The organism is Streptomyces zhaozhouensis, assembly GCF_900230195.1.
Lineage (GTDB): Bacteria > Actinomycetota > Actinomycetes > Streptomycetales > Streptomycetaceae > Streptomyces > Streptomyces zhaozhouensis.
In genome coordinates this window covers 398083-511806 of record NZ_OCNE01000002.1, presented here as the reverse complement: position 1 = coordinate 511806, position 113724 = coordinate 398083, and the positions used below count along the sequence as shown (strand labels likewise).

The window sequence follows — 113724 nt, the reverse complement described above, 5'->3', positions numbered from 1 at the left end:
CCCGCCACGCCGCCTCGGCGGCGCTCATGCCCTCGGTCGCGGTGCCGATCACCTGGTTCACGTAGGCGACGACCCGCTCGTGCTGCTCGGCCAGCAGCGTGGTGATCTCCTCGTCCTCCTCGACCGTGTTGCTGTTGAGCACGCTCGACGAGACCCCGTCGACCCGCCAGCCGCCGCGCCACCTGCTGAGCGCGATGTCGAAGACGGTCAGCCGCTGGCCCCACTTCAGCGGCTCGGCCAGCACCACCTCGCGGCCGGTGGCCTCGTTGACCACCCGACGCTCGGCGATCTCCTCGTGCGCGTGGCCGACCAGGATCGCGTCGATGCCGGGGACCTGCTCGGCGACCAGGGTGGCGGCGTTCTCGACGTGCGGCAACTGGTCGCCGTAGGAGGACTCGCCGCTGGTGCCGGAGTGGGCGGAGACCAGCACCACGTCGGCGCCGAGGGAACGCAGCCGGGGCACCCAGTGGGCGGCCTGCCCGACGAGGTCGGGGAAGACCATCCTCCCCTCGACGTGGACCCGGTCCCAGATCGCGATCCCCGGGTTGGTGAGGCCCAGCACGGCCACCTTCACGTCCGGCCCGTGCGGCGCGCGCACCCGGGTCATCCAGTAGGGGCGGAACGCGGGCCGCTCGGTCGCCGCGTCCAGCGCGTTGGCGGCCAGCAGCGGGAAGTCGCACTGCTCCTCGAAGGCGCGCAGCAGCGGGATGCCGTAGTTGAACTCGTGGTTGCCCAGGGCCGCCGCGTCGTAGCCGACGGCGTTCATGGCCAGCGCCATCGGGTGCACGGGGCCGCTGTCGCCGGTGATCGGGTCGACCTTGGCGTAGTAGTAGGCGAGTTGGGTGCCCTGGATGGTGTCGCCCGCGTCCACCAGGAGCGTGCGCTCCGGGCCGCGTTCGGCGCGCAGCCGCTTGACGAGGGTGGAGATCTTGGCGAGCCCGACGTCGTTGCCTTCGTCGTCGGTGTACTCGGCGTCGGTGAAGTAGTCCCAGTTGTGGACGTGTCCGTGCAGGTCGGTGGTGCCGAGCACGGTGAGCTCGAAGCGGTGGGGCGGGCGCCCCGCGCCGGCCGGTGCCGGGGCGGAGGCGGCGGCGGGTGCGGCGGCGAGCCCGCCGGCGAGGGCGACCCCCGCGCCGGTGGCGGCGGTGCGGCCGACGAACGTTCTGCGGTCTAGGGACATCCGGCTGGCTCCTCGGTGGTCGTGCGTAACGCGCGTAGATTCTGGCGTGTTCGGCCGGCGCGCGACACCCCCGTGGCGTTACCCGCGGGTGACGGTCGGGTCTCGGGGTGCGGCCACGCCGGGCCGGGCCGTCGGGTGGCGGGGTGGCGGCGGCTACTGTTCCGGCATGAGCAGACCGCCGTTTCTGGTGCCGCCCGCCGGGGTGCGGGCCTACTCGTTGGCCACCCGCAGGGGCGGGTTCGCGGTGCTCGACGCCGCGCCCGCCGGCGCTCCGCCGCTGGGGACCGCGCTGCTGGTGCCGGGGTTCACCGGCAGCAAGGAGGACTTCATCGCGCTGCTCGAACCGTTGGCCGCCGCCGGGTTCCGGGCGGTGTCGGTCGACGGGCGCGGGCAGCACGAGACGGCGGGCGACCGGGAGCACCGCTCCTACGGGCTGGGCGCGCTGGCCGAGGATGTGCTGGCGCAGGCCGCCGAGTTGGGCGAAGGTCCCGTGCACCTGCTGGGGCACTCGCTGGGCGGGCTGATCAGCAGGGGCGCGGTGCTGCGGGCAGCCGCCGGGGGGCGCGAGCCGTTCGCCTCCCTGACGCTGCTGGCCTCGGGCGCGGGCCGGGTCGCGCGCGGACAGCGCTGGCGGGCCCGCGCGGTGGCCGCCGGGCTGCCGACTCTGGGGCAGCGGCGGCTGTGGTGGTGGGTCCAACCGAAAGCGGACACCAGCGAGTTGTGGAACTTCCAACGCCGCCGCTGGATGGCCAACGAGCCGGCCCAACTCCGCCGCACCGGAAGAACGCTGTGCTACGAGCCGGACCGGGTCGACGCGCTGGCGGCGACCGGGGTGCCGGTGCACGTGATCTCGGGCGAACGCGACGCGGCCTGGCCGGTGCCGGAACTGGACGAGATGGCCCGCAGGCTGGGCGCCCACCGCACGGTGATCAAGGGCGCGGAACACTCGCCCAACGCGGACCGCCCGGTCGAGACGGCGGCGGCGCTGGCCGCGTTCTGGGCCGGGCTGCCCGAGCGGTCCTAGAAGGCGCCAGGCGACCTAGGAGGCCGGGGGACCGATCACCTTGGCGCCGGTGGCGCGCGCGGTCAGGGCCTCGAACTGCTCGGGCGCCGTGGTGTTGAGCCCGAGCGGGCACGGCTTGCGGCTGCCGTGGTAGTCGCTGGAGCCGGTGGCCACCATGCCGAAGTCGCCCGCGATGCCGCGCAGTCGGTCGCGGATGGCCGCGTCGTGGTCGAAGTGGTCGACCTCCACGCCGTCCAGGCCCGCCTCGGCCAGTCGGACGATCGCGCTCTCCGGCACGCACCGCCCGCGCTTGAGGGCCAGCGGGTGCGCGAAGACCGCGACCCCGCCGGCCCGGTGGATCATGCGCACCGCCTCGAACGCGTCCAGCTCGTGCTTGCTCACGTACGCCCGGCCGCCGTCGCCGATCCACTCGGCGGTGAACGCGGCGGAGACGTCGTCGATGACCCCGGCCTCGACCATCGCGGCGGCGATGTGCGGGCGGCCGACCGTTCCCTCGGCGAGCTCACGGACGCGCTCCCAGGTGACGGGCACACCCCGTTCGCGCAGCAGCCGCACCATCTCCCGCGCCCGGGGCACCCGGTCGTCGCGGAGCAGGTCGCGCTCCCTGGCGAGCGCGGGCTCCTCGGGGTCGAAGAGATAGCCGAGCATGTGGAGGCTGACGCCGTCCAGCCGGCAGGAGTACTCCGTGCCGGGCACCAGCGTCAGCCCCGGCGGCAGCGCGGCGGCGGCCTCCGCGTGGCCGGCGACCGTGTCGTGGTCGGTCAACGCGACGACGTCGAGGCCCGCGGCGGCGGCGTTGCGCACCAGCTCGGCGGGGGAGTCGGTGCCGTCGGAAGCGGTCGAGTGGGTGTGCAGGTCGATGCGCACGTCGGTCAGGTTACCCGGCCCGCCGCCGGTCACTCCAGCAGTCGTGCGGAGAGCCTCCCGCAGGGCACCAGCGCCAGCTCGGAGCCGGCCTCCCGCAGGTCGGCCAGGACCAGGTCCTCGTGGAGCAGCGGCCCCGACCGTTCGGGCCAGACCACCGCCCACAGCCAGATGCCCGCCGCCTCGCCCGCGAAGACCGCGCGGTCGGAGGGCGCGCCCCCGACCAGCCACAGGGGCGTGGGCCGCCCGGCCGCCACCACCTTGACCCGGGGCGGCTCGTCGGCCGACAGCCCGGGACCCGGGTCGGGGCCCGGCAGGCCGGCGTACCGCGCGCCCAGCCCGACCCCCGTCTCCTCGGCGACGAGCAGCATCTCGCAGGCGCCGCCGAGCGGCCCGGGGCCCGAGCAGGACAGGGCCGTGGCCCGTGCGCCCCCGGTGTCGTCGCCCGCGCTGACCACCCCGGTGAAGAGCCAGCCGACCGGCAGCGGCCAGGGCATCCACAGCGGCACCGAGGCGCGGTCGGCCACCGCCGCGAGGGCGCCGACGCTCGGCGGCACCACGGGCCGCAGCGGGTGGACGGCACCGTGCGCGGGGCACTGCCAGGAGTCGGCGAAGAGTCCGGGGGCCCGCGCCGGGGCACCGCATCTCGGGCAGCTCGGTTCACCCCTCATGGGCATCAACAGTCGCGCCGCCGTGAGCCGGCGTCAAGCTTGTTCACCCCTGGAGGGAAACCGCCGAACGGGTGGGACTGGTGAGGTCTGTTCCGGCGCTCGTCCACCGCTCCGTGAGCGCCGGCGCACCCCGGGCGCGTTTCCACGCCGCCTCCGCCGGCGTCATCGGCAGCAGCGGCAGAAAACGCACCGGGGAGAGCGGCTCCGGCAGCTCCAGATCGGGAACGGGGTCGCCGCCCTCGCCGACCAGCACCGCCCGGAACGCGGCCCCCGGCCACAGCGGCTCGCCCAGCTCCAGCGACCCGCCGGGCGCCACCACCACCCCCTCCACCTGGGGCGTCGCGGCGAACGTCGCGAGCGCGCGCAGCGCCTGGTCGGTCGGCGCGAGACCGGCGCGCAGCGTGAGCGTCAGCTCGGCGCGCGGCCCGCGTTCCGGATCGGCGACGGCCGCCGTCGGGTCGGCCATGGGCGCGGCCGACATGCCGAGTGTGACGTAGCGCACGAGCCCCCGCCCCGGCGCGGGGAAGCGGAGTACCTCGATCCGTTCGGTGCCGAGAAAGGTGACCGAGGCCCGCGCGTCGGGCTCACCGAGCGTGTCGCGCAGCCGCTCGGCCACCAGGTCGAGCACGGGCACGGGACGGGGGGTGTGCATGGCGGTGTTCACTCCACGGGTGGGCGGCGCGGGTCCTGACGCCACGAGGGCGGCGGCCGGGGTCTCCCGGCCGCCGCCCTCGCTCGTCCTGGTGCGTCAGGCGGGGGTGAAGCCGACGCGGCGCTGGGTCTGCCGGCCGATCTCCACATAGGCCAGCCGGTCGCCCGGAACGACGACCTTGCGACCCTGAACGTCGACCAGGGTGAGCAGCTTGCCGCCGCCGGAGAGCGCGGCGGCGACGGCGCTCTCCACCTCCTCGGCAGACTGTCCGCTGTCAAGAACGATCTCGCGCGGCGTGTGCTGTACGCCGATCTTGATCTCCACGGCTTGTCCCTCCGCTGGTCATCCACGTGCGCGATGGTCCGCGCCGTTCTGCTGACACAGGTTAACCGCGCCGACCACGGGGCCGTGCCCGATCGGCCACGCCCGTAGCGAACAGCGCCTTGCCGGCGTGAGCCCGCTGGTGGGTTGCTCGCGCGGTTTCCCGCGCCCCTGGTTCGGGCTGGCGTGGTGGGTCGGGTGCGGGTTCGCCTGTGGCCGGTGACGGCCTGCTCGGGGGCGCGGTGCTTTCGTGGCGGGGCGAGGCGGGGACGACCGCGGTGCCGCACCGGCCAGGTGGGTGGTCGCCCGCGCCCCGCCGGCAAGGCGTCAGTGCTGGATGGGGAACCCCGCGATGCCCCGCCACGCCAGGGACGCGATCAGCCCGTGCGCGACCTCACGCGGCACCTTCTGGCCGCTGCTCAGCCAGTGGCGGGCGGTCACCTGGGCCATCCCGCACAGGCTCACCGCGAGCAGCATCGACTGCTCGGGCCCGAGGTCGGTGTCCTCCGCGATCACCGCGCTGACCAGCTTCGCGCAGTCGTAGGAGACCTGGTCGACCCGCTCCCGCACGGTCGGCTCGTTGGTCAGGTCCGACTCGAAGACCAGCCGGAACGCGCCGCCCTCGTGCTCGACGAAGGCGAAGTAGGCGTCCATGGTCGCCGCGACCCGCAGCTTGTTGTCCTGGGTCGAGGCCAGCGCCTGGCGCACCGCGGCCAGCAGCGCCTCGCAGTGCTGGTCGAGCAGGGCCAGATACAGCTCAAGCTTGCCGGGGAAGTGCTGGTAGAGCACCGGTTTGCTGACGCCGGCGCGCTCGGCGATGTCGTCCATCGCCGCCGCGTGGTAGCCCTGGGCGACGAAGACCTCCTGCGCCGCGCCCAGCAGCTGGTTCCGCCGGGCCCGCCGCGGCAGGCGGGTGCCGCGCGGCCGGGCCTCGGTCTGCTCAGTGGCTGTCACGCCGCCTCCCGGACTGCTCTCGTCGCGCGCTGGGCGCCGTTCGTGTGGTTCTCCGTGCTGTCATCGTACGTTCGAGCCGTCGCTGTGCGTGCATCGTGGGGCCAGGATTTCACTCTGTGGACAGCCCGCTCAGCGGTACTCGTCGTCCCCCGGGTCGACCACGCGCGACTGTTCGGCGGCGTCGGCCGGGTCGGACTCGGCGTCGCGTTCCGTCAGCGGCGTGTCCCGCAGCCGCAGCAGATCGAGGCGCTGCTCCGCCGCGTCCTCGCGGGGGGTCTCCTCGGAGAGCTCCTCCGCGTACGGCTCGTCCTGGCTCTCCTGGAGCAACTCGGACAGGGACTCGGGATCGGTCGGCTCCTGCGTCATCGTGCGTCACCTCCGAGACGACGGACGGGTGAACGCCAGCCTAGGCGCGCCGGGCCGCGCGGGCGAACGGACGACGGGAAACGGCCGGGGTACGGCCGCGTACGGAAACCGTCACGGGGTGGCGACGGAGGCGTGTCAGGGGGTTCGGGTGCTCGTACTATGGCCCCCATGCCATCCACCGAAGAGCGACGCGTGGAGGCCGCCCTCGCCGCGGCCGAGGGCTGGCCGGGGGTCCGCGAGGGGGAGACCATCAGAACGGCCGAGCGCCCCGGGATGACGCTGGCCGTCCGCCGCCGCGCCGCCACCGCGGACGGCCTGGAGCCGGCGCTCCTCGTGCACGGCCTGGGTGGTTCCTCGCGCAACTGGTCGTCCCTGATGGAGCTGTTGGCCGGCGACGTCGAGTGCGAGGCGCTCGACCTGCCCGGGTTCGGCGCCTCGCCGCCGCCCGTCGGCGGCGACTACTCGATCCCCGGTCACGCCCGCGCCGTGCTCCGCGAGCTGGAGGCCGCCGGGCGCGGCCCGGTCCACCTCTTCGGCAACTCGATGGGCGGCGCCGTGGCCACCAGGGTCGCCGCGCTCCGCCCGGACCTGGTGCGTTCCCTGACCCTGGTCTCGCCCGCGCTGCCCGAGGTGCCGCCGCAGTGGTCGGCGCTCCCCACCGCGCTGTTGGGCGGCCCGGGGATGAGCCGACTCCTGCGACGCGTGACGCGCGCCTCGTCGCCGGAGCAGCGTGCGCGTGATGTGCTGTCGCTGTGCTACGGAGACCCTTCGCGGATCACCCCAGAGGAGTTCTCGGCCGCGAAGGCCGAGCTGGAACGCCGTCAGTCGTTGCCGTACTTCTGGGATTCCCTCACCCGCTCCACCCGGGGCCTGGTCAACGCCTACACGCTCGGCGGCCAGCACTCCCTGTGGCGGCAGGCCGAACGTGTCATGGCGCCCACGCTGTTGGTCTACGGGGTGCGGGACCGGCTGGTCTCCTACCGGATGGCCAGGCGCGCGTGCCGGGCGTTCGGCACCTCGCGCCTGGTGGTGCTCCCCGAGGCGGGGCACGTGGCGATGATGGAGTACCCCGACCTGGTGGCCGACTCGTTCCGCGAGTTCAGAGCCGGGATCGAACGGGAGGGCTGAGGGCACCGGATGGATCGCCGTGACGCCCCCGCGCCCGTGCCGGAAGGCTCGCGCGGCTGGCCTGGGCAGGCCGCCGGCCCGCTCCACCGGGACGGACCGCGCCAGGAGTACCTGGACGCGTTCGACCGTGTCGAGCCGCTGCCCGTGCCCGCCGCTCCCGAGCCCCGGGTCCCCGAGCAGTCCACGCGTGCCGGCCGCCGCAGGGCGGCGAAGGTGAACGCGCCGGAGCCCGAGAAGGGCGGCGGCGGCCGGGCGGCGCGGCGTCGCAAGGCGGGCCGCGAGAGCCGGGGTCGTTCACTCGTGGGGGTGACGGCGCTGGCGCTGGTCACGGTGCTGGTGGTGCTGGTCGCCGGGCAGTTGGCCAGGCCGGACGACGAGGCGGCGCCCTCGGTGCTCGCGGAGGACGCGGACGGCCGGGTCGCGCTCGACCCGGACCAGGACGGCGACGGCAGGCCGGCGCCGCCGGAGGACGTCGAGCCCCCGGAGGAGCCGGAACCGGAGCCGACGTTCGACGAGTTGCTGGCCTCGACGTTCCCGCTGGACCCCGAGCTGACCGGCTCGGGTGAGCTGGTCCCGGTGCCCGGCAGCGAGCCGGCGGCCGACCCGGAGGCGGCCCAGGTGCTGCGGTACCGGGTGGACGTGGAGGAGGATCTCGGCATCGACGCCGCGTTCTTCGCCGAGGTGGTGCACCGCACGCTCAGCGACGAGCGCAGTTGGGGCAACCAGGGGGAGCGCGGCTTCGCGCGGGTCTCCGAGGGCGACTACGACTTCGTGGTGACGCTGGCCAGTCCGGGCACCACCGCCGACTGGTGCGCCCGCTCCGGCCTCGACACCACCGAGGACAACGTCTCCTGCAACTCCTCCAGCACGGAGCGGGTGATGATCAACGCCTGGCGTTTCGCGCAGGGTTCCGAGACCTACGGGGACGACATCGCCAACTACCGCAGGATGCTGGTCAACCACGAGGTCGGTCACCGGCTCGGCTACGGCCACGCGCTCTGCCCGAGCGAGGGCGCGGTGGCGCCGGTGATGATGCAGCAGACGAAGTTCCTCACGATCGAGGGCGTCACCTGCGAGCCCAACGCCTGGCCGCATCCAGGGAACTGAGCCGGTAACCGAGCCCCCGTGCCACTGACACCGCCAAACGATTGAGTGGTGGCGAAGTCACGAATATTCACCCCTTCAGGTGGCGTGACGGACAACCGTCCGGCGTGCCCCGCCCTCGCGGACATAGCGTCTCCTCGCTGAGTCCCGACGGCCCGTCCCGGAGACGGAGTGAGGGGGTGCACCGGTGCGCGTCGCACTGCTCACCGAGGGTGGTTACCCGTATGCCCAGGGCGAGTTGGTCGCCTGGTGCGAGCGGCTGGTGCGCGCCCTGCCCCGGCACGACTTCGAGGTGCGGGCGCTCAGCAGAGGGCGGCAGCAGGCCAGGGGGCCGCGCCGGCCACTGCCCCCGCAGGTGCGGCTCGTGCGGACCGCCCGGCTCTGGGGCCCGCCCCCGGGGGACCGGCCGTCCCGCCGTGCGGCGCGGGACTTCGCCGAGGCGTTCGAGGAGCTGACGGCGGGGCTCACCGGCGACGCGGGGGCGGGCGGCGGGGTGGCGGACCGTTTCGCCACGGGGCTCTACGCGCTCGCCGATCTGGCGGCGGCACATGGCGGGTTGGCCCGCTGGCTCGCCTCCGACCAGCCGATCGCCGTGCTGGAGGCGGCCTGCCGCCGCCCGGGGGCGCCGCGCGCCGCGGTGGGCGCCGGCGTCGGGGACCTGCTCGCCGTCGCCGAGCGGCTGGAACGCGCGCTGCGCCCGCTCTCGCTCGACTGGTACGCGGGCCACCCGTTCGACCCGGGGCTCGGCAAGGCCGATGTGTGCCACGCGGTCGGCGGCGGCCCCGCCGCGCTGCCCGGCCTGCTCGCCCGCCACTTCCACGGGACGCCGCTGCTGGTCACCGAGTTCCGGATGCGGCTGCGCGAGCACCACCTGTCGGCGCTGGCCGGCGCGGCCGGCCACGCGGTGGCGCCCTCGGCGGCCAGGGCGCCGGTGCGGGCGCTGCTCGCCGGCTTCCAGCTCGGCCTGGCCCGCGCGGTCTACCGCGGCGCGCAGCTGATCACCCCGGGCGACCCCCGCACCGGGCGCTGGCAGCGGCGGTGCGGGGCCGATCCGGCGCGGCAGCGGCCGGTCTGGCCGGGCGTGGCGGCGGGCGAGCTGGCGGCGTGCGCCGACGAGGTGCCGCCCCCGCCCGTCCCGACGCTGGTCACGGCGGGACCGCTGGACGAGGACGCGGACGCCGGCGGGCTGCTGCGCGCCGTGGCGCGGGTCCGGGCGGCCGAGCCCGCGGCCCGGCTGCTGGCGCTCGGCGGGCCGGCCCCGGAGCCGGGCGCGGTGCCGGCCGTGCGCTGGTGCCCGCCGGGGGCGGTGGAGCACCGGCCCGCGAGCGGCGCCGCGGAGCGGGCCGCCGGGTGGGCGGCCGGCACGGTGGCCGTCCTGGTCGACGCGCGCGGCGGTTTTCCCGCGGCGCTGGTCGAGGCCATGAGCTGCGGCCGGGCGGTGGTGGCGGTCGACGCCGGGGCGGCGGCCGAGGTGCTGGGCGACGCCGGCGTCCTGGTGCCCCCCGGCGACCCGGTCGCGCTGGCCGACGCCTGTCTCGCGCTGCTGCGCGACCCGGTCCGCGGGGCGCGGCTGGGCGCCGCCGCCAGGGCCAGGGCCCTGGACCGCTTCAGCCACGAGCGGGGGATCGCCACGCTGGACGCCGGCTACGCCGAGCTCGCCGCCGGCCGGGTGGCGGCCGCCGGCACCGCCCGCCCGTGCCGGCGCCTGGCGCGCGCGGTCCCCGGCCCGCGCCCGGCGCCCGGGGTGCTGGCCACGGCTGAGGAGCTGTCGTGAGCGCCTCGGCGGACCCGGTGCGGTCGCTGCTGGCCGAGCACCGGGAGCTGTGCGCCGCCGCCGTCGACCCGTTGGAGATCGCGGCGGGCCTGGAGGCGCGCGGGGTGGACGAGGCCACGGCGGCGCGCTGCCGGCACCGGGACGTCTTCTCGCTCGCCGAGGAGCTGCACGCCAGGGCGGCGCGCCCGGCGCCCCCGCCCGCCCCTCGCCCCACCGCCCGCGCCGGCGCGCGCCTGGCGCTGCCGCTGCTGCCCGGCGCGCTCTGCGCCGCGGGGCTGTGGCTGGTCGACCGGCTGCCGCCGGAGGCGGCGCCGGGCCGGGCCGCGCTCACCGTGGCCTGCGGGGTGTTGACCCTGCTCGCGGTGCTTGTGGTGCTGGCCAGGCACGCGCCGCCCGGTGTTGCCGGGCTGCTGGCGCTGCCACCGGTCGGATACGCGCTGGTCGGCGACGAGATGCTCGCCGAGCTGCTGGTCGGCCAGCGCCACGAGACGGGCTCGACCGCGGCCGCGGCACTTCTGCTGGCGTTCTCGGTGGCGCCGGTCGCCTGGTGCCGGGACGCGTTCACCGACCGCCGCGCGGCGCTGCTCGCGGTGCCCAGGCTGCGGGAGTTCGCCGCCGGGACCCGCGTCTCGCTGCTGCGCTGCTGCCTGCTGCTGGCGTGCGCGCTCGCCGTGCCGCCGGTGGCGCTGTGGCTGCTGGCGCCGCCGTGGGCGCCGCTGGAGGGCGCCGCCCCGCTGGCCGCGGCGGCGCTCGGCTGGCCGCTCGGCCTCGCCGCGCTGCTGGTGCGGCACGGCCTGCGGGGGCTGGCGGCGGCCGGTCTCGCGCTGGTCGGGGGCGTCGAGCTGGTGGCGCTGGCGCTGGCCGGCGCCGGCTGGCTGCCCGGCTGCGCGGCGCTGGCCGAGCCCGTCGCCGAGCTGGTCGCGGCGCACGGCGCGGCCGTCGTGCCGCTGGCGGCCTGCGCGGCCGGCGGCGGCCTGCTGCTGGTGGGCGCGGTCGTGGTGCTGCCCCGGCCGAGCGCGCACCGTGCCGTTCCCGTCCGCCCGGCCGACGACCGGGCGGGGCGGGCCCCCGGGGACGCGTCGTCGGACCCGTCGTCGGCCCTGCCGACGGACCTGTCGTCGGACCTGTCGATTCAACCCCCACCCGGAGTTTCCCAGCGTCGGCCACCGTCTCGGCCGTGGCCGCACCGTTCACATGCGAGGAGCACGACTAGCGATGACCGCACCACCCGTCACGCAGGCCACGACCGGAGCCGGTCACCGGAAGCGCCGGAGGTCTGACCGATGAGAGTGCTGTTGCTGGGGGCCAACGGCTACCTGGGCCGCTTCGTGGCCGACCGGCTGTTGGCCGACCCGGCGGTCCAGCTGACCGCGCTGGGGCGCGGTGACGACGCCGACGTCCGCTTCGACCTGTCGACCGGCAGCCCGGGGGCGTTGACCCGCTTCCTGGACGCGGTGCACCCCGGGGTGGTGATCAACTGCGCGGGTGCCATCCGGGGTACCGCCAGCGAGTTGACCCGGCACAACACGGTCGCCACCGCCACGCTCTGCGAGTCGCTGCGGCGCAGCGGCTGCCGTTCCCGGCTGGTGCAGGTCGGCTGCGCCGCCGAGTACGGTCCCTCGCAGCACGGCTCCTCCATCGCCGAGGACGCGGTGGCCAGGCCCGGCGGGCCGTACGGCGTCAGCAAGCTGGCGGCGACGGAGCTGGTGCTTGGCTCCGGGCTGGACGCGATCGTGCTGCGGGTCTTCTCGCCGACCGGCCCCGGCACCCCCGCGGGCTCGCCGCTGGGGCGGCTGGCGGACTCGCTGCGCCGCGCGATGCAGCACGGGGACAGCGAGCTGAAGCTCGGCGGGCTCGGTGTGCAGCGCGACTTCGTCGACGTCAGGGACGTGGCGCGGGCGGTGCACGCGGCGACGCTCTCGGCCGCCCAGGGGGTGGTCAACATCGGCACCGGCCACGCCGTCCGGCTGCGCGAGGCCGCCGCCGCGTTGGCCAGGATCTCCGGCTTCGGCGGCACGCTGCTGGAGTTGGACGGGCCCTCGCTGCCGCGGCAGGCGACGGGCGAGGGGGCGCCGCAGGCGGCGCCGTACCCGGACGGGTGCGGCGCCTGGCAGCAGGCCGACGTGCGCACCGCGCGCGACCGGCTGGGCTGGCGGGCCAGGATCGGCTTCGAGGAGTCGCTGGCCGACATCTGGATGGAGGCCGCCTGCCGGATGTGACCGGGCGGCCCGGCCGGTGCCTCCCCGACCGGCCGGGCCGCCGGGACGGCGACGCCGGACGTGCCTGTCTCGCGTGCTGGGACCGGGGTCTTGGAATGAGACCGCCCGTGGCAGTGTTGAACGACAGAACGCGTGTCCCTATGACCCTACGGAGTCCCCGTGTCGCTGCCCCCGCTGGTAGAGCCGGCCGCCGAACTAACCGTCGATGAGGTCCGCAGGTACTCCCGCCACCTGATCATCCCCGACGTGGGGATGGCGGGCCAGAAGCGGCTGAAGAACGCCAGGGTGCTCTGCGTGGGCGCCGGCGGCCTCGGTTCCCCCGCGTTGATGTACCTGGCGGCCGCGGGCGTCGGCACGCTGGGGATCGTCGAGTTCGACGAGGTCGACGAGTCGAACCTGCAACGGCAGGTCATCCACAGCCAGGCCGACATCGGCCGCCCGAAGGCGGAGTCGGCGCGGGACACGGTGCTGGGGATCAACCCGAACGTCCGGGTCAACCTGCACCAGGAGCGGCTGGACTCCTCCAACGTGATGGAGGTCTTCGCCGACTACGACCTGATCGTCGACGGCACGGACAACTTCGCCACCCGCTACCTGGTCAACGACGCCTGCGTGCTGCTCGGCAAGCCGTACGTCTGGGGCTCGATCTACCGCTTCGACGGCCAGGCCTCGGTCTTCTGGGCCGAGCACGGACCCTGCTACCGCTGCCTCTACCCGGAGCCCCCGCCGCCCGGCATGGTCCCCTCCTGCGCCGAGGGCGGCGTGCTCGGCGTGCTCTGCGCCTCGATCGGCTCGATCCAGGTCAACGAGGCGATCAAGCTGCTGGCCGGCGTGGGCGACCCGCTGGTGGGGCGGCTGATGGTCTACGACGCCCTGGAGATGAACTACCGCCAGGTCAAGATCCGCAAGGACCCCGACTGCGCGGTCTGCGGCGAGAATCCGACGGTCACCGAGCTGATCGACTACGAGGCGTTCTGCGGCGTGGTCTCCGACGAGGCGCAGGCCGCCGCGCGGGAGTCCACCATCACGCCGGCGCAGCTCAAGGAGTGGATCGACGCCGACGAGAAGATCGACATCATCGACGTCCGGGAGCCCAACGAGTACGAGATCGTCTCGATCCCCGGCGCCCGACTGGTGCCGAAGAACGAGTTCCTGATGGGCGACGCCCTCGGCGACCTGCCGCAGGACCGCCGCATCGTCCTGCACTGCAAGACGGGCGTCCGCTCCGCCGAGGTGCTGGCCGTCCTGAAGGACGCGGGCTTCGCCGACGCGGTCCACGTGGGCGGCGGCGTCATCGGCTGGGTCAACCAGATCGAGCCCGAGAAGCCGGTCTACTGAGCGGAGCCGTCCTCACCGTTCTCACCGGGCTGTTCTCACCGTGGAGCCCACGCGTCTCGCGCGCCGAGACCCGTGGGCTCCCCGCGTCACCGGGCCCCGGGACCGAACGGCCCCGGGCCCCGCGGTGTGTGTCACCCGGCGGTCAGGCCGGGCAGGTGGTGTCGTCGGGCGGGATCTCGCCCTCCAGGAGCCAGGCGTCGACGGCTTCGAGGACGCAGGGGTCCTCGCCGAGGTAGGCGCCGTGGCCCTCGCCTTCCCAGCGGAGGAGGGGCGCGGTCTCGGGGCCGCCCATGGCGTCGCGCATCCGCTCGGCGCCCTCGATCGGGGTGGCCGGGTCGCCGGTGGTGGCGAGGAGGAGCAGGGGTTGGGCGGAGTCGGTGGCGTCGTAGTCCGGCGGGTCGGCCGCCTCGGTCACCGGCCAGTCGGTGCCGCAGCCGCCGAGCGACCAGACCATGTAGGGGCCGAAGACCTCGGACGCCTCGACGAACTCGTCCTCGTGGGACAGGGCCTCCTCCTCGCTCAACCCGCCGGGCTGGTCGGCGCAGCGGATGGCGGTGAACGCGGGCTCCTGGGTGGAGTACTCGCCGGTGGCCGGGTTGCGTTCGTTGTAGAGGTCGCTCAGGAGCAGCAGCAGGTCGCCGGTGCCCTGGTCGCGCACCTCCTGGAGGCCCATGGTCAGGTACTCCCAGGACTCCTCGGAGTAGAGGGTGGAGATGATGCCCGCGAACGCGAGGGTGACCGTCAGGTCGCGGCCCGAGGCGTCCGTGGTGGGGAGCGGGGCGTCCTCCAGGCCGGCGAGGAGGTCGCTGATCCAGAGGCTGCCGGCGGCCGGGTCGTCGCCGGCCGGGCAGTCCGACTGCCGGACGCAGTCTTCCAGATAGTGGTCGAGGGCGCGCTGGAAGCCCATCGCGTTCAGCAGTCCCTGGTGGACCGGGTCGTCGTCCGGGTCGACGACCGCGTCCAGGACGGTGCGGCCGACGCGGTCGGGGAAGAGGTTGGCATAGGTGGCGCCCAGTTGGGTGCCGTAGGAGACGCCGAAGTAGGACAGCGCGTCGTCGCCGAGCACGTGGCGCATCAGGTCGAGGTCACGGGCGGCGTTGGCGGTGGAGACATGGGGCAGCAGATGGCCGGAGTTCTCCTCGCAGGCGGCGATGAACTCGCGTTCCTGCCGCTCCGCGATCTCCCGCTCCTCCTCGGTGTCGGGCAGCGAGCCCAACTCCTGGCTCGCCGCGTCCCGTTCCTCGTCGCTCAGGCAGACGATGCCCTCGCTCTCGCCGACCCCGCGCGGGTCGAAGCTGACCAGGTCGTAGCCGCCCTCGCGCAGCGAGTCGAAGCTCTCGCCGGCGGCCGGCAGGGTGGCGACGCCTGAGCCGCCGGGGCCGCCGAAGTTGAAGACCAGGGAGCCGAGCCGCTCCGTGTCGTCCCCGGCCCGCGCCCTGATCAGCGCCAACTCGATGGTGTCGCCCTCGGGTCGCCCGTAGTCCAGCGGGACCTCCAGGTCCGCGCACTCCCACCCCGCGCCCTCGGCCAGTTCGTCGGGGGGCGCGGTGGCCATCGGGTCCTGGCTGGGCGAGGCCGCGGGGCAGCTGTTCCAGTCGAGGGTCTGGCGGCCCAGCTCGTCCGGCAGTCCCTCGTAGGGGGCGCCGGACTCCGGCGCGCGTTCCTCGGGGCGCTCCGAGGACCCCGAGGTGCAGGCGGCGGTGAGCGCGAGCAACGCGGCCGCGGTCACCGCCCGGGATATGTGTGTCCGCCTCTGTGCCGGCAAATGTCTCATCAGGAGCACACGGTACCGTCGCCCGGCGGGTCGCCGTCCAGGAGTTGGGAGAGCACGGCGTCCCTGACGCAGGGGTCGCCGCTGTTGAAGGCGCCGTGCCCCTCGCCCTCGTAGGTCAGCAGCACCCCGACGCCCGGACCCAGCTCCTCGCGCATCCGCTCGGCGCCGACCCGGGGCGTCGCCGGGTCGCCGGTGGTGGCCAGCAGCAGGATGGGCGCGGCGCCCTCGGCCGCGACCCTGGGCTGGTCGCGTTCCCCGTTGACCGGCCAGTTGGCGCAGGAGAGCAGCCCCCACACCAGGTGCTCGCCGAAGACGGGGGAGGCGTCGACGAACGTGTCGCGCTGCTCGCGCACCGTCTCCAACGTGGGGCGTGAGGCGAAGTCGGCGCAGTTGACGGCGGTGTTGGCCGATCCCAGGTTGCGGTAACGGCCTTCGGCGTCCCGCCCGTTGTACTGCTCGGCGGCGCGCAGCAGCAGGTCGCCCCTGCCGTCCTCGCGGGCCTCGCGGACGGCCTCGCCGAGGAAGTCCCAGGAGCCGCGGGAGTAGAGGCTGGCCAACACCCCCGTGACGGCGAGGTCGTGGGTCAGCCGCCGGCCGGAGTCGGTGGGCAGCGGGTCCTCGCGCAGTGCCTCGAAGAGGTCGGTCAGCGCGGCGTGGCCCTCCTCGCCGGGGCCGCCGACGGGGCAGTCGGGGGAGCGTCCGCACTCCTGGAGGTAGTTGTCCAGGGCGAGTTGGAAGCCCTCGGTCTGGAGCAGCAGGCGTTCGACCTGGTCCCTGGTCGGGTCGACGACGGCGTCCAGGACGGTGCGGCCGACGCGGTCGGGGAAGAGGTGGGCGTGGACGGCGCCCAGCTTGGTGCCGTAGGAGATGCCGAAGTAGTGCAGCTTGTCGTCGCCGAGCACCTGGCGCATCAGGTCCAGGTCGCGGGCCGCGTTGACGGTGCCGACCTGCGCCAGCACCTCGCCGTTGCGTTCCGTGCAGTCGATGGCGTACTCGCGGTTGGCGGTGAGGAACGCGCGCTCCTCCTCGGGGGTGCGCGGCGGGCCCATGGTGTCCTGGGCGGCGGCGTCGATCGCCTCGTCGTCGCGGCAGACCACTCCGGCGGAGTCGCCGACGCCGCGCGGGTCGAAGCTGACCAGGTCGTAGCGTTCCAGCAGGGCCTCGTAGCGGTCGCCCGAGCGCGGCAGGGAGGCGACGCCTGAGCCGCCGGGGCCGCCGAAGTTGAAGACCAGCGAGCCGATCCGGTTCTCCCGGTCCTCGGCCTCGGCCCTGACCATCGCCAACTCGATGGTCTCGCCGTCCGGTTCGGCGTAGTCCAGCGGGACGGTCAACGTGGCGCACCGCCAGGGCTCGCCCGGCGGTCCGCCCGAGCCCTGGAGCGGGGACGGCGCGGGACAGCTCGCCCACTCGGGGCGCTGCGCGGTGAACCGGTCGGGCAGCGGGGGGAGTTCGGCGTCGGCGGGGTCGGAGCCGGTGTCCGGGGGGGTGGTCGGGCCGGCGGAGTCCCCCGGCTCGGCGGACCCGGAGGAGCCCGAGCAGCCGCCGAGCAGCGCCCCCACCAACGCCAGCGGAAGGACGGCGCGTATGCCGCTTCGCGCGCCTCCCCGACTGCCACCCCGACCCATGTGCGGCCCCCTCGCGCTCTCGACGGGCCGCGTGGCACCGGCCCCCTCGACGGAGGCTACCCGTTGCGCGGGCCGCGCTCAGTCGCAGGTGGTGCCGTCGTCGGGAATCTCGCCCTCCACCAGATAGGCGTGGGTGGTGTCCCTGACACAGGAGTTGCCGCCGTTGTACGCGCCGTGTCCCTCGCCCTCGTAGGTCAGCTCGACGGCCACGTCCTCGCCGAGCGCGTCGGCCATCCGCGAGGTGCCCTCGTACGGGGTGGCCGGGTCGCCCGTGGTGCCGATCAGCAGGATCGGCTCCGAGCCGTCGGCCGACACGTCGGGGTGCGCTGCCGCGCCGTCCACCGGCCAGTCGGTGCAGGTCAGCAGCGACCAGGCCATCGGCGGCCCGAAGATCGCCGAGGCGTCCTCGAAGTCGCCCAGCTTCTCGCGCACGTCCTTCTCGTCGTAACGGCGGTCGGAGTCGGCGCAGTTGATCGCCGTGAGGGAGGACTGGAGGGTGGTGTAGGTGCCGTCCGGGTTGCGGCCGTTCATCGCGTCGCCGAGCGCCAGCAGCACCGAGCCGTCGGGCTCCTCCTCGTCGGTCGCGTCCGCGAGGCCCTGGGTCAGATAGGGCCAGAAGTCCTCCGAGTAGAGGGACTGGGCGATGCCCCCGTAGGCCAGCGCCTCGGTCAGCCGGCGGTCGTCGGGGTCCTGGGTGGGCAACGGCTGTTCACGCAGCCGTTCCAGCAGCTCGGCCAGCCGGTCCTCCGCCTCGTCCGGGTCGCCGCCGAGCGGACAGTCGTCCTGGTCGACGCAGTGGTCCAGATAGTTCTCGAGGGCGCGTTGGAACCCCTCGGCCTGCCCCCTCGCGCCCTCCTCCGAGGTGCCGGAGGGGTCGACCACGGCGTCGAAGACCGCGCGACCGACGCGGCGTGGGAAGAGATGGGCGTAGACGCCGCCCAGTTCGGTGCCGTAGGAGATGCCGAAGTAGTACAGCTCGTCGTCGCCGAGCACCCGCCGCATCAGGTCCAGGTCCCGTGCGGTGGCGGTGGTGGTCAGGTGCGGCAGCAGCTCGCCTGAGCGCTCCTCGCAGCCCTCGGTGAACCGCGCCAGCCGGCCGGTGTAGGCGCGTTCCTGTTCGCGGGTCTCGGGGAACAGGTCGGAGGCGAAGTACTCGTCCAGGTCGGCGTCGTCCAGGCAGCGCACGCCCTCGCTGTCGCCGACGCCCCGCGGGTCGAAGCTCACCAGGTCGAAGGAGCGCCGCAACTCGTCGTAGTCCTCGCCGAAGGCGGGCAGCGTCACCACGCCCGAGCCGCCGGGGCCGCCGAAGTTGAAGAACAGCGAACCGATCCGGTCGTCCCCCTCGGCCTCGCTGCGCGCCCTGACCATCGCCAGGTCGATGGTGTCCCCCTCGGGATCGGTGTAGTCCAGCGGCGCGGTCAACGTGGCGCACTCCCACTCGCCGCCGTCCGGCAGCGGGGCGCTCGTCGCCGTGTCGTCGCCCTGCGAACTGTCGGGCGGCGGGCAGGGGCTCCACTCCAGCCGCTGTTCCGTGAACGACTTCGGCAGGTCGTCGGTGTCCCGGGCGCCCTTGCCGGCGGCCGCCGGACGTTCGGCGTCGGCGCTGGCGCCGGCACAGCCGCCCACCAGGGCGCCCGTGGTCAGCAACGCGGGAACGAGCAGGCGGGCTCGGTGCATCAGACGGCTCCCAACGGTCGGCTCCGACCGCTCCATGGTCGACACCGCCGCGCCGCCGCCGCGACCCGGCGGAGGTCAACCGGGTGAGCGGTGCCGGCCTCCGAGAGCGGGCGGGCGGAGCCCGCACGGCCGGCCCGGGGGCTTGGCCCGCCCGTCAACGGCCCGGCTGGAGCGCCCCGACCCACCGGCCGCGCAGCGCGATCAGCACCCCGGCCGCCACCACGAGCAGCAACAGCGAGACGGCGGTCGCGCCCGCCGGGTCCCCCTGGAGCAGCAGATAGACCTTCAACGGCAGGGTCTGCGTCGTGCCCGGCAGATTGCCGGCGAACGTGATCGTCGCGCCGAACTCGCCCAGCGCCCGCGCCCAGCACAGCGCGGCGCCGGCGGCCAGCGCCGGGCGCAGCATCGGCAGCGTCACCAGCCACAGCGTGCGCAGCGGGCCGGCGCCCATGGTGGCCGCCGCCTCCTCGAAGTGCGGTTCGATCCCGCTGAGCGCGCCCTCCAGGCTGATCACCAGGAACGGCATCGCGACGAACGTCGCCGCCACCACGGCGCCCGCGGTGCTGAACGACAGCGTCCACCCGAGCCGTTCGAGGTGCTCGCCCAGCAGCCCCCGCCGGCCGAAGCCCTGCGCGAGCGCCACACCCGCCACGGTCGGCGGCAGCACCATCGGCAGGATCACCAGACAGCGGACCAGCGTTCGGCCCGGGAAGTCCGTCCTCGCCAGCAGCCAGGCCAGCGGCACCCCGAGCAGCAGGGAGAGCAGCAGCGCCCAGCCGGAGACCAGCAGCGAGAGCCGCAGCGCCTCGGTGACCGCCGGCTCGGTCAGCCGGGCGCCGAGATCGCCCCAGGGCGCGTCGACCAGCACCCCGAGCAGCGGCACGGCGAGAAAGGCGACCGCGAGCAGCGCGGGCAGCGCCAGCGCCAGGGGCGGGCGCCGCCGGCGCGCGCCGGGGCTCACGCGCCGCTCACGGCGCGAGGAAGCCGGCCTCGGCGAGCAGGCCCCTGGCGGTCTCCTCGTTGAGCCAGCTGACGAAGTCGGCGGCCTCGTCCGGGTGTTCGGCCTCGTTCAACGTCGCGGCCGGATACTCGGCGAGCACGTTCCGCTCCTCCGGGACCGGCACCGTGTGGACGTCGTCGCCGGCGACGACGGCGTCGGTGGCGTAGACCAGGCCGGCGTCGGCCTCGCCCCACCGCACCTTGCCGAGCACCGCGCGGACGTTGGGCTCCAGGGAGTCCGGTTCGGCCTCGACGCCCTGTTCCCTGAGGATCTGCTGGCCGTAGCGGCCCGCCGGCACCTCCGGCGCGGCCAGCACCAGCCGCAGTCCGGGGTCGTCGAGATCGGCCAACCCCTCGACGTCCGCGGGGTTGTCCGGCGGGGTGATCAGTACCAGCTCGTTGCGGGCGACGGTCTCGGGCTCGCCGGTGAGGCCGGCGGCGCTCGCCATGGTGTCGGTGTCGGCGGTCACCAGCACGTCGGCCGGCGCGCCCCCGTGTAACTGGGCGACCAGCTCCTGCGAGCCGGCGAACGAGAACCGCACCGCGGTGCCCGGGTGCTCCTCCGTGTAGGCGGCGCCCGCCTCCTCGAAGACGTCGGTCAGCGAGGCGGCGGCCAGCACGGTCAGCGTCACCTCGGAGCCGCCGCCGCTGCCGGCGTCGTCACCCGTCGCGCCGCCGTCCGAGCCGCAGCCGGCCAGGACCAGCGCGGCCGGCAGCAGCAGCGCGGCCGGCCGCGGCGGCGCGGGCAGCGTGCGGCGCGTGCGGTGCGTGTGCGTTCGCGGCATCGGGGCCTCACATCCGGTCGACATGGACGCTGGTGGCCTTGACCCGCGCGACGGCCTCCTCGCCGACCGTCAGGCCCAGCTCCTCGACGGCCTCGCGGGTCACCAGCGACACCAGCCGGTGCGGCCCGGCCTGGATCTCCACCTGGGCGGCGACGTCGCCGACGGTGACCTTGGTGACGATCCCGGGGAAGGCGTTGCGCGCGCTGGTGTGCGGCTCGCCGAGGTCGCCGCCGGGCGCGCCCTCGGCGCCCAACGCCACGGCGAACGCGGCGAGATCCTCGCCGGCGACCTGCCGTTTGCCGGCCTCGTCCCGCCGCGTCGGCAGCCGCCCGTTGTCGGCCCACCGCCGAACCGTGTCCGCGCTCACCCCGAGCAGCCGGGCGGCGCGTCCCATGCTGTAGAACCGCATGTGCGGGACGGTACGGGCATGTGGGGCGCATCGGCAAGGCATGACGGCTCTTCTGGCTCGCAACTGCCCGTCGTGGCCTGGTGTCGGCCGCGCCCGTGCGCGGCCCGGGAGGGGGCCTACTCGGCCCGCCCCACGGGTCAGGCGCGCAGATAGGTGAGTACCGCCAGCACCCGCCGGTGGTCGTCCGGGGCCGCCGGGGGCAGGTCGAGCTTCAGCAGGATGCTCGCGATGTGCTTGGCGACCGCGGCCTCCGTGACGAACAGCCGACGGGCGATGGCGGCGTTGGAGCGGCCCTCCGCCATGAACGCGAGGACCTCGCGCTCGCGGGGGGTGAGGCGGGCCAGCGGGTCGCGGCGGCGGGCCAGGAGCTGCCGCACCACCTCGGGGTCGACGACCGTGGCGCCGGCCGCGACCCGGGCCACGGCGTCCGTGAACTCCTCGACGTTCCCCACGCGTTCCTTGAGGAGGTAGCCGGTGCCCGCGCCGTCGTGCCGTTCCCCGAGGAGTTCGTCCGCGAAGGTCTGCTCGACGTACTGGCTGAGCACCAGGACGGCGAGCCCGGGTTGTTCGGCCCGGAGCCGTCGCGCCGCGCGCAGCCCCTCGTCCGTGTGCCCGGGAGGCATACGGACGTCGGCGACGACCAGGTCCGGCCGGTGCTCCCGGGCGGCGGCCAGCAGCGACGGGCCGTCGCCGACGGCGGCGAGGACCCGGTGGCCGAGGCGCTCCAGAAGATGGACGAGGCCCTCGCGCAGGAGCACGGCGTCCTCGGCGATCACGATGCGGACGGGCTGCTGCACGGTATGTCGGCTCTCAGGAGGGTGGGTCCGCCGGGTGGGCTGGACAGGAACATTCTGCCGTCGGCCGCGGCGATCCGGTCGGCGAGGCCGGTGAGGCCGGTGCCACGGGTCGGGTCGGCGCCGCCCGCGCCGTCGTCCTCGATCTCCAGACGCAGCACCTCGTCGTCCAGGCGGGCGGTGACCCGGCAGCGGCCGGCACCGCTGTGCCTGGCGACGTTGGTGAGTGCCTCGGTCGCCACGAAGTAGGCCGTCTCCTCGACCCTCGTCGGCAACCGCCCCGGCACCGCCAGGTCGAGGTCGGCCGGAACGGCGCAACGCCCCGCGACGTCCCGCAACGCCGCGGGCAGCCCCCGTTCCGTGAGGATCTGCGGGTGCACGCCGCGGAGGAACTCCCGCAGCTCGGCCAGCGCCTCACCGGCGAGGGCGTGCGCCTCGCGGACGTCCTTCGCCGCCGTGCTCCCCGGCGGCAGGTCCAGGCCGGCCAGCCCGAGCCTCATGTGCAGGGCGACGAGGCGCTGCTGGGCGCCGTCGTGGAGGTCGCGTTCGATGCGGCGCCGTTCGGCGTCGAAGGCGTCGACCAGCCGGGCCCGCGAGCGGGTGACCTCCCGCAGCCCGCGGTCCCCGGAATCCAGGACCTCCCGGGCGACGGTGCCACGGGCGCCCGCCCAGGCGCCAATGGGGTAAGCGACGACCGGCAGCAGCAGGACGCCGGCGATCGGGCCGGTGACGCTCTGCCAGGTGGCCGCGGTGGGCTGCAGCGGGGACAGCAGCAGTCCGCAGGGGATGCCGAGGGCGAGCAGCAGGACGGCGAGGTCCACCCAGCCGACGGCCAGGACGGAGACGGCTCCGTAGCCGATGGCCCGTCGGCGGCGCGGGGCCCCGCTCCGGTCCCGGTCGACGAGGACCAGGCGGCGGTGTTCGAACACGCCGGAGACTGCGACGGCCCCCGCCACGAGAAGCAGCGCGCAGCACGCCCCGGCCACGCCGCCGGGCGCGGTCAGGACAAGCCCGGCGGCACCGAGGCCGACGGCGACCGTGCACAGGCAGCCGGACAGCAGGTAGAGCGTCGCGCGCCATGGCCAGGCGGTGCGGAGGTAGCCCAGCGGGTTCCGGGCGAGGGCCTCCAGGACGGTACGGGGTTCCACACCGACGACCGTAGGGCGCGCGGGCGCGGGCCGCAGTAGTGCCAGATGGAGTATCGGCTCTCGCACTGGCGCCAGTGTGCCGAGCGGCGCGCTGCCGTTGTCTGGTTCCCATGATCTCCACAGACAGTCCCCGCACGACGGGAGTGGCCGCCGAGCTTCGGGCGGTGACGAGGCGCCACCTCACCGGCGGCGAGCCCGTCACGGCCGTGGACCGGGTGTCCCTGCGCTTCGAGGCCGGAACGGTGACCGCCGTCATGGGCCCCTCGGGCTCCGGCAAGTCGACGCTGCTGCACTGCGCGGCGGGCATCGACCGCCCGACGAGCGGAGAGGTGCTGATCGGCGACACGGAACTCGGCGGGCTCGACGAGCACGCGCTGACCCTGTTGCGCCGTGAGCGCGTCGGCTTCGTCTTCCAGTCGTTCAACCTCGTGCCGGCGCTGACCGCCGCGCAGAACGTCGAGCTGCCCCTGCGGCTCGCCCGACGCCGCCCGGCGGCCGGCGAGGTGGCGGCCGCCCTGGCCGAGGTGGGGCTCGCGGACCGCGCGGGCCACCGGCCCAGCGAGCTGTCCGGTGGGCAGCAGCAGCGGGTCGCCATCGCCCGCGCGATGATCGCCCGGCCCGCCGTCCTCTTCGCGGACGAGCCGACCGGCGCGCTGGACATCCGCGCCTCCCGGACGGTCCTGCGCCTGCTGCGGGAACTCGCGGACCGGCGCGGGCAGACCGTCGTGATGGTCACCCACGACCCGGCCGCCGCCGCCCGCGCGGACCGGGTGGTCCTGCTCGCGGACGGGCGGGTCGCCGAGGAACTCCCCGGCGCCCGCGGCCCGGAGACGATCGCGGCACGCATGGCCGCGCTGGAGGTGGGGGCGTGATCAGCGTGGCGACACTGCGCACGCGCTGGGTCTCCTTCCTGGGGGCCTTCACCGCCGTGACGCTCGGCGTGACCGTGGTGACGTTCAGCGCGCTGATCCTGCTCTCCGGCGGCACCGGGGTCCCCGAACGGCTGGCCGGGGCGCCGATCCTCGTGCACAGCCCGACCGGCGACCAGATCCCGGGGCAGGCCGCCCAGAAGCCCCCGTGGCCCCCGGAGGAAGCGGAGCGGCTGCGCGGGGAACTCGCGGCGATCCCCGGCGTCGAGAACGCCGTGGCGGACCGCTCGTTCTACGCGCAGGCCGAGGGAACCGAGCAGGGCACGGGCGAACGCCAGGGGCACGGCTGGTCGAGCGCGGCGCTCGCCTCCCACGCCCTGACCGCCGGCACGCCGCCCACCGGCGACGACTCCGTCGTCGTCGACCGGGCGCTCGGCCTCGCGCCGGGCGACCGGGTCACCCTCCTGACCGCCCACGGGGCCGAACCGTTCACGGTCTCCGGCACGTTCGACGGCCCCGGCTACTACGTCTCCGACGCGCGGGCCGCCCGCCTCGCCGGCGGCGTCCGGGTCATCGGCCTGCTCTCGGAGCCGGGCACCGACACGGCGGGCATCGCGGCGGAGGCGGAGCGGGTCGTCGGCGGCGACGGGCGGGTCCTCGTCGGCGACGCCCGCGACGCCCTCGTGCCGGAGCGGGACGAGATGACCCGATGGATCGGCAGCCAGGTGCTCACCGCCATGGCCGTCCTCTCCGTCTTCGTCACCGTCTTCGTCGTGGCGTCGACGTTCGCCTTCACCGTCGCCCAACGGCGCCGGGAGATGGCGCTGCTGCGCACCATCGGCGCCACGCCCCGGCAGCTGCGACGGATGCTGTACGGGGAGGCGCTGGCCCTCGGCCTGGTCGGCGCGGCCACGGGCGCGCTGGGGGGCACCCTGCTGGCGCCGGCGCTGGCCGATCTGATGGTCGAGGCGGGCTTCCAGCCGGAGGGCTTCGCGCTCCGCATCCAGCCGTGGGTGCCGCTCGCGGCCTGCGCGCTGGGCCCGTTGATCGCGCTCTCCGGGGTGCGGACGGCGTCCCGACGCGCCTCCCGGGTCGCCCCGCTGGAGGCGATGCGCGAGGCGGTCGTCGAGGAGCGCGCGATGACCCGTGGCCGGTGGCTCGTCGGGCTGGCGGCGACCGCCACGGGCCTTTCGTGCGCCGTGGGCACGGCGTTCGCGGGCCCCGACGGCATGGTGCTTCTCGGTCTCGGCACCGCCATGGGCATGACCGTCGGGCTGACCCTCCTCCTCCCGGCCCTGACCGGGCCGGCGATCGGTGCGCTGACCCGGCCCCTGGCGCGGCGCGCGGGAGCGACCGGGCTACTCGTCCGCGAGAACACGCGCACCGCCGTCCGCCGCACCGCCGCGACCGTCGCGCCGGTGCTCGTCACCGTCGCCTTCACCGTGCTGATCACCAGCGCCGTCCAGACGACCGCCAACGCCGACACCGCGGAACGGACCGCGAGCGTGAACGCCGAAGCGGCACTCGTCCCCGACGGCACACCCGGCCTCTCGGACGCGGCGGTCGGCGACGCGACCGCGACGGCGCTGCTGTCGACGACCGTCTACGGCGGCGAGGGCCGCACCGCGCTGTCGGCGGCCGGGGTCTCCTCCGGGTTCGAGCGGATCTACGGCCAGCCGGCGCCCGGTGCCGGCACGGTGCTCGTCACGGCGGCCGTCGCCGCCGCCCACGGCTGGTCGGAGGGGCACACCGCCACGCTGACCCTTGAGGACGGCCGCACGGCGCGGCCGCGGGTGGCAGCCGTGGTGGACGACTCGCTGCCCTACCAGCTCTTCCTGCCCCGCGAACTGGTGCGCGCCCACGACCCGTCCGCGCTGGCCGACGTCGCCTACCGCACCGACGACACCCCGCTGAGCCCCGCCGCCGCGCTCGGCGCGCGGGAGGTCACGGTGGCGGAGCACGCCGGCTCGGCCGACGCCGAGGAGGACCGCCTCATCCGCGTCTTCACGCTGATCCTCGTCGCCATGACCGCCGGCTACACCGCGATCGCCGTCGCCTCCACCCTGCTGGTGGCCACCCACGACCGGTCCCGCGACTTCCGTGCCCTGCGCCTGGCCGGCGCGACGACCCGCCAGATCCTGACGGCCGTCGCCGGCGAGACGGCCTGTGTCGTCGCGTTCGGGGCGGTCCTGGGGCTGGCGGCGGTCGCGCCGGCCCTGCTCGGGATGGTGCACGGGCTGAGCGCGACCCTCGGCCTCCCGGTGCGGCTGACGGTCGAGTGGCCCTGGGCGCTGGGCGCGGTGGGGGCCTGCCTCCTCGCGGGGCTCGCCGCGAGCCTCCTCCCGGCCCGCACGACGCTGCGCCGTCACGCCTGACGCCTGCGGCGGGGGCTCACGTGCGTGACTTGGGCGCGTGGTCGTCCCCGCCCCGGTGGACGGTTGCTCGCGCCGTTCCCCGCGCCCCTTCACCGCCGGTGGGCGGTTCGGGGGCGCGGTCGACTACTCATGTGCGTGGCCGGGCGGGTCGTCGTCCTCGCCCCGGTGGACGGTTGGCCGCGCCGTTCCCCGCGCCCCTTCATCGCCGGTGGGCGGCTTGGGGGCGCGGGGAACTGCGCGAATGCTGGGTGGCGGGCCGTAGACGACGACGGTGCCGCACTGGCGAGGCGGGTGGTCGCACCGCGCCCCGGTGGACGGTTGGCCGCGCCGTTCCCCGCGCCCCTTCACCGCCGGTGGGCGGCTTGGGGGCGCGGGGAACTGCGCGAATGCTGGGTGGCGGGCCGCAGACGACGACGGTGCCGCACCGGCGAGGCGGGTGGTCGCACCGCACCCCGCGTCGGGTTGGCCGCGCCGTTCCCCGCACCCCCCGGGTGGTTCGGGGGCGCGGGGAACTGCGCGAATGCTGGGTGGCGGGCCGCAGGCGACGACGGTGCCGCACCGGCGAGGCGGGTGGTCGCACCGCACCCCGCCGGAGGCTAGATCGCTTCCTTCCGCGTCAACTGCGTGAACGCCAGCCACCCCGGCAGCACCGGGAGCCAGAAGGTCATCAGCCGGAAGAGCAGCACCGCGCCCAGCGCCACCTGCGGCGGCACGCCGAACGCGCTCAGCCCGGCGCTCAGCGTCAGCTCGATCGCGCCGATGCCGCCCGGCGTCGGCGCCGCCGACCCCAGCGCGTTCCCCGCGAGGAAGACCACCGCGATCGTCGGATAGCTCAGCTCCCAGCCGAAGGCCCGCAGCGAGGCGTCCAGGCACATCACGAACGCCAGCGTCATCAGCAGCATCCCGCCGATGCCGGCCAGCAGCTTCTTCGGCCGCTGCACCACGTCGAGCATCCGGGGGACCACCCCGGCGAAGAGGGTGCGCACCCGCTCCAGTATCGCCTTGCGCAGCGTCGGCACCGCCGTGACGATCAACGCCGCGACCGCGACCGTCAACAGCCCGGCGATCACCGTGCGGTCCTGCGGGAGGTTGGGCGTGTGCTCGGTGCCGGTCAGATAGCCGAACGTCAGCAGCAGCAGCACATGGCTGGAGAGCCCGAACAGCTGCGAGGCGCCGACGCTGGCCACCGCGTGGCCGGGGCGCAGCCCCTGCCGTTGCAAAAAGCGGGCGTTGAGCGCCGCGCCGCCGATCGCGGCCGGCGCGACCAGCTTCACGAAGGAGCCGGCGACCTGCGCCAGCACCGTGCGCGGGTAGTTGACCTTCTCGGGGACGAAGCCCAGCAGGCTGATCGCCGCCGCGAAGTAGGTCAGCGCCGAGAAGCCGGCGGCGACGATGACCCAGCCCCAGTTGGCGTCGTCCCAGACCCGTTGGAACTCCGGGTTGATCAGCTGGCTGGTCAGGAAGTACCCGGCGAAGACGGCGGCGATGAGGCTGACCAGCGTCCGGGGTCTGATGCGCTCGATCCGGGCGGGCTCTATCGGCGCCTGCGGCCTGATGAGCAGGACCTGCTGACGGATCAGGGACAGCAGGTCGGCCTCCCTGGCGTTCTCCAGGGCCTCGTCCATCACCTGCTTCTCGGCCTGCTTGGCCGCCTTGACCGTCTTGCGGTCCGCGTTCTCCGGGAGGCTGCCGCGCGCCTCGCGGTAGGCGCGGGTGGCGTCCAGCACGGCCTGCCGCTCGCGCTGGGAGCGTTCCCTGGCCAGCTGCCGCAGCGTCGACCGGGTGGCCCGGCTCAGCGCGATCGGCTGGAGCAGCGGCAGGCTGTCCGCGACCGCGTCCGGCCCGAGCACCGTCACCGCCGCCGCCACCGCGCGCTCGGCGCCGACCCGCAGCCCGAACGTGGTCAGCAGTTGCGCGACGTCCATGCGCAGCAGCAGGTCGCCCGCCGCGATCTCCCCGCCGCGCAGGCTGGTCAGGTAGACCGTGCCGTCCCGGTCGACCAGCAGCGACCTGCCGTCCAGCCTGCGGTGGGCGATCCGGCGCGACTGGAGCGCCGTCACCTGCCGCCAGGCCGTCTCCATCAGCTCGTCGGAGACCTCGTCGTCCGGCAACGAGTCCAGGTCGCGGCCCGGGATGTGCTCGTAGACCAGCATCACCGCGTCGGGCCCCAGCTCCGAGGTGGCGATCAGCTTGGGCGCGTTGGCCCCGGCGGCGATCGCCGCGTACGCCAGCAGCGCCTCCTGCTCCAGGGCCTGCCGCAGCGAGGGCAGGCTGCGCCGCTGGGTGATGCCGCGCAGCGCCAGCCGGCGCCAGGCGCGGTAGAAGAAGCCGCTCGCCTGCTGCTGACGGTCCCGCACCGTCACGTCCAGCGGCGGCCCGGACTCCAGCGTCACCAGATAGCGGCGGGTCGGCGCGTTGGCCCCCCGGTCCCGCTCCCGTTCGCGGGTCTCGGGGGGCTCATCGGCGCGCAGCGCGCTGACCGGCCGGAAGCCGACGTGGCGCAGCCCGGCGAGCAACTGGTGCCCGGTGGCCCGCACGTTGGGCGAGCCGACGGCGTACAGCGTGGCGTAGGCGACGGTCCAGCCGATCAGCACGGTGACCGCGACGGAGAACGGCGTGGTGTACCCGGCGACCAGCACCGCCACCGCGTCCAGCGTCACCACCGACCACATGACCAGCCGCCAGCCCGGCCGGTGCGTCATCCCGACGGCGGTTGCGTAGGCGATGACCGGCGCCAGGTAACCGTGGACCGGCTCGGTCAGCCCGCCGCCCGCCGGGGCGTCCCTGATCAGCGCGTCCTGCATGGACTGCGGGGCCATCCGGGCGACCCAGAGGCTGAACGAGAGCGAGATCCCGTGCGCCAGCACGGCCGCCAGCACCCCGTCCGCGATCCGCAACCCGTCCCTGCGGATCAGCCGTTCGATGGCGAAGGCCATCGGCACGATCAGCACCGCGACGGCGGAGGCGAAGCCGGCGAAGTCGATCAGCAGCGAGGGCGCCTGCTGGGAGCCCTTGTCCACGTCGCGCTCGATGCCCTCGGTGGTGCCGATGGCGAACGTCGCCACCGCCAGCAGCGCGCCGATCGCCAGCAGCCCCAGCAGGGTCCGCAGCAGATCCGCCGGCCGGTGCACGCGCGCGGTGAGAATCGGCTCGTCGACCTCGACCAGGTCGCTCCTGGTCGGGTCGGCGCGTTGCAGTGCCTCAAGCGGCGGCGCCTGGTCCGGCTGCTCCGCCGCCCGCTCCGCTCGTTCTTCCTCGCCCCGTATCACTGGCCGCATCCCTGAAAACGATCTCGCGCTGGAGCGACTACCACCGACCAGCTCTCCCCCGTACGGGGACGATACTGGCACGAGTCACTGACAGCGCGGTGGGCTTGGTGAGATACGGCACCATGGGCGGCATGAGGCCCGCCACCCAGGCGGCGGAGCACGAGCCGCCGCACCGCCTGTCCGACTACGCCGACGAGGTGCTCACCGTCGTCGAACGCATCCCCGAGGGCGGCGCCCTCACCTACGGCGACATCGCCGGCGTGGTGGGCAGGGGAGGACCCCGCCAGGTGGGAACGGTGCTGGCCCGTTACGGCGGCGCGGTGCCCTGGTGGCGCGTGGTGCGCGCGGACGGGCGCCCGGCGCCCGGACTCGAACAGCGCGCGCTGGAGCACTACCGCGCGGAGTCCACGCCGCTGCGCCCCGGCCGGGACGGCGGCACGGTCCGCGTCGACCTGCGGCGGGCGCGCCGGACCGAGTCCGGGTGAGGCGGCGGAACACGGGGGTCTTCCGACCGGACGGGCGCGGTCGCGGCCGGCTTCCCTCGCGAAACCCGGCGCCCCGCCCACCGACTGGCGTACCGTCGACCCCAACCTCCACGAGAATCCGCGATGCACGTGAGCCTCTCCGTCCCGTCCACTGACCGGCCGCCCGCCCCGGGAGCGTACCGACTGGTGCGCACCCCGGCCCTCGACGCACGCGACACCGCTGGGGACGCGAGCCAGCGCGCCGTGGTTGACCATCCCGGCGGTCCGCTGCTGGTGCTCGCCGGCCCCGGCACCGGCAAGACGACCACCCTGGTGGCCGCCGTCGCGCGCCGGGTGCGCGCCGGGGCCGACCCCGAACGGCAGCTGGTCCTCACCTTCAGCCGCAAGGCCGCCGTGGAGCTGCGCGACAGGCTCACCGCCGAGCTGGGCGGGCGCGCGCCGCAGGCGACCACGTTCCACTCGTTCGCGTACGCCCTGGTCCGTGCCCACCAGGACCGGGAGCTGTTCGCCGAGCCGCTGCGGCTGCTCTCCGGCCCCGAGCAGGACCTCTATCTGCGGGAACTGCTCGCCGGGCACCAGGAGTTGGAACGCTCGGGGCGCGGCCCGCGCTGGCCGGCCGAGCTGCGCTCCTGCCTGACCACCCGCGGCTTCGCGGACGAGCTGCGTGCCGTGCTGGCCCGCAGCAGGGAGCTGGGGCTCGACCCGGAGACGCTGGGCGAGTTCGCCCGCCGCACCGGGCGCCGGGACTGGGAGGTGGCCGCCGAGTTCCTCGCCGAGTATCTCGACGTCACCCAGGCGCAGGGCGTGCTGGACTACACCGAGCTGCTGCGGGACGCCGTCCGGCTGGCCGAGCGGCCCGAGCACCTGGCGGCCGTCCGTTCCCGCTACGACGCGGTCTTCGTCGACGAGTACCAGGACACCGACCCGGCGCAGGCCGCGCTGTTGCGGGCGCTCGCGGGCGACGGCCGCGACCTGGTCGTCTTCGGCGACCCCGACCAGTCGATCTACGCGTTCCGCGGCGCCGACCTCAACGGCATCCTCGGCTTCCGCGACACCTTCCGCACGGCGGCCGGCGACCCGGCGCCCGTGCTGGCGCTGCGGGTGGCGCGCCGCTCGGGCGCCGGGCTGCTGGCCGCGACGCGGACGCTGGCCTCCCGGATGCCGCTCACCCGGCTGCCGGCCGAGGTGCTGCGCCAGCACCGCGCGCCCCGACCGGCTCGCGAGGGCGGCCGGGTCGAGGTCTTCACCTGCCCCTCGCCGGGCGCGGAGCTGGCCAACATCGCCGACCTGCTGCGCCGCGCCCACCTGGAGGACGGGGTGCCCTGGGGCGAGATGGCCGTCCTGGTCCGCGCCGGCCAGCACACCATCCCGGCCGTCCGCCGCGCCCTGACCTCGGCCGGCGTGCCGCTCGAGGTCGACGGCGACGACCTGCCGCTGCGCCAGGAGCCGGCGGTGGCGCCGCTGCTGACCGCGCTGCGGGTGGTCGCCGAGCCGGGCGAGGGCACCGCCCTCGACCCGGAGACGGCGTCCCGGCTGCTCACCTCGCCGCTCGGCGGGATGGACGCCGCCGACCTGCGCCGCCTCGGCCGCGCGCTGCGCGAGGAGGAACGGGCGGCGGTCGGCGGCCCGGCGCAGCCCTCGGACGTGCTGCTGGCGCGGGCGCTGGCCGAGCCGGAGCGACTGGTCACCCACGACCCGACCTACGCGTCCGGCGCCCAGCGCCTCGGCCAACTGCTGCGCAAGGCACGTGAGTCGCTGGCCGGCGGCGGCACCGCGGAAGAGGCGCTGTGGCTGCTGTGGGACGGCACGGGCTGGCCGCACCGGCTGGAGCGCGCCGCCCGGCGCGGCGGCGCGGCCGGGCGTAACGCCGACCGCGATCTGGACGCCGTCTGCGCGCTGTTCGAGGCGGCGGCGCGCGCCGAGGAGCGCATCGGCGGCCGGGGGGCGCTCAACTTCCTGGCCGAGCTGGAGGCGCACGACATCCTCGCCGACACGCTCGGGGCGCGCGCCGCCCGGCCGGACGCCGTGCGGCTGATGACCGCGCACCGCGCCAAGGGCCTGGAGTGGTCCCTGGTGGTGATCGCCGGGGTGCAGGAGGGCGGCTGGCCCGACCTGCGGCGCCGCGGCTCGCTGTTGGAGGCGGACCGCATCGGCAGGGACGGGCTCGCCGAGCCGCTGAGCCCCGCCGCGCTGCTCGCCGAGGAACGGCGGCTGTTCTACGTGGCGGCCACCCGCGCCAGGGACCGGCTGGTGGTCACGGCGGTCAGGGGGGCGGACGACGGGGAGCAGCCCTCCCGTTTCCTCAACGAACTGGGTGTCGAACCGGTCGAGTTGAGCACCCGCCCGCCGCGCCCGCTGTCGTTGACCGCGCTGATCGCCGAGCTGCGCGCCACCACGGTCGACCCGGACGCCTCGCCCGCGCTGCGCGCCGCCGCCGCCGAGCGGCTCGCCCGGCTGGCCGCGCTCGCCGACGACGACGGGCACCCGTTGGCGCCGGCGGCGCACCCGGAGCGCTGGTGGGGGCTGCGCGAGACCACGCGCTCCGAGGCGCCGCTGCGTGACCCCGAGCGCCCCGTGGCGCTCACCGGCAGCGCGCTCGACCAACTGGTCAATACCTGTTCGCTCCAGTGGTTTCTCGGCCGGGAGGCGCACGCCGACGGCCCGCCCAGCACCGCGCAGGGCTTCGGCAACGTGCTGCACGTCCTCGCCGACGAGGTCGCCTCCGGCACCAGCCCGGCCGACCTCTCGGTGCTGATGGCGCGGCTCGACACGGTCTGGGACTCGCTCGCCTTCGAGGCGCCCTGGCAGTCGCGGCGGGAGCAGGCGGAGGCCAGGGCCGCGTTGGAACGCTTCCTCCGCTGGCACGTGCTGCGCGCCGACACCGGGGCCGAACCGGTCGCCAGCGAACGCGACTTCGAGGTCACCCTGCCCGCCGGCCCGCACGAGGTGCGGATCAGGGGCGTGCTGGACCGGGTGGAGCGCGACGCGGAGGGGCGCGCCTATGTCGTCGACTTCAAGACCGGCAAGGGCCGACCGACCGCCGAACAGGTCACCCACCATCCGCAGCTGGCCGTTTACCAGTTGGCCGTCCGGCACGACGAGTCGCTGGCCGGGCCCGACGTCGAGGCGGCCGGCGCCGCCCTGGTCCATCTGCGGCAGGGCGCCGCCCGCAAGGACGGCGGGGAGTCGCTGCCCGCCGTCCAGCACCAGGAGCCGCTGGCCGAGGCGTCGACGAACTGGGTCGGCGAGCTGCTCGCGGAGGCCGCGGGCCGGGTCCTGGACGAACGCTTCGCCCCGCGCACCGGGAACCACTGCGGCTCCTGCGCGTTCCGCGGCGCCTGCGCCTCCCGGCCCGAGGGGCGCCAGACCGTCGAGTAGCCGGCCGGGCGGCCGGTCGCGGTGCCCGGGGCCCGTGCCGCGCGCGGGCGGCTGTCGGTGGGGGCGACTACCCTCACTCGGGTGCCCGCGCGACTCACGGGTCCCGAGCAGCTCGCCGAGTTGCTCGGCGTCCCCTTCACCCCAGAGCAGCTGGCCTGTGTCACCGCGCCACCGGTGCCGCAGGCCGTGGTCGCGGGCGCCGGTTCCGGCAAGACCACGGTGATGGCCGCGCGGGTCGTCTGGCTGGCCGGCACCGGACAGGTCGCCCCCGAGCGGGTGTTGGGCCTCACGTTCACCAACAAGGCGGCGGCCGAGCTCGCCGAGCGGGTGCGCGCCGCCCTGGCGAGGGCCCGCATCGACACCTCCGAGTCCGGCGAGCCGACCATCTCGACCTACCACGCGTTCGCCGGGCGGCTGCTGAGCGAGCACGGGCTGCGGCTCGGCGTGGAGCCCTCCTCCCGGCTGCTGGCCGACGCCGGACGCTTCCAACTGGCCGCCGAGGTGCTGCGCGGAGCGCCCGCCGACTTCGAGCCGCCCGAGGCCGGGTTCACCACCCTGGTGAGTGATCTCGTCGCGCTCGACGGCGAGTTGTCCGAGCATCTGGTGACGCCCGAGCGGCTGCGCGCCTTCGACGGCGAGCTGCTGGCCGAGCTGGAGACGGCGAGGCTGACCAACGCGGCGCTGCGCCAGGTGCCGAAGGCCGCCGCCGGGCGGCTGGCGCTGCTGGAGCGCGTCGAGGAGTACCGCGCCCGCAAGCGCGCCCGCGACCTGCTGGACTTCGGCGACCAGATCGCGCTCGCGGCCCGGCTCGCCACCGAGCGCCCCGAGGTCGGGCGCCTGCTGCGCGAGCAGTTCGGGGTGGTGCTGCTCGACGAGTACCAGGACACCTCCGTCGCGCAACGGATGCTGCTCGCCGGGCTCTTCGGCTCCGGCAGCGGCCACCCGGTCACCGCGGTCGGCGACCCCTGCCAGGCCATCTACGGCTGGCGCGGCGCCTCCGTGGCGAACCTGGACGACTTCCCCGAGCACTTCGCCGACGCCGCCGGCCGCCCCGCCGCCGTGCTCACCCTCAGCGAGAACCGCCGCAGCGGCGGCCGGCTGCTGGCCCTCGCCAACGAGCTGGCCGCGCCGCTGCGCGAACGCCACCCCGCCGTCCGCCCGCTGCGCCCGGCCGGCGGCGCCGAGCGGGACGGGCTGGTGCGCTGCGCGCTGCTGGAGACCCACGCCGAGGAGCTAGGCTGGCTGGCCGACTCCGTCGCCCACCTGGTGGACACGGGCACCGCGCCCGGCGAGATCGCCGTGCTCTGCCGCACCGCGGGCGACTTCCCGCTGATCCAGGCCGAGCTGGTGGCCCGCGGGGTGCCTGTCGAGGTGGTCGGGCTCTCCGGGCTGCTCCATCTTCCCGAGGTCTCCGACCTGGTCGCCGTCTGCCAGGTCCTCGCCGACCCCACGGCCAACGCGGCCCTCGTCCGCCTGCTGACCGGCCCGCGCTGGCGGATCGGCCCCCGCGACCTGGCGCTGCTCGGCCGCCGCGCGCGGCTGCTGGTGCGGCGGGCGGGCGGCGCGGAGGAGGGCGACGAGGAGGCGGCGGCGCTGGCCCGGCTGGCCGACGCGGTCGCCGGTACCGACCCGGCGGAGGTGGTCTCGCTGGCCGACGCGCTGGACACCTTCGTCGGCGGCGGCGGGGAGCAGCCGGGCTTCGCCGAGCCGGACGACCGGCTGCCGTTCTCCCCGCAGGCGCGGGTCCGCTTCGCCCATCTGGCTGCCGAGCTGCGGGAGTTGCGCCGTTCGCTGGCCGACCCGCTGATGGACACGCTGCACCGGGTGCTCGGCGCCACCGGCCTTGAGGTGGAGCTGGCGGCCTCGCCGCAGGCGCTGGCCGCGCGGCGCCGGGAGACGCTGGGCGCGTTCCTCGACGTGGCGGCCGGCTTCGCCGCCGGCCGGGCCGGCACCGCCGTGCAGGGGGAGGCCACCCTGCCCGCCTTTCTCGCCTTTCTGCGGGCCGCCGAGGAGTACGACCGTGGCCTCGACGGTTCGCTGCCCAGCGGGGGCGACGCGGTCCAGGTGCTCACCGCGCACAAGGCCAAGGGCCTGGAGTGGGACGTGGTCGCGCTGCCGGGGCTGTGCGCCGGCGTCTTTCCCGGCGCCCGCGCCAGAGACTCCTGGCTGCGCCAGTCCAGGACCCTGCCGCACCCGCTGCGCGGCGACGCGGAGACCCTGCCGGCGACCCCGGAGTGGACCTCGGCCGGGCTGAAGGCCCACGGGGTGGAGTCCGCCGCGCAGTTGGAGCTGGAGGAGCTGCGGCTCGGCTATGTCGCGTTCACCAGGCCGCGCCGGCTGCTGCTCGGCTCGGGCCACTGGTGGGGGCCGAGCCAGAAGCGGCCGCGCGGCCCGTCGGCGTTCCTCGAAGCGCTGCGCGCGCACTGCGAGGCCGGCGCCGACCACGGGGAGGTGGAGCACTGGGCCGACCCACCGGAGGAGGACACGGAGAACCCGGCGCTGACGGCGGCGCGGGAGGCCGAGCCGACCTGGCCGCTGCCGCTGGACCCGGCGGCGCTGGCCCGCCGCCGCGCCGCCGCCCGCGCGGTCCTCGCCCGCCTGGGCACCCCGCCGGGGCAGCGGAACGAAGAGGACCCGCCGGGGCAGCGCCACGAAGGGGACCCCCCGGGGCAGCGCCACGGGGAGGAGGACGTCGCGGCGGAGCCCGTTCCCGCCCGGGACGCGGCCGAGGACGAGCTGACCCCCGAGGAGCGGCGGACGGTCGCCTCCTGGGACCGCGACCTGCCCGTGCTCGCGGAAGAGCTGCGTCAGGCCAGGTCAGGGGTGCGGGAGGTGCGGCTGCCGCTGTCGCTCACCGCGACCCAGGTGCAGCGGCTGGCGTCCGACCCGGACGGCTTCGCCCGCGAGCTGGCCCGGCCGATGCCGCGCCCGCCGCAGCCGGCGGCCCGCCGGGGCACCCGGTTCCACGCCTGGGTGCAGTCCAGTTTCGAGACATTGCCGCTGCCCCTGCTCGGCCCCGACGAGCTGCCGGGCGGCGACCCGGGGGAGGACGCCGAGATCCGCGACGAGGAGGAGCTGGCCGCGCTGAAGGAGGCGTTCAGCCGCACCCCGTACGCGCGCCGCCGTCCCTACCGGATCGAGGCGCCGTTCCAGCTCCAGCTCGCGGGACGGGTGATCAGGGGGCGGATCGACGCCGTCTACCGGGTGCCGGAGCGGCCGGGCAGGCCCACGCCCCGCTTCGAGGTCATCGACTGGAAGACGGCCCGCCGCCAGGAGGCCGACCCGCTCCAGCTCGCCATCTACCGGCTCGCCTGGGCCGAACGCCACCAGCTGCCGTTGAGCGAGGTCAGCGCAGCTTTCCTCTATGTGCGCAGCGGCGAGCTGGTGCGCCCCAGCGTGCTCCCGGGGCGCCGTGGCCTGGAACGGCTGCTGACGGGGGAGGACGCCTGGGAGCTCAACGATCCCGGTTAGGCTTTCGGGTATGAGTACCACCCCGGCCAGCCAGGACAGCGTCGTCCAGCCGATCCCCCTCACCGCGACCGGAGGCATCGACCGGGACTCCGGTCACCGTCTCGACGAGGCGTGGCTGGGAGCCGCGTGGAGCCACCCCAGCACCCGGGTCTTCGTGGTGTCCGGCGGACAGGCGCTCATCGAGGAGTCCCCGGACGGCCGCACCGAGCTGGTGATGATGCCGTCCTTCGACGCCCCCCTCACGGAGGCCCACCGCTACTTCCTGGGCACCGACGAGGAGGGCGTCCGTTACTTCGCCCTCCAGAAGGACGCCCTGCCGGGGCGGATGGACGACGCGGCCCGCCCGGCCGGGCTCCGCGAGGCGGCCGCCCTGCTCTCGGACCGGGACAGCGAGCTGATGGTGCACGCGGTCGCCCTGGAGAACTGGCAGCGGCTGCACCGCTTCTGCTCCCGCTGCGGCGAACGCACGGTGATCGCGGCGGCCGGCCATGTGCGCCGCTGCCAGGCGTGCGGTGCCGAGCACTACCCGCGCACCGACCCGGCCGTGATCATGCTGGTCCTCGACGACGACGACCGGGCGCTGCTCGGCCGGCAACTGCACTGGCCCAAGGGTCGGTTCTCCACCCTGGCGGGCTTCGTCGAGCCGGGGGAGTCGATCGAGCGCGCGGTGGTCAGGGAGGTCGCCGAGGAGGTCGGTGTGACCGTCGGCGAGGTCACCTACCAGGCCAGCCAGCCCTGGCCTTTCCCCTCAAGCCTGATGCTGGGCTTCGTCGCGCGCGCCACGACCACCGAGGTCACCGTGGACGGCGAGGAGATCGAGGAGGCCCGCTGGTTCTCCCGGGACGACCTGCGGGAGGCCATGGAGTCGGGCGAGGTGCTGGCCCCGTCCGGGGTCTCCATCGCCTCCCGGCTGGTCGAGCAGTGGTACGGCAAGCCGCTGGTCAGCTCGCTCTGGTGAGCTGGTGAGCTGGTGAACTGACGAGTCCGGACGGCCCCGCGGCCGACCGGCCGGTCAGGCGGCCAGGGCCTTCTTCACCTCGTTGAGCGAGGGGTTGGTCATGGTCGTCTCGGCACCGCTCTCGCCGACGACCACGAGCGTGGGGACCGTCCTGTTGCCGTCGTTGGCCTTTTCCACCAGGGCCACGGCCTCCGGGTCCTGCTCGATGTCGACCTCGGTGAACTCGATGCCCTCGCGGCCCATCTGGCTCTTCAAACGGCGGCAGTAACCACACCAGGTGGTGCTGTACATCGTCACTGTGCCCTGCATCGTCCGACTCCTTCGCGAGATGACCTGCGGTGCGTTCCTGCGGTGCGTTCCTGCGGTGGTTGAGGTGGGGACCGGTCCGCGCCCCGCGTGGGAGGAACGTCCGGAGCGGTACGAGGAATTCCACCGGCTGTGGACAACCCGAAGCGCGTCTCCGTCCGGACCTGGCAGCATGGCGGGGTGACTTCAGCACCGCACGCCTCAGCCGTCCCGCCGGAGAGCCCGCTGCCCGGGAGCACTCCGCCGGGGAGTCGCGCGGCCGGAGCCCCGCACGGGACGCTACCGCACGGCGCCTTCCCGGCCGTCCCGGACTCGGCGGACGACGTGCTCGCCGGCCTCGACCCGGAGCAGCGCACGGTCGCCACCACCTTGCAGGGCCCGGTCTGCGTGCTGGCCGGCGCCGGCACGGGCAAGACCAGAGCCATCACCCACCGCATCGCCTACGGCGTGCGCGCCGGCGTCTACCAGCCGAACACGGTGCTCGCGGTCACCTTCACGGCCAGGGCGGCGGGCGAGATGCGCGGCCGGCTGCGGCAGTTGGGCGCCGGCGGTGTGCAGACCCGCACCTTCCACGCGGCGGCGCTGCGGCAGCTCCAGTTCTTCTGGCCCAAGGCGATCGGCGGCGAGCAGCCGCGGCTGCTGGAGCGCAAGCACCAGCTGGTCGCGGAGGCGGGCGCGCGGTGCCGCATCCGGCTGGAGCGGGCCGAGCTGCGGGACATGCTCGGCGAGATCGAGTGGGCCAAGGTCACCCAGGCCACCCCGGAGGACTACCCGGCGGTCGTGGCCAAGTCCGGCCGGGACGCGCCGCGCGACCCGGCGGAGACCAGCCGGGTCTACGCGACGTACGAGCGGCTCAAGCGCGACCGGGGCCTGATCGACTTCGAGGACGTGCTGCTGCTGACCGTCGGCATCCTCACCGACCGGCCGGACATCGCCGACACGATCCGCCGCCAGTACCAGCACTTCACGGTCGACGAGTACCAGGACGTCAGCCCGCTCCAGCAGCGCCTGCTCCAGCTCTGGCTGGGGGACCGGGACAGCGTCTGCGTGGTGGGCGACGCCAGCCAGACGATCTATTCGTTCACCGGCGCCACCCCCGACCACCTGCTGAACTTCCGTACCCAGCACCCCGACGCCACCCTGGTCAAGCTGGTGCGCGACTACCGCTCCACGCCCCAGGTGGTCCACCTGGCGAACGGGCTGCTGGCCCAGGCCAAGGGGCGCGCGGCCGAGCACCGGCTGGAGCTGGTCTCCCAGCGGCAGCCGGGGCCCGAGCCGGTCTTCCACGAGCACGCGGACGAGCCGGCCGAGGCGGAGGCCACGGCCCGCCGGATCAAGGAGCTGCTGACCCCGGTCGCCGAGGGCGGCCCCGGCGTTCCGGCCAGCGAGATCGCCGTCCTCTACCGGGTCAACGCGCAGTCCGAGATCTACGAGCAGGCCCTCGCGGACGCCGGGGTCCCCTACCAGCTCCGCGGCGCCGAGCGCTTCTTCGACCGCCAGGAGATCCAGCAGGCCGGTCTCGCGCTGCGCGGCGCCTCCCGGGCGGCGGGGACCGACACCTCCGCCGCCGAGGGGGAGGGGCTGGCCGCCGAGGTGGGCGCCGTGCTCGCCAGTACCGGCTGGACGCCCGAGCCCCCCGCCGGCTCGGGGGCGGTCCGGGACCGCTGGGAGTCGCTGCGGGCGCTGGTGCGGCTGGCCGAGGAGTTCCAGCGTTCCCGCCCGGAGGCGGTGCTGGCGGACTTCGTCGCCGAGCTGGCCGAGCGGGCGGCCGCCCAGCACGCGCCGACGGTCGAGGGCGTCACCCTGGCCTCGTTCCACACGGCCAAGGGGCTGGAGTGGGACGCGGTCTTCCTCGTCGGGCTCACCGACGGGATGCTGCCGATCACCCACGCCAAGACGCCGGAGCAGATCGAGGAGGAGCGCCGCCTGCTCTACGTCGGGGTCACCAGGGCCCGTTTCCATCTCTGCATGTCGTGGGCGCTGGCCCGCTCCCCGGGCGGCCGGGCCGGGCGGCGGCCCAGCCGCTTCCTGGACGGGCTGCGGCCGGGCTCCGCGTCGGACGCGGCCCGGGGGCGCGGCGGTGCCGGGGGCGTGGAGCGAGGCGGGGCCAAGGGGCGCAAGCCGCGCGGGCCGGTGCCCTGCCGGGTGTGCGGGCGCACGCTCACGGAGGCCACGGAGCTGAAGCTGCGCCGTTGCGCGGACTGCCCCTCGACGATGGACGAGGAGCTGTACGAGCGGATGCGCGAGTGGCGGCTCGAACGCGCCCAGGAGCTGGGGCGGCCGGCGTACGCCGTCTTCACCGACGCGACCCTGATGGCGATCGCGGAGCAGCCGCCCGCCACCGAGCGCGAGCTGTCCCGGATCTCGGGGGTGGGACCGCACAAGCTGCGGCAATTCGGCGCGGAGCTGCTGGCGCTCTGCGCGGGGGAGCCGCTTCCGGAGCGGGCCGACGAGGGCTCGGACGACGCCGTGGAAGACGCCGTGGAAGAGGACTCCGAAAAATAGATTGCGTCCCCGAGAGCGGTCCGCATAGCGTGCTCCACGTGACTCCGGGAGAGGGTTTCCCTTCCCACGGACCCATGCTGTACTGAGACAAACACCCGGTGGCCTAGGCCGCCCCTGAGACTCCGCGAAGGAGGCGATTCCTGTGCTCGTTCTGACTCACGACAAACTGTTCGGCTCGGCTGTCGCCGACTCCGCCGTACTCAGTGAGGCCCTGCCGTCTGTCGAGGTGTCGCTGCTGGTCCCAGTCGCGCCCACCTCCGACACCACCGGTGTCTTCTCTGACGAGCGACCGATCTCGGCGCCCGAGACGGCAGCTGTGGCGGCAGCCGCGGGCGGCGTGGCCGCCTATGGCGCCACGGCCAATCTCGCCGGCGCCGGCCACCAGATTTTCGGACAGCAGACCAAGTCTCACTCGATGTGGGCCCTCCGCGGGCTCGATCCCTGGAGTGATCCAACCTGATCGGCGAGATCAGGTCGGCACCTCAGGGGCCGCGGAACCCACACAGGGTTTCGCGGCCCTTTTGTTTCCCGCCGCCCGGCGACCGCCGAGCGGTTCGACAACTCAACGACACGAGGACAACACCGTGCCACTCGCGCCGTACGCCCGACCTGACCTCAACTCGCCACCCGATCCGGAGACTTCAGTGACCCCGCTCTTCACGTTGAACGAGCTCGACGAGGCCATCGAGCGACTCGACGAAAGCGTGCCCTGCCGCTCGTACGACCCCGAGGTGTTCTTCGCCGAGTCGCCCGCCGACGTCGAGTACGCCAAGTCCCTCTGCCAGACCTGTCCGCTCCGCGAGGCCTGCCTCGCCGGCGCGAAGGACCGGCGCGAGCCGTGGGGCGTCTGGGGCGGGGAGCTCTTCGTCCAGGGCGTGGTGGTGCCGAGGAAGCGGCCCCGCGGTCGCCCCCGGAAGAACCCGGTCTCGGCATGAGCACGCACGGAACCATCGGCCGCCCGGCCCCCTACGGGCCGCGCAGGCATCACCAGGCGCTGGTGAGCGAACCTCACACGGAGACGGCCACCAGCCGCCGCCCTGTCGGACGACGTCAGTCCCGACAGGAACAGAACAGGACCAGGAAGTTGCAACTCATCCCAGAAGCCCTGGCGCGTTCCCATATGGAGGAACGCGCCGCGGAAGCCATGTCCCAACGCATGGCCGGCAGGCTCGCGGAGGCCCAGCGCCAAGCCCGCCGGTCCGACCGACTCCAACGCCGGGCGGAACGCGCCTCCCGGCGCGCCCGCCGGGCACTCGCCCGCGCGGTGATGTAGTAACCCGCAGGGGCCCTGCCCCTCACCCCACCCGACGGCCGGCCGCACCCGCGGACCGGCCGTCCGGCATCTCCGGGCCCGGGGGCGCCCCGGCGCGTGCGGGGAGCAGACAGCCTGTGCGGCCGCCACGTCCGGATGCGCGGCAACATCCCCGCGCGTGCGGGGATGCTGGCCTTCAGCCCCTCGGACGGGAGCATGAGCAGGGGAACACCCCCGCGCGTGCGGGGAGCAGGGCGTCACCCACGCCACGCGCTCACCTCCCCCGGGAACACCCCCGCGCGTGCGGGGAGCAGGTCAGACCACGTGCGCGCGATCCCGACGGTTCGGGAACACCCCCGCGCGTGCGGGGAGTAGCGTGGTGGTCCACCTCGACCCCGATCCCCTCAGGGAACATCCCTGCGCGTGCGGGGAGTAGTAGTCGTCCCACGGGCCGTGCAGGTAGTACCGGGGAACACCCCCGCGCGTGCGGGGAGCAGCCCAACTGGGCGGTCTCGAAGTTGTCGCGGCTGGGAACACCCCCGCGCGTGCGGGGAGCAGCCAGTGACCCCGCAGCAGGAACCCAGCGAGACGGGAACACCCCCGCGCGTGCGGGGAGCAGGCGTGGGTCGTGCAGGGGCTGGGCGGCACGGTGGGAACACCCCCGCGCGTGCGGGGAGCAGTGCCGACAGCGCGCACCGAAACCGAGGACCTGGGGAACACCCCCGCGCGTGCGGGGAGTAGAGTTCGTGAGCTGGGGTTTTATCCGTCGTTCCGGCGGGTTTTACTTTCTTTACTCAGCCGGTGCCCTCCCATCGCTCGCCTTCGTCAGCGTCGGTCCGCTCGTCTCGTCCTCCGCCGTCTCCGCCCGCATCGCATCGGTGTCCGCGTCCGTGGCCGCATCCGCCTGGTCCTCGTCGTCTGCCGGAGGCGGCTGGTCGGGGTCGGCGAAGCCGGGGAGGCCGTCGATCAGCTCGTCGCGCAGGCGGACCGTCGCGTTGAGTTGGCAGAGGACACCGATGGTGGAGAGCGTCACCCGGTGGATCAGCAGATAGGAGGGGGGCAGGTTGAGGCGTCGGCCCAACTGGTGTGCCGCCGAGCGGGGGTCGGCTATCCGCGCCGCCTGGGTGCGCAGCCATTCCCTGGTGAAGGTGAACTCCTCGACCCGTGCCGGTTCGGTCATCGGGAGCAGGTAGTCCATCACCTCCTCGGGGTCCAGCTCGATCGACTCCTTGACGAAGCCCTCCTCGCACAGCTCCGCGTAGACCTCGGCCGCCGAGCCGTCCAGCGAGAGGCGCAGTGACCGGCCGATGGCCGGGGGCAGGCCCTCGGGCAGGCGGCTGACCGCGCCGAAGTCCAGCACGCCGAGCCGCCAGCGCTCGACGGGCTCGTCGGCCACCGGGACCAGCCGGAAGTTGCCCGGGTGGGCGTCGGCGTGGAGGAGCCCCGTGCGGGCGGTGCCGGAGAAGAGGAAGCGCGCCAGCAGTTGTCCGGCCCGGTCGCGTTCGGGCTGCTCGCCGTCGCCGATCACCTCGGAGAGCGGGATGCCGTCGAGCCACTCGGTGATCAGCAGGCCGTCCCGCTGGCAGACCACCTCCGGCACCACCACGTCCGGGTCGTCGCGGAACGCCTCGGCGCAGATGCGCTGGGAGTCTGCCTCCAGGGCGTAGTCCAGCTCCTCGGCGACCCGGTCGCGCATCTCCTCGATCAGCGGCTTGATGTCGAGCCCCGGGGCCCAGGGGGCCAGGATGCGGGCGAAACGGCCCAGCTGCGTCAGGTCGGAGAGGAGCGCGGGCCCGGCGCCCGGGTACTGGATCTTGACCGCGACCTCGCGCCCGTCCTCCCAGACCGCTCGGTGGACCTGGCCGATGGAGGCCGCGGCGGCGGGGCGTTCGTCGAACTCCTGGAAGCGCGCGCGCCAGTCCTCGCCGAGCCGCTCCTCCATCGCCTTCACGACCGAGGCGGCTGGCATCGGGGGAGCGGCCTCCTGGAGCTTGGTGAGCGCCGCCCGGTAGGGGCCCGCCACGGTCTCGGGAAGCGCGGACTCGAAGACCGAGAGGGCCTGGCCGACCTTCATGGCGCCGCCCTTCAGCTCGCCCAGCACCGTGAACAGCTGCTGGGCGGTGCGCTGTTGCAACTCCTGGCCGACGAGCTCGGCGGAGCGTCCGCCGATCCGCTTCCCCAGCCCCCAGGTCGCCCGGCCGGCGAAGCCCAGCGGCAGGGCGGCCAGCTTCGCGGTCCTGGTCACCGCCTTGCGGGGTAGATCAGACATGTCCCCTCCAACTCCCGGCGATCGCACGGCCGTCGCGCGAGGTCTCCCGTTCATTGTGGACCCGCGGCCCCCGACGGGTGTGAGGGCCCGTCGTGGGCCGCCGCTCCGCAGGAGCACTCGGGGTGCGGCGCGTAGGTGCGGGTGGTGCTCGTGGGCCCGGGGAGCACGTACTCGGTCCTGCCGTGGGGCGGGAGGGTGAACTGGCCGTCGAGGAACGCGAGCGCGGCGCAGGCCGTCAGCCCGGCGACGGCAGTGGCCAGGGCGCTGTCGCAGGCGGGGGCTCCGGGGGAGCGGCCGTTGCGCCACTGGGCGACGAGGAGGGGCCAGGAGGGCTCGTCGTCGCCGAGGGTCCGCAGCAGGCACTCGGCGCAGGAGCTGGTGCCCGGCAGCACCAGCGGCCCGACGAAGCCCGTCGCCTCCACCACGCCCGCGTAGAGGTGGGGGGTGCGGGAGGCCATCAGCTCCTCCGCGCGGACCGGATCGGGCACATAGGCGGCGAGCCCGTCCCGGGGAGCCATGATCACCAGCTCGGGGCCGCGCCGCTCCGACGTCGGGACGCGCCGCCAGGGGCGCAGCGAGCGCACCAGGGCCTGGGCCGCCGTGGTGCGGCGCTCGCCGACGCAGCCGGGGCGCAGCCCGGCGGGGGCGGTGTCCATCGGGGTGACCCGGCCGCCGTCCGTCACCTCGACGCGGCCCACACCTGCCTGGGAGAGCGCCCCGGCGATGGCCGCGCCGACCCGGCCCGCGCCCCGGACCAGGACCCGTGCCGTGCGGCGGCGCGTCCAGGCGCGCAGCCCGCCGCCCGGGGGGACGTGCAGCAGGGAGAGCGCGGCGAGGTCCGGGCGCATGGACTCGGTGATCTCCCGCGCCGCCTCGGGCTCGGCCGTCGCGTCGTCGAGCACGCCCGCCCGCGCCAGCCGCTCCGTGACCCGGTCCGCCGTCTCCGCCCCCAGCCCCAGCGAGGCCGCCGCGTCCCGCAGCGCGGGCAGCCCGCGGGTGCCGTCGAGCAGCGAGAGGAAGCTCTCCGTCGTGTTGTCCACCGGGCCGACGAGCACGGAGTGCGCGGGTGTGACCCCGTAGCGCACGGTCTTCTGGTCCCGCCAGCCGCGGCGCAGCGAAGGCTTGATCATCGGATGCATCGGGATGCCCCCCTCCGAGCCCCTGTGGGCTCTCGGCTCACTGTCGGGCCCCATCATGACGGGAACAGAGCGGACGTGCGCAAAGTTATCCACAGGAAGCGGAGATAATCGTATAAATCATCCATACCTGGGGTTCATCGACTAATGGCGCCGCCCGCCCGGCGCCAGGCGAGCGGGACATATCCGGCTTCCACCGGGTAACGTCGACTTGTGTCCGCCGACCCGCTGAACAGCGCCGGCCCACCGCAGCGCGCGTCCTCGGTGGGGCGGGCCGCGCTGGACGGCGACCGGTCGGAGCCGGTCGAGGTGCGCCGCAGCGCACGGCGCCGCCGCACGGTTTCCGCCTACCGCGAGTCCGACCGCACCGTGGTGCTGATCCCGGCGCGGATGACGGCGGAGGAGGAGCGCCGCTGGGTGCGGGTGATGCTGGAGAAGCTGGCCGCCCAGGAGGAGCGGCGGATGCTCGACGACGAGGACCTGCTGCGCCGCGCCCACGAGCTCTCCGGGCGGTACTTCGGGGGGCGCGCGCGGCCGGAGAGCGTGCGCTGGGTGACGAATCAGAACGCCCGCTGGGGCTCGTGCACGCCGGCGCTCGGCACCATCAGGCTCTCGCACCGGCTCCAGGGGATGCCCGAGTACGTCATCGACTACGTGCTGCTCCACGAGCTGGCCCATCTGCTGGTCCCCGGTCACGGCCCCGGCTTCTGGGAGCTGCTGGAGCGCTATCCGCGCACGGAGCGCGCACGAGGCTTCCTGGAGGGCGTCGTCGCCGCCGAGCGGCTCCCGCACAGCCCCTGCCCGTCCCGGGACTGACCGGGCCACGGCCACTGTCCGTGGCATTGGCTACGCTGGCGGGGCCGTAGTGCAGTGAGCGAATGGGGGACGGTCGTTACCGATGGTGACGCAATTCAAGCGCGGCCAGAAGGCGCGCCTCAGTGATCTGACCCTGGGCACCGACCTCTACGTCGGCGTCCAGATAGCCGGGCCGGGACTGGTCTTCGACATCAGCTGCTTCGGTCTCGACGCGGCCGAACAGCTCTCCGACGACCGGTACTTCGTCTTCTACAACCAGCCGGCCTCACCCGAGGGCTCACTCCAGCTCCTCGGCGCGCAGGCCGGGGACACGGAGTCGTTCCGCGTCACGCTCGACCGGGTGCCGGAGGCGATCGACCGGCTGGCCTTCACCGCCACCATCGACGGGGACGGCACGATGTCCCAGGCCGCTCCCGGCTATCTGCGGATCGTCGCCGGCGGCGAGGAGGTCGCCCGTTACGCGTTCGACGGCTCGGAGTTCTCCTCGGAACGCGCGCTGATGATCGGCGACTTCTACCGCAAGGACGGCTGGCGGTTCGCCGCCGTCGGACAGGGCTTCGACGGGGGACTGGCGGCGCTGCTGCGGCACTTCGGCGGTGAGGTCGAGGAGGACGAGCCGGAGCCGGAGCCGGAGCAGCGTGGCGCGGCGCCCGGATTCGCCCCGCCCGGCGGGCAGCCGGCCGCGCCCCCCGCCTTCGCGCCGCCCGGTGGCGCGGCGCCCCCGGCGCAGCCCGCCGCGCCCGCGCCCCCGCCGCCCGCCCCGGCCGCGCCCCAGCCGGTGCCGGCCCCGGCGCCCCCGCCGGCCGCGCCCGTCGCGCCCCCGGCTCCGTCCGCCCCCCACGCCCAGCCACCGGTCCCGCCTCCGGTCCAACCCCCGGGGCAGCCGCCGCAGCCGCCCCCGCAGTTCGGCGGCCAGCCGCCGGCCCCGCCCCAGTTCGGCCAGATGCCGCCGGCACCCGGCCAGACGCCGCTTCCGCCCGTGCCCCAGGGCACGGGTGACCTCGCCGGCGTGCTCGACAAGTACCGGGCGGCCGACGGCGCCGAGCGCTGGAGCCTGCAGAACCCGCAGCTGATACGGGCCGACCTCGGCTCGGACGGGCAGCCGGTGATGGCACGCCAGGGCGCCATGGTGCTCTACGAGGGCGACGTCGAGTTCGGGTTCAAGGGCGGCGGCTTCAAGCGGCGGATGGTGGCCGGGGCCACGGGCGAGGGCTTCCCCTCGTTGATGCGTTGCACCGGCAACGGTCGGGTGTATCTCGCGGAGGACGCCACCCGGCTCTTCCCCGTCGAGCTCCAGGGCGACGCGATCTGCGTCTCCTCCCAGCACGTGCTCGCGTTCGACGAGTCGCTCAGCTACGACGTGCGGCGGATCGACGGGCACGGGCTGCCGGGCGGCAGCCTCTTCGCGCTCCAGTTCTCCGGTCACGGCACGCTCGTGCTGACCACCCACGGCGAGCCCCTGGTGCTGCCGGTCACCGCCATGACCTTCGCCGACGCGAACGCGCTGGTCGCGTGGTCCGCCGGCGCCCAGGTGCTGGTGGCCAACCAGGTGCGGCTGCGCCGGCACGCGTACCCGGGGGACACGGGGGAGAGCACCCAGCTCCAGTTCCGCGGCGCCCCGGGGAACTTCGTGATCGTCCAGCCCTACGAGATCTGACAGGAGCCGGTGATGGACCAGCGGATGACCGCGGGGTACGCCCCGACCGCGCCGGCGGCGCGCATGGAGAACCACGGGCCCACCATGGCGAGGATCGCCCTGCGCACCGGCCAGGACCTCCTGGCCAGGGCGGGCTCCATGGTGGCCTACGAGGGCTATGTGCAGTACGAGTCCAACCCCTCGGCCGTCGGCCGCGCCGTCGCCGGCCGGCTGACCGGGGAGAGCGTCCCCCTGATGCGCTGCCACGGCGACGGCCAGCTCTATCTCGCCGACTACGGCGCCCACGTGCTCTGCCTCCCGTTGAACGGGGAGAACGTCTCGGTCAACGCCACCAACGTGCTGGCCCTCGACGCCCACCTGGAGTGGGGCGTCCAACGGGTCAAGGGCATCGCCAAGTTCGCCGGGCAGGGCCTGTTCAACATGGGCATATCCGGCGACGGCTGGGTCGCCATCACCAGCCGCGGCACTCCCGTGGTGGTGGACTGCGGCCGGAGCGGCGGCGAGACCTATGTGGACCCGGACGCCTTGGTCGCCTGGTCCACGGGCCTTGAGGTGCGGGGCAAACGCAGCTTCAAGGCCAGTTCGCTGATCGGCAGGGGCAGCGGCGAGGCCTACCAACTCGGCTTCTCCGGCCAGGGCTTCGTGATCGTGCAGCCCAGCGAGGACAGCACCGAGCGCCTCAGCGGCGCGCAGAACTGACGGGGGAGCGGCGAGATGCTGAGTCCGATCTTCAACAACGCGGCCCAACCGACCGAGGAGCGCTTCGCCCTCCAGGGCGTCCACACGCTGCGCGTCAACCTGGCGGGCGACCAGGACGTCGTCGCGCGGGCCGGCAGCATGGTGGCGTTCGAGGGGATGGTGGAGTTCGACGGCGAGTACCAGTCCCACCATCAGCGGCACAGCCAGATGATGACCGGCGAGGTGCTGCCCCTGATGCGCTGCTTCGGGCAGGGCGTGGTCTACCTGGCCAACCTGGCCCAGCACGTCCATGTGCTCGACGTCGACCACGAGGGTCTGACCGTGGACAGCGGCTATGTGCTGGCCATGGACGCCCATCTGCACTGGGACGTCGTCTCCGTCGAGAGCCAGCACGGCATCCCGGGCGTCGGCGCGTACAACACGCTGATCACCGGCCAGGGACGGGTGGCCATCACCACCTCGGGCAGCCCGCTGGTGCTGCGGGTGACCCCGCAGCAGCTGTGCAGCGTGGACGCCGACGCGGTGGTGGCCTGGTCCTCCTCGCTGCGCGTCCAGATGCAGGCGCAGACCAGCAGCAAGTCCATCTGGCGCCGCCGGGGTACCACCGGCGAGGGCTGGGAGCTGAACTTCATGGGCGACGGACACGTGGTGGTGCAGCCCAGCGAGCTGCTGCCGCCGCAGCAGACGTCGTTCGGTCAGCGGCTGCAGTTCCAGCAGGGGCAGGGCCCCGGGCTGGGGCAGGGCGGCGCCTGGGGGCCGCGCTGAGCACAGGCGCGCGGGGGCGCGCCGGGCTCAGAGCAGCCCGCGCGCCCCGGCGACCAGCCGCCGCACCGAGTGGTCCGGCAGCCGCTCGGCCTCGGCGAAGTCGAACCACCGCAGATCCGTCGACTCCTCGCTGATCACCGGCGTGGCCCCCGCCGGCGCCAACGCCGCGTACTGCACGTCGAGATGGGTGGCGCAGGGGGTGTCGTGCCGGTCGAGCCGGACCGGCGCCGGCAACAGCCGCAGCCCGTCGATGCCCGACTCCTCCGTGGCCTCCCGCAGCGCCGCGCCGGCCAGCGAGCCGTCCTCCCGCTCACAGTGCCCGCCCGTCTGGAGCCAGCGGCCGATCTTGCGGTGCAGCGTCAGCAGCACCCGGCCGCCCTCCGCGTCCACCACCAGCGCGCTGGCCGTCAGATGCCCGGAGGCGCAGCTCTTCCACATGGCGTCCGGATGGGACGCCAGATGCGCCGCGTACTCCCGGCGCAGCGCGTCCTGACCCGTGCTCGGCGCCGCCCAGTCGCCCAGCACCCGGGCGGCGTCCTCGCGCAGCGCGCTCACTCGGCCCGGCCTCCCCTGCCCGGCCCCTCGCCGTCCTCGCCGTCCTCGCCGGCCTTGTCCCGCTCGTCCCGCTCGGCCGGGCCGGCGGCCTCCGCCTGCCCGTCCTTCGACAGCCGCGGGCCACCCTCCCGACCGCCGCCGGCCGCCTCGCCCAACAGCTCGTCCAGCTCGGAGAAGTCCAGCTGCTCGCGGTGGACGAAGCCGTCCGGGTCGTCCAGGTCCCGCGCCGTCGGCAGCATGTCCGGATGCGTCCACAGCGCGTCCCTGCCCTGCGCGCCCCTGGCGTCCGTCAACGACGCCCACAGCCGCGCCGCGTCCCGCAGCCGGCGCGGGCGCAGCTCCAGACCGATCAGCGTCGCGAACGTCTGCTCCGCGGGACCGCCCGAGGCGCGGCGCCTGCGCAGCGTCTCGCGCAGCGCCGAGGCGGACGGCAGATGCGGCTCGGCCGCCGCGTGCACCACCGCGTCCACCCAGCCCTCGACCAGCGCGAGCGCCGTCTCCAACCGGGCCAGCGCGGCCTTCTGCTCCGGGGTGTCCTCCGGCTCGAACAGACCCTGCTGCAGCTTCTCCTGGAGCTCCTCAGGCCGGCTCGGGTCGATCTGCCCGACCAGTCCCTCCAGCTTCGCGGTGTCCACCTGGATGCCGCGCGCGTAGCCGTCCACCGCGCCGAAGAGGTGGGAACGCAGCCACGGCACATGCGCGAAGAGCCGCTGGTGCGCCGCCTCGCGCAGCGCCAGATAGAGCCTGACCTCCTCCTCGGGAACCCCGAGGCCACGGCCGAGCGCCGCGACGTTCTGCGGGAGCAGCGCGGCCTTGCCCGCGGGGCCGAGCGGCAGCCCGATGTCCGTCGAACCGACGACCTCGCCCGCCAGGGCGCCGACCGCCTGCCCGATCTGCGTGCCGAACATGGCGCCGCCCATGGAGCGCATGACGCCCATCAACGGCCCTGCCATGGCCCGCATCTCCTCGGGCAGCACCTGGGTCATCGCGCCGCCGACCCGCTCGGCCACCGGGTCGACCAGCTCGCGCCAGACCGGGAGGGTCGCCTCGACCCACTCCGCCCGGCTCCACGCCACCGTCGACGTGGCGCCCGAGGGCAGCGAGGTGACACCGTCCAGCCAGAGGTCGGCCAGCCGCACCGCCTCCCGCGCCTGCTCGGACTCCTGGCCGCTCACCGAGCGGTCCTTCGAACCGTCCTGGGCGCCCTGCGACACGGTCTGACGCGCCACGTTCTGTGCCAGCTCCCAGTTGACCGGGCCGCTGTCGTTGGACAGCAGCTGCCCCAGCTGCTGGAAGGCGGCGCCCAGGTCCTGCGGGTTCATCCCGCCGGCGCCGAAGAGTGCGGACAGCGGGTTGTCGGCGGGACCCTGGCCGCCCTGGCCCCGGTTCTTGCCGGAATCGCCGTCCTCCGGCTCCTGCGGGAGGCCGAATCCGAATGGGAAGTCACTCACGGGAATCCTCGGCTCTTGTCATCGGACGTCGTCGGAAACGGAAGCGGACGCGCCCGGCATTCGCTGGTCCGTGCCCCCAGCCTAGACACCTCTCAGGCAGGATGGGCGTGCGCACGTCGTACTGGAACAACCGCTGGAGAGGCCTCGTGAGTTCCCCGGAACCAGCCGTTCGCGCACCGCGAAACGGGTCAACCGCCCCCCTGACCGTCGCGGTGACCGGCGCGGCGAGAGGGCTCGGCGCCCGTCTCACCGAGCGGTTGCTCGACGCCCCGGAGGTCCGCCGCGTGCTCGCGCTGGACGAACGGCTCGGCGAGGCCAGGGGCGCCGAGTGGCACACGCTGGACGTGCGCGACCCGGCCATCGCCGACCTGCTGCGCACCTCGGGCGCCACCAGGGACGCCGAGGCCGAGGACCCGGGCCAGGACGAGCCGGCGCCCGGCCCCGTCGACGTCCTGGTGCACCTGGCGCTGGACCTGGACGTGGAGGCCGACCCCGTCGCCCGCACCGCGTTCAACGTGCGCGGCACCCAGACCGTGCTCACCGCCGCCGCGGCCGCCGGGGTCCGCAGGGTCGTGCTCTGCACCTCGGCGATGGTCTACGGCGCCCTGCCCGACAACGACGTGCCGCTCGCCGAGGACGCCGAGCTGCGCGCCACCGAGGACGCCACCTGCGTCGGCGACCTGCTGGAGATCGAACGGCTCGCCCAGCGCGCGCCCCGCGCACACCCGGGGCTCAACGTCACGGTGCTGCGCCCCGCCGTGCTCGTCGGCGGCACGGACACCGCGCTCACCCGCTACTTCGAGTCGCCCCGGCTGCTCGTGGTGGCCGGCTCCCGCCCGCGGTGGCAGTTCTGTCATGTGGACGACCTGGTCAGCGCGTTGGAGCTGGCGGCGTTGGAGAAGGTCGACGGGGAGCTGGCGGTCGGCTGCGACGGCTGGCTGGAGCAGGAGGAGGTCGAGGAGCTGTCCGGCATCCGCCGGATGGAGCTGCCGTCCTCCGTCGCGCTCGGCGCCGCGACCCGCCTCCACCGGCTGGGCCTGACCCCCTCCCCGGCCGGTGACCTGGCCTACACCATGCACCCGTGGGTGGTCAGCGGCAGCCGGCTCTACGAGGCGGGCTGGCGGCCGACGTGGAGCAACGAGGAGGTGCTTGCCGAACTGCTGGCCGAGGTGTCGGGGCGACACACCGTCGTGGGGCGGAGGCTGGGGCGCAAGGACGCGGCGACCACGCTGGGCGCCGCCGGCGCCACCGTCGCCCTGGTCGGCACCGCGGCGCTGGTGCGCCGCGCGCGGCGGGCCCGGCGCAGGTGACCGCGCGGCCATGGGGGATCATGGGGGCATGAGCACCGAAGACCCGGTCCGGCTGCTGGCGCTGCGCGGCACCCCGCTCTCGGTCGACGAGGTCCAGCGGGCCGTCGCCGACGAAGCCGCCGGCGGCACCGTGCTCTTCGTCGGCACCGTGCGGGACCACGACGGGCATCCGGAGGGCGCCGCCGTCACCGCTCTGGAGTACTCGGCGCATCCGACGGCGGAGGCCGAGCTGCGGCGGGTCGCGGAGGACGTGGTGGCCGAGTACCCCGGCTGCGCGGTGGCCGCGACGCACCGGGTCGGCGCGCTGGCCGTGGGGGACCTGGCGGTCGTGGTGGCCGTGTCGGCGGCGCACAGGGGTGAGGCGTACGCCGCCTCGCGGCGGTTGATCGACGACCTCAAACGCCGGGTGCCGATCTGGAAGCACCAGCGGTTCGCCGACGGCGGCGAGGAGTGGGTGGGGGCCGGCGAGCGCCGCCCGGCGGGCTCGGCTCCGGTTGCGTAACTCGGGGAGGCGGCCGAGCGTTGGAGTGACGACGCAGTGGTCGGCGCAGGTGGGAGGTAGGAGATGGCGGTTCTCGTCTGGTTGTTGATCCCGGTCGCCGGAGGGGTGGTCGCGGGCATATGGAGCGCGTGGGCCACCCGACGTGGCAACGCGGGGCGCAACGTCAGGGACAGCGTCGGGGTGCGGGGCTACGAGGCCTTCCGCGCCGCGATGGAACGGGCCCCGGCCGACGGCTGACAGTGCCGTCACGTACTGTCAAGCCATGCCACGCCGCACCGCGACTCTGCTGACATCGGTCCTGTTGCTGATCGGGATGCTCTGCGCCGGGGTGTTGATCCAGGTGCCCTACGCGGAGATGTCCCCCGGCCCCACGGTGAACACGCTCGGCGACCACGACGGCGAGCCGGTGCTCAGCGTGGACGGCGAGGAGACCTACGAGTCCAGCGGCCATCTGAACATGACGACGGTCAGGGTCACCGGGATCAACTACCGGATGAACCTGCTGGAGGCGGTGCACGGCTGGCTCGCGGACGACCGGGCCGTGGTGCCGCACGAGACGCTCTATCCGGAGAACGTCTCGGCCGACCAGGTCGAGGAGCGGAACGCGGAGGAGTTCACCCAGTCGCAGGAGAGCGCCAAGGTCGTGGCGCTGCGCGCGCTGGGGTACGAGGTCCCCGAGCAGACGGTGGTGGCGGCCGTCGTCGAGGACAGCCCGGCGCAGGACGCGCTGCACGCGGGGGACGCCATCATCGCGGTCGACGGTACCGAGGTCACGGAGCCGGGGCAGGTCGCCGAGCTGGTGACCGAGCACGAGCCGGGCGAGGACGTGGTGTTCAGCGTCGTGCCGGCCGAGCAGGCCCAGGAGGCGATGAACGGCGGGGGCGAGCTGCCCGAGGAGACCAGCGAGGTCACGGTCACCACGGCGGAGGCCCCCGACGACCAGCGGGCGATCGTCGGGATCCAGGCGGGCCTGGCCTTCTCGCTGCCGTTCGAGGTGGACATCAAGCTGGCCGACGTGGGCGGCCCGAGCGCGGGGCTGATGTTCGCGCTGGGTCTGATGGACCGGCTCACCGAGGAGGACCTGACGGGCGGCGAGTTCGTGGCCGGCACCGGCACCATCGACGACCAGGGCGTGGTCGGCCCGATCGGCGGGATCTCGATGAAGATCATCGCGGCCCGGGAGGCGGGCGCCGAGTACTTCCTGACCCCCAGTGAGAACTGCGCCACCGCCGCCGAGCACGTGCCGGACGGGCTGACGCTGGTGGAGGTCGACACCCTCGACGACGCCCTGGCGGCGCTGGAGTCGATACGCGGGGGCGACACCGACCGGCTCACGGAGTGCGAGACCGCCGGATAGCGGCCCGCTCCCCGTCGCCGGGTCGGCGTCGCCCGCCGACGCGCCGCGCGCCGTGCGGCCGGAGGCCGGGTCGGGGAGGCGGCTCAGTCGGAGAAGGTGACGGCCAGTGCCTCGGCGAGCCCCGGCACCAGGTCGGGGCCGGTGAGCACCTCCGTCTCGCTGTCCTTCTCCCGCAGCCGCACCGCCGACTCCCGGCGTCCGTCGCGCAGTACGGCGACGGTCAGCCGGACCTCGTGGCGTTCCGGGTGCTCGGCGACCCAGCGCTCAAGGCCCCGCTCGTCGAGGTCGTCGGGTGCGGCCTCCTCGGCGGAGGGCGGCAGCATCAGGCGCTCCACGGTCATCGCGCAGCCGGCGACCGCGTCGGGCCAGGCGATGGTCGCGAGAAACTCGTCCAGTGGCACGTCGGGCGGCAGTTCGTCCTGCTCCACGGGGGTCAGGCCCCCGTCGGCCGCGTCGCCCAGGTCGAGCCGCTCGGCGAGATCGGGCTCCTCGGCGCGCAGCCGCACGGTGTCCACCAGCGCGAAGAGTTGGGCGGGGCGGTCCCAGCCGAGTCCGGCGGCGTAGGAGTCGATTTCCAGGACGGTCCTGGTGAGCGGGTCGGCCGCCGGCGGGGTCGCGGCGGGTGCGTCGGGGCGATTGTTGTCCATGGGCATATCGTGCCGTCTCACCCCCCGAAAACGGGAACCGAGTAAAGGTTGAGTAAGTTAGTTCAGTGGGCCGTTCTGTGGACTGGCCCGGCTTCAGATCCCGCGAATCTTTGAGGTGCGCACCTTGGCTTTCCAGATGCCGGACCGGGGCTCGGGCTCGGGCCGCCCCAACGGTCCGAACGGACCCAGAGGACCAAGAGGCCCGGGAGGGCCCAGGTTCAGCGTCGGCCGCCCGTCCCGAGGGGCCAGGTCGCTGCTGATCACGGCGGCGATCCTGGCCGCGTTGGCGATCCTGTTCGCCATGTTCGCGGGGTTCTGGACGGACTGGCTGTGGTACCGCTCGGTGGACTACACGAGCGTGTACCGCACCCAGATGTTCACCCGGGCCGTGATGTTCACCGTCTTCGGCGTGCTGATGGCCGTCGCGGTCGGCTTCAACATCTGGCTGGCGCACCGGCTCAGGCCGCCGCTGAGCGCGATGTCCATGGAGCAGCAGAACCTGGACCGCTACCGGATGAGCATCGCCCCCTTCAAGAAGTGGGTGGTGCTGGCGGTCGCGGTGGTCATCGGCCTGATCGCGGGCGGCTCCGCCTCCAGCCAGTGGCGCACCTGGCTTCAGTGGATCAACGGCGAGTCGTTCGGGGTCACCGACCCGCAGTTCAACAAGGACGTGTCGTTCTTCGCGTTCGACTACCCCTTCTACCGCTTCCTGCTGGGCTTCGGCTTCGCGGTCGTGGTGCTCTCGGCGCTGGCCGCCGCGCTCACCCACTACCTCTACGGCGGCATCCGGCTGACCACCCCCGGCAGCCGGATCACCCAGTCGGCGACCGGCCACCTGTCGGTGCTGGTCGGCCTCTTCGTGGCGCTGAAGGCGGTCGCGTACTGGTTCGACCGGTACGGGCTGGCGTTGAAGAGCGGTGACTTCCGGGACAACGAGGGCTGGACCGGTCTGCGGTACGTCGACGCCAACGCGTATCTGCCGGCGAAGACGATCCTGGCGATCATCGCGGCGATCTGCGCGGTGCTCTTCTTCGCCACCCTGTGGCGCCGCGGCTGGCAGCTGCCGGTCATCGGTCTCGGCCTGATGGTCCTCTCGGCGGTCCTGATCGGCGGCGTCTACCCGGCGCTCGTCCAGCAGTTCCAGGTCAAGCCGAACGAGCAGGCCAAGGAGACTCCGTACATCCAGAAGCACATGGAGTCGACGACCCAGGCGTACGACATCGCGGACGCACAAGTCGAGGACTACTCGGGCAGTAGCGAGGCGGAGGCGGAGGAGCTGCGGAACTCGGTCTCCGACACCGCCAGCATCCGCCTGCTCGACCCGAGCGTCGTCTCGCCCGCGTTCCAGCAGATCCAGCAGGTCCGGGGCTACTACCAGTTCTCGCCCACGCTGGACGTCGACCGCTACTCGATCGACGACTCGGAGCAGGACACCGTGGTGGGCCTGCGGGAGATGAACGTCAACAACGCTCCCGAGCGGAACTGGATCAACGACCACTTCCGGTACACCCACGGCTTCGGCATGGTGGCCGCGAGCGGCACCGACATCCTCTCCAACGGCCAGCCGGACTTCCTGGAGCGCGACCTGCCGCCCGAGGGCGACCTCGGCGACTACGAGCCGCGCGTCTACTTCGGCGAGTACACCACCCAGTACTCGATCGTGGGCGGCCCGCAGCAGGAGATCGACTACGCGGGCGAGGACGGCGAGGTCGAGTACAGCTACTCGGGCGACGCCGGCGTCAACCTGGACAACTACTTCAACCGCGCCGCCTACGCCCTGACGATGGGCGAGCCGCAGATCCTCTACTCGGGGGCCATCGGCGAGGGCTCGCGGATCCTCTACAACCGGACGCCCAAGGAGCGGGTCGAGGCGGTGGCGCCCTGGCTGACCATCGACGGCGACCCGTACCCGGCGGTGGTGGACGGCCGCATCCAGTGGATCGTGGACGCCTACACCACGACCAACGGCTACCCGTACTCCTCGCGCACCACGCTCGGGGACGTCACCGAGACGTCGTTGACGGAGAACCAGGGCGAGGTCATCGCCCAGGAGAACAACGTCAACTACATCAGGAACTCGGTGAAGGCCACCGTCGACGCCTACTCGGGCGCGGTGGAGATGTACGAGTGGGACACCGAGGACCCGGTCCTGAAGACCTGGCGCAGCGCGTTCCCCGGCACCGTGCAGGACCGGGAGGAGATCAGCGACGAGCTGATGGACCACCTGCGGTACCCGCAGGACCTCTTCAAGGTCCAGCGTGAGCTGCTCCAGCGCTACCACGTGGACAACGCGGGCCAGTTCTACTCCGGTTCCGAGCGGTGGGCCGTCCCCGACGACCCGACGCACCAGGGCCAGACGGTGCCGCCGTACTACCTGAGCATGAAGATGCCGGACCAGGACGAGCAGGTCTTCTCGCTGACGACCACGTTCACGCCACTCAACCGCGACACGCTCGCGGCGTACATGGCGGTCGAGGCGGACGCGAGAAGCGACGACTACGGCAAGATGAGAATCCTGACCCTGCCGTCCAACACGACGGTCTGGGGTCCACAGCAGGTGCAGAGCCGGTTCAACTCCGATCCGGAGATCGCCGAGAGCATCAACCTGCTCTCCAGAGGTGACTCCGAGGTGGAGTACGGCAACCTGCTGACCGTGCCACTGGAGGGTGGTCTGCTCTACGTCGAGCCGGTCTACGTGCGCGGTGCCGGCACCAACTACCCGCTGCTGCGGCGGGTGCTGGTGACCTACGGCGAACGCACGGCCTTCGAGGACACTCTTGAGGAGGCGTTGGACGTCGTCTTCGGGGTCACCGAATCCGGTGAGGACCCGGAGGAGACACCACCCCCCGATGAGGGTGAGGAGGAGCAGCCGCCGGACGGCGAGGCGACCGTTCAGGAGTCCATCGAGGAGGCCCAGCAGGCCTGGGAGGACAGCGAGCAGGCGCTTCAGGACGGCGACTGGGAGGCCTTCGGCGAGGCCCAGGCGCGACTGGAGGAGGCCCTGGCGCAGATGAGCGACCAGGACCCGGCGCGCAACGAGGAGGAGGAGACGCCGCCCGAAGAGGAGCCGTCTCCCGACGCCAACTCCTAGCCCAGCAGGGGACGTTGAACACGTCCTCCGGGAGTTCTCCCGCGGGGCCCGGTGCCGTGTGACGGCGCCGGGCCCCGGCGTTTTCCGGCCTTCTTCCGCGGTGTCCAGGACCGTGCATCCCGGATGCCTCGTGACGGCCGTGTTCCGAGGTGCGGACGGGAGGGGTGGGACCCGCGGGCGGGGGGAACGTCAACCCCGGGGCGTTGTTCGGCGTTCGTACAGGTGTAGTGCTGGCCGGAGTTGTCGGTGGCAGGGGCCATACTGCGTGACGAATCTCGATAACTCCCCACCGGCGACGGTGTTTGGGTGTATCCATATCGGGAAGTCGACAAAACGTCGAAGTGACTTCACGGGGCGCGGTATACCAGGTGTACGCAGGTTTCGGGTGGTGCGACTATGGACCTTATGGGGGACAAGGCCGGGTTCGAGAGCAGTCGAGCCGCCGCTCAGGAGGGCGCGCGGCTGCTGCGTCTCGGCGACCTGGACGGGGCCGAGACGCCGTTGCGGGAGGCGGCGGTGGACGGGGAGCGGTCGGCCGCCAACAACCTGGGGGTCCTGCTGCACCAGTCGGGGCGCGCCCACGAGGCGGCCGAGTGGTGGCGGATCGCGGCGGTGGCGGGTTCGGCGCCGGCCGCGCACGCGCTGGGGCGGTACTGCCGCGAGCGCGGTGACGAGGTGACGGCCGAGTTCTGGCTGCGCCAGGCGGCGGAGTCCGGGCACGCCTCGGGCGCCTACGCGCTGGGCGACCTGCTGGACCACCGGGGTAACGCCGAGGCGGCGCGCTGGTTCCTGGCGGCGGCCGAGGCCGGTCACCGGGAGGGCGCCTACCGGCACGGCTGTGTGCTGGCCGAGCGCGAGGAGGCGGCCGGCGAGCCGTGGTTCCGGCAGGCGGCGGCGCGCGGGCACCGGCGGGCCGCGCTGCGGCTGGGCGCGCTGCTTGAGCGGCGCGGCGAGAGCGCGGAGGCCGGGCGCTGGTATCTGGAGGCGGCCGAGGCCGGCGAGGCGCGGGCGGCCGGCGCGTTGGGCTTTCTGCTGCACGACTCGGGCGACGAGGACGGCGCCGAGACCTGGTGGCGGGTGGCCGCGCGCGAGGGCGAGGGCCCGGCGGCCAACGCCCTCGGCGCGCTGTACGCGCGGCGCGGTGAGCGGCAGGAGGCGCAGCGCTGGTACCGGGCGGCGGTCGAGGCGGGGGACATCAACGGCGCGTTCAACCTGGCGCTGTTGAGCGCGGGTCAGGGGCGCACGGCCCAGGCCGAGCAGTGGTACCGCAGGGCGGCCTACGCGGGCCATCGCGAGGCGGCCAACGCGCTGGCCGTGCTGCTGTTGCAGCGGGGCGACGCGGACGGCGCCGAGCCGTGGTTCTCCAAGGCGGCCGAGGCGGGCAGTGTGGACGCCGCGTTCAACCTGGGCATCCTCTACGCCGGACGTGGCCAGGAGGAGGCCGCCGGGCGGTGGTACCGCAGGGCGGCCGAGGCCGGGCACGCGGAGGCGGCGTTGCAGTTGGCCGTCGGGCTGCTGCGGTCGACGGCGGGCGGCACCGAGCTGGGCCGCGCGCAGAAGTGGCTGCGGCAGGCGGCCGAGGGCGGCAGCGTCGAGGGCGCGTTCCGGCTGGCGGTGCTGCTGGAGCGGATCCACGGTGCCCCGGAGCAGGGCGCCGAGCCGGCGGAGTGCGAGCACTGGTACGAGCGGGCGGCCGAGCAGGGCCACCGGCGGGCGCAGGTGCGGCTGGGCATGTGCGCGGCGGCCAGGGACGACGTGGTCACCGCGGCGCGCTGGTACCGGGAGTCGGCGGAGGCCGGCAGCCGCAACGGCGCGTTCAACCTGGGGCTGCTGCTGGCCCGCGAGGGCAGCGAGCCGGAGGCGGCGCTGTGGTGGCGGCGCGCGGCCGAGGCCGGGCACGGCCGGGCGGCGCTGCGGCTGGCGCTGCTGGCCTCCCGGCGCGGCGACCTGACCGAGGGCGGCGCGTGGTGCGCCCGCGCGATGGAGCTGGGCCCGGCCGAGGTGGCCGAGCGGGCGGCGCGGCTGCGGGACGCGCTGGCCCAGGAGTTGACGGCCTGAAGGCGTTGGGCGCGGCGAGCGGACGACGGTGGGGCGTGCCCGGTGGCGGGCGCGCCCCCTCGCGCGTTCACCGGCACGCGCGCCGGCGCGTTCACCGGGGCTGCTCGGCGTCGGCCGCGGCGAAGGCGCCCAGGGCCATGCGGTGCAGCAGCCGGGCCGTCTCGTCGCGGTCGGGCAGCGCGGTGGGGCGGGAGAGCCGGCGGGTGGCGTTGAGCAGCCCGAAGACGGCGTGGACGCAGGCGCGGGCGCGTGCGGGCGGGAGCGAGGGGTAGACCCCGCGCACCACCTCGACCCACAGCTCCAGGTACTGCCGCTGGAGCTGGCGCACCTGGCGGCGGTCGTCCTCGCGCAGCCGGTCCAGCTCGCGGTCGTGGAGGGTGATCAGGTCGCGGTCGTCGAGGGCGAAGTCGATGTGCCCGGCGACCAGCGCGTCCAGGGCGGCGCGTGGCGGTTCGCCGGCCGCCTCCGCCTCGGCGACCCGCTGCCGGCCGCCGTCCCGCAGCCGGGTGGAGATGCCGACCAGCAGCTCGGTCAGCATGGCGTCCTTGCCGGCGAAGTGCCGGTAGAGCGCCGGGCCGCTGATGCCGACGGCGGCGCCTATCTCGTCGACGCCGACGCCGTGGAAGCCGCGCGCGGCGAACAGCCTCGACGCCTCCCGCAGGATCTGCTCGCGGCGCGCGAGCCGCGTGGAGGTCGAGGAACCGGACGAAGCGTGCTCGCTCATAAAGGTATTGTAGACACGGTGGTTAGCGCCCGTTAACCTGACCGGTATGCGGCAGGCACCGACGCTCAGCAGCACCGTTGATCCGACCTCGGAGGCGTACCAGGCGCACGAGGCGGTGCACCGCGAACGCGCCGCCCGGCTGCGCGAGAAGCTCGCGGCCGCCCGCCTCGGCGGCGGCGAGCGGGCCCGCGCCCGCCACCTCGCGCGGGGCAAGCTGCTGCCGCGCGACCGGGTGGACACCCTTCTGGACCCCGGGTCGCCCTTTCTCGAACTGGCCCCGCTGGCCGCCGACGGGCTCTACGACGGGCAGGCGCCGGCCGCCGGGGTGATCGCCGGCATCGGCCGGGTCAGCGGCCGCGAGGTGATGGTCGTCGCCAACGACGCGACGGTGAAGGGCGGCACCTACTACCCGCTGACGGTCAAGAAGCACCTGCGCGCTCAGGAGGTGGCGCGGGAGAACCGGCTGCCCTGCGTCTACCTGGTGGACTCGGGCGGCGCCTTCCTGCCGATGCAGGACGAGGTCTTCCCGGACCGGGACCACTTCGGCCGGATCTTCTACCACCAGGCCCGGATGTCCGCCGAGGGCGTTCCGCAGATCGCCGCCGTGCTCGGTTCCTGTACCGCCGGGGGCGCGTATGTGCCGGCGATGAGCGACGAGGCGGTGATCGTGCGCGGTCAGGGCACGATCTTCCTCGGCGGTCCGCCGCTGGTGAAGGCCGCGACCGGTGAGGAGGTCACCGCCGAGGAGCTGGGCGGCGGCGAGGTGCACTCCCGCGCCTCCGGCGTGACCGACCACCTGGCGGAGGACGACGCCCACGCGCTGCGCATCGTGCGGACCATCGTCGACACCCTTCCCGCCAGGGGGCCGCTGCCCTGGTCGGTCGAGCCGGTCGAGCCGCCCGCGCTGGACCCCGCCGGCCTCTACGGCGCGGTGCCCGCCGACCCGCGCACCCCGTACGACGTGCGGGAGGTGATCGCGCGGCTGGTGGACGGCTCGCGGTTCCAGGAGTTCAAGGCCGAGTTCGGCCAGACCCTGGTCACCGGCTTCGCCCGGCTGCACGGCCACCCGGTGGGCGTGGTGGCCAACAACGGCATCCTCTTCTCCGAGTCGGCGCAGAAGGGCGCGCACTTCGTGCAGCTCTGCGACCAGCGCGGCATCCCGCTGCTCTTCCTCCAGAACATCGCCGGCTTCATGGTCGGACGCGCCTACGAGGCGGGCGGCATCGCCAAGCACGGCGCCAAGATGGTCACCGCCGTGGCCTGCGCCAGGGTGCCCAAGCTGACGGTGGTCATCGGCGGCTCCTACGGCGCGGGGAACTACTCGATGTGCGGCCGGGCCTACTCGCCGCGCTTCCTGTGGATGTGGCCGGGGGCCAAGATCTCCGTCATGGGCGGCGAGCAGGCCGCCTCGGTGCTGGCCACCGTCAAGCGCGACCAGCTGGCCGCCGCGGGTGAGGAGTGGTCGCCGGAGGACGAGGCGGCGTTCCGCGCGCCGATCAGGGAGCGCTACGAGACGCAGGGCGACGCCTACTACGCGACCGCCCGCCTCTGGGACGACGGCGTGATCGACCCGTTGGAGACCCGGACCGTGCTGGGGCTGGCGCTGACCGCCTGCGCCAACGCGCCGCTGAGCGACGCCGGCTTCGGCGTCTTCCGGATGTAGGGGGAGCCGATGAGCCGAACGGACAGCCAGCGCACCGACTTCGACACGGTGCTGGTCGCCAACCGGGGCGAGATCGCGGTGCGGATCATCCGCACCCTGCGCCGCCTCGGCCTCACCTCGGTCGCGGTGCACAGCGACGCCGACGCCGGCGCCCGCCATGTCGCCGAGGCCGACGTGGCGGTGCGGCTCGGCCCGGCGCCGGCCGCCGACAGCTATCTGCACGTCGAACGGCTGCTGGAGGCGGCCGAGCGCACCGGCGCCGGGGCCGTGCACCCCGGGTACGGCTTCCTCGCGGAGAACGCCGCCTTCGCGCGGGCCGTCACCGGGGCGGGGCTCGCCTTCGTGGGGCCGCCCGCCGAGGCGATCGAGGTGATGGGCGACAAGATCCGTGCCAAGGAGGCCGTCTCCGCGGCCGGCGTCCCCGTGGTGCCCGGCGGGCACGGCGATGACCTGCTCGCGGTGGCACGGGAGCTGGGGATGCCGGTGCTGCTCAAGCCGTCGGCGGGCGGCGGCGGCAAGGGGATGCGGCTGGTGCGCGACGCCGCGCTGCTGGCCGAGGAGATCGAGGCGGCCCGGCGGACCGCCCGCTCCGCCTTCGGCGACGACACCCTGCTGGTCGAACGGTGGATCGACCGGCCGCGCCACATCGAGATCCAGGTGCTGGCCGACGGCTCCGGCCGGGTGCTGCACCTCGGCGAGCGGGAGTGCTCACTCCAGCGCCGCCACCAGAAGATCGTCGAGGAGGCGCCCAGCCCGCTGCTGGACGAGGCGACGCGGGAGGCGATGGGCCGCGCCGCCGTGCGGGCCGCCGAGGCGTGCGGGTACCGGGGGGCCGGCACGGTGGAGTTCATCGTGGCGGGTCACGGGACCGGCGGCGAGCACTACTTCATGGAGATGAACACCAGACTCCAGGTGGAGCATCCGGTGACCGAGCTGGTGACCGGGCTCGACCTGGTCGAGTGGCAGCTCAGGGTCGCCGCCGGCGAGCGGCTGCCGTTCGGCCAGGACGACATCTCCCTCACCGGCCACGCAGTGGAGGCCCGGGTCTGCGCCGAGACCGCCAGGGTCAGCGGGGCGGGCGAGGACCGGCGGGTGGACTTCCTGCCCTCCTCCGGGCCGCTGCTGCTGGTCGAGGAGCCGGCCGGCGAGGGCGTCCGGGTGGACTCCGGGATCGCCACCGGCACCGACGTCGGCGCGCACTACGACCCGCTGCTGGCCAAGGTCGTCGCGCACGGCCCCGACCGGCCCACCGCGCTGCGCCGGCTGCGGGCCGCGCTGCGGCGCACCACCGTGCTCGGTGTGGAGACCAACACGGCGTTCTTGCGCGCCCTGCTGGACCACCCGGACGTCCGTTCCGGGGCGCTGCACACCGGGCTGGTCGACGCCGATGCGGCCGACCTGGTGCCAGGGGCCGTGCCCGAGGTGGTGTACGCCGCCGCCGCGCTGCTGCGCCAGGCGGAGCGGACGCCGGCGGCCGGGGCGGCCGGCTGGGCCGACCCGTTCGACGCGCCCTCAGGATGGCGGCTGGGCGGCGAACCGGCGGCCACCCCGCACCGGCTGCGCGCCGGCGGCGCCGACCCGGTCACCGTGTGGGTGACCGGAGCGCCCGGGGAGTCCGTGCGCGTCGGGGACGGGCAACGGACGCCCGCCAGGCTGGTGGGCGCCGGCGCGCACGAGGCGCGGGTGGAGTGCGGAGGGCGCGTGTTCACCTTCACGCACGCCCCCGTGCCCGGCGGGCGCTGGCTCGGTCTCGACGGCGGCTCCTGGCGGCTTCTCGACCACGACCCGGTAGCCTCCCGCGCCACGGCGGGCGGCTCCGGCGGCGAGTCGCTGACCGCGCCCATGCCCGGCACGGTCACGGTGGTCAAGGCGGCCGTCGGCGAGGCGGTGACGGCCGGTCAGAGTCTGCTCGTCGTGGAGGCGATGAAGATGGAGCACCCGATCACCGCGCCGCACGACGGCACGGTCACGGCCCTTGAGGTCGCCGTCGGCGACACGGTGGCCATGGACCAGACGCTGGCGACGGTGACCGCGGGGGCCGCCGCCGGGGCCTCGGGGGAGGAACGATGACGCTCGGCACGTTGCCCCGCCGGGTCCGCGTCCACGAGGTGGGCCCGCGCGACGGCCTCCAGAACGAGTCGGCGGTGGTGCCCGTCGAGGTCAAGGCCGAGCTGGTGCGCCGACTGGTCGCCGCCGGGCTGGACACCGTCGAGGTCACCAGCTTCGTCCATCCCCGCTGGGTGCCCCAACTCGCCGATGCCGGTGAGCTGTTCCCGCTGGTCAGCGACCTGCCGGCGCGGCTGCCCGTGCTGGTGCCCAACGAGCGCGGCCTCGACCGCGCCCTGGAGCTCGGCGCCCGCGAGGTCGCCGTCTTCGCGTCCGTCACCGAGTCCTTCGCGCGGGCCAACCTCAACCGCACCGTCGAGGAGTCGCTGGCCATGTTCGCGCCGGTGGTGGCCAGGGCGAACGCGGCCGGCGTCCCGGTGCGCGGCTATCTGTCGATGTGCTTCGGCGACCCGTGGGAGGGCACCGTCCAGCCCGCCCGGGTGGCCGAGGTCGCCGGCCGGCTGGCCGCGTTGGGCTGCGGCGAGCTGAGCCTCGGCGACACCATCGGGGTCGCGACCCCGGGGCAGGTGGTCGACGTGCTGGGCGCGCTCGACGCCGCCGGGCTGACCACCGACCGGCTCGCCGTCCACTTCCACGACACCTACGGGCAGGCCCTGGCCAACACGCTGACCGCGTTGCAGCACGGCGTCACCACCGTCGACGCCTCCGCCGGCGGGCTCGGCGGCTGCCCGTTCGCCGGCAGCGCCACGGGCAACCTCGCCACCGAGGACCTGCTGTGGATGCTCGACGGGCTCGGCGTGGAGACCGGCGTCGACCTCGACGCGCTGGTCGCCACCAGCCGCTGGCTCGCCGAACGGCTCGGCCGCCCGAGCCCCTCCAGGACGGTCACCGCGCTGACCGCGTCCGCCGGCCCGCAGCCTCCCGACTCCCACGAGGAGACCTGAGGGGCGCGAGCAGCCCCGAGAAGCCCGCGAAGGAGCCACCCATGCCCCTGGACCACCGCCTCAGCCCCGAGCACGAGCAACTGCGCCGCACCGTCGAGGCGTTCGCGCACGACGTGGTCGCGCCCAAGATCGGCGCGTTCTACGAGCGCCACGAGTTCCCCTACGACATCGTCCGCGAGATGGCGCGGATGGGGCTCTTCGGGCTGCCCTTCCCCGAGGAGTACGGCGGCATGGGCGGCGACTACCTCGCGCTGTGCCTGGCCATCGAGGAGCTGGCCAGGGTCGACTCCTCGGTGGCGATCACCCTGGAGGCCGGCGTCTCGCTGGGGGCCATGCCGATCTTCCGCTTCGGCACCGAGGAGCAGCGCCGCCGCTGGCTGCCGGCGCTCTGCTCGGGCGAGTCGCTGGGGGCGTTCGGGCTGACCGAGCCGGAGTGCGGCTCGGACGCCTCGGGCACCAGGACCACGGCCGTGCGGGACGGCGGGGAGTGGGTGATCAACGGCTCCAAGAGCTTCATCACCAACTCCGGCACCGACATCACCGGCCTGATCACGGTGACGGCGGTGACCGGGCGCAAGCCGGACGGCGCGCCGCGGATCTCCACCATCATCGTGCCCTCCGGCACCCCGGGGCTGACCGTGGCGCCCGGCTACTCCAAGGTCGGGTGGAACGCCTCCGACACCCACGAGTTGTCCTTCTCCGACGTGCGGGTGCCGGAGAGCCACCTGCTGGGCGCGGAGGGACGGGGCTACGCCCAGTTCCTGAGCATCCTGGACGAGGGCCGGATCGCGATCGCCGCGCTCGCCACCGGGCTCGCCCAGGGGTGCGTCGACGAGTCGGTCCGCTACGCCGGCGAACGGGTCGCCTTCGGCCGGCCGATCGGGGAGAACCAGGCCATCGAGTTCAAGCTGGCCGACATGGCGACGCGGGCGTACACCTCGCGCATCGCCTGGCGGGACGCGGCGTCCCGGCTGCTGGCCGGTGAGCCGTTCAAGACCGAGGCCGCCATGGCCAAGCTGCACGCCTCGGAGAACGCGGTGACCAACGCCCGCGAGGCCACCCAGATCCACGGCGGCTACGGCTTCATGAACGAGTACCCGGTGGCCCGGATGTGGCGGGACGCCAAGATCCTGGAGATCGGCGAGGGCACCAGCGAGGTACAGCGGATGCTGATCGCACGCCACCTCAAGGCAGCCTGAACCCTCCCTCCAGGGGCGGCCAGCGTGCGGAGGGGCCGTCCTCGTGGGATCACCCCGTCCCGCCGGGCGGCCCCGGCTGGAAGAATCGGGACATGGTCGCCATGGCAGAGATCAGTCAACCGTCCGGCGCGTGGTACTTCGAGGGCGACGCGCTCCGCATCGTCCCCGGCCACGGCAAGGGCGTTCATCTGCTGCGCTCCTCCCTCGGCGAGGTGCGGGTGCCGCTCGAAGCGGTGGCGTCGGTCTCCCACGAGTCCGGGCGCAAGAGCGGACGGCTGCGGCTGCGGATGCGCCACGGCGCCGACCCGCTGGTCCAGGCGACCGGCGGGCGGCTGCCCGACGCGGCCGACCCGTACCAGCTGGAGGTGGCGCGGAACCGCTCCGGCGTCGCGGAGTACCTGGTTGACGAGATCCGCAACGCGCTGCTGCTCGAACAGGTGGCCAGCGGGCCCTGCGACCGCTATCTGCTGCCCGGCCCCAGCGTTCCGCTGACGCTGCACGGCTCCGACGGCGAGGCGACCTTCGACGGGGAGCAGTTGCGGATCACCTGGGGCTGGGGCGCCGAGGAGAGCAAGAAGAGCGCGGGGCCGCGCGTGTTCGGCCTCGACGACCTGGCCGAGATCCAGTGGGCGCCGCCGGTCGGCTGGGAGAACGGCTTTGTGCGCTTCCTCCCCAAGGGGGTGGCCCCGGCCTCGGTGAAGCCGACGCACGACCCCAACACCGTGGTGCTCTGGGGGCTGCGGATGGCCAAGGACATCGCGGAGTCCGCGCTGCTGACCGCCGCCGTGCTGGCCCGGCTGCCGCACCCCTCGGGGGCGCCGGCCGGCCCCGCGCTGGCCAAGCAGGGGGCAGCCCCCGCGCTGCCGGTAGGCGAGGGCGCGGGCGTCGCGGGCGACCAGGACACGATCCTGCGGCGGCTGCGCGAGCTGGGGGAGTTGCACCGTTCGGGCGTGCTCACCGACGAGGAGTTCGCGGCCGCCAAGAAGGCCATGATCGACCGGCTCTAGCCTGCCTTCGAGCGACTTACGACACGTCCCTGCCCGATATCGGGCAGGAATGTTGCGAAAGCCTCCCCGGCTCCGCAGTATCGAGGGGTGCCCGAACGTCGATCACCCCACGAGGACCTCGTGGACCACCTGGTGCGCAGCACCCCCCTCGGGCGTGGCGAAGCCGCCCGCGTGGTCCTCGATGTGCTGGCGTATTTCGACGAGACCACCGAGGAGTTCGTCCGGCGGCGGCACCGGGAGCTACGCGCCCGGGGCCTGACCAACGAGGCGATCTTCGAACGCGTCGCGGAGGAGCTGCCGCACCGCGCGGTGGCCCCGCCGGCGCTCTCGCTGCGGCAGTTGCGCCGGATCGTCTACGGATGACGGACGGCCGTCACCACGCCCCGGCGCCGACGGGGGACGCGGGCAGCCGGAGTCACGACAGCAGGAGGAACCCAGGATGTGCGGAATCGTCGGATACATCGGGAAACGAGATGTCGCCCCGCTCCTGCTGGAGGGGTTGCAGCGACTTGAGTACCGGGGCTACGACTCCGCCGGCGTCGCGATTCACAGCAGCGGGAAGAACGGCGGCCTGAAGACCGTCAAGGCCGCCGGCCGCGTCCGCGACCTGGAGGAACGCATCCCGGCCCGGTTCGCCGGCACCGGCGGCATCGCCCACACCCGCTGGGCCACCCACGGCGCGCCCAACGACGACAACGCCCACCCGCACCTGGACGGCGCGGGCGAGGTCGCCGTCGTCCACAACGGCATCATCGACAACTCCGCCGAGCTGCGCGCCAAGCTGTCGGCCGACGGCATCCCGCTGGCCTCCGAGACCGACACCGAGGTGCTCGCCCACCTGATCTCCCGCGCACAGGCCGACACCCTGGAGGAGAAGGTCCGCGAGGCGCTGCGCTACGTCGAGGGCACCTACGGCATCGCCGTGCTGCACGCCGCCTTCCCCGACCGGATCGTCGTCGCCCGCAACGGCTCGCCCGTGGTGCTCGGCATCGGCGAGAAGGAGATGTTCGTCGCCTCCGACGTGGCGGCGCTGGTCAGCCACACCCGCCAGGTGATCACCCTGGACGACGGCGAGATGGCCACCCTCAAGGCCGACGACTACCGCACCTACACCACCGACGGCAGCCGCACCGCGGCCGCGCCGACCACGGTGGAGTGGGAGGCGGAGAGCTACGACATGGGTGGCCACGACACCTACATGCACAAGGAGATCGCCGAGCAGCCCGACGCCGTGGACCGGGTGCTGCGCGGCCGTATCGACGACCGCTTCGCGACGGTGCGCCTCGGGGGGCTCAACCTCGACGCCAGGGCGGCGCGCGGCGTACGCCGGGTCAAGATCCTCGGCTGCGGCTCCGCCTACCACGCCGGCCAGATCGGCGCCCAGATGATCGAGGAGCTGGCCCGCATCCCGGCGGACGCCGAGCCGGCCAGCGAGTTCCGCTACCGCAACGCGGTGGTCGACCCGGACACCCTCTACATCGCGACCAGCCAGTCCGGCGAGACCTACGACACCCTCGCCGCCGTCCAGGAGCTGAAGCGCAAGGGCGCGATGGTGCTCGGGGTGGTCAACGTCGTCGGCTCCGCCATCGCCCGGGAGACCGACGGGGGCGTCTATGTCCACGCCGGCCCCGAGGTCTGCGTGGTCTCCACCAAGTGCTTCACCAACACGGCCGTCGCGTTCGCCCTGTTGGCACTGCACCTGGGGCGGATCAGGGACCTGTCGGTCGCGGACGGCCGGCGGATCATCGAGGGGCTGCGGCGGCTGCCGGCGCAGATCGCGGAGATCCTGCGCGAGGAGGACCGGATCGCCCGGCTCGCGAAGGACTTCGCCGACGCCAGGAGCATGATGTTCGTCGGCCGGGTGCGGGGCTTCCCGGTGGCCAAGGAGGCGTCGCTCAAGCTGAAGGAGGTCTCCTACATCCACGCCGAGGCGTATCCGGCCTCCGAGCTGAAGCACGGCCCGCTGGCGCTGATCGAGCCGGCCGTCCCGACGGTCGCGATCATCCCCAACGACGAGCTGCTGGAGAAGAACCGCGCCACACTGGAGGAGATCAAGGCCCGCAGCGGCCGCATCCTGGCCGTCGCCCACGAGGAGCAGCCGAAGGCCGACGAGACGCTGGTGGTTCCGCGCAACGAACCCGAGCTGGACCCGGTCCTGATGGGGATTCCGCTGCAACTGCTGGCGTACCACACGGCGTTGGCGCTGGGGCGGGACATCGACAAGCCGCGGAACCTGGCGAAGTCCGTCACGGTGGAGTGACTCGCTGTCGACCACGGAGCTTCGGGGCCGGGCGGGTTGTCGTCGTCCTCGGCCCGGTGCCCGGTTGCTCGCGCGGTTCCCCGCGCAGTTCCCCGCGCTCCTTCGGGGCCGGTGGGCGGCTTGGGGGCGCGGGGAACCGTCCGAATGCGGTGTGGCGGGGCGCGGACGACACCGGTGCCGCGCCGGCCAGGTGGGTGGTCGGGCCGGCCGCCCCCGGAGGGATAGGCGGCGGCCCCCGGGGGGAGTGCGTGCCACCAAACGCAACCCCGGGGGCCGCCCCAGGTTGCCGGCGTCGCCCATTACGCCGGCAGGGGAAGGCCGCGGTCGGGTCCGTCACCTCCCGACCATCGGCCCGAGCCGACCGGTCCACCGGCCGCGCGGAAGCGGCTGGCGGAGCTGGTGTGAGCTTTATGCCCATCACAAACGCACAATCCACGTCCCACACCCGGGGAATTTGGTGAATGGTCAGTGGGCATGGGTGTCGCCGTCTCGCCTGGCGAGATAGGGGCCGGCGGGCCGCTCAGTCCTCCCGCCCGTCGAGCAGGCCGCTGAGGACGGACGCGGCCTTCAGGCCCGAGCCGGTCAGCACCGTCACCACCGTGTCCTCGGGGCCGACCACACCCGCCGCGCGGAAGCGGCGCAGCGCCGGCAGCACCTGGGCGCTGGTCGGCTCGACGAACAGCCCGCCGGCGGCCAGCTCCCGCACCGCGGGCAGCAGCTCCTCCTCCGGGACCGCGGTCGCGGCCCCGCCGCTGTCCCGGATCGCCCGCAGCACCTCCCGGTCGCGCACCGGCCGGGCGATGGCCGTTCCCTCGGCGAGCGTGCGCGGCCAGTCGGCGGCCTCGACCGCCTCGGCGCCGGCCGCCAGGGCGCGGGCCAGTGGCGCGCAGCGTTCGGGCTGGCTGACCAGGACGCGCGGCACCCGGTCGATCTCGCCGGCCCCGCGCAGTTCGGCGAAGCCGAGGGCGCAGCCCAGCACCAGGCTGCCGGCCCCGGCCGGCACCAGCACGGCCGAGGGCGCCGTGAAGCCCAGGTCCTCCCAGATCTCGTAGGCGATCAGCTTGGTGCCCTGGAGGAACAGGGGGTGCCAGTTGTGGCTCGCGTAGAACAGCGCGTCCGCGCGGCGCACCGCCTCGTCCGCGACCTCCTGGCGGCTGCCCGGCACCAGCTCGACCCGGGCTCCGTGCAGTCGGCTCTGCACGATCTTCGAGGCGGAGGTGGTCGCGGGGGCGATGATCGTGGCGCCGATCCCGGCGGCGGCGCTGTAGGCGGCGACGGACGAGCCGCCGTTGCCGCTGGAGTCCTCCAGCAGTCGCGTGACGCCCTGGTGGCGCAGCGCGCTGATCATCACGGAGACACCGCGGTCCTTGAAGCTGCCCGTCGGGTTCGTCGACTCGGGTTTGACGGCCACCCGCAGCCCCGCCCACTCCCGCTCCAGCAGCGGGGTGCGGCCCTCGCCGAGGGTGACCGGCTCGGCCTCGGGCAGGGGAAGCGCGGCGCGGTAGCGCCACTGGGAGTTGACGCCGGTGTCGATCTCCCGGCGGGTGATCCCCGGCAGCGGCTCCACCATCAGCGGCGAACCGTCGTCCCCGCGCCAGCGGGGCCGGTCGACGGGGTAGCGGCGGCCGGCGCGGTCGGTGAGCACGGGTGCGTGATCGGGCATGGTGACGGTGTTCCTCGCCTCGGCGGTGGTGAGCGGGCGCGTGGGGGAACACGACGCTACGCCCGCGCCCTCGCCGCCTACGACCAAGCCCCCACCGGCGGCCGGACCGCGTTCACCGGCTGTACGCGGCGACGCTCACGGGATGACGATCACCGGGCGCTGCGCCCGGCGCGCCAGGCGGCCGGAGACCGAGCCGAAGATCCGGCTCAGCAGGCCGTGGGTGGTGCCGACCACGATGGCGTTGGCCGCGTACTCGCGCCCGACCTCCTCCAGCTCGTGGCAGATGTCGCCGCCGCGCTCCAGCAGCACCCAGGGCAGCTCGGAGAGGTGCTCGGCGCAGGACAGCTCAAGGCCGAGCACCTCGGTGCGGTGGTCGGGGACGTCGACCAGGGCGGGCGGCTCACAGCCGGCCCACACCGTGGTTGGGAGGCGGTTGGCCACGTGGACGATGATCAGGCCCGCCTGGGAGCGCTGCGCGAGGCCGGCGGCGTACGCCAGCGCGCGCTCGCTGGACGTGGAGCCGTCGAAACCGACCACCACGCCGTGCTGGAACGCGGGATCACGCGCCGCGTGGTCCTCGGTCGCCGGGGCGGGGACGTCGGCCGGTTCGGCGACGCGCCTGCGGTCCGCTGGTTCGGGGAACTCGTATCCAGCCATCGGAGCCTCAACGGTGGGTCAGTGAGGAGACCTCGGGAATATGGGGGAGATGTGGGTGGAGTGCGTGGAGAAGGGGGAGGGTACTCCATTTCGTCACGGGTTCCACCTCCAGGGTACGGCGTTCAGGTACCTAGTTCCCAGAGATGGTGTGTACAACCCTGGAAACCGGCCCCGCGGCCGGGACCGTGCAGGATGCCGCATCCGTGGTCGTCCAGGCAACGCTTTCGGACACTTTCCGGAGCCTCCGTTGGCGCTCCGTGACCGAGGTGCCGTCGGGCGGGCGGAGGGGGAAGGGGTGGCGCATGGGTGCTCCTGTTCTGGACATGATCACTGAGCGTGTCGGGGGTGTTGCGGCGCGACCGGGGCGCGAGCGCCCCCGGCGTACGCCCGGCGCGCGGTCTGAAGGTCTTGCTGACGGCTTTTATTTTCAGCCAACTTCCGCACGGCCGCCCCACCTTGCTCATCCACCTCTTCAACACCCCGCGTGCGGCCGGTGGACGGGCGCTTCCAGCGCTGCTGCCCTCATGGGGGGCCGCTCGGAGGTGGAGGCGCACTTCCCCCAACTGCCGCCACGTGAAACGCTTCCTGATCGAATGCTTCGCGCCACGTTGTCATGTCGATTTAGCGCCGAGTGATGAACTTGTCCCGCCGACCTCGCCTGACACAGTAGATTCGATCTTGGCAATCACGTCGGGGGAAACGTGCAGGACCGAGAGGATGCGACGACCGAGGGAACTGAGGAGCATGAGCCAGGACCCAACGCACGGCCCCGAGCCCGCTGCCAAGCTGGCTGCCCGACGCCGCCGCGAAGTCGTCGCGGTGCTGTTGTTCAGCGGCAGTCCCATGTTCGAAAGCTCCATCCCGTTGTCCGTCTTCGGCGTCGACCGCCAGGACGCCGGGGTGCCGCGCTACCGCCTGCTGGCCTGCGCCGGTGAGGACGGGCCGCTGCGCACCACGGCCGGCCTGGAGCTGCGGGCGCCCTACGGACTGGGCGCCGTGGCGCGCGCCGGCACGGTGATCGTGCCGGCCTGGCGGTCCATCACGGGACCGCCGCCGCCGGCGGCGCTCGCCGCGCTCCGCCGGGCGCACACCGAGGGCGCGAGGATCGTCGGGCTGTGTACCGGGGCGTTCGCCCTGGGCGCGGCCGGACTGCTCGACGGCCGCCCGGCGACCACGCACTGGATGTACGCGCCGACGCTCGCCAAGCGCTACCCGTCCGTGCATGTGGACCCCAGGGAGTTGTTCGTCGACGACGGGGACATCCTCACCTCGGCGGGCACCGCCGCCGGCATCGACCTCTGCCTTCACATAGTCCGGCAGGACCACGGCCCCGAGGCGGCCGCGGCCCTGGCTCGTCGACTGGTGCTCCCGCCCCGCAGGGGCAACGGCACCGAAGCCGGCCAGCATCGACATCTGGACCGGTCTTTACCAGAGGACATCGGCGCCGACCCGCTGGCCGAGGTGGTGGCCTGGGCGCTGGAGCACCTCCACGAGCAGTTCGACGTGGAGACGCTCGCGGCCCGCGCCTACATGAGCCGCAGGACGTTCGACCGCAGGTTCCGTTCGCTCACCGGCAGCGCGCCGCTCCAGTGGCTGATCACCCAGCGGGTGCTCCAGGCGCAGCGGCTGCTCGAGGTCTCCGACTACTCGGTGGACGAGGTCGCCGGGCGGTGCGGGTTCCGCAGCCCGGTGGCGCTGCGCGGTCACTTCAGGCGCCAGCTGGGGGCCTCGCCGGCCGCCTATCGCGCGGCCTACCGCGCGCGGCAGCAGGACGGCTCCGGCCGGGCCAAGCAGATGGTCGACGGCTTCACGCCCCGGGTCCCGGCCCAGCGGCCGCGGCCGGAGCGGTAGGCGCCGGGGCGCTGGGCGCGGGGCACGTGGGCGACAGCCGTGCGGGGTGGTGGGCGCGGCGGTGAGTCCCGGCGTCGGTCTCGGGTGTTCGCGCGGTTCCCGGCGCCCCCCGGCGTCGGTGGGTCGCCGCCCGCAGCGTCGTGGTCGCGTTGCGCGACGTAAGGTTGTCGCATGAACGATCGCATGGTGTGGGTCGACTGTGAGATGACCGGCCTCTCGCTCGCCGACGACGCTCTCGTCGAGGTCGCCGCCCTGGTGACCGACTCCGAGTTGAACGTGCTGGGCGACGGCGTGGACGTGGTGATCCGTCCGCCGGACGCCGCCCTGGAGTCGATGCCCGACGTGGTGCGCGCCATGCACACCGCCTCCGGGCTGCTCGACGAGCTGGCGGGCGGGACGACCCTGGCGGAGGCCGAGGACCTGGTGCTCGACTACGTCACCCGGCACGCGCCGGAGGCCGGCAAGAGCCCGCTCTGCGGGAACTCGGTCGGCACCGACCGGGGCTTTCTGGCGCGGGACATGGGGCGCCTGGAGAGCCACCTGCACTACCGCGTCATCGACGTCTCCTCCGTCAAGGAGCTGGCGCGCCGCTGGTACCCCAGGGTCTACTTCAACAGCCCGGAGAAGAGCGGCAACCACCGTGCCCTGGCGGACATCAGGGAGTCCATCGCCGAGCTGCGCTACTACCGCGAGGCCGTCTTCGTCCCGCAGCCGGGGCCCGACTCCGAGACCGCCCGCAGGATCGCCGCGCGGCACGTCGCGCCGCCGGCCTGAGCGCGTCGCCGCCGGGAGGAAGGGGCGCGCGAGCACCCTTCCCGACCCTGTACACTCGTGGAGCGGTTGGCGAGCGGTGAGACACCGCCCGAGCCGATCATGGTGGGTGTAGCTCAGCTGGTAGAGCACCTGGTTGTGGTCCAGGTGGTCGCGGGTTCAAGTCCCGTCACTCACCCCAGAGAAGCAAGGCCCCTGACCTGCGGAGACGCAGGGCGGGGGCCTTCTTGTCGTCGGCTTCCGGATCGCCGGGGATCACCCGGGCGCGGCGAACCCCCGGGCCCGGCCCGTGACTTCGCCGCCGCGACGGCCGTGAGAGGGGTAACGGTGCTCCGCTAGGTCCTGTCCGGGGGACAGGACCTAGGTGTGCTGTCCCGGGACGTTGGTGACACGCGTGCTGGGTGCTTGAACAGGTGAGGGCCTTCTGGGTTCGGTGTGGATTGCGACATCTACCGCCGACCGCCAGGAGGCCCTCGTGTCCCACCGTAACGCCCCGCTGACCCCGACCGGCAGGCTGCGTCTGGCCCGGTGTGTTGTGGACGACGGCTGGCCGCTGCGGCGGGCCGCGGAACGTTTCCAGGTCAGCCACAGCACCGCCGCCCGCTGGGCAGGCCGCTACCGACAGATAGGAGCGGCCGGGATGCACGACCGCTCCAGCCGCCCGCACCACAGCCCGCGCCAGACGCCCGCCCCGGTCGAGCACCAGGTCCTGCGACTGCGGCGCGAGCACCGGATCGGGCCGGTGCGGCTGGCCGCCCGCTGCGACATCGCCGCCTCCACCGCCCACCGCATCCTTGTCCGGCACCACCTGCCCGCCCTGTCCACGCTGGACCGCGCCACCGGCGAACCCGTACGCCGCTACGAACGGTCCCGGCCCGGGGAACTGGTCCACATCGACGTCAAGAAGCTCGGCCGCATCCCCGACGGCGGCGGCCACAAGGTCCTTGGCCGTGCGGCCGGCAGCCCGAACAAGGACCGCCGCAACGGCGCGGGATACGCCTACCTGCACACCGCCCTGGACGACCACACCCGTCTCGCCTACACCGAAGACCTGCCCGACGAAACCGCCGCCACCTGCGCCGGCTTCCTCACCCGGGCCACCGCCTGGTTCGCCGCGCGCGGCATCGTGACCGAACGGGTCCTCACCGACAACGCCTGGGCCTACAGCAAGAACACCTGGCGCCAGACCTGCCACGACCTGGGCATCAGCCCCCGCTGGACCAGGCCCTGGCGACCGCAGACCAACGGCAAGGTCGAACGCTTCCACCGCACCCTGCTCGACGAATGGGCCTACCACCGGCCCTACACCTCGGACAACGAACGGCAGGCAGCGTTTCCCGACTGGCTGGACTGGTACAACTACCACCGACCCCACACCGGCATCGGCGGCCACACACCAGCCAGCCGCGTCACCAACCTGCCCGAACAACACACCTAGGTCGCCTCGTTTGGATCTTCGCGGGGGCGCGACGCCAGCTACGGCACCTCGCTGCGTTACCGAATCGCGCGAATACGACCAAGTATGAGCTGCGATCCGGCGCCTTGCGATGCACCGCATCTGACGCCGCGCCCTGATCCACGAAGATCCAAACGAGACAACCTAGCCGCGGTGGTTGCGGTTCCGTTGACGGGGGACGGCCGCGTGCCGGGGCGGGTTGGTGAGGGTCATCTGGCGCACGATCTGGTGGAACGCGATCAGCGCCGAGATCGGTGGCACGGCCGCGACGGCGATGTCCACCACGGTCCACGGCGCCTGGGCCACCGAGAGGCAGACGGCGAGACCGGAGAAGAGGACCACCACCGCCCACGAGTGCCGGGCGGTCCGCTGGTGCAGGGCGGCGCGGAGAATGGACAGCGAGGCGACCAGCCAGGGGCCGTAGACCAGCAGCGGCCACCAGGCGTCGAGGGCGCTCGACTGGGCGGGGGCCGCCGCGTCCCGCAGCGGCGCGTAGCTGATCAGTCCGCCCAGCACGCTGAGCATCGCGACCAGCACCGCCGTGGTCGCCGCCAGCAGCAGGCTGGCCCAGCGCAGCCAGCGGACCTTCGTCGAGTCGGCCGGGGGCGAGAAGCGGGCGCGCGCCCTGCGGTGTCTGCGTGCCGGTGGCGCCTCCTCCTCGGGCGCGGAGGTGAGCAGCTCGGTCAGCCGGGCGGTGTCGTCGTCGAAGGCCCAGCCGCCCGCCACCGGCCGCAGTTCGGGCGGGACGAAGATCCCCATGTCGTCGGTGCCGTGCGGCCAGGCCGCGCCACGAGAGTCGTGCATCATCGGTCGCGGTCCTCGCCCTCGGCTGGCAGTGCGGTCACATTCCGCCAAACGATGCGGTCCCGGCCAAGATGTGAGGCATTGGAGTGAATGCCCTCCTGCGGGTGGCCCAGCGGACGTGACATGACCGAACCGTTTCCTCAACGCCCCCGCGTCGTTGTGACCCCGGTCGCCGGCCGCGCGTTCATCGGATAGCCCTAGGATCGGGCAGTCATGGACATCGCTGATATCGAGGAGCTGTGGGACCGGGTCACCGGCACGCAGCCCGCTCCCGAGATGTGGCTGGTCGTGGCCACGGCCCTCGTCGCGCTGGCGGCGGTCGTGCCCTGGGGGATCTGGCGGCTGACGCGGAACACCATCACCATCGCCCACGAGGGCGGACACGGCCTGGTGGCGCTGCTCAGCGGGCGGCGGCTGGAGGGCATCAAGCTGCACTCCGACACCTCGGGGCTGACCGTCTCGCGGGGCAAACCCACCGGCTTCGGGATGATCCTGACGGCGGCGGCCGGCTATGTCGCCCCGTCGCTGCTGGGGCTCGGCGGTGCCGCGCTGCTGGGGGCCGGCCGCATCACGGCGCTGCTGTGGGGCGCCACCGCGCTGCTGCTGGCGCTGCTGGTGATGACGCGCAACGCGTACGGCCTGCTCACCGTGCTGCTGACCTGCGCGCTCTTTCTGCTGGTCTCCTGGCTCACCGAGCCGGACGTGCAGGCGGCGTTCGCCTATCTCGTGGTCTGGTTCCTGTTGTTCGGGGGCGTGCGCCCGGTCTTCGAGCTCCAGTCCAAGCGCCGGCGCGGGCAGGCGCGTGACTCGGACGCGGACCAGCTCGCGCGGCTGACGCACGCGCCCGCCTTCTTCTGGCTGATTCTGTTTCACGCGGTGACGTTGGCGTCGTTGATCGGTGGCGCCGGGTGGTTGCTCGACCGTTGAACACCGGCGATCACGGACTGTCACGCACTAGAGTGAGGCTCATGACCGACCACAGCGAGACCCTGGCCCTCTGGCCCGCGCCTTTCGCCCCCGGCGCGGTGGACGCGACGGTGACGGTGCCCGGCTCCAAGTCGGTCACCAACCGGGCCCTGATCCTGGCGGCGCTCGCCGCCGACCCCGGCTGGCTGCGGCGCCCGCTGCGCTCCCGGGACACCCTGCTGATGGCGGAGGCGCTGCGCGCGCTCGGCATCGGCATCGAGGAGACCGTCTCCTCCAGCTCGGCGGTCGCCGGCCCGGCCGGGGGCGGCGGCGAGGCGTGGCGGGTCATCCCCGCGCACCCGCAGGCGCCCGCCACGGTCGACGTGGGGAACGCGGGCACCGTGATGCGCTTCCTGCCGCCGCTGGCCGCTCTCGCCGAGGGGCCGGTCCGGTTCGACGGCGACCCGCGCTCCCACGAGCGACCGCTGCGCGGCGTGATCGAGGCGCTGCGCGCGCTGGGCGCCAGGATCGAGGACGGCGGTCGGGGTGTCCTGCCGATGACGGTGCACGGCGCCGGTTCGCTGGACGGCGGGCGGGTCACCGTCGACGCCTCCTCGTCCTCGCAGTTCGTCAGCGCGCTGCTGCTCTCCGCGCCCCGGTTCAACAAGGGCGTCGAGGTGCGGCACGTGGGCGAGCGGCTGCCGTCGACCCCGCACATCCGGATGACCGTGGACATGCTGCGCCGGGCCGGCGCGCAGGTGGACGCGCCCGACTCGGGCGGCGAGCCCAACGTCTGGCGGGTGACGCCGGGCGCGCTGCTCGGCCGGGACCTGGTGGTCGAGCCCGACCTCTCCAACGCGCAGCCGTTCCTGGCCGCCGCGCTGATCACCGGCGGCCGGGTCACCGTTCCCGACTGGCCGACCAGGACGACCCAGCCGGGTGACGCGCTGCGGCGGATCTTCACCGAGATGGGCGGCGAGTGCCACCTGGACGACCGGGGCCTGACGCTGACCGGCACCGGCCGGGTGCGCGGCATCGACGCGGACCTCGGCGAGGTCGGCGAGCTGACGCCGGGCATCGCGGCGGTCGCCGCCCTCGCCGAGAGCGAGTCCACGCTGCGCGGCGTCGGCCATCTGCGGCTTCACGAGACTGACCGGCTGGCCGCGTTGACCAGGGAGATCAACGCGCTCGGCGGCGATGTCACCGAGACCGACGACGGGCTGCGCATCCGTCCGCGTCCGCTGCACGGCGGGGTCTTCCACACCTACGAGGACCACCGACTGGCCACCGCGGGCGCGCTGTTGGGCCTGGTGGTCAAGGACGTCGAGGTCGAGGACATCGACACGACGGGCAAGACCATGCCCGACTTCCCGGAGCTGTGGCACCGGATGCTGGCCCCGGAGGGGCCGGGCGCCGCGGGGGTCGGGGACTAGGCGGGCCCGGCGATGCGTCGCTACGGCAAGAACGCGGACGAGGAGGACGTCCGGGTCCGCCCCAGCCGCCGGGGCACCAGGCCCCGCACCCACCGCAGGCCGGCCCACGAGGACGCGGCCGAGGGATTCGTGGTGACAGTGGACCGGGGGCGGCTGACCTGCCTCGTCGAGGACCGCACCGTGGTCGCGATGAAGGCCAGGGAGCTGGGCCGCAAGAGCGTGGTGGTCGGGGACCGGGTCGCCGTGGTCGGCGACCTCTCGGGGAAGAAGGACACCCTGGCCCGCGTGGTGCGCGTCGAGAAGCGCCGCTCCACGCTCCGCCGCACCGCCGACGACGACGATCCGTTCGAGCGGGTGGTGGTCGCCAACGCCGACCAGCTGGCGATCGTCACCGCGCTGGCCGACCCGCGGCCGCGGCCCCGGCTGATCGACCGCTGCCTGGTCGCCGCCTACGACGCCGGGCTCGAACCGCTGCTCATCCTCACCAAGGCCGACCTGGCGCCCGCCGAGCCGCTGCTGGAGACCTACGCGCCGCTCGGGGTGCGGCACGTGGTGACCAGCGTGGAGCGGTTCGACGAGGAGTCGGTCGCCGCGATCCACGCGCTGTTGGCCGGGCGGCTGACCGCGTTCGTCGGGCACAGCGGAGTCGGCAAGACGACCCTGGTCAACGCGCTGGTGCCGGAACGGCGCCGGGCGACGGGACACGTCAACGCGGTGACCGGGCGCGGCCGGCACACCACCGTCTCCGCGTTGGCGCTGCCGCTGCCGGACGCCGACGGCTGGGTGATCGACACCCCCGGGGTGCGGTCCTTCGGGCTGCACCACGTCGACCCGTCCCGGGTGATCCACGCGTTCCCCGACCTGGAACCGGGCGCGGCCGGCTGTCCGCGCGCCTGCGGGCACGACGAGCCGGACTGCGCGCTGGACGACTGGGTGGCCGAGGGCCACGCCGAGCCGTCGCGGCTCTACTCGTTGCGGCGGCTGCTCGCCACCAGGGAACGCCACGAGGGCGACTGACCGGGCGGCCGGCGGGCCGGCGTTCCCGGGAGGGGCCCTCAACGGCCCCCGGACGCCTCGGGGTTCTCGCGTTCGGGGGGCGCGATCAGCCGGGAGATGGCCAGCCTTATGGCCGTCTCGCAGGAGTCGGGCAGCCCGGCGCGCGCCGGGGGCGCGGTGTGGGGGGCGAGGGCGCGCAGCGCGCGTTCGCGTAACTCCGCCACCAGCCTGCCGGGAGGCGTCCGGGCCGGCGGCATCCCGCCGCACCGGCAGCCGGTGAGCGAGGCGCGCACCAGACGGTCGGCGCGGGCGGCGGAGACGATCCAGTCGGCGGCCTCGGCGAGCGGATCGCCGGCGCCGGCGGCGCGCCGGGCGCAGTGCTCGCGGAACCCGTCGAGGAACCCGGACACCCGATGGTCCGTCAGGGCGCGCCCGAGGCCCGCCTTGTCGCCGAACTCGTTGTAGAGGGTCTGCCGGGAGACCCCGGCGGACGCCGCCACCTCGACCATCCGCACCAGCGGCCACGGCCGCTCGTCGACGGCGCTTCCGGCGGCTTCCAGCAGGGACTCGCGCGCGGTGGGCATCGTCGCCTCCTCGCTCCGGGGGCGGGCACCGGCTGGGGGACACCGCCAGGTCCGGGGACAGAATTGACGCGCCCGCGCGGGGTGTCAAGGGGCGCCGCCGCCGGCGCCGCCCTCGCCCGCCGCCCGCGCCGGGGCGAGCGGCGGTGATACTGGGGGGCATGGCCGACTACCACGATGATCTGCGCCTCGCGCATGTGCTGGCCGACGCCGCCGACGCCACGACGATGGACCGGTTCAAGGCGCTCGACCTCAAGGTCGACACCAAACCGGACATGACCCCCGTCAGCGAGGCCGACCGGGCGGCCGAGGAGTTGATCCGCTCCGCGCTGCGGCGGGCCCGGCCCCGGGACGCCGTGCTGGGCGAGGAGTACGGGAGTGAGGGACAGGGCCCCCGGCGCTGGGTGATCGACCCGATCGACGGCACCAAGAACTACGTGCGCGGGGTGCCGGTCTGGGCCACGCTGATCGCGTTGCTGGAACGGGACGCGGAGGGCGACCTGCCGGTGGTCGGCCTGGTCTCGGCGCCGGCGCTGAACCGGCGCTGGTGGGCGGTGCGCGGCGGGGGCGCGTTCGCCGGGCGCAGCCTGACCTCCGCGAGCCGGCTGCGGGTCTCCGACGTCGGCTCGCTGGCGGACGCGTCGTTCTCCCTCTCCTCGCTGGGGGGTTGGGAGAAGCGCGGGATGCTCGACGGGCTGCTCGACCTGACGCGCTCCTGCTGGCGCACCCGCGGCTACGGCGACTTCTGGTCGTACATGATGGTCGCCGAGGGCGCCGTCGACATCTGCGCCGAGCCTGAGCTGTCGCTGTGGGACATGGCCGCCCCCTCGATCGTGGTGACCGAGGCCGGAGGCCGTTACACCGGCCTCGACGGGGTGCCGGGGCCGCACGGGGCGGACGCCGCCGCGTCGAACGGGCTGCTCCACGAGGAGCTGCTGGCGAAGCTGCGCGCCTGAGCCGCACGGTCGTCCGGAAGGGCGCGGCGGGCGGTTCCCGAGCCGTGGAGGGCCTTGGACCACGGCGCGGGACCGCCCGCCGCCTTTCATGAGCCAATCTTATATTGGACTTAGTCCAAGTCAAGGGTGAGTCCGGAACGCGATGGCCCCCAGGGAAGTACTAGGCTGGCGCCATGAGTGACCTGCTTGAGCGACTGCGCGCCAGGGGTTGGCGACTGACCGCCCAACGGCGCGTCATCGCGGAGGTGTTGAACGGCGAGCACGTCCACTTCACCGCGGACGAGGTCCACGCCAGGGCCGTGGACCGGCTGCCGGAGATCTCCCGGGCCTCGGTCTACAACACGCTGGGCGAGCTGGTCTCCCTCGGCGAGGTGAGCGAGGTGACCACGGACGGCCGGGCCAAGCGGTACGACCCCAACGCCCACGACCCGCACCAGCATCTGGTCTGCTCCGGCTGCGGCGCGATGCGCGACGTGCGGCTGGGCGAGGACCCGATGCGGGCGCTGCCGGAGGGGGAGCGCTTCGGCTTCGAGGTGTCGCGCGCGGTCGTCACCTACTACGGGCGCTGTCCCGCGTGCGTGCGGGGCGGCTGATTTGCCCGTCGGGACGCGGCGGGGCTAGAGTGGTCAACACGACGCGGGGTGGAGCAGCTCGGTAGCTCGCTGGGCTCATAACCCAGAGGTCGCAGGTTCAAATCCTGTCCCCGCTACTGGTGAACGAAGGTCCGGTCCTTTCGGGGGCCGGACCTTCGGTCGTTTCCGCCTCGGCGTGCCCCCTCCGGTTTCGGCCGTGTTCGGCGCTCCGGGACGGCCGGCCGTGGCCGGGCGCCGGCGGCTGTGGAGAATCGAGGCATGGACGCTACTCTCCAGTACCTGCTCGGTCTGCTCGACCTGGAGCCCATCGAGCGCGACATCTTCCGGGGCGACAGCCACCGTTCCGTGGTGCCCCGCGTCTTCGGCGGCCAGGTCGCCGCGCAGGCGCTGGTCGCGGCCTGCCGCACCGTCCCCGAGGAGCGCGTGGCCCACTCGCTGCACTCCTACTTCCTGCGCCCGGGCGACCCGGGCGCGCCGATCGTCTACACCGTGGACCGGATCAGGGACGGGCGTTCGTTCAGCACCCGGCGCGTGGTGGCGGTCCAGCACGGGCAGCCGATCTTCCATCTCTCGGCCTCGCTCCAGGACGTCGAGGAGGGGCTGGAGCACCAGGAGCCGATGCCCGAGGTCCCCGACCCCGAGACGCTGCCGACCGCCGACGAGATGCTGCCCCGCTACGCCGACCGCTTCGTCGACCCCGCCGTGGTGGAGCTGCTGCTGGACGCGCGGCGCGCCATCGACCTGCGGTACGTGAACGAGCCCCCGTTCGCCACGGCCGGCGTCCGGCGCGAGCCGCGTTCCCAGGTGTGGTTCCGCGTCAACGGGAAGCTCGACGGGGAGGCGGACAGCCCGGTCTCGCACCTCTGCCTGGCCACCTACGTCTCCGACATGACGCTGCTGGACTCGGTGCTGCTGGCGCACGGCAGGGGCGGCTGGACGGTCGGCGACATCGTGGGCGCCAGCCTGGACCACGCGATGTGGTTCCACCGGCCGTTCCGCGCCGACGAGTGGCTGCTCTACGACACCGACTCGCCCACCGCGCAGGGCGGGCGCGGGCTGGCGCGGGGGCGGATCTTCACCCGGGACGGGCGGCTGGCGGTCTCGGTGATCCAGGAGGGGCTGATGCGCGTCCCGCGCGGCTGAGCCGTTCCGCCCGGGAGGCGGGGCGTGTGCGCCGGGACCGGGCCGGGGTCAGACCAGGGGGCTGGGGCCGGCGAGACCGGCGGCGTCCAGCAGGTAGGCCGTCATCGGCTCGTAGAAGCGCGGGTTGATCACGTGGTCGTCCAGCGGGACGCAGACGCTCAGCGTGCCCTCGTTCTCGCCGAGGAAGAGCGCCGGGTCGTTGCAATCCGCGTAGCCCACGGTCTCGATGCCGAACTGCGCGGCGCAGCCCGCCCAGCCGTGGTCGGCGATCACCAGGTCGGGCAGCTCCTCGCCCTCCTGCGGCAGGGCGGTCAGGATCTCCGCCATGGGCTGCGGGGAGTGGGTGTGCCAGAGCGTCGCGCCGCGCTCGTACATCGCGACGCCGGCCAACTGCGCGACCACGCCCTCGTCGGCCGTCAGCCCGAGCGGGACGCGCACCAGGTCGCAGCCGACGGCGCTGAGCGCGGCGGCGGTCTGGGCGTGCACGTCGAGCAGGCCGCCGGGGTGGCCGGTGGCGACCAGCACCCGCTGCCGGTCCTGGGCCGCCTTGCGCAGCAGAGCGGCGGCCCGGTCCAGGCCGTCCACGGTGAGCTCGGGGTCGATGGTGTCCTGCCCCTGCCGGTGCTCGGGGTCCTCGTCGACGCCGCAGCGCTCGGCCATCACGGCCAGCACGTCCTGCTCGTCGGTCCAGCGGTCGCCGAGTTCGAGTCCGAGCCAGTAGTAGCGGTTGCCGTTGGCCAACTCGCGGTAGTGCGCGAGGTTGTTCTCCCTCGGGGTGGCGACCTCGCCGGCGATCCGGGTGCGAATCAGGTGTTCGATCAGTTCCGAACGGGAGGGGGCGGCGATGGTCGGCATGGTGACCAGTATCGCCCGGACGCGACGGTTCCGGGCGGGGTGTCGCCGAGCTGTGATGTGAGGCGGGGCGACTACGCGTCCGCGTGGCCGGGGCGCGGCGTCGGCCGCGGGGCCGTGGGAGCGCGCGCGGTCCCCCGCACCCCTTCGCCGCCGGGGGCGGCTCGGGGGCGCGGGGGACGGTGCGGCGCGTCAGTGTGTCGCGCGGTCCCTCGTGTGGCGGGCCGCGTCCGACGCCGAGTGGCGGATGTCGTCGGCCGCCTGGCGCATCGACTCCTTGGCCTCGGCGCCGAACTCGCGCGCCGACTTCCCCGCCGCCTCCCGCAGCGGCTCCAGCTGCGGGCCCGCGCGTTCCGCGACGCGTCCGGCCGCCCGCCGCTCGCCCTCGCTGCTCGGCAGCAGCGCCGCCGCGAGCACGCCGACCGCGAAGCTCGCCGCGCCCGCGGCCAGTGGGTTGCCCTTGGCCTGCTCGGCGGCCTGGCCGGCGCCGTCACGCATCGACTGGGCGCCGTTCTGTCCGCCGTGCCGGGCGTGGTCGGCGGAGTGCGAGGCGGCCTCGCGGATCCGGTCGCGCGCGTCCGTGACCGAACCGGTGACCGACTCCTTCAGGTGCGTGCCGTTCCGGCGCGCGGCCTTCTTCGGGCTGACCCGGTCGGCGAGTTGGTCGAGATCGGTGGCCAGCTGGTTGCGGGTCGACTCGATGTCCTTCCTTATGCGGTCGGATGACGTACCCATGCCGCGTCCTCCTTCAGGCTCTCCATGGTCTTGGTGGGTTTGGGGGAGAAGCGGCGCAGCGAGCCGCGGCCCAGCAGGTAGAGCGTCGCGCCGATCACCGCCCAGACGCCGGCGACGATCAGCCCGGCCCAGCCGAGGTCCATCACGTTGCCCAGCGCGAAGAGGCCGGCGAACGAGAGGAAGAGGACGACCATCCAGCCGGCGAAGCCGGCGCCGCCCATCATCCCCGCCGCCTTGCCCGCGCGGCCCATCTCCTCCTTGACCTCGGTCTTCGCCAGCTCGGCCTCCTGCCGGACGAGCGTCTGCACGTCCGAGGTGACCTCGGCGAAGAGCGAGCCGACGGACCGCTCGTCCGTCCCGCGCCCGCCGCCGCGCGTGGCGCGGGCGGTGTCGTGTGCGGTGTCGTGAGCCATCTCACACCTCCGGGTAGCCGGTCCGCTCCGGGCGCTGGGCCTGGTCGAACGTGCCGTGGCGGGCGGCGCTTCCCACCGGGTCGCCACCGGCCGTGCCGGAGGCGTCGGGCCCGCCGTCCGTGCCCGGTGCCGACGACGAGCCGTTCGACGAGCCGTTCGCGTCGCGCCCCGCCTTGGCCATCCGGCCGACGGCGAGACCGGCCAGCGCCGTGGCGCCGACGAACGCCGCCGGTCGCTGCTTCGCGAACCGCTGCGTCTCCTCCAGCAGCCCGTTGAGGCCGTGCTTGTCCAGATAGCCGGCGGCCCGGTGCCCACCCTCGGCGGCCTTGGCGACCAGGCTTCTGGTCGGCGAGGACTCGGGGGCCTTGTCCGCCAGGTCGGACAGCTCGTCCGCGATCTGCCGCACCCGGTCGGCCGCCCGCTGCGACTGGGCCTTCGCCTGCTCGTCGGCGCGATCCCGCACCGTGTGGGCGGCGGCCTTGGCCTTGTCGGCGGGCGCGTCCCGCTCGCCGGTCCAGAGGTCGCCGCTGAGTGAGTCGGTCATTCTTCGCTCCCTTGTCGCGGCTCGCTTCGAGTGACCCGGGTATCCGTGGCCGGGGATGGGAAACCCGCTTCCCGCCCCGCTCAGCGCCGCCCGCGCAGCGCCCGGTGCAACGTCAGCCACTGCCGGGGCGTGACATGGCCGACCGGGGCGTCCCCGGGGACGCCGGCGGCGGCCAGCGCGGCCCGCACGCGGGGGGTGGCGCGTCGGCGGCGCAGCGTGGCGCCCAGCGAGCCGCCGACGCCGGTGAAGCCCTCGTCCACCAGCGCCTGGTAGGCGGCCAGCTCGCGCGGCGGCACCAGGGGCGCGGGGCGTCGCACGAGACGCAGCAGCGCGGAGTCGGTACGGGGCACCGGAGAGAAGTGGTGCCGGGAGATCCGCGGGCCGAGGCGCCAGTCGAACTCGGGCCAGGAGCGCACGGTCAGCAGCGGCCAGGTGCCGTAGTCGCCGGTGCGGCGCCTGGCGAACTCGCGCTGGGTGACCAGCGTCGCCGAGGTGAGCGCCCCGGCGGCCAGACACCAGCGCACGATGTCGGTGGTCCGGGAGTAGGGGATGTTCCCGACCACCACGAACGGGCGGGCCGGCGGGCGGGCGCGCAGGAAGTCGCCGGGCACGACGCGGACGTTGCCCTCCGTGGCCAGCCTGCCGGGGAGGGCGGCGGCCAGCGCGGGGTCCAGTTCGTAGGCGACCACCTCGCGGCTGGCCCTGGCCAGCGCGCGGGTGAGCCGGCCCTCGCCGGCGCCCGGCTCCAGGACCAGGGCGGAGGGCGCCAACTCGGCGGCCTCGGTGATCTGTCGCAGCACGGCGGCGTCGCGCAGGAAGTTCTGGGAGAGGGCCCTGCGGTGGTCACCGTGCCGGTGGGCGCGGTGGCGGGCAGGGCGGTGTGGGCGGGCCATGGAGTCCTCGAAGGCGTGAGGACAGGCCGCGTCGCACGGGGAGTGCGCGCGTGACAAGGGAAGCCGGCGGCCTGTCCGGGTCGGTGGGGACACGGACGGCCCTGGCGAGCAGAGGGGAACGCGTGGGGGAGCGCGAGACGAGGCTCGGGCGCCGGGCGTGACCTGTCAGGCCAGGACCGTGCGCCGGATACGAGGACGTCGGTCGGCGAAGCTCGCAACGGACATCCGCGCGCCGGCGCGGCATCCGTTGATGAGCGTGAAGGCTCCCATGAGGCGGGAGCGTATGCCCCCTCTCCCGGCGGTCGCAAACCGTTTTCCCGGTGCGTCCGCGGCGCTGCACGCGTGGTCGGAAGATGGCACGTTCGAAATGTTGCGGTGGGATGAAATGGCCGGTCGGCGATGTTAGCGGGACGGCGGTCGGCCAAGGGGGCCGGGCCGCGGGAGGGGGCGACGGGACTTGGGTACGGGAGGCGCCACGGTGGGTGAAGGAGAGGCCGGCTGGATACGACGGCTGGGCGGCTACTGCTGGCGCTACCGGCGCAATCTGCTGCTCTCGGTCGGATCCTCGCTGGTCGGCATGGCCGTGATGGCCCTGATGCCGCTGATCATCAAAGTGATCATCGACGACGTGGTGATCGGCGAGGAGGGGGGCCTCGGACTGTGGGTCGGCCTGCTGCTGGCCGCCGCCGTCGTGGTCTACGTGCTGACGTTCGTGCGCCGCTACTACGGCGGCCGGCTCGGCATCGACGTCCAGCACGACCTGCGCACCGGCATGTTCGACAGCCTCACCCGGCTCGACGGCAGGCGGCAGGACGGCCTGAGCACCGGGCAGGTCGTCGGCCGCGCCACCAGCGACCTCCAACTGATCCAGGGCCTGCTCTTCATGATGCCGATGACCGTCGGCAACGTGATGCTCTTCGCGGTGTCCCTCGTGGTGATGCTGACCCTCTCGCCGCTGCTGACCCTGGTGGCGCTGGCCGTGGCGCCGGCGCTGTGGGTGATCGCGGTGCGCAGCCGCGTCCGGCTCTTCCCCGCGACCTGGTACGCCCAGGCGCAGGCAGCCGCCGTCGCCGGCGTCGTCGACGGCGCGGTCGGCGGGGTGCGGGTGGTCAAGGGGTTCGGCCAGGAGGAGCAGGAGATGTCCCGGCTGCGCCGGGTCGGCCACCGGCTCTTCGCCGCCCGGATGCGCGGCGTGCGGCTGTCCGCCCGCTACACCCCCGCGCTCCAGGCGGTGCCCTCGCTGGGACAGGTCGGGATGCTGGCGCTGGGCGGCTGGATGGCGACCCGGGGCGAGATCACGCTGGGCACCTTCGTCGCCTTCTCCACCTATCTGGCGCAACTGGTCGGCCCGGTGCGGATGCTGACCGTGATCCTCACCGTCGGCCAGCAGGCGAGGGCGGGCGTGGAGCGCGTGCTGGAGCTGATCGACACCGAACCCACCCTGCGCGAGGCGCCCGACGCCACCGCGCTGCCGGCCGACGCGCCGGCCACCGTCGAGTTCGACCGGGTGACCTTCGGCTACCGCCCGGAGGAGCCGGTGCTGCGCGACCTGTCGCTGCGCGTCGGCGCGGGCGAGACGCTGGCGGTCGTCGGCACCTCCGGCAGCGGGAAGTCCACCGTCTCGCTGCTGCTGCCGCGCTTCTACGACCCGGACGCGGGCACGGTGCGCGTCGGCGGCAGGGACGTGCGCGGGCTGACCACCGCCTCGCTGCGCTCCGCGATCGGCCTGGTGCCGGAGGACAGCTTCCTCTTCTCCGACACCATCAGGAACAACCTGGCCTACGGGCACCCCGACGCCACCGAGGAGCGGATCAGGGCGGCGGCAGCGGCGGCGCGGGCCGACGCGTTCATCGAGGAACTGCCCGACGGCTACGACACGGTCATCGGCGAGCAGGGCATGACCCTCTCCGGAGGCCAACGCCAGCGGCTGGCGCTGGCCAGGGCGATCCTCACCGACCCCAGGCTGCTGATCCTGGACGACGCGACCTCGGCGGTCGACGCGCGGGTCGAGCACGAGATCCACGAGGCGCTGCGCTCGGTGATGGCCGGGCGCACCACGCTGCTGATCGCGCACCGGGCCTCGACGCTGCGGCTGGCCGACCGGGTCGCGGTCCTGGACGGCGGAAGGCTGGTGGACGTCGGCACCCACGAGCAGCTCTCCGGCCGCTGCGAGCTGTACCGGCGGCTGCTGGCCGAGCCCGACCGGCTCGGCGGCCCCGCGCCCGACCCGGCGGGCCGGACGGGCGCGGAGCACGTCGAGGCGCCCGCGACCGGCGGGGTGACCGAGGCGGCCTGGCCGCCGGCGCCGGCCGAGGAGAGTGGCGAGCTGGCGGAGCTGGACGCGGCGGCGGCCGAGGGCGCCGGCTCGCCGCTGACCCCCGAGCTGCGGGAACGGCTGGCGGCGCTGCCGCCGGCCGTCGACCGCCCGGCGGTCGACGAGGAACGGGCGGCCGCGCCCGAGGACGGCTTCGGGCTGCGCCGGCTGCTCGCCGGTCTCGGGGTGCCGCTGGCCGGGGCGCTGCTGCTGGTGGTCGTGGACGCGCTGGCCTCGCTGCTGCTGCCGGTCCTGATCCGGCACGGCATCGACGAGGGGGTGCGGGAGACCGCGCTGGGCGCCGTGTGGGCGGCGTCGCTGCTGGCGCTGCTGGTGGTGTCGGTGCAGTGGGCGGCGCAGTTCGGCGCGACGCGCGCCGTGGGACGCGTGGGCGAGCGGGCGCTCTACACGCTGCGGGTGAAGATCTTCGCCCATCTCCAGCGGCTCGGGCTCGACTTCTACGAACGGGAGCTGGCCGGCCGGGTCATGACCCGGATGACCACCGACGTGGACGCGTTGACCACCTTCCTCCAGACCGGCCTGGTGCAGGCGCTGGTCGCGGTGCTGACGTTCCTCGGCATCCTGGTCGTCCTGGTGGTGCTCGACGCGCAGTTGGCGCTCGTGGTGCTGGCGACCCTGGTGCCGCTGGTGGTGGGGACCGTCTTCTTCCGCCGGCAGAGCATCCGCGCCTACGAGCTGGCCAGGGAGCGGATCGCCGGTGTCAACGCCGACCTCCAGGAGTCCGTGGCCGGGCTGCGCGTGGTGCAGGCGTTCGGCCGCGAGGAGGCCGGGCGCGCGCGGTACGCGAAGGGCTCCGACGGCTACCGGCGGGCGCGGGTGCGCGGGCAGTGGCTGATCTCGGTCTACTTCCCGTTCGTCCAGCTGCTGGCCTCGGTGGCCACGGCCGGCGTGCTGGTCGTCGGGGCGGGCCGGGTCGGCGACGGCACGCTGACGGCGGGCGCGCTGGTCGCCTACCTGCTGTACATCGAGCTGTTCTTCGCCCCGGTGCAGCAGCTCTCCCAGGTCTTCGACGGCTACCAGCAGGCGGTCGTCTCCCTCGGCCGCGTCCGCGAGCTGCTCGCCGAGCGGCCCACCACGCCCCGGCCCCCGAACCCGGCGCCGGTCACCTCGGCGGCCGAGGAACTCTCCTTCGAACGCGTCGGGTTCGCGTACGCGGGCGCCGACGAGGAGGCGCTGACCGACGTGAACCTGACCATCCCGGCCGGGCAGACCGTCGCCTTCGTCGGCGCCACCGGCGCGGGCAAGACGACGCTGGTGAAGCTGGTGGCCCGCTACTACGACCCGACGTCGGGCGCGGTCCGGCTCGGCGGCGTCGACCTGCGCGCTCTCGACCTGGACGGCTACCGGCACCGGCTCGGCGTGGTGCCGCAGGAGCCGTATCTCTTCCCCGGCACGGTCCGCGACGCGATCGCCTACGGCCGGCCGGACGCCACCGACGCCGAGGTCGAGGCGGCGGCCAGGGCGGTCGGCGCTCACCCGATGATCGCGGCGCTGCCCGACGGCTACCGCCACCGGGTCGCCGAGCGGGGGCGCAACCTCTCGGCCGGGCAGCGGCAGCTGATCGCGCTGGCGCGGGCGGAGCTGGTCGACCCGGACATCCTGCTGCTCGACGAGGCCACGGCGGCGCTTGACCTGGCGACGGAGGCGCTGGTCAACGAGGCCACGGAACGGTTGGCCGGCCGCCGCACCACGCTGGTCGTCGCGCACCGGCTGACGACGGCGGCCCGCGCCGACCGGGTGGTCGTCCTGGACCACGGCCGGATCGTGGAGGACGGCCACCACGCGGAGCTCCTCGCGGCGGACGGCCGGTACGCGGAGCTGTGGCGCGCGTATGCGGCGGGGGACTCCGCCGAGGACGGGGGCGACAGTCTGTCCGAGGGGATCGGTTCGCTGTCGTCCGCTGCCCGTCGCGGGTGACCCGCGGTGCTTTCGGTGGGCGACCACGGGCCCGGTCGGTGCGGCGCCGTTGTCGTCCGCTCCCCGCCACGGATGATCCTGATCCGCGCGATTCTCCGCGCCCCTTCACCCCGGGTGATCAGGGGCGCGGGGAGCTGGGCGAGCAACCGTCCGCCGGGGGCGGCTCGGGGGGCCCGGGGGCCGTCGGGGGTCATCCCCGACCGGGCAGCGTCACCGAGGCCAGGTGGGTGTCGACCGTCTGGAGCTGGCCACCGGGCGGGGGCGGGTCCGTGGGGAGCCACCAGTGCAGGGCCGCGATCTCGTCGTCCGGCGGGCGGACGGTCGGCGCCTCGACCTCCGTCGTGTAGAGCGCGCCGCGCAGCTCGCCCTTGCCGAGCAGCAGCGTGCGGGCGAAGCCGACGAACCGCAGCCGCTCCGGCGGGACGCGGTGGCCGGTCTCCTCCCACAGCTCCCTGGCCGCGGCCTCGCGCGGGCTCTCGCCCGGGTCGATGCCACCGCCCGGCAGCTCCCAGCAGCCCCGGCCCCTGACCAGGACCAGCAGCACCCGGCCGCCGAGCCACACGGCGACCAGCACGTAACCGACCGGGACCGTCGCGAAGACCGTGTCCTCCGGCTCCTCGTCGAACGCCAGCAGTCGCATCCCCAACGGCCCACTGGCCAGCGGCCTCGCCGCGTCCTCGGTCACCCGACCAGCGTAGGGCAGGGGTCCGACAGTCGGGGGACACCGCGTCTCAGGGCGTCAGCTCCGCCCAGATCGTCTTGCCGCCCGGCCGGTGCCGGGTGCCCCAGCGCTCGGTGAGGCGGGCGACGATGAACAGCCCGCGCCCGCTCTCGTCGAAGGCGCGCGCCCGGCGGAGATGGGGCGAGGTGCTGGTGGAGTCGGAGACCTCGCAGATCAGCCCGCGTTCACGGATCAGCCGCAGTTGGATGGGGCCGTCGGCGTGCCGGATCGCGTTGGTCACCAGCTCGCTGACGACCAGTTCGGCGGTGAACGCGGCGTCCGCCATGCCCCAGCCGTTGAGTTGACTGGTCGCCAGCTCGCGCGCGTTGGCCACCGCCGTCGGGTCGTCGGGGATCTCCCAGGTCGCCACGTGTGAGGCGTCCAACCGGTGGGTGCGGGCCAGCAGCAGCGCCACGTCGTCCGTCGGCTGCTCGGCCAGCACCTTCTTCAGCACGCTCTCGGAGAGCTGCTCCAGCGAGTCCGCCGGCTGGGAGAGGACCTGGCGCAGGTCGTCGTAGCCCCGGTCGGGGTCGCGCCGGCCGCGCGACTCGACCAGGCCGTTGGTGAAGAGCACCAGCAGGCTCTCCTCCGGCAGGTCGAGCTCCGTGGCCTCGAACGGCAGTCCGCCGAGGCCGAGCGGCGGACCGGCCGGCAGGTCGACGAACTCCGCCTCCCCGGTCGGCCGCACCAGCGCCGGCGCCGGATGGCCGGCGCGCGCCATCGTGCAGTGGCGGGTGACCGGGTCGTAGACCGCGTACAGACAGGTCGCGCCGAACTCGCCGGACGGGTTGTCCGCCTCGCTCTCGGCCGGCTCCGTCTCGAACCGGAGCCGGATCACCACATCGTCCAGATGGGTGAGCAACTCGTCGGGCGGCAGGTCGATGTCGGCGAGCGTGCGCACCGTGGAACGCAGCCGGCCCATCGTCGCCGACGCGTACACGCCGTGCCCGACGACGTCGCCCACGACCAGCGCGACCCGTGCGCCGGAGAGCGGGATCACGTCGAACCAGTCGCCGCCCACCCCCATCGCCGAGTCCGCCGGCAGATAGCGGGTGGCCACGTCGACGGCGGCCAGCTCGGGCAGCCGGCGCGGCAGCAGGCTGCGCTGGAGCGCCAGCGAGGTGCGGTGCTCCCGGGTGAAGCTGCGCGCGTTGTCCACGCAGACCGCGGCCCTGGCGGCGATCTCCTGCGCCAGCAGCAGGTCGTCCGCGTCGAACGGCGCCTGGTTGCGGTGGCGCAGGAAGACGGCGACGCCCAGGGTCGTGCCCCGGGCGTGCAGCGGAACGGCGAGTCCGGAGTGGAAGCCGTACCGCTCCCAGCTCTCCTCGGCCCGCTCGGGCGGGATGCCCAGCCAGCCGGCCAGGTCCTCCGCGCCCTCGATGACGTTGGAACGGTGCGGTTCCCCGCCGCGCAACGCCTTAGCGGGGACCGAGCCCGGCGGGCTGTGGGCGGTGTCGCCCGGTTCGAGCACGGCCTCGGGCGCGCCCTCCAGCACCGACTTCTGCGCCACCCGGCGCAGCGCGTACGGTGGCTTCCCCTCCGGCCAGTCCCGGCCGGGCTCGTCGCCGCGCAGCACCGGGTCGGCCAGGTCGACGGTGGCCAGGTCGGCGAACCGGGGCACCGCGGACTCCGCCAGTTCCCGGGCGGTGGTGTCGACCTCCAGCGTGTTGCCGATGCGGGTGGTGGCCACGCTCAGCAACGTCAACCGGTCGCGGGCGATCATCACCCGCCGCAGCTTGGCCTCCCGGTTGGCCCGCACCCAGCAGCTCAGCACGCTCAGCAGCACCGCCACCACGATGGAGACGAAGACCACCGGCCGGCTGCCGGGGCGGAGGTCCGGCAGCAGGAAGCCGTAGTTGACGAACACCACCACGATCGACGTGCCGCCCACCACCATCGTGGGGACCAGCGGCAGCAGGGCGCTGGCCACCAGCGGGGGAAGCAGCGCCAGGCTGGCGTAGCGCACCGTGGCGTCCGGGCGCGCCGCCCAGTGCGTGTAGAACGCGATCAGCAGCGTCGCCAGCAACAGCAGGACGAAGAGGCCGCTCTGCCCGCCGCGTCGGAGGGAAGCCACGAAGCGCACCTCCCGGCCCGGTCATCCCAAGGGCCCGTGACGTTCCGTGCCCTGCGCTCCACCGTAGCCGCGCTCGGCCGACCCGGCGACGGCTGCGGTCCGGCCGGGGGAGGGGCCCGGTGACGCGGTCGTGCGGCGGCGCGTCACCGGGCCGGTCTCACAGGAGGTGCGCCCGGTACCTCGCGACCGTCTCCGCCAGCACCTCACGGCCGTCGCGGGCCCACAGCCCCTCGTTGAACAGCTCCACCTCGACCGGCCCTGTGTAGCCCGCCGCCCTGACCTCCCGGTCGAACCAGCGGAAGTCCACGGCGCCGTCACCGATCTGGCCGCGCCCGTTGAGCACGCCCTCGGGCAGCGGGGTGGTCCAGTCGGCCAGCTGGAAGCTGTGGAGGCGTCCCTCGGCCCCCGCCCTGGCGATGCCGTCGGCCACCCGGTCGTCCCACCACAGGTGGTAGGTGTCGACCACGACGCCGACCCGTTCCGCCGGGAAGCGGCCGGCCAGGTCGAGCGCCTGGTCCAGGGACGAGACCACGCAGCGGTCGGCCGCGTACATAGGGTGCAGCGGCTCGATCGCCAGCCGCACGCCGCGCTCGGCCGCGTAGGGCGCCAGCTCGGCCAGCGCGTCGGCGATGCGCTCCCTGGCGCCGAAGAGGTCGCGGCTGCCGGGCGGCAGGCCGCCGGAGACCAGCACCAGCGTGTCGGTGCCCAGCTCGGCGGCCTCGTCGAGGGCCGCCCTGTTGTCGTCCAGCGCGGCGGCGCGCGCGGCCGGCTCCTCGGCGGTGAAGAACCCGCCCCGGCAGAGCGTGGTCACCGCGAGGCCGGCGTCCCGCACCAGCCGCGCGGTGGCGGCCAGCCCGTGGGCGGCGACCGGCTCGCGCCACAGCCCGACGCCGGGCACGCCCTGCTCGCCCAGTCCCCTGACCAGCTCGGGCAGGGACAGTTGGCGCACGGTCATCTGGTTGATCGAGAAGCCCGCCAGGTCGGCGGCGCCGTTCCCGTTCTCCGTGGCGGTCACGCGTCCACCCCCTGCACGGCGAGCAGCCCGGCCATCCGGGCGCGGGCGCGCTCCGGGTCGGGGAAGAGCCCGAGCCCGTCGGCCAGCTCGTAGGCGCGGGCCAGATGCGGCAGCGAACGGGCCGACTGGAGGCCGCCGACCATCGTGAAGTGCTCCTGGTGGCCGGCCAGCCAGGCGAGGAGGACCACGCCGGTCTTGTAGTAGCGCGTCGGCGTCTGGAAGAGGTGGCGGGAGAGCGGCACCGTCGGATCGAGCAGCTTCCTGAACCCGTCCCGGTCCTGGGCGTCCAACGCCCGCACCGCCTCGGCCGCCAGCGGGCCCAGCGGGTCGAAGATCCCCAACAGGGCGTCGCTGTAGCCCTGTTCGTCGCCCGCGATCAGCTCGGGGTAGTGGAAGTCGTCGCCCGTGTAGCAGCGCACGCCGGCCGGCAGGCGCCGGCGCAACGCGACCTCCCGGCCCGCGTCCAGCAGCGAGACCTTGACCCCGTCGACCTTCTCGGCGTTCGCCTCGATGATCGCGAGGAACGTGTCGGTGGCCCGGTCCAGGTCGTCCGAGCCCCAGTAGCCCGCCAGCGCCGGGTCGAACATCGGCCCGAGCCAGTGCAGGATCACCGGCCGCGCCGACTGCCGCAGCAGCGCCCCGTAGATCTCCAGGTAGTCCTCGGGCCCCCCGGCCGAGGCGGCCAGCGCGCGGGAGGCCATCAGGATCGGCCGGGCCCCGGTCTCCTCGACGACGGCCAACTGCTCCTCGTAGGCCGCCCGCACCTCGGCCAGCGTGGCGGGACCGGTCAGCTGGTCGGTGCCCACGCCGCAGGCGATCAGGCCGCCGACCGCCCGCGCCTCGGCGCCGGAGCGCCGGATCAGCTCGGCGGCGCCGGCCCAGTCCAGGCCCATCCCGCGCTGCGCGGTGTCCATGGCCTCGGCGACGCCCAGACCGTGCGACCACAGGTGGTGGCGGAAGGCGAGCGTGGTCTCCCAGTCCACCACCGCCGGTCCGTCGGGCGTGGTGTCGGCGAACGGGTCGGCGACCACATGGGCGGCCGAGTAGACGACGCGCGAGGCGAGCGGTGGGCGCCCCGGCGCGAACGTGGCCGGCTCGGCGCGCGGCGTGTACGCGCGCAACGCGCCGGTGGCGTCGGGCAGTCGGATCACGGTCAACGGTTCCCCTTACGAAGCGGTGCGGGCGATGGCGGCGCCCCCGGCCGGCGGTGTGGTCGGGCCAGGGCGGGCCGGGGTCAGAGGTGCAGCTCGGGCACGTCCAGGCGCCGGCCCTCGGCCGAGGAACGCAGCCCCAGCTCGGCCAGTTGCACGCCCCGCGCGCCGGCCAGCAGGTCCCAGGTGTAGGGCTCGTCGGCCACCAGGTGGCGCAGGAACAGCTCCCACTGGGCCTTGAAGCCGTTGTCGAACTCGCCGTTGTCCGGCACCTCCTGCCACTGCTCGCGGAACCGCTCGGTGGCCGGGATGTCCGGGTTCCACACGGGCTTCGGCGTGGCCGAACGGTGCTGCGCCCGGCAGCCGCGCAGCCCGGCGACGGCCGACCCCTCGGTGCCGTCGACCTGGAACTCCACCAGCTCCTCGCGGTTGACCCGCACCGACCAGGAGGAGTTGATCTGGGCGACGGTCCCGCCGGCGAGCTGGAAGATCCCGTAGGCCGAGTCGTCGGCGGTCGCGTCGTAGACCTCGCCGGACTCGTCCCAGCGGCGCGGGATGTGCGTGGTGGCCAGCGCCTGCACGGTCTCGACCCGGCCGAACAGCTCGTGCAGCACGTACTCCCAGTGCGGGAACATGTCCACGACGATCCCGCCGCCGTCCTGCGCGCGGTAGTTCCACGAGGGGCGCTGCGCCTCCTGCCAGTCGCCCTCGAAGACCCAGTAGCCGAACTCGCCGCGCACCGACAGGATCTCGCCGAAGAAGCCGCCCTCGACCAGTCGCTTCAGCTTCAGCAGGCCGGGCAGGAAGAGCTTGTCCTGGACCACGCCGTGCTTGATCCCCGCGTCCCTGGCCTGCCTGGCCAGCGCGAGCGCGCCCTCCAGGCCGGTGGCGGTCGGCTTCTCGGTGTAGATGTGCTTGCCGGCGGCGATCGCCTTGCCGATCGCCTCCTCCCTGGCGAGGGTCACCTGGGCGTCGAAGTAGACGTCGATCGTCGGGTCGGCGAGCACCGCGTCCAGGTCGGTGCTGACCGCCTCCGGGTCGAGCCCGTGGCGGGCGGCCAACTCCCGCAGCGCGTGCGGGCGGCGGCCCACGAGCACGGGTTCCGGCCAGATCACGGTGCCGTCGCCGAGCGGGACCCCGCCCTGCTCACGGATGGCGAGGATCGAGCGCACCAGGTGCTGGCGGTACCCCATCCGGCCGGTGACCCCGTTCATGGCGATCCGGACGGTCTTTCGCTCGGCGGCCGAGTGCGTCGTCATGCTGCCTGCCCTCCCGGGACGGTAAGCGCTTTCTACTGGGGGAGAAGCTAACCTCTTCGCAGCGGGCTAGGCAAGTGGGAGCAGAGGCATGGCAGTAACGCTGGCGGACGTCGCGGTCCGCGCGGGGGTGTCCGCGGCGACGGTCTCGCGGGTGCTGAACGGCAACTACCCGGTGGCCGGCGCCACCAGAAATCGTGTGCTGCGCGCCGTCGAGGAGCTGGAGTACGTGGTCAACGGGCCGGCGAGCGCGCTCGCCGCCGCCACGTCGGACCTGGTCGGTGTCCTGGTCAACGACATCGCCGACCCCTTCTTCGGGATCATGGCCGGCGCGGTCCAGTCCGAGATCGGCGAGCCGACCGCCGACCGCGGCGGCCCCAAGCTGGCCGTGGTCTGCAACACCGGCGGCTCCCCGGAGCGCGAGCTGACCTTTCTCACGCACCTCCAGCGCCAGCGCGCCGGCGCGGTGGTGCTCACCGGGGGCGCGCTGGAGGACGAGGCGCACCGGACGGCGCTCGCCGGCCGCCTCGGGCGCCTGGAGGCCGCCGGGGCGCGGGTGGTGCTCTGCGGGCGGCCCCCGCTGGAGGGCAGCGACTTCCCGGCCGTGACCTTCGACAACCGCGAGGGCGCGCGCCAGCTCACCGCGCATCTGCTGGAGCTGGGCCACCGCAGGCTCGGCTATCTCGCCGGGCCCCAGGCCCGCACCACCACCCGCCACCGGCTGGAGGGCCACCGCGAGGCGCTGGCCGCGGCCGGCCTCGCCGGGGACGCGAGCAGGCTGACCGTGCGCGGCGACTACGGGCGTTCGGCCGGTTACGCGGGCGCGCTGGAACTGCTCTCGCGGGAGCCGGGGTTGACCGCCATCGTGGCGGCCAACGACACGGTCGCGCTGGGCGCCTGCGCGGCGCTGCGGGACCGGGGGGTGCGCATCCCGGACGACGTCTCCGTCACGGGCTTCGACGACCTGCCGTTCGCGGTGGACGCCACGCCGGCGCTGACCACGGTGCGGCTGCCGCTGCACGAGGCGGGCGTGCGGGCGGGCCGCCTGGCCCTCGGCCGCGAGACGCCGCCGGCGGGGGGCGTGGTGACCTGCGAGGGCGAGCTGATGGTCCGCGCCTCCTCGGCCGGGCCCCGCCGGGGGTAGCCGACGGCGGGGGCGACCGCGGCGCGGGGTGGTCGCCGCGGGGTGCCGTCTGCCCGTCCGCGGCCGCGCGTGGTTTCCCGCGCCCCTTCCTTCCGGTGCGGGCGCCGGGCCCGCGTTCCGTCGATTCTCGTCAGCGGCTCTCGTCAGCGACCGTCACGGAATCGTCACTTCGGCCACAGAAGGTCAACTCAAGCGCCATGCTTGGCACATGATCCGCACTCGCAGGCTGCTGATCGCAGCCGCCACCGCGACCGTCGTCACTCTCACGGGCTGTGGGAGCGACGACGGCACCGACGACAACCGGTCCCCGGGCCAGGGCGAGGCCGGCGGAACGGAGGACGACCTCCTCCAGGCCATCGACGACAACCTCGCCGCCATCAACGACGGTGACGCCGAAGCGGTGTTCGCGTCCCGGTCCGCCGCCTGCCGCGAGGTGGCGACGGTGGAGGAGGCGGCCGAGGCCGTCGGCCTCGTCGGCGCGCTCTACGGCGAGATCTCCTTCGAGACCCTCGAAGTCCTGGAGTTCGACGGCACCACCGCACGCGTGCGCGGCACGACCGGGATCGAGGCGCTGGACAGCGACGCAGGGGAGGAGAGCGACGGCGCGCGGTGGATCTGGGAGGAAGGCGCCTGGCGGGACGACAGCTGCGGGGAGGACGCCGTCGACGAGGCGGAAGGCGCCGACGAGGCGGCCACCGCCCCGTCCGACCTCCCCGCGGGCGAGGGCTACGACTGGGGGGACGGCGCCTCCCTGACCGTCGACGGGGTCACGGAGATACCCCTCGACAGCCTGGGCGAGTACGACACGGTGCCCGACGGGCACACGCCGTTCCAGGTGGAGATGACGATCGTCAACGACGGTGAACAGCCCCTGGAACTCGACGAGTTCGCGATCGTCGTGGAGGGGGCCACCAACGGCGGCACGGTCGACGGCCTGTACCTCATGGACCAGGAGTATCTGGAGGGCCGTCTCGCCCCGGGGGAGACCAAGGAGCACCGGGAGGCCTACAGCATCGACACCGCCGAGAACGGCCGCGACCTGGTGGTCGAGGGATGGCGCTACACCGACGACCTGGGACTCGACACGCCCACCTGGGTCGTCACCATCCCGTAGGGTCCCTCTTTCACCGCTGCCGGGGACGACTCACGGGGCGGGCGTCTCGATCTCCCCCGCGAAGACGATGACCTGGTCGATCAGGCTCCGCCGCAGATGGACGACGTCCGTTCCCGCCAGGCGGGGGCCTCCGTCCGGCGTGGTGAAGACCCACTGGTAGCGCGCCCACTCGTGCGGCATGTCCACCGTCGAGCAGCGCACCATCGTGCCGGTCCCCGCCGGGTGGTGCCGGAGGTCCAGCACGAACTGCTCGACCGCGGCGATTCCCTCGCTCCGCCCCAACGGCCCCCAGAACACCACGTCTGAGGTCAGGGCCTGCGAGAGCAGGGCAGTCACGTCGTTGTCGTCCGAGGCGTTGAACGCGGAGATGAACGTGTCGATCGCGGAGCGTGCGGTCTCTTCCTGCATCCCCCAGTAATACCAGCCGTCGCGCGTGCGCCGACCCCGCGAGCCGCGCCCCGACCCCCGGGGGCGGGACAACCACGGCGCCGGGCCGGGGGGTTCGGATGGCGCGTTCCGTGCACCCCGGGCGGGGGGTCTCCGCCGAGTCCGGTAGACCTGCGAGATGGAGAGACAACACCTGGACCCCGTCGAGCGGATGCTCGCCGAGCGGGCCTGTGAACGGCTTGCCGTCGAGCTGGTGCACCGGCTCGACCTGGGGGAGCCGTCGGCCGTCGCCGAGCTGTTCACGCCGGACGGCGTGTGGGAATGGCCGGACGGTGACCGGCGCGTGGTGGGGCGGGAGGCGCTGGCCGCGTACTTCGGCGGCCGGCCGGCCGACCGGCTCTCGCGGCGGCTGGTGACCAACGTGCGGGTCGACGTCCACACGCCGGACGCCGCCGAGATGACCAGTTATCTGACGACGTTCCGCGTCGACGGCCACCGGGGCGAGCTGTCGCCGGCCGGGCCCCCGGTGCAGGTCGGTCACTACCGGGACACGTGTGAACGGCGCGACGGCGCGTGGCTGTTGGCGCGCCGGACGCTGCATCTGGCGTTCGCGGGAGTCACCCCGCGCGTTTCCTGACGTCGCGGAGGTCGGCGGGACACGGCGGCCCCGCCGGCATCCGCCATGTCAGTCCTTGTCGTCGGGCGATATCGCCCCGGTGCCGAGAACCGTCAACTGGACGCGGTCGAGACCGGCGTCCTGGAGGCAGCCGATCAGCCGGTGGCGGTCGTGGTCGCTGAGGGAGGGGTGGACGGTCGCCGCGTAGAGCCGGGTGTCCAGGGCGGCCATCCCCGCCTGGGAGAGGGGGATCGACGTGGCGTCGCGGCAGCGTTCCCACGTCTGGTGGGCGGCGAGGTCGGCGCGGGTGTCCGGGATGTTCTTCGCCGTGACGGTGAAGAGCACCGAGGTCGCCGTCTCCGTGCCGCGCTCCGGCGGCCGGGTCTCGGTCAGCTCGGCGAGCACCGCGTACAGCCCCACGCAGAGCACCAGCGCGACCCCCGCCGCCGTCGGCGCGCGCCAGCGCGGCGGGCCGATCGGCGGGTGCTCGGTCAGCTCGGGCGCGACGCCGCCGTGCGCCCCGCCGGTCGGTGCCGAGAGCGGGACCAGCCGGCCCGCGAGCCGGCGGCGGCCCAACGGTCTGGTGGTGGCGCGGGCTAGGCGTTCCACCACCCATGCCAGCCCGGAGAGCACGGCGCCCGCCGCCATCAGCACCGGGACGAAGACATGGGTGCGTTCCTCCTCCAGCCAGGAGAAGCGGGACTCGGCGCGCTCGGGCGACCCCCTCCCGGCCGCCCGTTCGCGTTCGCCGGCCCGCAGCAGGGCCAGGATCTCGTCGTAACGCCGGTCGGTCTCACGGGCCCGCCGCTCCAGCCTGCCCAGCCGGTCCAGCATCGCGAAGCCCAGCAGCAGCACCTCGATGACCAGCAGCAACACCCCGCACAGCAGCGTGCGTTGCCACTGCCAGCGGTAGAGGTAGACCACCAGGTACGCCGCCGCCCCCAGGGCGGCCACCCCACCGAACAGGTATGCCGCCGTTCTCGCCGATCTCATCTCCGCACCTCCGTTCCGCTCGCCCCGGCCGCCTCCGCGGCCACGTCCGTCGTGATCTCCCCCGTCGTGCCGTCGAGCAGCAGCGGCGTCCCCGGGGGGAAACGCCCCACCGCGTCGGCCGCCCCGGTCACCATCGGCAACCGCAACTCCCTGGCCAGCACGGCCAGATGGGAGAGCGGACTGCCGGTCTGCGCGACCACCCCCACCACGGACGGCAGCGTGGAGGCAAGGCCCGGGTCCAGATGGCGGACCACCAGCACCGCCTCGGCGGGCGGCTCGCCCGCGCCGTCCCAGGCGACGCCGCTCGCCCGCCCGGCCGAGGCGCCCCTGGCCGCGCCCGCGGCGCCGGGCGCGGCGGCCTCGGGGACCACCGTCCCGTCCTCGGCCAGCCGGAACGCGTCCGGCAGCGGCGGCCCGGCCGGGCGGGCGCGGCGCCACGCCAGGTCGGCCGGCAGCGGCTGGCCGCGCACCACGTCGAGCAGCTCCGCCCAGCGCAGCAGCGACAGCCGGTCCACCGCCACGCTGCGCGCGGCGACCTCGCGCACCAGCCGCGTCTGGTACTCCTGCACCCACCGCACCCGCATCCGCAGCCCCTCGCGCGCGGAGAGCGCGCCGGGCGCCGCGCCGGAGCCCGGCGCGGGCGTCGCCGGCAGCCGCAGGCGACGCGTCAGGCTCGGCGGCACCAGCGCCAGCACCTCGGGCCTGGCCGCGGCCAGTTCGGCGTCGGTCAGCCCCTCGGCGCGGCCGTGCAGCAGCGCGGCCAGCGCCGCGGCCGCGCCGCCGCCCGCGCCCTCGTCCCGCTCAAGCAGCGCCCCGGCCAGCGCTTCCTGGGCGTGCAGCGCCAGCAGGGTGGCGCGCGACCAGCGCAGCGCGCCCACCAGGTCGGCCGGCGTCAGCTCGGCCGGCGCCGGCGCCTCGGTCAACTCCCGGTCGACGTCGGCCTGGAGCGCGACGGCCAGCCCCGGCAGCGCGCCGCGCAGCCGGCCTATGCCCCAGGCGGCGACGAGCCTGCGGGCCGGCGGCAGCGGGTTGAGCCAGGTCAGCAGGCGGTTGCCAGGCGGCGTCAGCCCCAGCAGCGCGAGGTCGGCGACCGCGCGCCCCTGCACCGTGCGCACCACCGGCTCCCGCCGCAGCCGGCGCCGCGACGCCGCGCCCGCGAGGTCCAGCGCGGTGGCCAGCCCCTGGGCGAGCGGCGTCACCCACATGTCCTCCTCCAGCGGGCTCAGCGGCTCCGGCAGCGTCTCCGCCACCGGCCCCGGCCCCAGCAGCCTGGCGCCGCGAGCCGGTCGGCTGCCGGTGGCGGTGATCGGCCGTGACTGGAAGAGGTGCAGCCGCCCGTCCTCGGCGGCGAACCCGAACTCGATGTCCTGCGGGCCGCCGAAGACCCGGCCGGCCCGGCGCGCCAACGCGGCCAGCGCGCGGGCCTGTTCGCGGTCCAGCGGGCCCGGCCCCTCCAGCAGGCGCCCGCGCGGGCTGAGCCGCGCGTCCTCCCCCTGCACGGCGCCGCTGACCAGCTGGTCGGGGCCGCCGTCCACCGTGCTGACCAGCAGTCGGTCGCGCGCCCCCGTCACCGGGTCGGCGCCGAAAAGCACCCCGCCCATCCGGCACTCCACCATGGGCTGGACCAGCACGGCCATCGGCGCCCGCGGCCCGCCCGCCTCCGCGGCCGAGTCGCGCACCGCGCGCAGCGCCGACCGGAAGGCGTCCAGGTCGCGCACGTCCAACACCGAGAGGAAACGACCGGCCATCGCCGAGTCCGCCGTGTCCTCGGCGGCCGACGAGGACCGCACCACCAGCGGGTGGCGCCCGTCGTCGCTCAGCCGCCGCCAGAGCGTCAGCGGATCCTCCCCGCGCTGCCCGCTGGCCGCCGGCAGCACCACGAACCCCGGCAGTGCCGGCAGCCCCACCCCCCGCGCCCTGGCGAGCGCCGCGGCCTTGCCGCCCACCACCTCCGCGCGGGTCGCGCGCGGATCACCCAGCTCCCATGCCACCCCCAGTGTCCGGGACCCCGAGGTCCCGGTGGCGTCGTCTCTTCGCACGGACTCCGTATCGCTCATCCTCCGCCTCCGTAACCGATCACGGCCCGCCGCCCGGGGAGAAGGACGCGGAGTTCCGTCGTCCACCTGACCGGGAGCGGAACCAGTTGGGAAGGGCGAAGGGTATTCAGCCGGAGGCCCGGCCAACACGGCGCGCGGGGGCGCACGCGCGCCGTCGTGATCCGGTACCCGAGCCCCCTCACGCGCACCCGCACGCCTCCGCGCCCGCCGGCGCCCGGGAGAAGCGGCGCGGGGGCGGGCCGGCGGCCGGTCGGTCCGGCCGGTCGGTCCGGCCGGTCGAAAGGGAAGATGACGGAGATTCGGCGCGATGCAACCATTCCCCCCGGGAAGGAGTCTCTTGCAGCGGTGACCGGGAGCGCTCTCGGCCACGCGGGGGCAGGAGGGGAGTCGAGGGGGTCGGTCCGGGTGCGGACCGGCCCCCTGGGCCGCGTCCCCACTGTCGGTGGCGGGCGTTACGGTCGGCACATGACGCCAATTGCGGGCCCGCGCGGCGCGGGTGGGGCGGGTGCGGCCGGTGCCGTGTTGGAAGGCGTGCTGGAGCGCGTCACCTACGCCAACGAGGAGAACGGCTACACCGTCGCCCGGGTGGACACCGGCAGGGGCGGCGGGGAGCTGCTGACGGTGGTGGGCTCGCTGCTCGGCGCGCAGGTCGGCGAGTCCCTGCGGATGACCGGGCGTTGGGGCTCGCACCCGCAGTACGGCCGCCAGTTCCACGTGGAGAACTACACGACGGTCCTGCCGGCCACGGTCCAGGGGATCCGGCGCTATCTGGGCTCCGGGCTGATCAAGGGCATCGGGCCGAAGACGGCCGAGCGCATCGTCGACCACTTCGGCGTCGGGACGCTGGAGGTGATCGAGGCGGACCCGAAGGCGCTGATCGCCGTCCCCGGCCTCGGGCCGAAGCGCACCGCGCTGATCGCCTCCGCCTGGGAGGAGCAGAAGGCGATCAAGGAGGTGATGGTCTTCCTCCAGAGCGTGGAGGTCTCCACCTCCATCGCCGTGCGGATCTACAAGAAGTACGGGGACGCCTCCATCTCCGTGGTGCGCAACGAGCCCTACCGGCTGGCCTCCGACGTGTGGGGCATCGGCTTCCTGACCGCCGACCGGATCGCGCGGGCGGTCGGCATCCCCGAGGACAGCCCCGAGCGGGTCAAGGCCGGGCTGCGTTACGCCCTCTCCCAGGCCAGCGACCAGGGGCACTGCTATCTCCCCGAGGAGCGGCTGATCGCCGACGCGGTGAAGCTGCTGGGCGTGGACACCGGCCTTGTCATCGAGTGCCTGGGCGAGTTGGCCGAGGACCCGGAGGGGGCGGTGCGGGAGGCGGTCCCCGACCCGGAGGGCGAGCGGGGCGGCGGGGCCCGGGTCACCGCGGTCTACCTGCCGCCGTTCCACCGCGCCGAGCTGTCGCTGGCCGGGCAGGTGCGGCGGCTGCTGCGGACGGAGGAGGACCGGCTGGCCGCGTTCGCCTCGGTGGACTGGGGGCGGGCGCTGGGCTGGCTGGCCGGGCGGACGGGCGCCGAGCTGGCGCCCGAGCAGGAGCAGGCGGTGCGGCTGGCGTTGACCGAGCGGGTCGCGGTGCTGACCGGCGGCCCCGGCTGCGGGAAGTCGTTCACCGTGCGCTCCGTGGTGGAGCTGGCCAGGGCGAAGGGGGCCAAGGTGGTGCTGGCCGCGCCCACCGGCCGGGCCGCCAAGCGGCTGGCCGAGCTGACCGGCGCCGAGGCGTCCACGGTCCACCGGCTGCTGGAGCTGAAGCCGGGTGGGGACGCGGCCTACGACAGGGACCGCCCGCTGGACGCCGACCTGGTCGTGGTGGACGAGGCGTCGATGCTGGACCTGTTGTTGGCCAACAAGCTGGTCAAGGCCGTCGCTCCCGGTGCCCATCTGCTGCTGGTCGGCGACGTGGACCAGCTGCCCTCGGTGGGCGCCGGCGAGGTGCTGCGCGACCTGCTGGCTCCCGGGGGCCCGGTGCCCGCGGTGCGGCTGACCCGGATCTTCCGGCAGGCGCAGCAGTCCGGCGTGGTCACCAACGCGCACCGGATCAACGAGGGCCTGCCGCCCGTCACCTCGGGGCTCGCGGACTTCTTCCTCTTCGCCGAGGAGGACACGGAGCAGGCCGGCCGGCTGGCGGTGGACGTGGCGGCTCGCCGGGTTCCGGCCAAGTTCGGGCTCGACCCGCGCCGCGACGTCCAGGTGCTGACCCCGATGCACCGGGGCCCGGCGGGCGCCGGCGCGCTCAACGGGCTGCTCCAGGAGTCGGTCACCCCCGCCCGCCCCGGGCTGCCGGAGAAGCGCTTCGGCGGCCGGGTCTTCCGCGTCGGCGACAAGGTCACCCAGATCAGGAACAACTACGACAAGGGCGCCAACGGCGTCTTCAACGGCACGGTCGGCGTGGTCACGGGACTGGACGTGGACGAGCAGCGGCTGACGGTGCGGACGGACGAGGACGAGGAGGTCCCCTACGACTTCGCCGAGTTGGACGAGCTGGCCCACGCCTACGCGGTCACCATCCACCGCTCGCAGGGCAGCGAGTATCCGTGCGTGGTCATCCCCGTGACGACCAGCGCCTGGATGATGCTCCAGCGAAACCTGCTGTACACGGCGGTGACACGCGCCAAACGCCTGGTGGTGCTGGTCGGGTCGCGGCGCGCGTTGGCCCAGGCTGTGCGGAGCGTCTCGGCAGGACGTCGGTGCACGGCTCTGGACGCGCGCCTCGCCGGTGCGATACACACCTAAGGTCCCGAATCACGCGGCACGGCGTGCCAGAAAACGGCCCGATGGCCGACCCCGAGTGCACATCCTGGCGCCAGATGGGGGACAGTAGAGGTGAGTCAGGGCACCTCGAAGAAGAGGCACTACGTCGGTGAGGGATGACGTGAGCGAAAACCGCAACGCAGACAATGCAGTAGTAGTGCGGCACGGCGACGGGGAGTACACCTATCCCCTCGTCGAGAGCACGGTCGGGGACCGCGGCTTCGACATCGGCAAGCTCCGTGCCCAGACCGGTCTGGTGACCCTGGACTCCGGTTTCGGCAACACGGCGGCCTGCGAGTCGGCGATCACCTATCTGGACGGCGAGCGCGGCATCCTGCGCTACCGGGGCTACCCGATCGAGCAGCTCGCCGAGCACGGCACGTTCCTGGAGACGGCCTACCTGCTGATCAACGGCGAGCTTCCGACCGTCGACGAGCTGGCCGGGTTCCGCGACGAGATCACCCAGCACACGCTGCTGCACGAGGACGTCAAGCGCTTCTACGACGGCTTCCCCCGGGACGCGCACCCGATGGCGATGCTCTCGTCGGTGGTGAGCGCCCTGTCGACGTTCTACCAGGACAGCCACAACCCGTTCGACGAGCGGCAGCGCCACATCTCGACGATCCGGCTGCTGGCCAAGCTGCCGACGATCGCCGCCTACGCCTTCAAGAAGGCGGCCGGCCACCCGGTGGTCTACCCGCGCAACGACCTCGGCTACGTGGAGAACTTCCTGCGGATGACCTTCTCGGTCCCCGCCGAGGAGTACGCCCTCGACCCGGTCGTGGTCAACGCGCTGGACAAGCTGCTCATCCTGCACGCCGACCACGAGCAGAACTGCTCCGCCTCCACGGTCCGGATGGTCGGCTCCTCGCAGGCGAACCTGTTCGTCTCGATCTCCGCCGGCATCAACGCGCTCTGGGGCCCGCTGCACGGCGGCGCCAACGCCGCGGTGCTGGAGATGCTGGAGAGCATCCAGGCCCAGGGAGGTGACGTCGACTCCTTCATCACCAAGGTCAAGAACAAGGAGCAGGGCGTCCGCCTGATGGGCTTCGGGCACCGGGTGTACAAGAGCTTCGACCCGCGCGCCAAGATCATCAAGACCGCCGCGCACGACGTGCTCTCCGCGCTGGGCAAGTCCGACGAGCTGCTGGACATCGCCCTGCGGCTGGAGGAGCGGGCGTTGAGCGACGACTACTTCGTCTCGCGCAACCTCTACCCGAACGTCGACTTCTACACCGGCCTGATCTACCGCGCGATGGGCTTCCCGACCAGCATGTTCACCGTGCTGTTCGCCCTCGGCCGGCTGCCCGGCTGGATCGCCCAGTGGCACGAGATGATCAACGACCCGAGCACCAGGATCGGCCGTCCGCGGCAGATCTACACCGGTGTCGCGGAGCGTCCCTACCTCCCGGTGGAGCAGCGCTGACCCATGTGACGCAGGTCACACCACAAGGTGTGCAACCTTTGAGGGAGCTGTGGGTCTAACCGGTCAGAGTTGGCGCGGATTCGGCTGGATCCACGCCAGCGGTCGTCCGGCCGGGGTCCCGTGGGGGGACGCTCTGAGCGGACGGCAGGAAGCGCCCCGTGCCGGGCCCTGTGGGGGGACCCGCCTGCGGGGCGTTTCCCAATCTCTTCCGCTCCACGCCTCGGCCGCCCCCGGCGGCCGGGGCGTCGTGCGTTCCGCGCCCGCCCGTGTTCCCCGGCGGACGGCTCAGACGCGGCCGACCAGGTCGTAACCCGCCTCGTCCACGGCGGCCCGGACCGCCTCGTCGTCCGGCTCGGTCTCGCTGACGACGGTGACCAGGCCGGTGTCGGCGGTCGCGGACGCCTCGGTGACGCCGGGCAGGTTCTCCAGCTCGGCCCGCACCGCGCCCTCGCAGTGGCCGCAGGACATGCCGGAGACCCGGTAGGTGACGTTGCTCATCGCGCTTCTCCTCGGTGGTCGGTTGCCCGTCGCCGGCCGAGCGTATACCCCGGTGCCGTATGGCCGGCGAGGGGAGCCCCCCGCCCCCTAGGGGAGCACCCCCGAGACGACCCTTCCTCGACCAAAGGCGGACCCCACACCTTCCCTGGGATCGACTTTCGGCGCTATTCCCAGGCCGGGCAACGTGTCAGCTTTGACTGACGGGTTGGCCCCGGGTGGACGGGCCGGCCGGGTGAGCCGAGTTGACGGGGGAGTCGGGGCGGAGATGGACGGCGCGCTGGGGATGTACGTTCTGCTGGCACTGACGACCGCGCCGCCCCTGGTCCCCAACGCCGCGCTGATCGCCTCGGCCGGGCTGCTCGCCCAGTCCGGTGAGCTCGACCTCTGGTTGGTCCTCGCGGTCGTCGCCGGCGGAGCGCTCGCCGGCGACGTTCTGGTCTACGGCCTCGGCCGGCTGGCCGGGCCCCGCGTCCGCGCCTGGCTCCAGCGCAGGCCGGCGCGCCGCTCCGCGCTGGAGTGGATGGCCGGGCGCCTCGCGCGGCACGGGGTGCCGTTCGTGGTCGGGATGCGGTTCCTGCCCAGCGGCCGGCTGGTCGGCGGGCTGACTGCGGCCGTCGTGGGCTTCCCCTTCCGCCGCTTTCTGCTGGGGTCCGCCCTCGCCGAGGCCGTCTGGGCCTCCTACAGCGTCGGCCTCGGCTACTGGGGCGGCGCCGCGTTCGAGGGGGCCTGGGTCGGGCTGCTGGTGGGCACCGCGCTCTCGCTGCTGGTCGCCGGCGTCGCCCAACTCGTCAGCGTCCGCGCCGGCGCGAAGACGGGGCGCGCCCCGCTCGCGAGCGCCCCGCCCGAACAGGCTCCGCCCGAACAGGCTCCGCAGGAGAGCGCCCCGCAGGAGAGCGCCCCGTTCGAAGGCGCCTCCTGACGGTGCGCCACCAGGCCGTCTGCCGGACGGGCGTTCCCGTGAGGCATCCTTGTGCGAGCCGGTCGCCCCCGCGTGAAGGGACCCCCATGCCCGTATCCGCCTCGCCGTCAGGCCCCCTCGGTATCGCCGTTCTCGGGGCCGGAAAGATGGGCGCCGACCATGTGCGCCGCGTCGACCGCCTGACCGGCGGCGCCCGCGTCGCCGCCGTCGCCGACCCCCACCCGGAGCGCGTCGCCGCCGTCGCCGGGGAGATCGAGGGCTGCGCCGCCGTCACCGACCCGCTGGCCGCGCTCGACGCCGACGGCGTCGACGCCGTGCTGATCGCCTCCCCGGGGCCGGCCCACGAGGAGGCGCTGCTCGCCGCCCTCGACCGGGGGCTGCCGATCTTCTGCGAGAAGCCGCTGGTCCCCGAGCCCGAGGCCGCGCTCCGGGTCGTCCTGGCCGAGGCCAAGGCGGGCCGCCCGCTCATATCCGTCGGCTTCATGCGCCGCTTCGACGCCGAACACCAGCGGCTGAAGGCCCTGTTGGAAGCCGACGAGCTGGGCGCGCCCCGCCTCCTGCACTGCCGCCACCGCAACCTCGCCGTCCACTCCTACTTCACCGAGGCCATGCTGATCACGGACTCGGTCGCGCACGAGATCGACTCCGCCCGCTGGCTCCTCGGCCAGGAGATCACCGCCGTCCAGGTCTACCGCCCCACCGCCGCGCTGCCCGGCCACACCGGGCTCAACGACCCGCAGCTCGTCGTCTTCGAGACGGACGGCGGGGTCGTCGTCGACGTCGAGATCCTGGCCAACGGTGGCTTCGGCTACCAGGTCCAGACCGAGGCCGTCTGCGCACGCGGCACCGCCCGCATCGGCGAGGCGCACGGCCTGATGACCAACACCGCCGGCCGCTGGGGCGGCGAGATCGCCCAGGACTACCTCACCCGCTTCGCCGACGCCTACGACCGGGAACTGCGCGCCTGGGTGGACGCCGTCCGCCACGGCACCACCGTCGGCGCCACCAGCTGGGACGGCTACGCCGTCGCCGCCGTCTCCGCCGCCGGCGTCGAGGCCCAGCGCACCGGCCGCCGCGTCCCCGTCGAACTGGCGCCGCGCCCCGACCCGTTGATGAACACCGTGTGACCCCCGATGCCAATCGCATGGCATCACCCGCCCCACCCTTGAACCCACGCACCGGCCGGGGCACGCTCGAACGAGCAGCACCCCGGCCGTGTGCCCGAGTGGTTCAGGGACTCGCCTGCAAAGCGAGTTACGCGGGTTCGATTCCCGCCACGGCCTCCGACGTTCGCACACCGACTGACCCGCACATGTCTGTGGGGGATTGACTTCAACCGCGCTTGACGTTTCACACTTGCCGGCGTGAACGAAACAGACGAGCGGGACATCAGAAGGACGCTTGCGACGTACACCGACCTGTGGGTGCGCCACGAGATGGACGAGTGGGGCGAACTCTTCACCGAGGACTCGGACTTCATCACCCACCGCGGCGTCTGGTGGACGACACGGCGCGAGAACGTCCGGGGGCACAAGGACATCCCCGAAACGGTCGTGGCCCAGAAGAAGCACTACACGCAGGAGATCGTCTCCGTCCAGGCCGTCGCGCCCGACGTCGCGCTCGTCCACACCGCGTGGACCTGGCCGGGCCACCGCGTCTCGACGGCCGAGCCGCCCGAGGACCGCAGGGGACTCGTCACCCTGGTGCTGGTGCGGCAGCCGACCGGTCGCTGGTTGATCCGCGCCGCGCACAACACCAGGGAGAACGGCCTCGCCGACGGGAAGCGCTGACAGCCTCCGGTCCTCGGCTCAGAAACCGCTCGGCCCGCTCGCCGTCCGCGGGCCGCTGGCCGCCGGCCGCCGTCCGCCGGGCGCCGGCCGTCCCGTTCACGTTCCCGCGCGCGTCCCCCGCCACTCCTGGACACATCTCCGCGTTCACCGGGAAACCTCCCCGGTGGGTGTGGCGTGCGACCATGCCCGGACAGTGTCGCGCACGACCAAGGAGGCAGCCGTGATGTCCGGAAACGAGGCCGGGACGACCGAGCGCTTCATCACCGTCTCGCTGGAGAAGCGGGGTGTCAGCTGTACCGCGAAGCTGCTCGGCGACCGCGCGCCGATCACCTGCGACGCGGTGTGGAACGCCCTGCCGCTGGGCGGGGACGTCTACCACGCCAAGTACGCGCGCAACGAGATCTACGCGCTGGTCCCGCCGTTCGCGCCCGAGGAGCCGCCGCTGGAGAACCCGACCATCACCCCCATCCCCGGCGACCTCTGCTACTTCACCTTCACCGACACCCAGTTGGGCACCAGCTCCTACGGCTACGAGAACGACGCCAAGCACCAGGGCCGGACCACCGTCGTCGACCTCGCGCTCTTCTACGAGCGCAACAACCTGCTGATCAACGGCGACGCCGGCTGGGTGCCCGGCATCGTCTGGGGCAGCGTCGTCGACGGCCTGGACCGGATGGCCGACGCCTGTCAGGACCTGTGGCGCGCGGGCGCGTTGGGCGAGAGCCTCACCTTCCGCCGCGCGTAGGCGGCGTCGACGGCGGTGCCGGCGGCGGTGCCGGCGGCAGCGGCGGCTCCGGCACCCCGGCGACGCCGGCCACATGCAGCGCGTGGGCCGCCCGCAGCACCGTCGCGTCGCCGTGCCGCGGCCCCACCAGCTGCAGTCCGATCGGCAGCCCCGCCGCGTCCCGCCCGCAGGGCAGCGAGGCGGCGGGCTGCTGTGTCAGGTTGAACGGATAGGTGAACGGCGTCCACTCCGTCCACCGCCGCTGCCCCGAACCCTCCGGCACCTCCACGCCCTTGGCGAACGCGGTGATCGGCAGCGTCGGCGTCACCAGCAGGTCGTAGCGCTCGTGGAAGCCCCCCATCGCGCGCCCCAGCGCCATGCGCACGTCCACGGCGGCCAGGTAGTCCAACGCGCTGTACCGCGCGCCCTGCTCCCGGATCTCGGCCAACCCCGGGTCCAGCGCGGCCACCTGGGCCGCGTCGAAGAACTCGGTGACCCGCGCGGCGCCGGCGAACCACAGCACGTGGAACGCCTCGCGCAGCTGGTCCAGCGACGGCAGCGGCGGATCGACCTCGTCCACCTCGGCTCCCAACTCGCTCAGCCGCGCGACCGCCCGTTCCACCGCCCGGGCGACCTCAGGCGCGACCGCCACCTCGCGCAGCCGGGGCGAGTAGGCGATCCGCAGGCCCCGCACCCGTTCCGCCCCGCCCACGAGCGCGCCCGCGAAACTGCTGGTGGCCGGGGCCAGTTGGGACCAGTCCCTGGCGTCGGGGCCGCTGATCACGTCCAGCAGCAGGGCCGCGTCGCGCGCGTCCCTGGTCATCGGCCCGACGTGGGCGAGCGTGCCGAAGGCGCTCGCCGGGTACAGCGGCACCCGCCCGTACGTCGGCTTGAGCGCGAAGATCCCGCAGAACGCGGCGGGGATGCGCACCGAGCCGCCGCCGTCCGTGCCCAGGCTCAGCGGCCCGGCACCCAGTGCCACCGCGGCGGCCGAGCCGCCGCTGGAGCCGCCGGCCGTGCGCTCGGGGGCGTACGGGTTGCCCGTCGCGCCGTGCAACGGCGAGTCGGTGACGCCCTTCCAGCCGAACTCGGGGGTGGTCGTCTTTCCCACCAGCACCGCGCCCGCCTCCCGCAGCCTCGCCACCGAGGGGGCGTCCTCCTCCCACCGCTCCCCGGCGGGCACGGCCGCCGAGCCGCGGCGGGTCGGATGGCCACGCTGCAACAGGATGTCCTTGACGGTCGCCGGCACCCCGTCCACCGGACTCAGCGGCGTCCGCCGCCGCCACCGCTCGGTCGCCGCCCGCGCCTGCTCGGCCGCGCCCTCGTGGTCGATCAGCGTGAACGCGTTCACCGTCGTCCGCGCCAGCTCCGCGCGCTCCAGCACGGCGGCGGTCGCCTCCGTCGGCGACGCCTCGCCCGCCGCGAACACCGCCGCCAGCTCGGCGGCGGTCAACGTGGCCAGATCCGTCATGTTTCCTCCCCGGGGACATAACCCAGTCGCTTGTCGACGACGTTGAGCAGCGGCCGGCCCGCGTGCCAGCGGTCGAAGTTGTCCAGAAACTGATGGGCCAGGTCGTCGCGCCAGCCGAAGGTGTCGCCGCTCATGTGCGGCGAGAGCATCAGGTTCGGCACGTCCCACAGCGGGCTGTCCCGGGCCGGCGGCTCCTCGGGCAGCACGTCCAGCGCCGCACCGGCGATGCGGCCGGCCCGCAGCGCCTCGGCCAGGTCGTCGACGACC

At 74.1% G+C, this 113724-nt stretch carries 95 protein-coding genes, 3 tRNA genes, 1 pseudogene and 1 CRISPR repeat array (2 of these 100 cut by a window edge); of the genes and pseudogenes, 56 read left to right on the top strand and 43 right to left on the bottom strand.

Features of this window, described 5'->3' with window-relative positions; all coding sequences use genetic code 11:
• On the bottom strand, positions 1-1180 hold the 5' portion of the coding sequence (locus tag CRP51_RS05425; RefSeq protein ID WP_097229808.1) for a bifunctional metallophosphatase/5'-nucleotidase. The gene continues 632 nt to the left of window position 1, outside the view; the window shows 1180 of its 1812 coding nt (coding positions 1-1180); it begins with the start codon at positions 1178-1180; its stop codon lies off the left edge, out of view.
• 166 nt (positions 1181-1346) lie between these two features.
• Here CRP51_RS05425 and CRP51_RS05420 point away from each other — a divergent pair, with 166 nt between their 5' ends.
• On the top strand, positions 1347-2204 hold the full coding sequence (locus CRP51_RS05420) for an alpha/beta fold hydrolase (RefSeq protein ID WP_097229807.1): 858 nt from the start codon (positions 1347-1349) through the stop codon (positions 2202-2204).
• 15 nt (positions 2205-2219) lie between these two features.
• Here the strand turns inward: CRP51_RS05420 and CRP51_RS05415 are convergent, their stop codons facing one another.
• The 6 genes from CRP51_RS05415 to CRP51_RS05390 form a co-directional block, all read right to left on the bottom strand.
• Positions 2220-3071 carry a PHP domain-containing protein gene (locus CRP51_RS05415; RefSeq protein ID WP_097229919.1) on the bottom strand — a complete coding sequence of 284 codons (852 nt, stop codon included), beginning with the start codon at positions 3069-3071 and terminating at the stop codon, positions 2220-2222.
• A 29-nt stretch (positions 3072-3100) separates the two neighbouring features.
• Complete coding sequence (locus tag CRP51_RS05410; RefSeq protein ID WP_097229806.1) at positions 3101-3739, bottom strand: DUF6758 family protein; 639 nt, start codon at positions 3737-3739, stop codon at positions 3101-3103.
• Between the two features lie 43 nt (positions 3740-3782).
• Positions 3783-4391: a suppressor of fused domain protein gene (locus CRP51_RS05405; protein ID WP_097229918.1), complete on the bottom strand. Its 609-nt coding sequence runs from the start codon at positions 4389-4391 to the stop codon at positions 3783-3785.
• A gap of 96 nt (positions 4392-4487) precedes the next feature.
• Positions 4488-4715, bottom strand: coding sequence for a DUF3107 domain-containing protein (locus CRP51_RS05400; protein WP_097229805.1), 228 nt, complete (start codon positions 4713-4715; stop codon positions 4488-4490).
• Positions 4716-5039: 324 nt separating this feature from the next.
• On the bottom strand, positions 5040-5666 hold the full coding sequence (locus CRP51_RS05395) for a TetR/AcrR family transcriptional regulator (RefSeq protein WP_097229804.1): 627 nt from the start codon (positions 5664-5666) through the stop codon (positions 5040-5042).
• 129 nt (positions 5667-5795) lie between these two features.
• Positions 5796-6032, bottom strand: coding sequence for a hypothetical protein (locus tag CRP51_RS05390; protein WP_097229803.1), 237 nt, complete (start codon positions 6030-6032; stop codon positions 5796-5798).
• Between the two features lie 168 nt (positions 6033-6200).
• On the opposite strand from CRP51_RS05390, the gene CRP51_RS05385 reads away from it, so the two are divergent.
• The 6 genes from CRP51_RS05385 (at position 6201) to moeZ (ending at position 13595) form a co-directional block, all read left to right on the top strand.
• The gene (locus tag CRP51_RS05385) at positions 6201-7160 is read left to right on the top strand and encodes an alpha/beta fold hydrolase (RefSeq protein WP_097229917.1); all 960 of its coding nucleotides are present in this window, start codon (positions 6201-6203) and stop codon (positions 7158-7160) included.
• Positions 7161-7169: 9 nt separating this feature from the next.
• A complete protein-coding gene (locus CRP51_RS05380; protein ID WP_097229802.1) occupies positions 7170-8267 on the top strand; it encodes a DUF3152 domain-containing protein in 1098 nt (365 codons plus the stop codon).
• A 184-nt stretch (positions 8268-8451) separates the two neighbouring features.
• On the top strand, positions 8452-10038 hold the full coding sequence (locus tag CRP51_RS05375) for a DUF3492 domain-containing protein (protein WP_097229801.1): 1587 nt from the start codon (positions 8452-8454) through the stop codon (positions 10036-10038).
• A complete protein-coding gene (locus CRP51_RS05370) occupies positions 10035-11318 on the top strand; it encodes a hypothetical protein (protein ID WP_097229800.1) in 1284 nt (427 codons plus the stop codon). The genes CRP51_RS05375 and CRP51_RS05370 overlap by 4 nt, the downstream gene beginning before the upstream one ends.
• Before the next feature lie 3 nt (positions 11319-11321).
• A complete protein-coding gene (locus CRP51_RS05365; protein WP_097229799.1) occupies positions 11322-12257 on the top strand; it encodes an SDR family oxidoreductase in 936 nt (311 codons plus the stop codon).
• Between the two features lie 159 nt (positions 12258-12416).
• A complete protein-coding gene (gene moeZ, locus CRP51_RS05360) occupies positions 12417-13595 on the top strand; it encodes an adenylyltransferase/sulfurtransferase MoeZ (RefSeq protein ID WP_097229798.1) in 1179 nt (392 codons plus the stop codon).
• 142 nt (positions 13596-13737) lie between these two features.
• Here the strand turns inward: moeZ and CRP51_RS05355 are convergent, their stop codons facing one another.
• From CRP51_RS05355 to CRP51_RS05320, 8 genes and pseudogenes are all read right to left on the bottom strand, one after another.
• Complete coding sequence (locus tag CRP51_RS05355) at positions 13738-15324, bottom strand: alpha/beta hydrolase (protein WP_245880376.1); 1587 nt, start codon at positions 15322-15324, stop codon at positions 13738-13740.
• Positions 15325-15368: 44 nt separating this feature from the next.
• The gene (locus tag CRP51_RS05350) at positions 15369-16928 is read right to left on the bottom strand and encodes an alpha/beta hydrolase (RefSeq protein ID WP_141514550.1); all 1560 of its coding nucleotides are present in this window, start codon (positions 16926-16928) and stop codon (positions 15369-15371) included.
• Between the two features lie 144 nt (positions 16929-17072).
• Entirely contained in the window at positions 17073-18671 is a 1599-nt protein-coding gene (locus CRP51_RS05345) for an alpha/beta hydrolase (RefSeq protein ID WP_097229796.1), read from the bottom strand.
• A gap of 166 nt (positions 18672-18837) precedes the next feature.
• A pseudogene (locus CRP51_RS05340) lies at positions 18838-19632 on the bottom strand (ABC transporter permease); the annotation flags it as partial.
• A 7-nt stretch (positions 19633-19639) separates the two neighbouring features.
• A complete protein-coding gene (modA, locus tag CRP51_RS05335; protein ID WP_097229794.1) occupies positions 19640-20455 on the bottom strand; it encodes a molybdate ABC transporter substrate-binding protein in 816 nt (271 codons plus the stop codon).
• Positions 20456-20462: 7 nt separating this feature from the next.
• Positions 20463-20864: a TOBE domain-containing protein gene (locus CRP51_RS05330; RefSeq protein WP_097229793.1), complete on the bottom strand. Its 402-nt coding sequence runs from the start codon at positions 20862-20864 to the stop codon at positions 20463-20465.
• Between the two features lie 137 nt (positions 20865-21001).
• Positions 21002-21640, bottom strand: a complete 639-nt coding sequence (locus tag CRP51_RS05325) for a response regulator (RefSeq protein WP_097229914.1) — start codon at positions 21638-21640, stop codon at positions 21002-21004.
• Entirely contained in the window at positions 21637-22806 is a 1170-nt protein-coding gene (locus CRP51_RS05320; RefSeq protein WP_212615829.1) for a sensor histidine kinase, read from the bottom strand. The genes CRP51_RS05325 and CRP51_RS05320 overlap by 4 nt, the downstream gene beginning before the upstream one ends.
• Before the next feature lie 110 nt (positions 22807-22916).
• Between CRP51_RS05320 and CRP51_RS05315 the strand changes: the two genes are divergently transcribed.
• Entirely contained in the window at positions 22917-23678 is a 762-nt protein-coding gene (locus tag CRP51_RS05315; RefSeq protein ID WP_097229792.1) for an ABC transporter ATP-binding protein, read from the top strand.
• Positions 23675-26050 carry an ABC transporter permease gene (locus tag CRP51_RS05310; RefSeq protein WP_097229791.1) on the top strand — a complete coding sequence of 792 codons (2376 nt, stop codon included), beginning with the start codon at positions 23675-23677 and terminating at the stop codon, positions 26048-26050. Before CRP51_RS05315 ends, CRP51_RS05310 begins: the two co-directional genes overlap by 4 nt.
• 596 nt (positions 26051-26646) lie before the next feature.
• Here the strand turns inward: CRP51_RS05310 and CRP51_RS05305 are convergent.
• Positions 26647-29328 carry a lysylphosphatidylglycerol synthase transmembrane domain-containing protein gene (locus tag CRP51_RS05305; RefSeq protein WP_097229790.1) on the bottom strand — a complete coding sequence of 894 codons (2682 nt, stop codon included), beginning with the start codon at positions 29326-29328 and terminating at the stop codon, positions 26647-26649.
• A gap of 122 nt (positions 29329-29450) precedes the next feature.
• On the opposite strand from CRP51_RS05305, the gene CRP51_RS05300 reads away from it, so the two are divergent.
• From CRP51_RS05300 to nudC, 4 genes are all read left to right on the top strand, one after another.
• Entirely contained in the window at positions 29451-29804 is a 354-nt protein-coding gene (locus CRP51_RS05300; protein ID WP_097229913.1) for an MGMT family protein, read from the top strand.
• Between the two features lie 123 nt (positions 29805-29927).
• Positions 29928-33182, top strand: coding sequence for an ATP-dependent helicase (locus CRP51_RS05295; RefSeq protein ID WP_097229789.1), 3255 nt, complete (start codon positions 29928-29930; stop codon positions 33180-33182).
• Between the two features lie 81 nt (positions 33183-33263).
• Positions 33264-36653 carry an ATP-dependent helicase gene (locus tag CRP51_RS05290; RefSeq protein WP_097229788.1) on the top strand — a complete coding sequence of 1130 codons (3390 nt, stop codon included), beginning with the start codon at positions 33264-33266 and terminating at the stop codon, positions 36651-36653.
• Between the two features lie 10 nt (positions 36654-36663).
• The gene (nudC, locus tag CRP51_RS05285) at positions 36664-37611 is read left to right on the top strand and encodes an NAD(+) diphosphatase (protein ID WP_097229787.1); all 948 of its coding nucleotides are present in this window, start codon (positions 36664-36666) and stop codon (positions 37609-37611) included.
• Between the two features lie 54 nt (positions 37612-37665).
• Here the strand turns inward: nudC and CRP51_RS05280 are convergent, their stop codons facing one another.
• Entirely contained in the window at positions 37666-37920 is a 255-nt protein-coding gene (locus tag CRP51_RS05280; protein ID WP_097229786.1) for a glutaredoxin family protein, read from the bottom strand.
• A 321-nt stretch (positions 37921-38241) separates the two neighbouring features.
• On the opposite strand from CRP51_RS05280, the gene CRP51_RS05275 reads away from it, so the two are divergent.
• The 4 genes from CRP51_RS05275 (at position 38242) to CRP51_RS29320 (ending at position 41695) form a co-directional block, all read left to right on the top strand.
• The gene (locus tag CRP51_RS05275) at positions 38242-40422 is read left to right on the top strand and encodes an ATP-dependent DNA helicase UvrD2 (RefSeq protein WP_342749011.1); all 2181 of its coding nucleotides are present in this window, start codon (positions 38242-38244) and stop codon (positions 40420-40422) included.
• Positions 40423-40564: 142 nt separating this feature from the next.
• Positions 40565-40882, top strand: a complete 318-nt coding sequence (locus CRP51_RS05270; protein WP_097229784.1) for a hypothetical protein — start codon at positions 40565-40567, stop codon at positions 40880-40882.
• Between the two features lie 124 nt (positions 40883-41006).
• Entirely contained in the window at positions 41007-41357 is a 351-nt protein-coding gene (locus tag CRP51_RS05265) for a WhiB family transcriptional regulator (RefSeq protein ID WP_097229783.1), read from the top strand.
• Positions 41354-41695: a putative WhiB-interacting protein gene (locus CRP51_RS29320; protein WP_097229782.1), complete on the top strand. Its 342-nt coding sequence runs from the start codon at positions 41354-41356 to the stop codon at positions 41693-41695. The genes CRP51_RS05265 and CRP51_RS29320 overlap by 4 nt, the downstream gene beginning before the upstream one ends.
• Positions 41696-41898: 203 nt before the next feature.
• Positions 41899-42415: direct repeats of the CRISPR family, unit length 29 nt; unit sequence GGGAACACCCCCGCGCGTGCGGGGAGCAG.
• Positions 42416-42464: 49 nt separating this feature from the next.
• On the opposite strand, the gene CRP51_RS05255 is transcribed toward CRP51_RS29320, so the two are convergent.
• Both CRP51_RS05255 and CRP51_RS05250 read right to left on the bottom strand, forming a co-directional pair.
• Positions 42465-43943 (bottom strand): ABC1 kinase family protein, encoded by a 1479-nt coding sequence (locus tag CRP51_RS05255; protein ID WP_097229781.1) that lies wholly within the window; start codon positions 43941-43943, stop codon positions 42465-42467.
• A 50-nt stretch (positions 43944-43993) separates the two neighbouring features.
• Positions 43994-45073 carry a ThiF family adenylyltransferase gene (locus CRP51_RS05250; RefSeq protein ID WP_170970435.1) on the bottom strand — a complete coding sequence of 360 codons (1080 nt, stop codon included), beginning with the start codon at positions 45071-45073 and terminating at the stop codon, positions 43994-43996.
• A 219-nt stretch (positions 45074-45292) separates the two neighbouring features.
• On the opposite strand from CRP51_RS05250, the gene CRP51_RS05245 reads away from it, so the two are divergent.
• The 4 genes from CRP51_RS05245 (at position 45293) to CRP51_RS05230 (ending at position 49016) form a co-directional block, all read left to right on the top strand.
• Positions 45293-45895, top strand: coding sequence for a M48 metallopeptidase family protein (locus CRP51_RS05245; protein ID WP_097229779.1), 603 nt, complete (start codon positions 45293-45295; stop codon positions 45893-45895).
• 82 nt (positions 45896-45977) lie between these two features.
• Positions 45978-47552, top strand: a complete 1575-nt coding sequence (locus tag CRP51_RS05240; protein WP_097229778.1) for a TerD family protein — start codon at positions 45978-45980, stop codon at positions 47550-47552.
• A gap of 12 nt (positions 47553-47564) precedes the next feature.
• A complete protein-coding gene (locus CRP51_RS05235) occupies positions 47565-48251 on the top strand; it encodes an AIM24 family protein (RefSeq protein WP_097229777.1) in 687 nt (228 codons plus the stop codon).
• A gap of 15 nt (positions 48252-48266) precedes the next feature.
• Entirely contained in the window at positions 48267-49016 is a 750-nt protein-coding gene (locus tag CRP51_RS05230; protein WP_097229776.1) for an AIM24 family protein, read from the top strand.
• A gap of 27 nt (positions 49017-49043) precedes the next feature.
• Here the strand turns inward: CRP51_RS05230 and CRP51_RS05225 are convergent, their stop codons facing one another.
• Together CRP51_RS05225 and CRP51_RS05220 are read right to left on the bottom strand one after the other, a co-directional pair.
• A complete protein-coding gene (locus CRP51_RS05225; protein WP_097229775.1) occupies positions 49044-49571 on the bottom strand; it encodes an NUDIX hydrolase in 528 nt (175 codons plus the stop codon).
• Positions 49568-51022 carry a zinc-dependent metalloprotease gene (locus CRP51_RS05220; protein ID WP_097229774.1) on the bottom strand — a complete coding sequence of 485 codons (1455 nt, stop codon included), beginning with the start codon at positions 51020-51022 and terminating at the stop codon, positions 49568-49570. The genes CRP51_RS05225 and CRP51_RS05220 overlap by 4 nt, the downstream gene beginning before the upstream one ends.
• 146 nt (positions 51023-51168) lie before the next feature.
• On the opposite strand from CRP51_RS05220, the gene CRP51_RS05215 reads away from it, so the two are divergent.
• From CRP51_RS05215 to CRP51_RS05205, 4 genes are all read left to right on the top strand, one after another.
• Complete coding sequence (locus tag CRP51_RS05215; protein WP_097229773.1) at positions 51169-52332, top strand: SDR family oxidoreductase; 1164 nt, start codon at positions 51169-51171, stop codon at positions 52330-52332.
• 28 nt (positions 52333-52360) lie between these two features.
• The gene (locus CRP51_RS05210; RefSeq protein ID WP_212615828.1) at positions 52361-52834 is read left to right on the top strand and encodes a molybdenum cofactor biosynthesis protein MoaE; all 474 of its coding nucleotides are present in this window, start codon (positions 52361-52363) and stop codon (positions 52832-52834) included.
• Positions 52835-52897: 63 nt separating this feature from the next.
• The gene (locus CRP51_RS28720) at positions 52898-53071 is read left to right on the top strand and encodes a hypothetical protein (RefSeq protein ID WP_170184645.1); all 174 of its coding nucleotides are present in this window, start codon (positions 52898-52900) and stop codon (positions 53069-53071) included.
• Positions 53072-53096: 25 nt separating this feature from the next.
• Complete coding sequence (locus CRP51_RS05205) at positions 53097-54191, top strand: YlbL family protein (RefSeq protein ID WP_097229771.1); 1095 nt, start codon at positions 53097-53099, stop codon at positions 54189-54191.
• Positions 54192-54274: 83 nt separating this feature from the next.
• On the opposite strand, the gene CRP51_RS05200 is transcribed toward CRP51_RS05205, so the two are convergent.
• Positions 54275-54844: a PPA1309 family protein gene (locus tag CRP51_RS05200; protein WP_439333118.1), complete on the bottom strand. Its 570-nt coding sequence runs from the start codon at positions 54842-54844 to the stop codon at positions 54275-54277.
• A gap of 130 nt (positions 54845-54974) precedes the next feature.
• On the opposite strand from CRP51_RS05200, the gene CRP51_RS05195 reads away from it, so the two are divergent.
• Together CRP51_RS05195 and CRP51_RS05190 are read left to right on the top strand one after the other, a co-directional pair.
• Positions 54975-57929 carry a UPF0182 family membrane protein gene (locus tag CRP51_RS05195; RefSeq protein ID WP_170970440.1) on the top strand — a complete coding sequence of 985 codons (2955 nt, stop codon included), beginning with the start codon at positions 54975-54977 and terminating at the stop codon, positions 57927-57929.
• 405 nt (positions 57930-58334) lie between these two features.
• Positions 58335-59987 (top strand): tetratricopeptide repeat protein, encoded by a 1653-nt coding sequence (locus tag CRP51_RS05190; protein ID WP_097229769.1) that lies wholly within the window; start codon positions 58335-58337, stop codon positions 59985-59987.
• A gap of 91 nt (positions 59988-60078) precedes the next feature.
• Here the strand turns inward: CRP51_RS05190 and CRP51_RS05185 are convergent, their stop codons facing one another.
• Positions 60079-60711, bottom strand: coding sequence for an SACE_7040 family transcriptional regulator (locus CRP51_RS05185; RefSeq protein ID WP_097229768.1), 633 nt, complete (start codon positions 60709-60711; stop codon positions 60079-60081).
• A gap of 46 nt (positions 60712-60757) precedes the next feature.
• On the opposite strand from CRP51_RS05185, the gene CRP51_RS05180 reads away from it, so the two are divergent.
• The 7 genes from CRP51_RS05180 (at position 60758) to glmS (ending at position 69851) form a co-directional block, all read left to right on the top strand.
• Positions 60758-62374, top strand: a complete 1617-nt coding sequence (locus CRP51_RS05180; RefSeq protein WP_097229767.1) for a carboxyl transferase domain-containing protein — start codon at positions 60758-60760, stop codon at positions 62372-62374.
• A 9-nt stretch (positions 62375-62383) separates the two neighbouring features.
• Positions 62384-64444, top strand: coding sequence for an acetyl/propionyl/methylcrotonyl-CoA carboxylase subunit alpha (locus CRP51_RS05175; protein WP_097229766.1), 2061 nt, complete (start codon positions 62384-62386; stop codon positions 64442-64444).
• Positions 64441-65385 carry a hydroxymethylglutaryl-CoA lyase gene (locus CRP51_RS05170; RefSeq protein ID WP_097229765.1) on the top strand — a complete coding sequence of 315 codons (945 nt, stop codon included), beginning with the start codon at positions 64441-64443 and terminating at the stop codon, positions 65383-65385. The genes CRP51_RS05175 and CRP51_RS05170 overlap by 4 nt, the downstream gene beginning before the upstream one ends.
• Positions 65386-65426: 41 nt before the next feature.
• Complete coding sequence (locus CRP51_RS05165; RefSeq protein WP_097229764.1) at positions 65427-66584, top strand: acyl-CoA dehydrogenase family protein; 1158 nt, start codon at positions 65427-65429, stop codon at positions 66582-66584.
• A 101-nt stretch (positions 66585-66685) separates the two neighbouring features.
• Complete coding sequence (locus CRP51_RS05160) at positions 66686-67591, top strand: DUF4429 domain-containing protein (protein WP_097229911.1); 906 nt, start codon at positions 66686-66688, stop codon at positions 67589-67591.
• Positions 67592-67678: 87 nt separating this feature from the next.
• Entirely contained in the window at positions 67679-67954 is a 276-nt protein-coding gene (locus CRP51_RS05155) for a hypothetical protein (RefSeq protein ID WP_097229763.1), read from the top strand.
• Positions 67955-68030: 76 nt separating this feature from the next.
• Complete coding sequence (gene glmS / locus CRP51_RS05150; RefSeq protein WP_097229762.1) at positions 68031-69851, top strand: glutamine--fructose-6-phosphate transaminase (isomerizing); 1821 nt, start codon at positions 68031-68033, stop codon at positions 69849-69851.
• Between the two features lie 520 nt (positions 69852-70371).
• Here the strand turns inward: glmS and CRP51_RS05145 are convergent.
• Both CRP51_RS05145 and CRP51_RS05140 read right to left on the bottom strand, forming a co-directional pair.
• Positions 70372-71514 (bottom strand): pyridoxal-phosphate dependent enzyme, encoded by a 1143-nt coding sequence (locus CRP51_RS05145; RefSeq protein WP_097229761.1) that lies wholly within the window; start codon positions 71512-71514, stop codon positions 70372-70374.
• A gap of 135 nt (positions 71515-71649) precedes the next feature.
• Positions 71650-72171, bottom strand: coding sequence for a universal stress protein (locus CRP51_RS05140; RefSeq protein ID WP_097229760.1), 522 nt, complete (start codon positions 72169-72171; stop codon positions 71650-71652).
• Between the two features lie 744 nt (positions 72172-72915).
• On the opposite strand from CRP51_RS05140, the gene CRP51_RS05135 reads away from it, so the two are divergent.
• The 4 genes from CRP51_RS05135 (at position 72916) to CRP51_RS05120 (ending at position 76231) form a co-directional block, all read left to right on the top strand.
• Positions 72916-74022: a GlxA family transcriptional regulator gene (locus CRP51_RS05135; RefSeq protein WP_099459286.1), complete on the top strand. Its 1107-nt coding sequence runs from the start codon at positions 72916-72918 to the stop codon at positions 74020-74022.
• Positions 74023-74193: 171 nt separating this feature from the next.
• Positions 74194-74796 carry an oligoribonuclease gene (gene orn / locus CRP51_RS05130; protein ID WP_097229759.1) on the top strand — a complete coding sequence of 201 codons (603 nt, stop codon included), beginning with the start codon at positions 74194-74196 and terminating at the stop codon, positions 74794-74796.
• 102 nt (positions 74797-74898) lie between these two features.
• A tRNA-His gene (locus CRP51_RS05125) sits at positions 74899-74974 on the top strand.
• A 294-nt stretch (positions 74975-75268) separates the two neighbouring features.
• Positions 75269-76231 carry an IS481 family transposase gene (locus CRP51_RS05120; RefSeq protein WP_107500833.1) on the top strand — a complete coding sequence of 321 codons (963 nt, stop codon included), beginning with the start codon at positions 75269-75271 and terminating at the stop codon, positions 76229-76231.
• A 162-nt stretch (positions 76232-76393) separates the two neighbouring features.
• Here CRP51_RS05120 and CRP51_RS05115 read toward each other — a convergent pair whose 3' ends face one another.
• Positions 76394-77056, bottom strand: coding sequence for a DUF2637 domain-containing protein (locus CRP51_RS05115; RefSeq protein ID WP_097229758.1), 663 nt, complete (start codon positions 77054-77056; stop codon positions 76394-76396).
• Positions 77057-77266: 210 nt separating this feature from the next.
• Between CRP51_RS05115 and CRP51_RS05110 the strand changes: the two genes are divergently transcribed.
• Genes CRP51_RS05110 through rsgA form a run of 3 tightly spaced genes read left to right on the top strand, consistent with a single transcriptional unit; the run spans position 77267 to position 80409 of the window.
• Positions 77267-77980: a M50 family metallopeptidase gene (locus CRP51_RS05110; protein ID WP_097229757.1), complete on the top strand. Its 714-nt coding sequence runs from the start codon at positions 77267-77269 to the stop codon at positions 77978-77980.
• Positions 77981-78021: 41 nt separating this feature from the next.
• Positions 78022-79392 (top strand): 3-phosphoshikimate 1-carboxyvinyltransferase, encoded by a 1371-nt coding sequence (aroA, locus tag CRP51_RS05105; protein WP_097229756.1) that lies wholly within the window; start codon positions 78022-78024, stop codon positions 79390-79392.
• Positions 79393-79404: 12 nt separating this feature from the next.
• Complete coding sequence (gene rsgA / locus CRP51_RS05100; protein ID WP_097229755.1) at positions 79405-80409, top strand: ribosome small subunit-dependent GTPase A; 1005 nt, start codon at positions 79405-79407, stop codon at positions 80407-80409.
• A gap of 38 nt (positions 80410-80447) precedes the next feature.
• Here rsgA and CRP51_RS05095 read toward each other — a convergent pair whose 3' ends face one another.
• Positions 80448-80972, bottom strand: coding sequence for a TetR/AcrR family transcriptional regulator (locus CRP51_RS05095; RefSeq protein ID WP_097229754.1), 525 nt, complete (start codon positions 80970-80972; stop codon positions 80448-80450).
• Between the two features lie 158 nt (positions 80973-81130).
• Between CRP51_RS05095 and hisN the strand changes: the two genes are divergently transcribed.
• The 4 genes from hisN to tesB all read left to right on the top strand — a co-directional run bounded on the left by hisN (position 81131) and on the right by tesB (position 83661).
• Positions 81131-81925, top strand: a complete 795-nt coding sequence (hisN, locus tag CRP51_RS05090) for a histidinol-phosphatase (protein ID WP_097229753.1) — start codon at positions 81131-81133, stop codon at positions 81923-81925.
• A 173-nt stretch (positions 81926-82098) separates the two neighbouring features.
• Complete coding sequence (locus CRP51_RS05085; RefSeq protein ID WP_097229752.1) at positions 82099-82518, top strand: Fur family transcriptional regulator; 420 nt, start codon at positions 82099-82101, stop codon at positions 82516-82518.
• A 42-nt stretch (positions 82519-82560) separates the two neighbouring features.
• A tRNA-Met gene (locus CRP51_RS05080) sits at positions 82561-82634 on the top strand.
• 142 nt (positions 82635-82776) lie between these two features.
• Positions 82777-83661, top strand: a complete 885-nt coding sequence (tesB, locus tag CRP51_RS05075; RefSeq protein WP_097229751.1) for an acyl-CoA thioesterase II — start codon at positions 82777-82779, stop codon at positions 83659-83661.
• A gap of 48 nt (positions 83662-83709) precedes the next feature.
• Here tesB and CRP51_RS05070 read toward each other — a convergent pair whose 3' ends face one another.
• The 5 genes from CRP51_RS05070 to erm form a co-directional block, all read right to left on the bottom strand.
• Entirely contained in the window at positions 83710-84507 is a 798-nt protein-coding gene (locus tag CRP51_RS05070) for a phosphatase (RefSeq protein ID WP_097229909.1), read from the bottom strand.
• Between the two features lie 198 nt (positions 84508-84705).
• On the bottom strand, positions 84706-85248 hold the full coding sequence (locus CRP51_RS05065) for a DUF3618 domain-containing protein (protein WP_097229750.1): 543 nt from the start codon (positions 85246-85248) through the stop codon (positions 84706-84708).
• Positions 85224-85661: a phage holin family protein gene (locus CRP51_RS05060; RefSeq protein ID WP_097229749.1), complete on the bottom strand. Its 438-nt coding sequence runs from the start codon at positions 85659-85661 to the stop codon at positions 85224-85226. The genes CRP51_RS05065 and CRP51_RS05060 overlap by 25 nt, the downstream gene beginning before the upstream one ends.
• A gap of 1 nt (position 85662) precedes the next feature.
• Positions 85663-86205: a hypothetical protein gene (locus CRP51_RS05055; RefSeq protein ID WP_097229748.1), complete on the bottom strand. Its 543-nt coding sequence runs from the start codon at positions 86203-86205 to the stop codon at positions 85663-85665.
• A gap of 80 nt (positions 86206-86285) precedes the next feature.
• Positions 86286-87098, bottom strand: coding sequence for an ErmE/ErmH/ErmO/ErmR family 23S rRNA (adenine(2058)-N(6))-methyltransferase (erm, locus tag CRP51_RS05050; RefSeq protein ID WP_097229747.1), 813 nt, complete (start codon positions 87096-87098; stop codon positions 86286-86288).
• Positions 87099-87555: 457 nt separating this feature from the next.
• On the opposite strand from erm, the gene CRP51_RS05045 reads away from it, so the two are divergent.
• Positions 87556-91350: an ABC transporter ATP-binding protein gene (locus tag CRP51_RS05045; protein ID WP_170970434.1), complete on the top strand. Its 3795-nt coding sequence runs from the start codon at positions 87556-87558 to the stop codon at positions 91348-91350.
• Between the two features lie 190 nt (positions 91351-91540).
• Here CRP51_RS05045 and CRP51_RS05040 read toward each other — a convergent pair whose 3' ends face one another.
• The 5 genes from CRP51_RS05040 to CRP51_RS05020 all read right to left on the bottom strand — a co-directional run bounded on the left by CRP51_RS05040 (position 91541) and on the right by CRP51_RS05020 (position 97570).
• Complete coding sequence (locus CRP51_RS05040; RefSeq protein ID WP_245880373.1) at positions 91541-92035, bottom strand: NUDIX hydrolase; 495 nt, start codon at positions 92033-92035, stop codon at positions 91541-91543.
• 46 nt (positions 92036-92081) lie between these two features.
• Positions 92082-94145 (bottom strand): ATP-binding SpoIIE family protein phosphatase, encoded by a 2064-nt coding sequence (locus tag CRP51_RS05035; protein ID WP_245880372.1) that lies wholly within the window; start codon positions 94143-94145, stop codon positions 92082-92084.
• A 157-nt stretch (positions 94146-94302) separates the two neighbouring features.
• Positions 94303-95100: a sugar phosphate isomerase/epimerase family protein gene (locus CRP51_RS05030; protein WP_097229906.1), complete on the bottom strand. Its 798-nt coding sequence runs from the start codon at positions 95098-95100 to the stop codon at positions 94303-94305.
• A gap of 56 nt (positions 95101-95156) precedes the next feature.
• Positions 95157-96311: a dihydrodipicolinate synthase family protein gene (locus CRP51_RS05025; RefSeq protein ID WP_097229905.1), complete on the bottom strand. Its 1155-nt coding sequence runs from the start codon at positions 96309-96311 to the stop codon at positions 95157-95159.
• Positions 96312-96394: 83 nt separating this feature from the next.
• A complete protein-coding gene (locus tag CRP51_RS05020; protein ID WP_097229745.1) occupies positions 96395-97570 on the bottom strand; it encodes a Gfo/Idh/MocA family protein in 1176 nt (391 codons plus the stop codon).
• Between the two features lie 88 nt (positions 97571-97658).
• Here CRP51_RS05020 and CRP51_RS05015 point away from each other — a divergent pair, with 88 nt between their 5' ends.
• Both CRP51_RS05015 and CRP51_RS05010 read left to right on the top strand, forming a co-directional pair.
• On the top strand, positions 97659-98711 hold the full coding sequence (locus CRP51_RS05015; RefSeq protein WP_097229744.1) for a LacI family DNA-binding transcriptional regulator: 1053 nt from the start codon (positions 97659-97661) through the stop codon (positions 98709-98711).
• A 208-nt stretch (positions 98712-98919) separates the two neighbouring features.
• Entirely contained in the window at positions 98920-99825 is a 906-nt protein-coding gene (locus tag CRP51_RS05010; protein WP_097229743.1) for a hypothetical protein, read from the top strand.
• Positions 99826-99855: 30 nt separating this feature from the next.
• On the opposite strand, the gene CRP51_RS05005 is transcribed toward CRP51_RS05010, so the two are convergent.
• The gene (locus CRP51_RS05005) at positions 99856-100233 is read right to left on the bottom strand and encodes a nuclear transport factor 2 family protein (protein ID WP_097229742.1); all 378 of its coding nucleotides are present in this window, start codon (positions 100231-100233) and stop codon (positions 99856-99858) included.
• A gap of 157 nt (positions 100234-100390) precedes the next feature.
• Here CRP51_RS05005 and CRP51_RS05000 point away from each other — a divergent pair, with 157 nt between their 5' ends.
• Positions 100391-100849: a nuclear transport factor 2 family protein gene (locus CRP51_RS05000; protein ID WP_097229741.1), complete on the top strand. Its 459-nt coding sequence runs from the start codon at positions 100391-100393 to the stop codon at positions 100847-100849.
• Between the two features lie 48 nt (positions 100850-100897).
• Here CRP51_RS05000 and CRP51_RS04995 read toward each other — a convergent pair whose 3' ends face one another.
• Positions 100898-101821: a tropomyosin gene (locus tag CRP51_RS04995; RefSeq protein WP_097229740.1), complete on the bottom strand. Its 924-nt coding sequence runs from the start codon at positions 101819-101821 to the stop codon at positions 100898-100900.
• The gene (locus CRP51_RS04990; RefSeq protein WP_097229739.1) at positions 101818-103878 is read right to left on the bottom strand and encodes a PEP/pyruvate-binding domain-containing protein; all 2061 of its coding nucleotides are present in this window, start codon (positions 103876-103878) and stop codon (positions 101818-101820) included. Before CRP51_RS04990 ends, CRP51_RS04995 begins: the two co-directional genes overlap by 4 nt.
• Before the next feature lie 465 nt (positions 103879-104343).
• On the opposite strand from CRP51_RS04990, the gene recD2 reads away from it, so the two are divergent.
• Both recD2 and CRP51_RS04980 read left to right on the top strand, forming a co-directional pair.
• Positions 104344-106611 carry an SF1B family DNA helicase RecD2 gene (gene recD2, locus CRP51_RS04985; RefSeq protein WP_097229738.1) on the top strand — a complete coding sequence of 756 codons (2268 nt, stop codon included), beginning with the start codon at positions 104344-104346 and terminating at the stop codon, positions 106609-106611.
• 139 nt (positions 106612-106750) lie between these two features.
• Entirely contained in the window at positions 106751-108055 is a 1305-nt protein-coding gene (locus tag CRP51_RS04980; protein WP_097229737.1) for a citrate synthase, read from the top strand.
• Between the two features lie 285 nt (positions 108056-108340).
• Here CRP51_RS04980 and CRP51_RS04975 read toward each other — a convergent pair whose 3' ends face one another.
• Positions 108341-108553, bottom strand: coding sequence for a heavy-metal-associated domain-containing protein (locus tag CRP51_RS04975; RefSeq protein WP_097229736.1), 213 nt, complete (start codon positions 108551-108553; stop codon positions 108341-108343).
• A 265-nt stretch (positions 108554-108818) separates the two neighbouring features.
• On the opposite strand from CRP51_RS04975, the gene CRP51_RS04970 reads away from it, so the two are divergent.
• From CRP51_RS04970 to CRP51_RS04950, 5 genes are all read left to right on the top strand, one after another.
• Positions 108819-109472 (top strand): DedA family protein, encoded by a 654-nt coding sequence (locus tag CRP51_RS04970; RefSeq protein ID WP_097229735.1) that lies wholly within the window; start codon positions 108819-108821, stop codon positions 109470-109472.
• A gap of 86 nt (positions 109473-109558) precedes the next feature.
• Positions 109559-110599, top strand: a complete 1041-nt coding sequence (locus CRP51_RS04965; RefSeq protein WP_097229734.1) for a Gfo/Idh/MocA family oxidoreductase — start codon at positions 109559-109561, stop codon at positions 110597-110599.
• An 84-nt stretch (positions 110600-110683) separates the two neighbouring features.
• Positions 110684-110755, top strand: a tRNA-Cys gene (locus CRP51_RS04960).
• Between the two features lie 81 nt (positions 110756-110836).
• Positions 110837-111262 carry a YybH family protein gene (locus CRP51_RS04955; protein WP_097229733.1) on the top strand — a complete coding sequence of 142 codons (426 nt, stop codon included), beginning with the start codon at positions 110837-110839 and terminating at the stop codon, positions 111260-111262.
• A gap of 223 nt (positions 111263-111485) precedes the next feature.
• A complete protein-coding gene (locus tag CRP51_RS04950) occupies positions 111486-112007 on the top strand; it encodes a DUF3830 family protein (protein ID WP_097229732.1) in 522 nt (173 codons plus the stop codon).
• Here the strand turns inward: CRP51_RS04950 and CRP51_RS04945 are convergent.
• Both CRP51_RS04945 and CRP51_RS04940 read right to left on the bottom strand, forming a co-directional pair.
• Entirely contained in the window at positions 111988-113457 is a 1470-nt protein-coding gene (locus tag CRP51_RS04945) for an amidase (RefSeq protein WP_097229731.1), read from the bottom strand. The genes CRP51_RS04950 and CRP51_RS04945 overlap by 20 nt on opposite strands.
• Positions 113454-113724 carry the 3' end of a D-2-hydroxyacid dehydrogenase gene (locus CRP51_RS04940; protein ID WP_097229730.1) on the bottom strand. The gene runs 701 nt beyond the window's last position, so only the last 271 of its 972 coding nucleotides appear in the window; its start codon lies off the right edge, out of view; it ends in the stop codon at positions 113454-113456. The genes CRP51_RS04945 and CRP51_RS04940 overlap by 4 nt, the downstream gene beginning before the upstream one ends.

What these genes read in the sequence shown, in the direction of transcription:
- CRP51_RS05420 (WP_097229807.1), top strand. Translation starts at nt 1,347, where the DNA reads ATGAGCAGACCGCCGTTTCTGGTGCCGCCCGCCGGGGTGCGGGCCTAC.
- CRP51_RS05410 (WP_097229806.1), bottom strand. Translation starts at nt 3,739, where the DNA reads ATGAGGGGTGAACCGAGCTGCCCGAGATGCGGTGCCCCGGCGCGGGCC.
- CRP51_RS05405 (WP_097229918.1), bottom strand. Translation starts at nt 4,391, where the DNA reads ATGCACACCCCCCGTCCCGTGCCCGTGCTCGACCTGGTGGCCGAGCGG.
- CRP51_RS05390 (WP_097229803.1), bottom strand. Translation starts at nt 6,032, where the DNA reads ATGACGCAGGAGCCGACCGATCCCGAGTCCCTGTCCGAGTTGCTCCAG.
- CRP51_RS05385 (WP_097229917.1), top strand. Translation starts at nt 6,201, where the DNA reads ATGCCATCCACCGAAGAGCGACGCGTGGAGGCCGCCCTCGCCGCGGCC.
- CRP51_RS05380 (WP_097229802.1), top strand. Translation starts at nt 7,170, where the DNA reads ATGGATCGCCGTGACGCCCCCGCGCCCGTGCCGGAAGGCTCGCGCGGC.
- CRP51_RS05365 (WP_097229799.1), top strand. Translation starts at nt 11,322, where the DNA reads ATGAGAGTGCTGTTGCTGGGGGCCAACGGCTACCTGGGCCGCTTCGTG.
- CRP51_RS05345 (WP_097229796.1), bottom strand. Translation starts at nt 18,671, where the DNA reads ATGCACCGAGCCCGCCTGCTCGTTCCCGCGTTGCTGACCACGGGCGCC.
- modA (WP_097229794.1), bottom strand. Translation starts at nt 20,455, where the DNA reads ATGCCGCGAACGCACACGCACCGCACGCGCCGCACGCTGCCCGCGCCG.
- CRP51_RS05330 (WP_097229793.1), bottom strand. Translation starts at nt 20,864, where the DNA reads ATGCGGTTCTACAGCATGGGACGCGCCGCCCGGCTGCTCGGGGTGAGC.
- CRP51_RS05315 (WP_097229792.1), top strand. Translation starts at nt 22,917, where the DNA reads ATGATCTCCACAGACAGTCCCCGCACGACGGGAGTGGCCGCCGAGCTT.
- CRP51_RS05305 (WP_097229790.1), bottom strand. Translation starts at nt 29,328, where the DNA reads ATGCGGCCAGTGATACGGGGCGAGGAAGAACGAGCGGAGCGGGCGGCG.
- CRP51_RS05300 (WP_097229913.1), top strand. Translation starts at nt 29,451, where the DNA reads ATGAGGCCCGCCACCCAGGCGGCGGAGCACGAGCCGCCGCACCGCCTG.
- CRP51_RS05295 (WP_097229789.1), top strand. Translation starts at nt 29,928, where the DNA reads ATGCACGTGAGCCTCTCCGTCCCGTCCACTGACCGGCCGCCCGCCCCG.
- nudC (WP_097229787.1), top strand. Translation starts at nt 36,664, where the DNA reads ATGAGTACCACCCCGGCCAGCCAGGACAGCGTCGTCCAGCCGATCCCC.
- CRP51_RS05280 (WP_097229786.1), bottom strand. Translation starts at nt 37,920, where the DNA reads ATGCAGGGCACAGTGACGATGTACAGCACCACCTGGTGTGGTTACTGC.
- CRP51_RS29320 (WP_097229782.1), top strand. Translation starts at nt 41,354, where the DNA reads ATGAGCACGCACGGAACCATCGGCCGCCCGGCCCCCTACGGGCCGCGC.
- CRP51_RS05255 (WP_097229781.1), bottom strand. Translation starts at nt 43,943, where the DNA reads ATGTCTGATCTACCCCGCAAGGCGGTGACCAGGACCGCGAAGCTGGCC.
- CRP51_RS05250 (WP_170970435.1), bottom strand. Translation starts at nt 45,073, where the DNA reads ATGATCAAGCCTTCGCTGCGCCGCGGCTGGCGGGACCAGAAGACCGTG.
- CRP51_RS05240 (WP_097229778.1), top strand. Translation starts at nt 45,978, where the DNA reads ATGGTGACGCAATTCAAGCGCGGCCAGAAGGCGCGCCTCAGTGATCTG.
- CRP51_RS05235 (WP_097229777.1), top strand. Translation starts at nt 47,565, where the DNA reads ATGGACCAGCGGATGACCGCGGGGTACGCCCCGACCGCGCCGGCGGCG.
- CRP51_RS05230 (WP_097229776.1), top strand. Translation starts at nt 48,267, where the DNA reads ATGCTGAGTCCGATCTTCAACAACGCGGCCCAACCGACCGAGGAGCGC.
- CRP51_RS05210 (WP_212615828.1), top strand. Translation starts at nt 52,361, where the DNA reads ATGAGCACCGAAGACCCGGTCCGGCTGCTGGCGCTGCGCGGCACCCCG.
- CRP51_RS28720 (WP_170184645.1), top strand. Translation starts at nt 52,898, where the DNA reads ATGGCGGTTCTCGTCTGGTTGTTGATCCCGGTCGCCGGAGGGGTGGTC.
- CRP51_RS05205 (WP_097229771.1), top strand. Translation starts at nt 53,097, where the DNA reads ATGCCACGCCGCACCGCGACTCTGCTGACATCGGTCCTGTTGCTGATC.
- CRP51_RS05200 (WP_439333118.1), bottom strand. Translation starts at nt 54,844, where the DNA reads ATGCCCATGGACAACAATCGCCCCGACGCACCCGCCGCGACCCCGCCG.
- CRP51_RS05195 (WP_170970440.1), top strand. Translation starts at nt 54,975, where the DNA reads ATGCCGGACCGGGGCTCGGGCTCGGGCCGCCCCAACGGTCCGAACGGA.
- CRP51_RS05190 (WP_097229769.1), top strand. Translation starts at nt 58,335, where the DNA reads ATGGGGGACAAGGCCGGGTTCGAGAGCAGTCGAGCCGCCGCTCAGGAG.
- CRP51_RS05185 (WP_097229768.1), bottom strand. Translation starts at nt 60,711, where the DNA reads ATGAGCGAGCACGCTTCGTCCGGTTCCTCGACCTCCACGCGGCTCGCG.
- CRP51_RS05180 (WP_097229767.1), top strand. Translation starts at nt 60,758, where the DNA reads ATGCGGCAGGCACCGACGCTCAGCAGCACCGTTGATCCGACCTCGGAG.
- CRP51_RS05175 (WP_097229766.1), top strand. Translation starts at nt 62,384, where the DNA reads ATGAGCCGAACGGACAGCCAGCGCACCGACTTCGACACGGTGCTGGTC.
- CRP51_RS05170 (WP_097229765.1), top strand. Translation starts at nt 64,441, where the DNA reads ATGACGCTCGGCACGTTGCCCCGCCGGGTCCGCGTCCACGAGGTGGGC.
- CRP51_RS05165 (WP_097229764.1), top strand. Translation starts at nt 65,427, where the DNA reads ATGCCCCTGGACCACCGCCTCAGCCCCGAGCACGAGCAACTGCGCCGC.
- CRP51_RS05160 (WP_097229911.1), top strand. Translation starts at nt 66,686, where the DNA reads ATGGCAGAGATCAGTCAACCGTCCGGCGCGTGGTACTTCGAGGGCGAC.
- glmS (WP_097229762.1), top strand. Translation starts at nt 68,031, where the DNA reads ATGTGCGGAATCGTCGGATACATCGGGAAACGAGATGTCGCCCCGCTC.
- CRP51_RS05145 (WP_097229761.1), bottom strand. Translation starts at nt 71,514, where the DNA reads ATGCCCGATCACGCACCCGTGCTCACCGACCGCGCCGGCCGCCGCTAC.
- CRP51_RS05140 (WP_097229760.1), bottom strand. Translation starts at nt 72,171, where the DNA reads ATGGCTGGATACGAGTTCCCCGAACCAGCGGACCGCAGGCGCGTCGCC.
- CRP51_RS05135 (WP_099459286.1), top strand. Translation starts at nt 72,916, where the DNA reads ATGAGCCAGGACCCAACGCACGGCCCCGAGCCCGCTGCCAAGCTGGCT.
- orn (WP_097229759.1), top strand. Translation starts at nt 74,194, where the DNA reads ATGAACGATCGCATGGTGTGGGTCGACTGTGAGATGACCGGCCTCTCG.
- CRP51_RS05115 (WP_097229758.1), bottom strand. Translation starts at nt 77,056, where the DNA reads ATGATGCACGACTCTCGTGGCGCGGCCTGGCCGCACGGCACCGACGAC.
- CRP51_RS05110 (WP_097229757.1), top strand. Translation starts at nt 77,267, where the DNA reads ATGGACATCGCTGATATCGAGGAGCTGTGGGACCGGGTCACCGGCACG.
- aroA (WP_097229756.1), top strand. Translation starts at nt 78,022, where the DNA reads ATGACCGACCACAGCGAGACCCTGGCCCTCTGGCCCGCGCCTTTCGCC.
- rsgA (WP_097229755.1), top strand. Translation starts at nt 79,405, where the DNA reads ATGCGTCGCTACGGCAAGAACGCGGACGAGGAGGACGTCCGGGTCCGC.
- CRP51_RS05095 (WP_097229754.1), bottom strand. Translation starts at nt 80,972, where the DNA reads ATGCCCACCGCGCGCGAGTCCCTGCTGGAAGCCGCCGGAAGCGCCGTC.
- hisN (WP_097229753.1), top strand. Translation starts at nt 81,131, where the DNA reads ATGGCCGACTACCACGATGATCTGCGCCTCGCGCATGTGCTGGCCGAC.
- CRP51_RS05085 (WP_097229752.1), top strand. Translation starts at nt 82,099, where the DNA reads ATGAGTGACCTGCTTGAGCGACTGCGCGCCAGGGGTTGGCGACTGACC.
- tesB (WP_097229751.1), top strand. Translation starts at nt 82,777, where the DNA reads ATGGACGCTACTCTCCAGTACCTGCTCGGTCTGCTCGACCTGGAGCCC.
- CRP51_RS05065 (WP_097229750.1), bottom strand. Translation starts at nt 85,248, where the DNA reads ATGGGTACGTCATCCGACCGCATAAGGAAGGACATCGAGTCGACCCGC.
- CRP51_RS05060 (WP_097229749.1), bottom strand. Translation starts at nt 85,661, where the DNA reads ATGGCTCACGACACCGCACACGACACCGCCCGCGCCACGCGCGGCGGC.
- CRP51_RS05055 (WP_097229748.1), bottom strand. Translation starts at nt 86,205, where the DNA reads ATGACCGACTCACTCAGCGGCGACCTCTGGACCGGCGAGCGGGACGCG.
- erm (WP_097229747.1), bottom strand. Translation starts at nt 87,098, where the DNA reads ATGGCCCGCCCACACCGCCCTGCCCGCCACCGCGCCCACCGGCACGGT.
- CRP51_RS05030 (WP_097229906.1), bottom strand. Translation starts at nt 95,100, where the DNA reads ATGACCGTGCGCCAACTGTCCCTGCCCGAGCTGGTCAGGGGACTGGGC.
- CRP51_RS05020 (WP_097229745.1), bottom strand. Translation starts at nt 97,570, where the DNA reads ATGACGACGCACTCGGCCGCCGAGCGAAAGACCGTCCGGATCGCCATG.
- CRP51_RS05015 (WP_097229744.1), top strand. Translation starts at nt 97,659, where the DNA reads ATGGCAGTAACGCTGGCGGACGTCGCGGTCCGCGCGGGGGTGTCCGCG.
- CRP51_RS05010 (WP_097229743.1), top strand. Translation starts at nt 98,920, where the DNA reads ATGATCCGCACTCGCAGGCTGCTGATCGCAGCCGCCACCGCGACCGTC.
- CRP51_RS05005 (WP_097229742.1), bottom strand. Translation starts at nt 100,233, where the DNA reads ATGCAGGAAGAGACCGCACGCTCCGCGATCGACACGTTCATCTCCGCG.
- CRP51_RS05000 (WP_097229741.1), top strand. Translation starts at nt 100,391, where the DNA reads ATGGAGAGACAACACCTGGACCCCGTCGAGCGGATGCTCGCCGAGCGG.
- CRP51_RS04995 (WP_097229740.1), bottom strand. Translation starts at nt 101,821, where the DNA reads ATGAGATCGGCGAGAACGGCGGCATACCTGTTCGGTGGGGTGGCCGCC.
- CRP51_RS04990 (WP_097229739.1), bottom strand. Translation starts at nt 103,878, where the DNA reads ATGAGCGATACGGAGTCCGTGCGAAGAGACGACGCCACCGGGACCTCG.
- recD2 (WP_097229738.1), top strand. Translation starts at nt 104,344, where the DNA reads ATGACGCCAATTGCGGGCCCGCGCGGCGCGGGTGGGGCGGGTGCGGCC.
- CRP51_RS04975 (WP_097229736.1), bottom strand. Translation starts at nt 108,553, where the DNA reads ATGAGCAACGTCACCTACCGGGTCTCCGGCATGTCCTGCGGCCACTGC.
- CRP51_RS04970 (WP_097229735.1), top strand. Translation starts at nt 108,819, where the DNA reads ATGGACGGCGCGCTGGGGATGTACGTTCTGCTGGCACTGACGACCGCG.
- CRP51_RS04965 (WP_097229734.1), top strand. Translation starts at nt 109,559, where the DNA reads ATGCCCGTATCCGCCTCGCCGTCAGGCCCCCTCGGTATCGCCGTTCTC.
- CRP51_RS04950 (WP_097229732.1), top strand. Translation starts at nt 111,486, where the DNA reads ATGTCCGGAAACGAGGCCGGGACGACCGAGCGCTTCATCACCGTCTCG.
- CRP51_RS04945 (WP_097229731.1), bottom strand. Translation starts at nt 113,457, where the DNA reads ATGACGGATCTGGCCACGTTGACCGCCGCCGAGCTGGCGGCGGTGTTC.